General features: G+C 30.8%; 99 protein-coding genes, 1 pseudogene and 1 riboswitch (2 of these 101 only partly in view). Of the genes and pseudogenes, 70 read left to right on the top strand and 30 right to left on the bottom strand.

Annotation, left to right across the window (positions count from 1 at the left end; translation table 11 throughout):
• A protein-coding gene (locus B5S50_RS05115) for a flavodoxin family protein (protein ID WP_065077935.1) crosses the window boundary here: on the top strand, window positions 1-374 show its 3' portion. It extends 259 nt beyond the left edge of the window; only the last 374 of its 633 coding nucleotides appear in the window; its start codon lies beyond the left edge, outside the window; the stop codon is at window positions 372-374.
• Between the two features lie 63 nt (window positions 375-437).
• Here the strand turns inward: B5S50_RS05115 and B5S50_RS05110 are convergent, their stop codons facing one another.
• Window positions 438-2,003, bottom strand: a complete 1,566-nt coding sequence (locus B5S50_RS05110) for a CdaR family transcriptional regulator (RefSeq protein WP_217303275.1) — start codon at window positions 2,001-2,003, stop codon at window positions 438-440.
• Window positions 2,004-2,277: 274 nt separating this feature from the next.
• On the opposite strand from B5S50_RS05110, the gene B5S50_RS05105 reads away from it, so the two are divergent.
• The 3 genes from B5S50_RS05105 to B5S50_RS05095 are packed head-to-tail and all read left to right on the top strand — an operon-like array spanning window position 2,278 to window position 6,651.
• Entirely contained in the window at window positions 2,278-3,447 is a 1,170-nt protein-coding gene (locus tag B5S50_RS05105) for an MFS transporter (RefSeq protein ID WP_242872110.1), read from the top strand.
• Window positions 3,448-3,475: 28 nt separating this feature from the next.
• Window positions 3,476-5,449 carry an FAD-dependent oxidoreductase gene (locus B5S50_RS05100; RefSeq protein WP_065077932.1) on the top strand — a complete coding sequence of 658 codons (1,974 nt, stop codon included), beginning with the start codon at window positions 3,476-3,478 and terminating at the stop codon, window positions 5,447-5,449.
• Window positions 5,450-5,481: 32 nt separating this feature from the next.
• Window positions 5,482-6,651 carry an iron-containing alcohol dehydrogenase gene (locus B5S50_RS05095; RefSeq protein ID WP_065077931.1) on the top strand — a complete coding sequence of 390 codons (1,170 nt, stop codon included), beginning with the start codon at window positions 5,482-5,484 and terminating at the stop codon, window positions 6,649-6,651.
• Between the two features lie 133 nt (window positions 6,652-6,784).
• Here B5S50_RS05095 and B5S50_RS05090 read toward each other — a convergent pair whose 3' ends face one another.
• Entirely contained in the window at window positions 6,785-7,372 is a 588-nt protein-coding gene (locus tag B5S50_RS05090) for a hypothetical protein (RefSeq protein ID WP_217303274.1), read from the bottom strand.
• A 209-nt stretch (window positions 7,373-7,581) separates the two neighbouring features.
• Between B5S50_RS05090 and B5S50_RS05085 the strand changes: the two genes are divergently transcribed.
• The gene (locus tag B5S50_RS05085) at window positions 7,582-8,151 is read left to right on the top strand and encodes a hypothetical protein (protein WP_242872109.1); all 570 of its coding nucleotides are present in this window, start codon (window positions 7,582-7,584) and stop codon (window positions 8,149-8,151) included.
• Window positions 8,152-8,230: 79 nt separating this feature from the next.
• Here B5S50_RS05085 and B5S50_RS05080 read toward each other — a convergent pair whose 3' ends face one another.
• Window positions 8,231-8,419, bottom strand: coding sequence for a hypothetical protein (locus tag B5S50_RS05080; RefSeq protein ID WP_065077929.1), 189 nt, complete (start codon window positions 8,417-8,419; stop codon window positions 8,231-8,233).
• A gap of 310 nt (window positions 8,420-8,729) precedes the next feature.
• Here B5S50_RS05080 and B5S50_RS05075 point away from each other — a divergent pair, with 310 nt between their 5' ends.
• Window positions 8,730-8,948, top strand: a complete 219-nt coding sequence (locus B5S50_RS05075; RefSeq protein WP_065077928.1) for a hypothetical protein — start codon at window positions 8,730-8,732, stop codon at window positions 8,946-8,948.
• A 179-nt stretch (window positions 8,949-9,127) separates the two neighbouring features.
• On the opposite strand, the gene B5S50_RS05070 is transcribed toward B5S50_RS05075, so the two are convergent.
• On the bottom strand, window positions 9,128-9,790 hold the full coding sequence (locus B5S50_RS05070) for a Type 1 glutamine amidotransferase-like domain-containing protein (RefSeq protein WP_217303273.1): 663 nt from the start codon (window positions 9,788-9,790) through the stop codon (window positions 9,128-9,130).
• Between the two features lie 300 nt (window positions 9,791-10,090).
• Here B5S50_RS05070 and polC point away from each other — a divergent pair, with 300 nt between their 5' ends.
• Entirely contained in the window at window positions 10,091-14,440 is a 4,350-nt protein-coding gene (gene polC, locus B5S50_RS05065; protein ID WP_217303272.1) for a DNA polymerase III subunit alpha, read from the top strand.
• Between the two features lie 228 nt (window positions 14,441-14,668).
• Here polC and B5S50_RS05060 read toward each other — a convergent pair whose 3' ends face one another.
• From B5S50_RS05060 to B5S50_RS05030, 7 genes are all read right to left on the bottom strand, one after another.
• Window positions 14,669-14,893: an AbrB/MazE/SpoVT family DNA-binding domain-containing protein gene (locus B5S50_RS05060; RefSeq protein WP_217303770.1), complete on the bottom strand. Its 225-nt coding sequence runs from the start codon at window positions 14,891-14,893 to the stop codon at window positions 14,669-14,671.
• Between the two features lie 137 nt (window positions 14,894-15,030).
• Window positions 15,031-15,939, bottom strand: coding sequence for a GGDEF domain-containing protein (locus tag B5S50_RS05055; RefSeq protein WP_217303271.1), 909 nt, complete (start codon window positions 15,937-15,939; stop codon window positions 15,031-15,033).
• Window positions 15,940-16,095: 156 nt separating this feature from the next.
• The gene (locus tag B5S50_RS05050) at window positions 16,096-17,142 is read right to left on the bottom strand and encodes a heme-binding protein (protein WP_065077924.1); all 1,047 of its coding nucleotides are present in this window, start codon (window positions 17,140-17,142) and stop codon (window positions 16,096-16,098) included.
• A gap of 93 nt (window positions 17,143-17,235) precedes the next feature.
• The gene (locus B5S50_RS05045; RefSeq protein WP_254306752.1) at window positions 17,236-19,947 is read right to left on the bottom strand and encodes an EAL domain-containing protein; all 2,712 of its coding nucleotides are present in this window, start codon (window positions 19,945-19,947) and stop codon (window positions 17,236-17,238) included.
• Between the two features lie 181 nt (window positions 19,948-20,128).
• Complete coding sequence (locus tag B5S50_RS05040; RefSeq protein ID WP_217303269.1) at window positions 20,129-21,358, bottom strand: cell wall metabolism sensor histidine kinase WalK; 1,230 nt, start codon at window positions 21,356-21,358, stop codon at window positions 20,129-20,131.
• Complete coding sequence (locus tag B5S50_RS05035; protein ID WP_065077922.1) at window positions 21,355-22,029, bottom strand: response regulator transcription factor; 675 nt, start codon at window positions 22,027-22,029, stop codon at window positions 21,355-21,357. The genes B5S50_RS05040 and B5S50_RS05035 overlap by 4 nt, the downstream gene beginning before the upstream one ends.
• A 16-nt stretch (window positions 22,030-22,045) precedes the next feature.
• A complete protein-coding gene (locus B5S50_RS05030; protein ID WP_065077921.1) occupies window positions 22,046-22,696 on the bottom strand; it encodes a GTP pyrophosphokinase family protein in 651 nt (216 codons plus the stop codon).
• 479 nt (window positions 22,697-23,175) lie between these two features.
• Here B5S50_RS05030 and B5S50_RS05025 point away from each other — a divergent pair, with 479 nt between their 5' ends.
• The 3 genes from B5S50_RS05025 to B5S50_RS05015 all read left to right on the top strand — a co-directional run bounded on the left by B5S50_RS05025 (window position 23,176) and on the right by B5S50_RS05015 (window position 26,909).
• Entirely contained in the window at window positions 23,176-24,543 is a 1,368-nt protein-coding gene (locus B5S50_RS05025; protein WP_065077920.1) for an APC family permease, read from the top strand.
• A gap of 73 nt (window positions 24,544-24,616) precedes the next feature.
• Entirely contained in the window at window positions 24,617-25,423 is an 807-nt protein-coding gene (locus B5S50_RS05020) for an alpha/beta fold hydrolase (RefSeq protein ID WP_065077919.1), read from the top strand.
• A gap of 319 nt (window positions 25,424-25,742) precedes the next feature.
• The gene (locus B5S50_RS05015; protein ID WP_065077918.1) at window positions 25,743-26,909 is read left to right on the top strand and encodes a phosphoglycerate dehydrogenase; all 1,167 of its coding nucleotides are present in this window, start codon (window positions 25,743-25,745) and stop codon (window positions 26,907-26,909) included.
• Window positions 26,910-27,047: 138 nt separating this feature from the next.
• On the opposite strand, the gene B5S50_RS05010 is transcribed toward B5S50_RS05015, so the two are convergent.
• Window positions 27,048-27,881, bottom strand: coding sequence for a methyl-accepting chemotaxis protein (locus tag B5S50_RS05010; protein ID WP_065077917.1), 834 nt, complete (start codon window positions 27,879-27,881; stop codon window positions 27,048-27,050).
• Window positions 27,882-28,119: 238 nt separating this feature from the next.
• Between B5S50_RS05010 and B5S50_RS05005 the strand changes: the two genes are divergently transcribed.
• Window positions 28,120-28,875, top strand: a complete 756-nt coding sequence (locus B5S50_RS05005; protein ID WP_217303268.1) for a YoaP domain-containing protein — start codon at window positions 28,120-28,122, stop codon at window positions 28,873-28,875.
• A 160-nt stretch (window positions 28,876-29,035) separates the two neighbouring features.
• Here B5S50_RS05005 and B5S50_RS05000 read toward each other — a convergent pair whose 3' ends face one another.
• A complete protein-coding gene (locus tag B5S50_RS05000) occupies window positions 29,036-29,818 on the bottom strand; it encodes a sulfide-dependent adenosine diphosphate thiazole synthase (protein ID WP_217303267.1) in 783 nt (260 codons plus the stop codon).
• A 64-nt stretch (window positions 29,819-29,882) separates the two neighbouring features.
• Window positions 29,883-29,992: riboswitch (TPP riboswitch) on the bottom strand.
• A 214-nt stretch (window positions 29,993-30,206) separates the two neighbouring features.
• Between B5S50_RS05000 and B5S50_RS04995 the strand changes: the two genes are divergently transcribed.
• Both B5S50_RS04995 and B5S50_RS04990 read left to right on the top strand, forming a co-directional pair.
• Complete coding sequence (locus B5S50_RS04995; protein WP_217303266.1) at window positions 30,207-31,922, top strand: methyl-accepting chemotaxis protein; 1,716 nt, start codon at window positions 30,207-30,209, stop codon at window positions 31,920-31,922.
• A gap of 60 nt (window positions 31,923-31,982) precedes the next feature.
• Entirely contained in the window at window positions 31,983-32,906 is a 924-nt protein-coding gene (locus B5S50_RS04990; RefSeq protein WP_254306712.1) for an aldo/keto reductase, read from the top strand.
• Window positions 32,907-32,952: 46 nt separating this feature from the next.
• Here the strand turns inward: B5S50_RS04990 and B5S50_RS04985 are convergent, their stop codons facing one another.
• Together B5S50_RS04985 and istA are read right to left on the bottom strand one after the other, a co-directional pair.
• Entirely contained in the window at window positions 32,953-33,696 is a 744-nt protein-coding gene (locus B5S50_RS04985) for an ATP-binding protein (protein WP_217301826.1), read from the bottom strand.
• Window positions 33,689-35,254: an IS21 family transposase gene (gene istA, locus B5S50_RS04980; protein WP_217302289.1), complete on the bottom strand. Its 1,566-nt coding sequence runs from the start codon at window positions 35,252-35,254 to the stop codon at window positions 33,689-33,691. Before istA ends, B5S50_RS04985 begins: the two co-directional genes overlap by 8 nt.
• A 183-nt stretch (window positions 35,255-35,437) precedes the next feature.
• On the opposite strand from istA, the gene B5S50_RS04975 reads away from it, so the two are divergent.
• The 6 genes from B5S50_RS04975 to B5S50_RS04950 all read left to right on the top strand — a co-directional run bounded on the left by B5S50_RS04975 (window position 35,438) and on the right by B5S50_RS04950 (window position 44,620).
• Window positions 35,438-36,811, top strand: coding sequence for a DUF3732 domain-containing protein (locus B5S50_RS04975; protein ID WP_217303265.1), 1,374 nt, complete (start codon window positions 35,438-35,440; stop codon window positions 36,809-36,811).
• A 1,011-nt stretch (window positions 36,812-37,822) separates the two neighbouring features.
• On the top strand, window positions 37,823-39,094 hold the full coding sequence (locus B5S50_RS04970; RefSeq protein ID WP_217303264.1) for a hypothetical protein: 1,272 nt from the start codon (window positions 37,823-37,825) through the stop codon (window positions 39,092-39,094).
• Window positions 39,095-39,108: 14 nt separating this feature from the next.
• Window positions 39,109-40,143, top strand: coding sequence for a hypothetical protein (locus B5S50_RS04965; protein WP_217303263.1), 1,035 nt, complete (start codon window positions 39,109-39,111; stop codon window positions 40,141-40,143).
• Window positions 40,144-40,213: 70 nt separating this feature from the next.
• Window positions 40,214-41,602, top strand: coding sequence for a transposase (locus tag B5S50_RS04960; protein ID WP_217302540.1), 1,389 nt, complete (start codon window positions 40,214-40,216; stop codon window positions 41,600-41,602).
• A 1-nt stretch (window position 41,603) separates the two neighbouring features.
• Entirely contained in the window at window positions 41,604-42,044 is a 441-nt protein-coding gene (locus tag B5S50_RS04955) for a hypothetical protein (RefSeq protein WP_217303262.1), read from the top strand.
• Entirely contained in the window at window positions 42,023-44,620 is a 2,598-nt protein-coding gene (locus B5S50_RS04950) for an AAA family ATPase (RefSeq protein ID WP_217303261.1), read from the top strand. The genes B5S50_RS04955 and B5S50_RS04950 overlap by 22 nt, the downstream gene beginning before the upstream one ends.
• Here the strand turns inward: B5S50_RS04950 and B5S50_RS04945 are convergent.
• A complete protein-coding gene (locus B5S50_RS04945) occupies window positions 44,594-45,982 on the bottom strand; it encodes a transposase (protein WP_217303260.1) in 1,389 nt (462 codons plus the stop codon). The two genes, B5S50_RS04950 and B5S50_RS04945, sit on opposite strands and share 27 nt — an antisense overlap.
• A gap of 164 nt (window positions 45,983-46,146) precedes the next feature.
• On the opposite strand from B5S50_RS04945, the gene B5S50_RS04940 reads away from it, so the two are divergent.
• Window positions 46,147-46,989, top strand: coding sequence for a sensor histidine kinase KdpD (locus tag B5S50_RS04940; protein ID WP_254306711.1), 843 nt, complete (start codon window positions 46,147-46,149; stop codon window positions 46,987-46,989).
• A 66-nt stretch (window positions 46,990-47,055) separates the two neighbouring features.
• On the opposite strand, the gene B5S50_RS04935 is transcribed toward B5S50_RS04940, so the two are convergent.
• On the bottom strand, window positions 47,056-47,700 hold the full coding sequence (locus B5S50_RS04935; protein ID WP_083985602.1) for a diphthine--ammonia ligase: 645 nt from the start codon (window positions 47,698-47,700) through the stop codon (window positions 47,056-47,058).
• A gap of 676 nt (window positions 47,701-48,376) precedes the next feature.
• On the opposite strand from B5S50_RS04935, the gene B5S50_RS04930 reads away from it, so the two are divergent.
• From B5S50_RS04930 to B5S50_RS04915, 4 genes are all read left to right on the top strand, one after another.
• On the top strand, window positions 48,377-49,447 hold the full coding sequence (locus B5S50_RS04930) for an HD-GYP domain-containing protein (protein WP_065077888.1): 1,071 nt from the start codon (window positions 48,377-48,379) through the stop codon (window positions 49,445-49,447).
• Window positions 49,448-49,463: 16 nt separating this feature from the next.
• Window positions 49,464-52,313: a response regulator gene (locus B5S50_RS04925; protein WP_065077887.1), complete on the top strand. Its 2,850-nt coding sequence runs from the start codon at window positions 49,464-49,466 to the stop codon at window positions 52,311-52,313.
• 41 nt (window positions 52,314-52,354) lie between these two features.
• A complete protein-coding gene (locus B5S50_RS04920) occupies window positions 52,355-52,717 on the top strand; it encodes a response regulator (RefSeq protein WP_065077886.1) in 363 nt (120 codons plus the stop codon).
• 178 nt (window positions 52,718-52,895) lie between these two features.
• Window positions 52,896-53,816 carry a GH25 family lysozyme gene (locus B5S50_RS04915; protein ID WP_065077885.1) on the top strand — a complete coding sequence of 307 codons (921 nt, stop codon included), beginning with the start codon at window positions 52,896-52,898 and terminating at the stop codon, window positions 53,814-53,816.
• 70 nt (window positions 53,817-53,886) lie between these two features.
• Here B5S50_RS04915 and B5S50_RS04910 read toward each other — a convergent pair whose 3' ends face one another.
• On the bottom strand, window positions 53,887-54,546 hold the full coding sequence (locus B5S50_RS04910) for a transcriptional regulator (RefSeq protein ID WP_242872108.1): 660 nt from the start codon (window positions 54,544-54,546) through the stop codon (window positions 53,887-53,889).
• 595 nt (window positions 54,547-55,141) lie between these two features.
• Between B5S50_RS04910 and B5S50_RS04905 the strand changes: the two genes are divergently transcribed.
• The 14 genes from B5S50_RS04905 to B5S50_RS04840 all read left to right on the top strand — a co-directional run bounded on the left by B5S50_RS04905 (window position 55,142) and on the right by B5S50_RS04840 (window position 71,361).
• A complete protein-coding gene (locus B5S50_RS04905) occupies window positions 55,142-56,269 on the top strand; it encodes a BMP family ABC transporter substrate-binding protein (RefSeq protein WP_065079648.1) in 1,128 nt (375 codons plus the stop codon).
• Window positions 56,270-56,286: 17 nt separating this feature from the next.
• Window positions 56,287-57,825 (top strand): ABC transporter ATP-binding protein, encoded by a 1,539-nt coding sequence (locus tag B5S50_RS04900; RefSeq protein ID WP_207644836.1) that lies wholly within the window; start codon window positions 56,287-56,289, stop codon window positions 57,823-57,825.
• Window positions 57,806-58,900 carry an ABC transporter permease gene (locus tag B5S50_RS04895; RefSeq protein ID WP_065079647.1) on the top strand — a complete coding sequence of 365 codons (1,095 nt, stop codon included), beginning with the start codon at window positions 57,806-57,808 and terminating at the stop codon, window positions 58,898-58,900. The genes B5S50_RS04900 and B5S50_RS04895 overlap by 20 nt, the downstream gene beginning before the upstream one ends.
• Before the next feature lie 3 nt (window positions 58,901-58,903).
• Window positions 58,904-59,833, top strand: a complete 930-nt coding sequence (locus tag B5S50_RS04890; protein ID WP_065079661.1) for an ABC transporter permease — start codon at window positions 58,904-58,906, stop codon at window positions 59,831-59,833.
• A 42-nt stretch (window positions 59,834-59,875) separates the two neighbouring features.
• A complete protein-coding gene (locus B5S50_RS04885) occupies window positions 59,876-61,465 on the top strand; it encodes an amidohydrolase family protein (RefSeq protein ID WP_217303259.1) in 1,590 nt (529 codons plus the stop codon).
• Between the two features lie 18 nt (window positions 61,466-61,483).
• On the top strand, window positions 61,484-62,668 hold the full coding sequence (locus tag B5S50_RS04880; protein ID WP_065079646.1) for a YgeY family selenium metabolism-linked hydrolase: 1,185 nt from the start codon (window positions 61,484-61,486) through the stop codon (window positions 62,666-62,668).
• Between the two features lie 75 nt (window positions 62,669-62,743).
• Window positions 62,744-64,846 carry a xanthine dehydrogenase family protein molybdopterin-binding subunit gene (locus tag B5S50_RS04875; RefSeq protein WP_217303258.1) on the top strand — a complete coding sequence of 701 codons (2,103 nt, stop codon included), beginning with the start codon at window positions 62,744-62,746 and terminating at the stop codon, window positions 64,844-64,846.
• Window positions 64,830-65,315 (top strand): (2Fe-2S)-binding protein, encoded by a 486-nt coding sequence (locus B5S50_RS04870; RefSeq protein ID WP_065079644.1) that lies wholly within the window; start codon window positions 64,830-64,832, stop codon window positions 65,313-65,315. The genes B5S50_RS04875 and B5S50_RS04870 overlap by 17 nt, the downstream gene beginning before the upstream one ends.
• Window positions 65,294-66,127 carry a xanthine dehydrogenase family protein subunit M gene (locus B5S50_RS04865; RefSeq protein WP_065079643.1) on the top strand — a complete coding sequence of 278 codons (834 nt, stop codon included), beginning with the start codon at window positions 65,294-65,296 and terminating at the stop codon, window positions 66,125-66,127. Before B5S50_RS04870 ends, B5S50_RS04865 begins: the two co-directional genes overlap by 22 nt.
• A complete protein-coding gene (locus B5S50_RS04860) occupies window positions 66,120-66,611 on the top strand; it encodes a nucleoside deaminase (RefSeq protein WP_065079642.1) in 492 nt (163 codons plus the stop codon). Before B5S50_RS04865 ends, B5S50_RS04860 begins: the two co-directional genes overlap by 8 nt.
• Window positions 66,608-68,380, top strand: a complete 1,773-nt coding sequence (gene ade / locus B5S50_RS04855; protein ID WP_217303257.1) for an adenine deaminase — start codon at window positions 66,608-66,610, stop codon at window positions 68,378-68,380. Before B5S50_RS04860 ends, ade begins: the two co-directional genes overlap by 4 nt.
• Window positions 68,381-68,786: 406 nt before the next feature.
• Window positions 68,787-69,302 (top strand): sigma-70 family RNA polymerase sigma factor, encoded by a 516-nt coding sequence (locus B5S50_RS04850; protein ID WP_217303256.1) that lies wholly within the window; start codon window positions 68,787-68,789, stop codon window positions 69,300-69,302.
• Window positions 69,292-70,188 (top strand): DUF4367 domain-containing protein, encoded by an 897-nt coding sequence (locus B5S50_RS04845; RefSeq protein WP_217303255.1) that lies wholly within the window; start codon window positions 69,292-69,294, stop codon window positions 70,186-70,188. Before B5S50_RS04850 ends, B5S50_RS04845 begins: the two co-directional genes overlap by 11 nt.
• A gap of 72 nt (window positions 70,189-70,260) precedes the next feature.
• Complete coding sequence (locus tag B5S50_RS04840) at window positions 70,261-71,361, top strand: protease complex subunit PrcB family protein (protein WP_065079639.1); 1,101 nt, start codon at window positions 70,261-70,263, stop codon at window positions 71,359-71,361.
• Window positions 71,362-71,693: 332 nt separating this feature from the next.
• Here the strand turns inward: B5S50_RS04840 and B5S50_RS04835 are convergent, their stop codons facing one another.
• A complete protein-coding gene (locus B5S50_RS04835) occupies window positions 71,694-72,245 on the bottom strand; it encodes a PadR family transcriptional regulator (RefSeq protein WP_065079638.1) in 552 nt (183 codons plus the stop codon).
• Between the two features lie 213 nt (window positions 72,246-72,458).
• Here B5S50_RS04835 and B5S50_RS04830 point away from each other — a divergent pair, with 213 nt between their 5' ends.
• From B5S50_RS04830 to B5S50_RS04815, 4 genes are all read left to right on the top strand, one after another.
• Window positions 72,459-74,453, top strand: coding sequence for an FAD-dependent oxidoreductase (locus tag B5S50_RS04830; protein ID WP_065079637.1), 1,995 nt, complete (start codon window positions 72,459-72,461; stop codon window positions 74,451-74,453).
• Between the two features lie 135 nt (window positions 74,454-74,588).
• Entirely contained in the window at window positions 74,589-75,458 is an 870-nt protein-coding gene (locus B5S50_RS04825; protein WP_065079636.1) for an alpha/beta hydrolase, read from the top strand.
• A 91-nt stretch (window positions 75,459-75,549) separates the two neighbouring features.
• Window positions 75,550-75,777: a PF20097 family protein gene (locus B5S50_RS04820; RefSeq protein WP_217303254.1), complete on the top strand. Its 228-nt coding sequence runs from the start codon at window positions 75,550-75,552 to the stop codon at window positions 75,775-75,777.
• A 342-nt stretch (window positions 75,778-76,119) separates the two neighbouring features.
• The gene (locus B5S50_RS04815) at window positions 76,120-76,296 is read left to right on the top strand and encodes an H-type small acid-soluble spore protein (protein ID WP_065079634.1); all 177 of its coding nucleotides are present in this window, start codon (window positions 76,120-76,122) and stop codon (window positions 76,294-76,296) included.
• A 75-nt stretch (window positions 76,297-76,371) separates the two neighbouring features.
• Here the strand turns inward: B5S50_RS04815 and B5S50_RS04810 are convergent, their stop codons facing one another.
• Together B5S50_RS04810 and B5S50_RS04805 are read right to left on the bottom strand one after the other, a co-directional pair.
• Window positions 76,372-76,614, bottom strand: coding sequence for a hypothetical protein (locus tag B5S50_RS04810; protein WP_065079633.1), 243 nt, complete (start codon window positions 76,612-76,614; stop codon window positions 76,372-76,374).
• A 223-nt stretch (window positions 76,615-76,837) separates the two neighbouring features.
• Window positions 76,838-77,428 (bottom strand): hypothetical protein, encoded by a 591-nt coding sequence (locus tag B5S50_RS04805; RefSeq protein WP_065079632.1) that lies wholly within the window; start codon window positions 77,426-77,428, stop codon window positions 76,838-76,840.
• Window positions 77,429-77,630: 202 nt separating this feature from the next.
• On the opposite strand from B5S50_RS04805, the gene B5S50_RS04800 reads away from it, so the two are divergent.
• Window positions 77,631-78,194: a spore coat protein gene (locus tag B5S50_RS04800; RefSeq protein WP_065079631.1), complete on the top strand. Its 564-nt coding sequence runs from the start codon at window positions 77,631-77,633 to the stop codon at window positions 78,192-78,194.
• 99 nt (window positions 78,195-78,293) lie between these two features.
• Window positions 78,294-78,833, top strand: coding sequence for a superoxide dismutase family protein (locus B5S50_RS04795; RefSeq protein ID WP_065079630.1), 540 nt, complete (start codon window positions 78,294-78,296; stop codon window positions 78,831-78,833).
• Window positions 78,834-78,915: 82 nt separating this feature from the next.
• On the opposite strand, the gene B5S50_RS04790 is transcribed toward B5S50_RS04795, so the two are convergent.
• A complete protein-coding gene (locus B5S50_RS04790) occupies window positions 78,916-79,377 on the bottom strand; it encodes a DUF3189 family protein (RefSeq protein WP_065079629.1) in 462 nt (153 codons plus the stop codon).
• Window positions 79,378-79,526: 149 nt separating this feature from the next.
• On the opposite strand from B5S50_RS04790, the gene B5S50_RS04785 reads away from it, so the two are divergent.
• Window positions 79,527-80,750, top strand: a complete 1,224-nt coding sequence (locus tag B5S50_RS04785; protein ID WP_065079628.1) for an SGNH/GDSL hydrolase family protein — start codon at window positions 79,527-79,529, stop codon at window positions 80,748-80,750.
• Between the two features lie 91 nt (window positions 80,751-80,841).
• Entirely contained in the window at window positions 80,842-81,405 is a 564-nt protein-coding gene (locus B5S50_RS04780; RefSeq protein ID WP_217303253.1) for a flavodoxin family protein, read from the top strand.
• 303 nt (window positions 81,406-81,708) lie between these two features.
• Here B5S50_RS04780 and B5S50_RS04775 read toward each other — a convergent pair whose 3' ends face one another.
• Together B5S50_RS04775 and B5S50_RS04770 are read right to left on the bottom strand one after the other, a co-directional pair.
• Window positions 81,709-82,011: a hypothetical protein gene (locus B5S50_RS04775; RefSeq protein ID WP_065079626.1), complete on the bottom strand. Its 303-nt coding sequence runs from the start codon at window positions 82,009-82,011 to the stop codon at window positions 81,709-81,711.
• A gap of 74 nt (window positions 82,012-82,085) precedes the next feature.
• Complete coding sequence (locus tag B5S50_RS04770) at window positions 82,086-85,385, bottom strand: cell wall-binding repeat-containing protein (protein ID WP_217303252.1); 3,300 nt, start codon at window positions 85,383-85,385, stop codon at window positions 82,086-82,088.
• A 512-nt stretch (window positions 85,386-85,897) separates the two neighbouring features.
• Here B5S50_RS04770 and B5S50_RS04765 point away from each other — a divergent pair.
• From B5S50_RS04765 to B5S50_RS04745, 5 genes and pseudogenes are all read left to right on the top strand, one after another.
• Window positions 85,898-86,092 (top strand): alpha/beta-type small acid-soluble spore protein, encoded by a 195-nt coding sequence (locus B5S50_RS04765; protein WP_065079624.1) that lies wholly within the window; start codon window positions 85,898-85,900, stop codon window positions 86,090-86,092.
• A gap of 601 nt (window positions 86,093-86,693) precedes the next feature.
• On the top strand, window positions 86,694-88,070 hold the full coding sequence (locus B5S50_RS04760) for a PhoH family protein (protein WP_065079623.1): 1,377 nt from the start codon (window positions 86,694-86,696) through the stop codon (window positions 88,068-88,070).
• Window positions 88,071-88,446: 376 nt separating this feature from the next.
• Window positions 88,447-89,460, top strand: a pseudogene (locus B5S50_RS04755) (phosphodiester glycosidase family protein).
• Window positions 89,461-89,494: 34 nt separating this feature from the next.
• Window positions 89,495-90,520 (top strand): hypothetical protein, encoded by a 1,026-nt coding sequence (locus tag B5S50_RS04750; protein ID WP_065079621.1) that lies wholly within the window; start codon window positions 89,495-89,497, stop codon window positions 90,518-90,520.
• 31 nt (window positions 90,521-90,551) lie between these two features.
• Complete coding sequence (locus B5S50_RS04745) at window positions 90,552-91,187, top strand: site-2 protease family protein (protein WP_207644838.1); 636 nt, start codon at window positions 90,552-90,554, stop codon at window positions 91,185-91,187.
• A gap of 222 nt (window positions 91,188-91,409) precedes the next feature.
• Here the strand turns inward: B5S50_RS04745 and B5S50_RS04740 are convergent, their stop codons facing one another.
• Window positions 91,410-92,558 (bottom strand): glucosaminidase domain-containing protein, encoded by a 1,149-nt coding sequence (locus tag B5S50_RS04740; protein ID WP_065079619.1) that lies wholly within the window; start codon window positions 92,556-92,558, stop codon window positions 91,410-91,412.
• 167 nt (window positions 92,559-92,725) lie between these two features.
• On the opposite strand from B5S50_RS04740, the gene trmB reads away from it, so the two are divergent.
• The 6 genes from trmB (at window position 92,726) to B5S50_RS04710 (ending at window position 100,731) form a co-directional block, all read left to right on the top strand.
• Window positions 92,726-93,361 (top strand): tRNA (guanosine(46)-N7)-methyltransferase TrmB, encoded by a 636-nt coding sequence (trmB, locus tag B5S50_RS04735; RefSeq protein WP_065079618.1) that lies wholly within the window; start codon window positions 92,726-92,728, stop codon window positions 93,359-93,361.
• Window positions 93,362-93,531: 170 nt separating this feature from the next.
• Complete coding sequence (gene pglX, locus B5S50_RS04730; protein ID WP_217303251.1) at window positions 93,532-97,050, top strand: BREX-1 system adenine-specific DNA-methyltransferase PglX; 3,519 nt, start codon at window positions 93,532-93,534, stop codon at window positions 97,048-97,050.
• A gap of 64 nt (window positions 97,051-97,114) precedes the next feature.
• Window positions 97,115-97,693 (top strand): GDSL-type esterase/lipase family protein, encoded by a 579-nt coding sequence (locus B5S50_RS04725; protein ID WP_217303250.1) that lies wholly within the window; start codon window positions 97,115-97,117, stop codon window positions 97,691-97,693.
• Window positions 97,694-97,785: 92 nt separating this feature from the next.
• Window positions 97,786-98,862: a Xaa-Pro peptidase family protein gene (locus B5S50_RS04720; protein ID WP_217303249.1), complete on the top strand. Its 1,077-nt coding sequence runs from the start codon at window positions 97,786-97,788 to the stop codon at window positions 98,860-98,862.
• Window positions 98,863-99,071: 209 nt separating this feature from the next.
• The gene (locus B5S50_RS04715) at window positions 99,072-100,277 is read left to right on the top strand and encodes a cytochrome c biogenesis protein/redoxin (protein WP_217303248.1); all 1,206 of its coding nucleotides are present in this window, start codon (window positions 99,072-99,074) and stop codon (window positions 100,275-100,277) included.
• Between the two features lie 16 nt (window positions 100,278-100,293).
• Window positions 100,294-100,731: a helix-turn-helix domain-containing protein gene (locus B5S50_RS04710; RefSeq protein WP_217303247.1), complete on the top strand. Its 438-nt coding sequence runs from the start codon at window positions 100,294-100,296 to the stop codon at window positions 100,729-100,731.
• Window positions 100,732-100,778: 47 nt separating this feature from the next.
• On the opposite strand, the gene B5S50_RS21495 is transcribed toward B5S50_RS04710, so the two are convergent.
• The 5 genes from B5S50_RS21495 to B5S50_RS04690 all read right to left on the bottom strand — a co-directional run bounded on the left by B5S50_RS21495 (window position 100,779) and on the right by B5S50_RS04690 (window position 104,374).
• Window positions 100,779-101,081, bottom strand: a complete 303-nt coding sequence (locus B5S50_RS21495; RefSeq protein ID WP_254306710.1) for a hypothetical protein — start codon at window positions 101,079-101,081, stop codon at window positions 100,779-100,781.
• A 5-nt stretch (window positions 101,082-101,086) separates the two neighbouring features.
• The gene (locus B5S50_RS21490) at window positions 101,087-101,242 is read right to left on the bottom strand and encodes a 4Fe-4S binding protein (RefSeq protein ID WP_254306708.1); all 156 of its coding nucleotides are present in this window, start codon (window positions 101,240-101,242) and stop codon (window positions 101,087-101,089) included.
• Between the two features lie 228 nt (window positions 101,243-101,470).
• The gene (locus tag B5S50_RS04700; RefSeq protein WP_217303246.1) at window positions 101,471-101,890 is read right to left on the bottom strand and encodes an SHOCT domain-containing protein; all 420 of its coding nucleotides are present in this window, start codon (window positions 101,888-101,890) and stop codon (window positions 101,471-101,473) included.
• Window positions 101,887-103,689, bottom strand: a complete 1,803-nt coding sequence (locus B5S50_RS04695) for an ATP-binding protein (protein ID WP_217303245.1) — start codon at window positions 103,687-103,689, stop codon at window positions 101,887-101,889. The genes B5S50_RS04700 and B5S50_RS04695 overlap by 4 nt, the downstream gene beginning before the upstream one ends.
• A complete protein-coding gene (locus tag B5S50_RS04690; protein WP_217303244.1) occupies window positions 103,682-104,374 on the bottom strand; it encodes a response regulator transcription factor in 693 nt (230 codons plus the stop codon). The genes B5S50_RS04695 and B5S50_RS04690 overlap by 8 nt, the downstream gene beginning before the upstream one ends.
• Before the next feature lie 220 nt (window positions 104,375-104,594).
• On the opposite strand from B5S50_RS04690, the gene B5S50_RS04685 reads away from it, so the two are divergent.
• The 13 genes from B5S50_RS04685 to B5S50_RS04630 all read left to right on the top strand — a co-directional run.
• On the top strand, window positions 104,595-105,035 hold the full coding sequence (locus B5S50_RS04685; protein ID WP_217303243.1) for a hypothetical protein: 441 nt from the start codon (window positions 104,595-104,597) through the stop codon (window positions 105,033-105,035).
• Window positions 105,036-105,191: 156 nt separating this feature from the next.
• Complete coding sequence (locus B5S50_RS04680) at window positions 105,192-105,848, top strand: 4Fe-4S binding protein (RefSeq protein ID WP_254306707.1); 657 nt, start codon at window positions 105,192-105,194, stop codon at window positions 105,846-105,848.
• A 127-nt stretch (window positions 105,849-105,975) separates the two neighbouring features.
• Window positions 105,976-106,662 (top strand): Crp/Fnr family transcriptional regulator, encoded by a 687-nt coding sequence (locus B5S50_RS04675; RefSeq protein WP_217303241.1) that lies wholly within the window; start codon window positions 105,976-105,978, stop codon window positions 106,660-106,662.
• A 197-nt stretch (window positions 106,663-106,859) separates the two neighbouring features.
• On the top strand, window positions 106,860-107,153 hold the full coding sequence (locus tag B5S50_RS04670) for a helix-turn-helix transcriptional regulator (RefSeq protein ID WP_217303240.1): 294 nt from the start codon (window positions 106,860-106,862) through the stop codon (window positions 107,151-107,153).
• Window positions 107,154-107,181: 28 nt separating this feature from the next.
• Window positions 107,182-107,421 (top strand): thioredoxin family protein, encoded by a 240-nt coding sequence (locus tag B5S50_RS04665; RefSeq protein WP_217303239.1) that lies wholly within the window; start codon window positions 107,182-107,184, stop codon window positions 107,419-107,421.
• A 115-nt stretch (window positions 107,422-107,536) separates the two neighbouring features.
• Window positions 107,537-108,505: a permease gene (locus tag B5S50_RS04660; RefSeq protein WP_217303238.1), complete on the top strand. Its 969-nt coding sequence runs from the start codon at window positions 107,537-107,539 to the stop codon at window positions 108,503-108,505.
• A 438-nt stretch (window positions 108,506-108,943) separates the two neighbouring features.
• Window positions 108,944-109,231, top strand: coding sequence for a helix-turn-helix transcriptional regulator (locus B5S50_RS04655; protein WP_065079605.1), 288 nt, complete (start codon window positions 108,944-108,946; stop codon window positions 109,229-109,231).
• Window positions 109,232-109,330: 99 nt separating this feature from the next.
• Window positions 109,331-109,693, top strand: a complete 363-nt coding sequence (locus tag B5S50_RS04650; protein WP_065079604.1) for a C-GCAxxG-C-C family (seleno)protein — start codon at window positions 109,331-109,333, stop codon at window positions 109,691-109,693.
• Window positions 109,694-109,820: 127 nt separating this feature from the next.
• Complete coding sequence (locus B5S50_RS21925) at window positions 109,821-110,120, top strand: iron-sulfur cluster biosynthesis family protein (RefSeq protein ID WP_338030893.1); 300 nt, start codon at window positions 109,821-109,823, stop codon at window positions 110,118-110,120.
• A gap of 36 nt (window positions 110,121-110,156) precedes the next feature.
• Window positions 110,157-110,717 (top strand): class I SAM-dependent methyltransferase, encoded by a 561-nt coding sequence (locus tag B5S50_RS04645; protein ID WP_065079603.1) that lies wholly within the window; start codon window positions 110,157-110,159, stop codon window positions 110,715-110,717.
• 222 nt (window positions 110,718-110,939) lie between these two features.
• Window positions 110,940-113,459 carry a CoA-disulfide reductase gene (locus B5S50_RS04640; RefSeq protein ID WP_217303237.1) on the top strand — a complete coding sequence of 840 codons (2,520 nt, stop codon included), beginning with the start codon at window positions 110,940-110,942 and terminating at the stop codon, window positions 113,457-113,459.
• A gap of 277 nt (window positions 113,460-113,736) precedes the next feature.
• A complete protein-coding gene (locus B5S50_RS04635) occupies window positions 113,737-114,099 on the top strand; it encodes a sulfite exporter TauE/SafE family protein (RefSeq protein ID WP_065079601.1) in 363 nt (120 codons plus the stop codon).
• A gap of 144 nt (window positions 114,100-114,243) precedes the next feature.
• A protein-coding gene (locus B5S50_RS04630; protein ID WP_217303236.1) for an SEC-C metal-binding domain-containing protein crosses the window boundary here: on the top strand, window positions 114,244-115,343 show its 5' portion. 112 nt of this gene lie beyond the right edge of the window; the window shows 1,100 of its 1,212 coding nt (coding positions 1-1,100); it begins with the start codon at window positions 114,244-114,246; the stop codon falls past the right edge of the window.

The raw sequence follows: 115,343 nt of genomic DNA, 5'->3' as shown, positions 1-115,343 counted from the left end.
CTCTTGGTCATGCATGCTTGGAAAGAACTTTTTGCTTTCGACACAGAGCAGCTTTTAGTTTATCCGGCAAGCTTGGTGTAGCAGTTAGTGCTAGCTATAGTGAGCAAGGAGCCAGTTTAGTCAATATGATTATAAAAAAATCTATGATGGTTAATAAGATGTCAGTAGTTGGTGCTGTATCCGCTCATGGATATTCCCAATGTTACACATGTGGATTTGGTCACAAATGTAATGCAGGGAATGTGGTTAAGAAATATGGTATTTTGGATAAAATCGAAAAGAAACATCTTCCACCTAGTTTTGAAGAGCAGGAAGATACAATCCTTAAAGCTAATAGTATGGGGAAATTATTAGAGTCTTTAGTGTCTAAATAAAGAATAATGCAAAATAAGCACTGGTTAAAACAGGTGCTTATTTTGCATTAGAAGATTCTAAATTTATTCATCAGTTTTTTTTAGCTGTTCAAGCATGTCCATAATAAGAAATGATAATTGTAATTGAAATATAGTCTGATAGTCTGTAAAGTTTAGTCCTGTTAGTTCTACAATTCGATTAAGCCTGTATTTTATTGTATTATAGTGAGTAAATAATGATTTAGCAGTTGGTACAATTTCTAACCTATTGGTAATGTATGCTTTTATGGTTTCTAGTAACATGTGGTATTTATCTGATTCTAGTTCTTGCAAAGTTTTTATAGCTGGATGAATCAAAGGTGACAAATCCTTTTGATTGGCGTAAGTTAGGAAAACATGCTGAAGAATAATATCTGAATATTTAATAATGGGTTTAGAAAAATGTAATTTCCAACCGGTATGCAGTGCTTCACAAGCAGAACGGTAACATTCAGGCAGTGAATAAAGATTGTTAAATAGTAAGCTAATACCAGCATGACAATTAAAAGAATTTAATAAATTTTCAAAATTAGCCCATTCAAATTCTGTAAATGGTTCTTTTGATTTATAATCATAAAGAGCTACAAGATGATTATCGTAATATACAATGTTATCTCGTCCCAGGAAGTTTTGAAGCTTTCGTTTAAATAGAAAAGCTTTATCTTTGTCTTGTAAAAGGTCATTTTTTAGTTCAATAACTATCAATATCAAATTATCATATAATTTCAAATTAAATTGGTGTATGCGCTCATTAATTGCATTATGATCATATAATTTTTCATTTAATAGAGATACTAAAAATGATTCTATTAGGGGAGAACAAGAAGCCTGCTCTGCATGATTATTAGTTAAAAACTGGCAGAGACAATTTCCTATGAGTGTGATAATCTGTTGATCAGTTTCAGATATTGGTTTATTATATGCCAATGTTTTGAGATATCCTACAGGAGTATTGTTATATAAAATACGAAAAACTAATTGGTCATGATTTAACATACCCTTTTCCCATATTAAAAGCGGCTTTTGTGGATACGTTCTTTCATCAGCTAATCCATCCATCATTACAGAGTTAACATATTCTTCGGTTACATATCCCTTAGATAATGTCCATTCCCATAAAGGTTCATTAATAACGGTATTACCGCCAGCATGAGCGATGAAACAAAGTGAAACATCTACTAGCAAGAGAGGATTCCCTAATAACTCCAAGCCTAAATCAAGTACTTCCTGCAAAGTAGAAGTATTCTTATTTAATTGCATAATCTTGAGAGCACATTCAGATACATACATAGCATTATCAAAGTAATCCTGTACTGAGTTAAATAGTATATTAAGGTCTGTACTAGGTTCAACGTAGATATAGTCACATTTAGGGACTAAAGAATCGTATGCAAAAGTGTCACTATCCTTTATCAGCAAAAATGTTGTTGGTGCAGTTGTTTGAATAGATGGTAGTTGAGAAGCTTTACCTATGTAGATACAGTCTGAATGTAAGTCACTTAAATTGTTATTTAACAAACGAAAAGTACGCACTTCATGATAACATTTACATGTAGAAGTTGGTTTAAAGTCTGAAAGAAATTCTAATAAGCTGCTAATTTTTACTGCCATAATAATTCCTCCGTAATATAGTCTTTATTAAATTATATAGTAAGTAGTGTAAACAAGCAAGATGATAGGTGTCTAAACATGCGATATTATGAAGTATGTTGCAATTTATTGCAAAATAGAGTTAATAAATTATCAATAAATTATAAAAGTAAAATGCAATATATTTAATGATAATAATTTAACAATTTCACTTTTAGACGATGCATTGAAAGGTAGATACATGATAAAATTAGTTTAAGAAATAACCCTACTGTATGAAAGGAGAGAAATGTTTATGGAAAATGCAAAAAGTAAAATTAAGTTAGGAATTTACGGCATTGGATTATTAATGATGGGTGTTATCGGTATTTCCAGTTCTTTATCCACAATAGGAGCTAAATTTCCTGAAGCATCACAAACGATGATTCAGAATCTAATTTCAATACCATGCATTGTAATTATACCTACAACTATTGTAGTCGGCAAGCTTATGCAAACGATTTCCAAGAAAAATATTGCATTGGCAGGCATTATAATTTTTCTTATAGGAGGATCAGCACCTGCATTTATGACATCTTTCACAACTATTCTGGTTATGAGAGGGATACTTGGTGTTGGCATAGGCATATGTCAAGTTGTTAGTACTGCAATTGTTGCTGATAATTTTAGTGGAGTTGAACAACAAAAAGTACAGGGTACATTACAAGCAAGCCAAATGGCAGGAGCGGCTATTATGGTTTTTGCAGGTGGGTGGCTAACAGAAGTGAGATGGAATTATGTATTTTTCGTTCATCTACTTGCAATCATATCACTTATTTTAGTAGCAGTTATGGTACCAAATACAAAACCGGAAAAAATGACAACAACAGGTGATGTGCAAAAAACAAAGCTTACAAGTGCTACATGGGGATGGGTTATATTCATGTTTATCCTATTTATCAGTGTACAAGTATATTCCATTTCATTGTCATTTCTTGTAACAGAAAAAAATCTTGGAACTGCTGCAGATTCAGGACTAGGTTTAGCATTCTTTGCAATTGGCGGTATTATTATGGGATTGTTGTATGGCAGCCTGGCAAAGAGGACTAAAAACTGTGCAATTGCAGTTGGGTGTTTGATGCTGGCAGTAGCTTATGTAGTCATAGCATTTGCTGGAAGTATGATTGTATGCCATATTGGCAGCATACTTGTTGGTATGGCCGTCTCTGCTGCTTTACCTGGTATTTTTATCAATACAGGGATGTCTGTAGACGGATTTTCAGCAGGTATGGCAATTTCAGTTGTAACATGTGCACAAAATTTTGGCCAATTTTGTTGCCCATATATTATTAATCCAATTTCCGCATCAATTAGCGGCGGCCGCAGTGTAAACTTTATGTGTTTCATCATAGGAGCAGTTGTGGCAGCTGCCTTAACTATACTGATGTTGGTTTGGGGTGTTAAAAAAAATAGGCAAGTAATTTAAAAATATACAGCTTGGAGGGAGAAAAAATATGTATCAAAAATTATTTTCATCAAAAAATATTGGATCAATGACTGTGAGAAATAGAATAGTTATGACTGCAATGGGTAACCATTTGGCAGAAGCAGATGGAAGTGTTTCAGAATCAGATATAGCATTTTATGGAGAACGAGCAAAAGGCGGAGTAGGTCTTATAATCACAGAGTGTGCTTGCATTAATTTAGAAATTGGGAAAGGAAATTGCCACCAGATAGCAGTAGATGATGATAAGTACATTGAGGGATTGAAAAGAATGGCAGATGAAATTCATAAATATGGTTCAGTGGTAGCTGTTCAAATCTATCATCCAGGTCGCCAGGGTATAGCAGTAATTAATGGAAATACAACAATGCAGGCACCTAGTGTTACAGAATGTCAGGTGGTTCATCAACCAACTCATGAGATGACAAAAGAAGAAATTAAAGATACAATCGATAGATTTATTCAGGGAGCTAAAAGGCTGCAGAAAGCCGGAATTGACGCAGTTGAACTTCATGGAGCACATGGTTATATGATTGGTCAATTTTTAAGCCCGTATACGAATAAAAGAACAGACGAATATGGTGGAAGTTTTGAAAAACGCATGAGATTTTTAGATGAGATTATTGCAGGAGTTCGTAAGGAATGTGGATCAAATTATCCTATTATTGTAAGATACTCTGCAGATGAATGTATGGGTTATGCTGGACATCCAGAATTAGGAATACATTTAGATGAAGGAGTAAAGATTGCAAAGCATTTAGAGGCACAAGGAGTTGATGCACTTGATGTAAGCTGTGGTATTTATGAAACAATGAATACATCCTGGGAGCCAGTTGGTTTTGATCAAGGATGGAAAATTAATATTCCAGCTAAGATTAAAGAGTCAGTTTCCATCCCGGTAATTGGTGTATCTGTCATTCGTGAGCCAGAATTTGCAGAGAAAGTTCTTGAAGAAGAAAAAGTAGATTTTATAGGATCAGCCAGACAATTCTTTGCTGACCCAGAATGGGGAAATAAAGCACAAGAGGGAAAAGAAAAAAGTATTAGAAAATGTATCTCTTGTTTGTATTGCATGGAAACATTAATGTCTGCAGATATGGGATCAGCACCTATGGCATGTGCAATTAATTATCAGGGAGGTAGAGAGAATCAATATGGAGACGATTGCTTAAAGAAAGATGGTAAGGGACGTGTAGTTGTAGTTATTGGTGCCGGACCATCAGGAATGGAAGCAGCTCGTATATTAGCAAAACGTGAATTCAAGCCAATTGTTTTTGAAAAGAATTCTAAGGTTGGTGGACAAATTGTATATGCTTCTAAGCCTCCTAAAAAGGAAAAAACAGCATGGTTAATTGATTACCAAAAAGGACAATTGGATGAACTTGGTGTTGAGGTAAAAACAGATCATGCACCAACAATAGATGAGATAAAAGCATTAAACCCCTATGCAGTATTTGTTGCACAAGGATCTAATCCTATAATGCCAAAATCTATTCCAGGACTTGATGGAGAAAAAGTTTATACACCAATGGACATTTTAAGTGGGAAAGTAACACTTAAGAGTAAAAAGGTTGGTGTTATTGGTTCAGGCATGACAGGAATTGAGACTGCAGAATTATTGGGATCACAAGGCAATAAGGTAACAGTATTTGAAATGGCAGATGAAATAGGACCAGGAATATTTTTTCAAAACCTGATTGATGTTATGGGAAGAATAGCAGAACATGAAATTAAACTATATCCAAAGCATAAGTTGGTAAAAATTGATGGAACTACTGTGACAGTAGAAACGACAGATACCCAAGAAAGCAAAAATTTTGATTTTGACGCAGTAGTGGTTTCTTTGGGAACAGCATCTAATAAAGAATTGGTAGAAGAAATAAAGACAGTATTTGACAAGGTTGTATTGCTTGGCGATGCGGCAAAAGCAGGGCGTATTGAAGCAGCTGTTGGCAGCGGATATAAAGCAGCATTTGAATTATAAAAATAATAGGTTAAAAAAGGGGGAAATGACAAATGTTAAAATCAGGAACTTATACACAACTATCACCAGTACTTTTTGGAAATGGAACTTTACAGCAAGTAGGTAAAAAAGCAAAAGAATTAGGTATGACAAAAATATTATTAGTAACAGATAAGAAAATTTCAGAAATTGGTTATGCAGAAAAAGTAGCTAATATTATAAGAGAGGAGGATGTGCAAGTTGTTATATGGGATGATGTAGAAACAGATTGCCCTGATTATACAGTAACAGCGGCAGCAGCTATAGGTAGGGAAAGAGCAGTTGATGGTATTGTAGGACTTGGGGGCGGTAGTACGCTTGATAGTGCAAAAGCTATTGCAGCAGTAATTCCAAATGGTGATGAAGTATTACAGGAAATTGTACTTTATTTAACCGGTCAAAAGAATTATGCTGTAAAGCCGCTTACAATGATATTAATTCCTACAACTTCAGGAACAGGTTCAGAGAGTACCTTTGTATCAGTTATTTCCTCGGAAACAATGCAGTGCAAAATCGGACTTCCATGTCCCCCTGATTATGCAATTGTAGATCCTGAACTTACAGTTGGATGTCCGGCATTTATTACAGCATTTACAGGAATGGACGCATTTTCACATGCTAACGAAGCATTAACGGAAGGAAAAAATACACCACATTCTGATTTGTTAGCTTACGAAGCTATTAGATTAATAACAAAATGGCTGCCAATTGCAGTAAAAGATATAAACAATGTAGAAGCAAGAGAAAACCTAGCTTTGGCAAGTAATTTTGCAGGTATTGCATTTAATGAGTCAGGAGTGCATATGGGACATTCAACAGCACATGCCTTGGGGCATATGTACCATATTTCTCATGGTATATGCTGTGCGTTAGTAACTCCAGCCATTATAGAGTTTGCTGCTAAAACATATCCTGAGAAAATGAAAAAAATTGGAGAAATCATGGGAGTTACTTTTTCATCAGAAGAACCAGAAGCAATTGGAAAAGCAGTAGGTAATGCAGTTAGAAAATTGTGCAAAGAAATACAAATTCCTTCTTTTAAAGAGCAAGGGTTTACGAAGGAACAGATATTAGCTGCAAAACCTATGATTTATAAAGAGCCACTATGTATGTCATTTGGAGGAACAATTACGGAACAAGATGTAGTTACAACATTAGAAACATTATATGATGGTTATCAATAAAGTTTATAGTTTCCTTTAGATTTTGCAAGTATAGTAAAAAAATATATACTAAAACCTATTGGTTAAAGTAATATTATGTTGAAAAACGACAAAAATAGAGTGGATATATTCATCCACTCTATTTTTTGCTATATTATAATTTATTTAAATATGAAGTATCTGGAATATAGCTATAATCATTATTGCTGCTTTTTTTATATAAATCTGAATTTAGAAGTAATTCAGGATTCTTTGCTAGTATAGGATTTTGTAATATTGATTGGGCTTGCTTTTGTAACTTTTTAGTATAAGAAGATTTTTTTGCGGATATAAAAGCTTCTTTTATGGAATTTTCTTGATCTTTAGTGATAGTGCCCTTTGATACTAGAGCATCTAAAGGAAATAAGGAATTATTTTTTGAAGTACCTGAGTATGATAAAGAAGAATTTTTTGCGGATATAAAAGCACTTTTAATAGAATTTTCCTGTGATGATGTAATGGTACCATTTGATACTAGGGTATCTAATGCAGAACTAAATGTATTGGTGTTAGAATTTTGTAAAGAGCTTAAAACACTTAGTGCTTTAGGACTAAGCTTAATTGAGTCCGAACCTAAGCTGGAAATTAAGCTATCTGAATTATCAGAGGAATTATTTGAGTCTAAAATTGGATTTTGTGAAACTTGGTTACTTGTATTTATACTATTCAAGTAAGAAAGTAAAGAACTAATAGTATTAGACATAGTTAGTACACTCCTTTATAAAGTATTTCATTAATTTATCGAATCAATTTTATAAAATATAATATATTTTACAACATATTTTTTATTTGTTAATATTTTGGTAGGTAGGTATAATCTATAAATATAGAATTATCATTTTTGAAAAAAGTTACTGGTTAGTTCTAATAAAAGATGATAAACTTAGTATAGAATATATGAGTTAAGGAAGGATGAAAGGTAAAATAATGAAAATAGAAAATTTAAAAGTATATGATCTAGAAGAAAGTATAAAAGCAAGTAAATATCCTATGGCAGTAGATACCGATAAATGTAATTTTGATATTACAGATAGGGTTAAAAGTCTAGCTAAATCACCTAAAGGGGAAGCTCATGATCAATTTTTGTCAGGAATACGTGTTGCCTTTGATTTAACATTTACTAATAAGGCATGGGTTGAATTAGAAAGATATAGATTTATCACTTTTGTAAGCAGTCAGAGTACAATGCATAGAATATCCAAATTTGATTTATCCAAGCAGTATAATGAATATGTGGATAAAAGAATTATTGATATAATAGAAGAATTAAAGGATACATACAATAAAACTCAGGACAAAGAAGATTATTTAAAACTTTTATACTCTAATCCTGCAGGATTTGAACTTACTGCAAGGTTAACTACTAATTATAGATGCTTAAAGGGTGTATATAGCCAGAGAAAGAATCATAGATTACCAGAATGGCGAGAATTTTGTAAATGGATTGAAACTCTACCATATGCTAAAGAATTGATAATTTAAATTATATAAAAAGTGAGCACTGGCTGAAACCAGTGCTCACTTTTTATAATTCACATATTTAAATTGTAAATATTGAATGCTAATTAAAAAACGTAAATAATATAAGCAATATAGCCATAGGAATAACTGCAAACACAACTAATACTGCAGGTGGTATGTCATCTTCTTGTACAGGCCTATCATTAAGTTTATCTAAGTCTTCAATTGGCGGCTGCACAGTACGATCTTTTTCTATTGATTTTTGTCCTAGAGAACCTAAGTTTGCCATCAATATACACCTCCTTATATTAATTTTATACTTAAACAAAAATCTTCTTTTCATTAATTTTTATTTAAGTATACGTTTACAGAACATCCACATTTTAACTGAATTTGAAATAGTTTAATATATCTCTTACTTATATTATATACAATTGTTTCCGATTTGTGAACATTATTTTAATTATTTATAAAATTTAATTTCACTAAACTTAGATTGATTTTTTAAGGAAATTTTAATAATGTAGATATAATATAATAAGTGTCCTAAGGAAATAACCTTAGCGAAAAAGAAAATAATTTTTGAAAGGGTGAGTATCATGCATAATTTTCCTGATGCTACTATAGCTTATAGTACAAATAAATTAGAAGATATAGAGAATAAAATAGAAGAAATGAAACTGGAACATAAAAAATTAAATAGAAATTGTGTAATTGAAGTGATACCCAAACCTAATCCTCAGATGATTACTTTTGATGGTTATACAAATATACAATTTCAACTTTCTATATATATTAGACATTTAAGTGTTAATTAAAAAATCATTTAAGTAATTATAATTACAACATGTGTCTGTGGTTGCAGGGCACACTAATCTTAAATGTAACTGCCACCAGATAGTATATTAAATTGTACCCCTTAAAATTTAGCGTGAAATAGGCATCCGTCATTTAGGATGCTTATTTTGCTTATATCGTTTTTTGAATATTCTATAAATTATCTACTAAATGTCTGGGTGTCTCCCAATAATTTAATAGAATTATTATCAACAATTATTCCGCCGGTATTTTTAATAGTATATACTGTATCTGTTTTTTCATTTAGTACTTTCTTTATATAGTTTTTTTGTATTTCTGTTTCTTTATAATGAACTTCAATGTCAAAATTTTTAATAAAATTTAATCCTTCATTATATGAGAATGTGTCGTAATCTTCATCGGGAGTTATATGATACTCTTTTATCTGAATCATTGCTCCAGCACTACTGCCAATAATTGTTCCGGTAAAGTTTTCAATTTCATTTATTAAATCAAATTCTTTTAAACGGCACATCATTTTATCAGGCAGACCTCCAGTGAAAAATAGTATATCACTGTTTTTTATTTTGTTTTTTGCATTTTCCTTTGTATCTTCAAAATAATTTACACAGTTTATATTTTTTCCTTTGATTCCGTAGCTTAAAAAAGGTCTTATGATGGCTTTATAATGATCGCCATTATCTTTAGCAAATTCATTTTGCCAATCTACATTGTTCTTTATGTTTTCACCAAAAGAAAATGGAATTATTAGAACCTTATTACTACACTTTATATATTTTGATACTGCATTCTTTGCCCAAGTATCATTAAAATTATATAAGCTAAATAACATATTTACCATTAGTATTTCTCCTCACTAATTTTTCATAAATTTTTCATATAAACATAATTCTATTGTAGATATTATATCATATTGAAGATATTTTAAGCTTATCACAATTTTGAGATAAGTTTATTTTGACGAAAAGAACAATAAAGTTATGATAACTTCCTATTTAGATAGGATATAATATAATTGCAAGAAAGTAGTGAAAATGGATAAACGGTGTTATATACACTTTTTCCCTACATGACAATGCATAAGATTATCCTATATAATAGTAGCATACTAAAAATTTTTGGGAGAAGGTTAAAAAGTAGTATGAAAAGAATAAATGAAATTTTTAGTGATTATGAAACAGAAGGTAACATAAGTGCTGCCATTGTAGAATCTGTAGCCTTAAGTAAAAAAACTAAAACTTTAGAAATGAAAATTAACTCAGATAAGTATATTGAAATAAGAGAAATCCAGCGCCTTAATAAATTTATAAGAGAAAGATTTTCACTAAAGAATTCTAAAATTGCTGTAAAGTATGCTGAAGATACGGATAAAAAACCCATAGAAGATGAATTGAAAAATATTATATTTTTGGTAGCAGATAACCATCCTGCTTTAAGAGCAGTACTTTTAAATAATAGTGAATATGAAGTGAATGAAAATATCATAAACTTCAATTTAAAAATTTCAGTATCAGAATTTTTAAAATCTATGGATTATGATAAAAAGATCTCTAAGGCTATAAAAAGCATGTACGGTACAGAATATAAAATAAACTTTGTTGATAAATTAGGAAGTGAAGAATTAATAAAGTTTGAAAAGGATAAACGTGAAAGTGAAATGCTGTTTATTAAGAAGGAAATTAATAGTACACAAAGCAATAATGTTTCTAAATTGCCCAATAAGCCTGCAGAAAAAAATCAGGAAATGAAAACAGAAACCCATAGAAAAAAAGCTAATAATCCATTTTTGATATTAGGCAGAAGTAATAATATTAGGGAACCTGTAGTAAAAATTACTGACATTACACCAGATGAAGGCAGGATAGCTATACAGGGTGAAATATCCAACATGGAATCAAAGGAACTCCGAAGCGGAAAGATATTAATTTCCTTTGATTTATATGATGGTTCAAGTTCCATGACCTGTAAGGTATTTTGCAAACCTGGTGAAGACAGTGAGGTATTATCAAGACTTAAAAAGGCTAAGGGGATTAGGCTTTCTGGAAATTCAGGTTATAGCAAGTTTTCTCAGGAAATTGAGATTATTGCCAATACTATAATTGAAACAGAAGGCATGAAGAAAGTTCAGAGACAAGACAAATCTGAGGTGAAGAGGGTAGAACTTCACATGCATACGCAAATGAGTCAGATGGATGCTATGACTAGTGCTACTGATTTAATTAAAAGAGCTATGAGCTGGGGCATGAAATCAATTGCTATAACAGATCATGGAGTAGTGCAGGCTTTTCCTGAGGCACATAAACTTTTAGGAAGAGATAATCCAGATATGAAGATTATATATGGAGTTGAGGCCTATTTGGCACCGGATAAAAAGCCATCTGTAACAAACCCTAAAGGACAGAGTATTGATACTACCTATTGCGTATTGGATTTGGAAACCACAGGATTTTCTCCAGTAACAGAAAAAATTACTGAAATAGGAATTATGAAAATCAAGGATGGAAAGGTAATAGACACATTCAGCACTTTTGTAAACCCTGAAAAGCCAATTCCATTAAGAGTTGTAGAGGTTACAAATATAACTGATGATATGGTAAGAAATGCAGAAACCATAGAGCAGGTATTTCCTAAAATGTTGGATTTTATTAAGGATAGTGTTTTGGTTGCACATAATGCTGAATTTGATGTGGGATTCTTAAAGCATAATGCCAAAATTTTAGGTTGTGACTTTGATTTTACATATGTAGATACCTTGTCCTTAGCACAGGAGGTTTTCCCTGATTTTAAAACCTATAAATTAGGAAGAATTGCTAAAAACCTTGGTATAAAGGTGGAAGTTGCTCATAGAGCTTTAGATGACGTGGCAACTACTGTTAAGGTGTTTAATGTAATGATTGAAAAGCTAAAAGAAAGGGGAGCAGAAGACCTTAAAGATATAGATATATACGGGCGTGATGAGGCAGCTAAAAAGGAAGAATATAAAAAGCTTAAAACTTACCATGCAATAATACTCGCAAAGGATTATGTGGGATTAAAAAATTTATATAAGCTGGTATCTTATTCTCATTTGGATTATTTTTATAAAAAACCTCGTATATTAAAGAGCATGTATAAAAAATATTCTGAGGGCTTAATCCTTGGTAGTGCCTGCAGTGAAGGAGAGTTGTATCAAGCAATACTACTTGGAAAATCCGATGAAGAAATTGAAGAATTAGCAAAAGGATACGATTATTTGGAGATTCAGCCTCTAGGAAATAATGATTATTTAGTAAGGACAGAGCAGGTACCTGGTAAAGAATATCTAGAGGAAATTAATAAAAAAATTGTAGCCCTAGGAGAAAAATTAAATAAACTTGTAGTTGCTACAGGAGATGTTCACTTCATGGATCCGGAAGATGAGATATACAGACGTATACTAGAAGCAGGACAGGGATTTAAGGATGCAGATAATCAGGCTCCATTGTATTTAAAAACTACAGAGGAGATGCTTGAGGAATTTTCATATTTGGGAAAAGAAAAGGCCTATGAGGTGGTAGTTACAAATACCAATAAGATATCAGATATGTGTGATCCAATTAGCCCTATTTCGCCGGAGAAATGTCCACCTCATATAGATGGCTGTGAACAGACTATTAAGGACATTGCGTATAAAAAGGCTCATGAGCTGTATGGAGATCCACTTCCAGAAATTGTTCAGTCCAGGCTGGATAGGGAGCTGGAATCTATTATAAAAAATGGATTTTCTGTAATGTATATTATTGCTCAAAAGCTAGTATGGAAATCAAATGAAGATGGCTACCTAGTAGGTTCTAGGGGATCTGTTGGTTCCTCTTTTGTAGCAAATATGACTGGTATAACGGAAGTAAATTCCCTGCCACCCCATTATAGGTGTCCTAAATGCAAGTATTCGGACTTTTCAGATTACGGTGTTAAAAATGGGTTTGATTTACCGGATAAAGTATGTCCTGTTTGTGGAGAAAAGTTAGCTAAGGACGGTATAGATATACCTTTTGAAACCTTTTTAGGCTTTAATGGAGATAAAGAGCCAGATATAGATTTAAATTTTTCAGGAGAATATCAGGCAAAGGCTCATAAATATACAGAGGTTATCTTTGGAAAGGGCACAACCTTTAAAGCTGGAACTATAGGTACCATAGCAGAAAAGACAGCTTTCGGATACGTAAAAAAGTACTTTGATGAAAAGAATATTCCAGTAAACAAGGCAGAAATAACCAGAATCTCAGCAGGTTGTACAGGTATAAAAAGGACCACTGGACAGCATCCTGGAGGAATTATAGTTGTGCCAAAGGGACGCGAAATTTTTGAATTTTGTCCTGTACAGCATCCTGCAGACGATCCTAATTCAGATATTATAACCACACATTTTGATTATCACTCTATTGACCAGAACTTATTGAAACTTGATATACTTGGACACGATGATCCGACAGTTATAAGAATGCTGCAGGATATAACTGGAATAAATCCTCATGAGATACCTATGGATGATAAGGAAACTATGTCTATATTTTCATCTACAGAAGCTCTTGGGGTAACACCGGAACAAATAAATTCTAAGGTAGGAACCTTTGGTATTCCTGAATTTGGTACTAAGTTCGTAAGGGGAATGCTTGTAGATACAATGCCAAAAGCATTTTCAGATTTAATATGTATATCAGGACTTTCCCATGGTACCGATGTGTGGCTTGGAAATGCAAAGGACTTAATTGATGGGGGAATAGTTACATTAAGTGAGGCAATATGTACCAGGGATGATATTATGATTTATCTTATCAAAAAAGGTCTGCCGCCAAATAGTGCCTTTAAGATAATGGAGCTGGTACGTAAAGGAAAAGTATCGAAACAGCCTGAAAAATGGGCAGAGTATGAAGCTTTAATGAGAGAACATAAAGTACCAGAATGGTACATAGATTCCTGTAAAAAGATAAAATATATGTTCCCTAAAGCTCATGCTGCAGCTTATGTAATGATGGCATTTAGAATAGCTTGGTTTAAGGTTCACATCCCAAAGGCTTATTATGCAGCATATTTTACTATTAGAGCAAAGGCCTTTGACAGTGAATTTATGATATTTGGAAAAGAAAAGGTTATAGAAAAGATGAAAGAAATTCAAATCATGGGTAATCAAGCTACTCCTAAGGATAAGGATATGTATGATGACTTAGAGATAGTTTTGGAAATGTATGAGAGGGGATTTAAATTCTTACCAATTGATTTATATAAATCTCATGCTACCAAGTTCCTAGTAGAGGAAGATGGCTTAAGGCCGCCTATAAATAGTATATCTGGCATGGGAAATATCGCAGCAGAAAGTATATTTAGTGCAGCACGAGAAGAGACATTTAGCTCTATAGAGGATGTAAAGAAACGTGCTAAAATCGGGAATTCTGCTGTAGATTTACTTAAAAAATTTGGCTGTTTAAAAGGTCTTCCAGAAAGTGATCAAATAAGCTTTTTTGATGTAATTTAAATTATCAGCCTGCAGTTTATATGAGCTTTATGTGAAAAGCAAAAAAGAAATTGTATATTTTATTTGAAAGTTTTTTAAAGGATAATTAAAAAAACCAGGGATTTAAAATATCCCTGGTAAAAAAAAAATTAATCGAAGAAGGCTAATGTTGAATTCATACAATATTATGTGCAGAATAAAATTATTTATACATGACACATAAATTGTCATATTATTGAGGTTCAATTATTAATCACTTTCCTCTGTTTTTTTTTGTGCTTCAAAAATAGCATTGGCAAAATCTAAAAAGCCATCATTTTGTACAATTGCAATTCCTTGTTCTTTATCTGCAAGTAAGAGTAACGTGTCACCAGGATTTATATCAAATAAATCTCTTGCTCCTTTAGGAATTACAATTTGACCTTTTTCACCAACTTTTACAGTACTAATAAATTTCCCTTCTGGAACCTTCATACTCATAGATCATACCTCTTTTTCAGGATTTATAATACTTTTACAAGTTATACAATTAGTATTACTTGTTATACCATGTAGGTAGGTATTTGTCAATAAAGAAGCTAAAAAAGGAACTTCTCACCAGTCCCTTTTTGCTATGCTATTACCTTATTTCTTCCAGAATTTTTAGCTTCGTATAATTTTTTATCTACTTCTTTTATTAGATCTTCTTCATTAAGGTTCTCTTGAAATAATGTTTTAACACCAAAGCTTGCAGTGACTTTTATAGAGGAATCTTCATAATTTATTATAGTATTTTCTATTGCTTTTCTCATTTTTTCAGCAATTTTTACTGCTGTATCTTCACTGGCATTTTTTAAGCAGATTATAAATTCTTCTCCACCATAGCGAGCTGTCCAATCCACATCTTTTCTCACAGAACCACTAAGTATAGAAGCAACCACTTTAAGGACTTCATCTCCAGCTACATGTCCATAAATGTCATTTACTTTCTTGAAAAAATCTATGTCTGCCATTATTAATGACAATGGCTTATTGTTTAATAAGCTATTTATTATGTCAGCTGGAAGTCTTTCATATATAAATCGTTTATTAAAGATTTGTGTAAGAGGATCTAGTACTATTAGTTCATTTATATGATTTACTGCATGACGTATAGTGTCGATATCTTTATTTTCTATATTTTCTATAACTCCACTTTTAGTTGTATCCTTGAGAAGTTCAAGAACTACTGGTAAACCATCAATTTCAACTGGTATAGCAGTGATCATATAGACTTTTTTGCCAGTGTACTCTATTTTTACAAAAGTTTCTTTTTCATTATAAGCTCTAGCAGAAACACAATTACTACATACTTTTCCCATCCTCCAAAGATTATAACAAGAAGATTCCAGTTCATTAATCTTGTTTAACTTTAAATCTAGTAATTGTTTTTTTACTGGGTTTACTACCCTAATTACGTCATACAATGTCTCAAATATTGACATGGTGTTAATTAATGTATTCATACTAATACTTTTATTACTTGTATTAACTTTTTCCATATTTTTTCCCCCTAAAATAGAGTCCATTATTTTTAATGATATCATATTTGTTCTTACAATTACATACTTGTTAAACAAGATGTTAATTGACAATGAAAAAGAAGATAGCTGATTGCTACCTTCTTTCCTTGTATTTTAAAATTTTATTTTCTTCAACTATTTTTTCAATTCTGCATTGTATACATCCATAGCGGCTTGAGCTACTTGCATGTCTTGCTCAACAGATCCGCCGCTTACACCAACACCACCTATAACTTTTCCGTTATATGAAAGTGGATATCCGCCTCCAAACGTGATCATTCTAGAAACAGACTGGACACCAAATAGAGGAGCTCCAGGTTGGGAAAGTTTTGAAACTTCATCTGTTGGAAGCTTAAGAGTAGCTGCTGTATATGCTTTGTTTAATGAAATTTCTCTACTTGCCAGCAAAGCTTCTTCCATTCTTTGCTCTAAAATTAGATTACCACCTTTGTCTACTGCAGAGAACCACATTGGTACGCCGATTTCAGCAGATTTTTTCTCAACTGCAATAGCCATTTTTCTTGCTAGTTCAACATTAATTCCATAATCAGTTATTTTAGTGCCAGTTATATTTTTAGATGCCTCTGATTGTGTTATTACAGAGTTGCTCTTCAAGCCTTCAGCAATTTCTTTATATTTTTTCAAACCAGCTTGAGCTACTTGCATGTCTTGCTCAACAGAACCACCGCTTACACCAATAGAACCAATAATTTCACCATTCAGTAGTAGAGGGAAACCTCCACCAAAAATAATTATATTGCTATTATTTTGTATACCATATAAAGATGATCCTGGTTGAGCTAGAGATGTAAGTTTACTAGTTGGCATTTTTAGTGCAACGGCAGTATATGCTTTACCCTGTGATATTTTTTCACTAGCCAAAATTGTGCCAGCCATTCTATTAATAGAAATTAAATTTGCATCAGCATCATCAATAGTAATATACATGGGAACCTTTATTTCTTTTGCCTTTGCCTCAGCTGCAGTAGTAATTTGTTTTGCAAGGGCTAAATTTACAATAGATCGGCCTACTTTGATATTAGTATTTTTTGCTTCAATTGTTGCAGGTTCGGTAGTAGTTTTTGATTCATTGTTTCCAGTAGTATTTTGACAGCCAGAAAAAGGTACTACCGACATAAGTGATAAAATTAATGCAAGAAATGACTTTTTATTTATCTTCATTAATAAGACTCCTTTCTTGGAATATATAATTTACTTAAAACTTCAAATGTACTTTTTATATTTTTTCCTTAAAAGGAGTGGAATATGTACTTGTTAATTTTTATTAATGTTATATTGCTTTACATATTTGATAAAATCGTTGATAGCAAGGGGTTTACTAAAATAATATCCTTGAAGTTCGTCACATCCTTCACCTATTAATCTGTTAATTTGTTCTTGAGTTTCTACACCCTCTGCAACTGTTTTTAGATTAAGTGTTTTTGCCATAGAAATAATACTTGGGGTAATATTCTTGTAATTTATATTTGCAATATCGTCTATGAAGGACTTATCAATTTTCAAATAATCTACAGGTAAACGAGTTAAATAACTCAGAGAAGAAAAACCTGTACCGAAGTCATCTATTGAAATGCCAATTCCTAATTTCTTTATTTCCAGCAGGCTTTGTATTGCTTCTTCAATATTCTGCAGCAAAAAACTCTCTGTTATTTCAATTGTTAAATCAATATTTTGAGAACTATTTTCTTTGAAAATCTCCTTAATTTTTGAAACCAAATTGTTATTTTCAAATTGTTTTGATGAAATGTTAATTGATAATTTAATATTAATACCATTGCTTTTTAATACTTTATCAATTCTAAAAATTTCTTCTAATATCCAGTTACCAATAGGTATTATCATTCTATTGCTTTCAGATATAGGTATGAACTTATCTGGTGTAAATATTTTACCATCTGCTGTTTCCCACCTGATAAGGGCTTCAGCACCAACTATTTTAAATTCATTTCCATCAAAGGCAGTTTGAGGCTGAAGATATAATCTAAATTCATTGTTATGAAGTGCTGTATTGAGCCTTATTTGCATTTCAAGAATTTCCTGGTTTCTCTTCTCAATTTCCTTTGAAGAAAAGGAGTATTTTCCTTTCCCAGATTCCTTCGCATCGTACATTGCAGCATCTGATTTTCTCACTAAACCTTCAACAGTAGATTCATCATAGGGTGCTAAAGCTATTCCTATACTTACCCCTAAAGTTATTTCCCGATCAAGTATATTATAAGGAAGCAGTATTTTATCAATGATAGCTTGTGATACAGCTTTTACATATTCATGACTGTCTACATTTTCAAGTATTACAGTAAACTCATCTCCCCCTAGCCTTGATACAGTGTCAGATTTACGTATACTAGATTTAATTCGAGCTGCAACTTCTTTAAGAAGTAAATCTCCCGCTGCATGACCTAGGGAGTCATTTATAACTTTAAAACCATCTAAATCCATAAATAGCAAAGCTACTGCCTTTTTATTATCATTAGCTCTTATAAGTGATCTCTCAAGTCTTTCATAAAAGAGAGTTCTATTTGGTATTCCTGTTAATAAATCATAATAGGCAAGGCTGTGAAGTTTATCTTCTGTCTTTTTTATTTTACTGATGTCTGTAGAAATAGCAATGTAATTTTCTACTGTTCCATCCGATCCTTTTAAAGATGTTATTGACATCCATTTAGGATATAGTTCACCATTTTTATTTTTATTCCAAATTTCACCTTCCCAATAACCGTTAGCAATTAAATTTTGCCACATATTTAAATAGAAAGCTTTATTATGACGGCCTGATTTAAGTATTCTTGGATTTTTTCCTATTAAATCTTCTTTTTTATATCCTGATATTCTCTGAAAAGAATCATTCACTTTAATAATGTTTCCAGAAGCGTCTGTTATCAATACACCTTCCATTGAAGTGTCGATTATTCTATATGAAATTAATAATTCATCATTTAGTTGTTTAAGATTATTAGTGTATTCCTGCATTTTAGTTACATTGTGAAAGGTAAATAATCTGCCAATTTCAGATTTATCTGTATCAAAAATAGAAGATTTATATACTATATAGTAAAAAGTTTTATCATTAAAATTAAAGGTAATTATATATTCATTGCTTGTATTATTTATTGTATCAACATATTTTATGTCCGGTACGAATTCTAATATGTCACTAATTTTTATCCCTATAAAATTCATCTCTCGTTTAATATTAAATTTCTTATTTTTAAAAGACATTATAAGTTTAATGCCTGCTGGATTAATATCTATTATTTTATCAGAAGAATCTACTATAATAACAATGTCCTTAATATTTTCTATTAAAAGACCTCTTGCAATTGGTACCATTACTAGCTTAGGCATATGAAATATGCCCCAGTATAATATAATCAAAGTTAATAGTACGCAAATAGGAGTAGCATCTATGAAGAGTAATTTAAAATTAGGACTAATAAACAAAAAGTTGAGTCCGATTGATATAATTGTACCTATAAAAATAAATGTACTTTGTATGCGATATAATTTTGGAGAATTTATTGCTCTTATCATAAGAATATAACATCCAACCAAAATACTGCTGTAAGTATAAATGATATTAATGTAGAATCCGATACTTGGTACGTACAACAATATGGGAATACCCTTAATATATGATATACTAACATGTGACATAAATTTGTATGGTATACTGTTAGAAATTAAAGACAATAATGATAATATCGGTATAATAAAAATCAATAAAATAAAATAAAGATCTTTTTTATTTTTATTAGCATATTCATTTATTGTTAACAAGTAAAGTGGTGAAATAAACACTATACTGATAAATTCTGCCTTCTGAAATAAAAATCCAATTTCACCTACTTTTATATAATAGCTAAGTATTTCCATTAAGATCCAGAAAGAAACAAGTAAAGTACTTATGATCAATAACTTTGCAATGGCAGCGTTTTTTACTCTATACAGAAAAACTAATAAAATCATAGAAACTATAAAACTTATACTGAATAAAATTCCATACATCGGCGTACTCCTCTAAACTGATCTATATACTGCTTATAATTTATTTTAAGTCATAACATGTACAATTACAAAATTTTTTGTAGAAATTTTATCTTTCGTAGGCATTGACTTAAAGTTAAGGAAGCAGTAATAGATACTTTAATTAGATTAGAACAGTAAAACAAATGGATTTTCCATCCTCACTTCTAACTGAAATCTTTCTATGATGAGCCTGTACAATGGATTTGGCAATGGAAAGTCCAATTCCATAACCTCCAGTTTCTCTGGATCTTGAGGAGTCCGCCCGATAGAATCTGTCAAATAACTTGTCTAAATTTTCTTTATCAATCTCATCTGTTGTATTATATATTTCTAGCTTTGATCCTTTCTTTGCAGCAGACAAAGAAATTTTGATAGTTCCTTTTTCGTTAGAATACTTTACAGCATTATCCACAAGAGTAGAAACAAGTTGGTGAATACTATCTTCATCTCCATGTAATTTTATTCCTGGCTTAATATCCATTAGAAACTTTTTATGCTGTGTCTCTGCAATGGTACCAAATGGAGCTGTTGTTTCAAAAACTGCATCACTTAAATCAAAATCAGTAAATACCAATTTAATATTACCTTCATCCATCTTTGAAAGTGTTAGTAAATTTTTTACAAGCTTATCAAGACGGGTAATTTGATTTCGAGTGCTTGTAATCCATTCATTTTTACCGTGAGTTAGTTCCAGCACATCTGCATTAGCTGAAATAATAGCAAGCGGCGTCTTGATCTCATGTCCTGCATCCGTAATAAACTGCTTTTGTTTCTCCATATTTTCAATAATGGGATTAATCGCTTTTTTAGAAAAAATAGATACAAGAATAAATACAAGCAAAAGAGTTATTAGTGCAACTCCACAAGAGGTTAGTAAAAATAAAGTAGCTATCTGGATCTGACTTCTACAATCCATGAATACAAGCATTAGACCAACCGAATCATTTACTACTACATATTTATAGATGTCATTATATCCACTAGTTTTACCCTCACCCAGTACTTTATTGGCATATCCTGCTGCATCGGTTGAAGAAACAGCAGCAATATGGCTTGTATCAATTTCTCGGATACTACCGTCTTTATTGACCTTTACTACAAAATACCGTGTTTCAAACTGGGTTTCTGCATTCATTTGAAAACCAAATCTTTGCTCATTAGGTGGCAGCTTTCCTTTTTTATATATTGGAAACTTTCCCTGATTTTCTGAAAGAATTTTAAGGGCACCATTCACTTTACGGTCTATCTGATAAAGATTAACTACGTTAATGGAGCCAAGGAGAATAAACACAACTAAAGCCAATGAACCCATTGTAATCATAATGAATTTTCTCTGCAATTTTTTAATCATTTAATCTCCTCCAATTTATAGCAGGCATCTCTCCCTGAATTAATTTTTATATTAGCACCTAAAGATGCCAGCTTTTTACGCAGATAAGAAATGTATACCCACACCACATTGATCTCAGTTTCCTCATCATATCCCCAAATTCGTTCCATAAACTGTTCTGTGGAAATCAAACATTTTGGATTATTCATTAGCATCTCAAGCATAAGAAATTCCTTGTTGCCAAGTCTTAGAGAGGATTTTTTACTTGATAATTCATAGTTTTCTTTGTTGAGGCTAATATTTCCTACTTTAATTAAGCTTGGTGTAAACTCGGTCTTTCGTCTGGTCATAGCATGAACTCTGGCCAGCAATTCTCCCATAGCAAAAGGTTTGTTCAAATAATCATCTGCTCCTGTATTTAGTCCAAGAATTCTGTCTTCAATCTCAGTCTTTGCAGTAAGCATCAAAATCGGTGTATGTATTCCTTCTTTCCTTAAATTTTCCAATGCCTCAAGTCCGTTCATCTTTGGCATCATAATATCTAAAATAATCACATCATAACTTTTGGATAATCCACATTTTAACGCGTTTGCTCCATCATACACAGCATCCACTGAATAATTATTATGTTTTAAAATGGCAGCCAGTGCATTTGACAATTCTTTTTCATCTTCCGCAAGTAAAACTTTCATATCTATCTTCTCCATCTTAATATTGTATTTCATTTAACATATCTGAAATAGTCTGCAAATTTAAATCTGTTGAAGCAATTTCATCTGCACAACGTTTTAATTCATTAATAATCATCTTTTCATTAGGAATGTTTTTCTTGTATTTTAACTGGTGCTCTAAACTTGCCCAACAATCCATTGCAATAGTACGTATTTGAATCTCACAGTACACCATTTCAATCCGGTTTTCTAGATGCAATGGTACTTGTAAAATCATATGATAACTACGATAGCCATTGGGTTTCGGATTGTGAATATAATCTTTTTCCTTAATAATCTTAATATCATGCTGGTTCTTTAGCATGTTTACAATCCAATAAATATCATCTAAGAATGGACAGATAACACGGATTCCAGCTGCATCATGGATTTCCTTTAAAGCGCTTTCTACCGTAACAGGTAAATTTTTTCGCATCAATTTTTTTTTCATACTTTTAGCCGACTTAATTCTCGCCTTACAGTGTTCAATAGGATCTTTACATTGCTTTGCTACTTTGTATTTTCGAATAATATCCAATCTTGAGATAACTTCAATAATTGTTCCTTCTAATAGTATATAAGATTCTTTATAGAATTCATGTTCAGGTGACAGTGTTTCACATTTAATGTCATATTTAGACTGCTGCATCAGGTATTCCTCCTTATCGAAATAATTATTTTCAATTTTTAATATCAATGAATCTTACCTATTGGAAGTGTTACATTAGGTAGCCATCAGATAAAATATAACATTGTAACCTTAAATATAGGTTAAATTATATGGTGTTAATAAGTTATTTTATAGGTAATTTTAACATGCTAAATATAGGATAGTGGTTATAAATTTCAGAAATTTGATCATTTTATACATAATTATATATGTATATTCTTATTTACTAAAAAATACTCGCATTTTTGACATATTTTTTAATATAACAAAAAAACTATTGAAATTTTGATTTATTTATCCTACAATATTATTAATTTGTTAAAAAAACTATATAAAAATTATATTATTGCCATTAAACTATTGTAAAAATTATTAAACTGCAGCATATAGCAATGCTTATAATTTATTAAATACTATTACAAAAAATTAGAAACATATTAAAAGGGAGTGTACCAATTATGGAAAAACTACGACAAAATGAGTTATCTTATCTTGAAGTTGTTGCCTTGCCAGTAGCTATGATAGCACCTTCATCTGCAATGGCTCTTAATGTACCACTAATGGCAAGTATTTGCTCATATTCTGTGAGCCTAGTATTCTTAATTTCTATAGTGCTTTTAGGATGTATTGCTGTATCCTTTGTGAAATTTAATCAATACTTTTCAACTGCAGGTTCTGTATATACTTTTACAACAGAGTCCCTTGGTAAAAAGGTAGGATGTTTATCAGGTTGGGCTATTTATTTGACTTATTCAGTATTTACAGCTGGTTGCCTTTCAGCATTTGGTTCAATGTTTAATGACCTTATTGCAACTTCAACAGGCATAAATATAGGTTGGATTCCATATACCATAGTAGCTTTATTTTTAAGTTGGTATTTATGTTTTTCAGATGTAAAGCTAAGTTCAAAAATAATGCTAATACTAGAATTTGTATCAATATTTTTAATTATAATCCTAGCCATAGTTGTTATAAGTAAAACAGGATTCAGCACAATTCCATTTAAAATAAATAAGAATAGTCCTTCAAACATTGGAGAAGCAATAGTATTTGCAATATTATGCTTTGCTGGATTTGAAGGTGCCTCAAGCTATGGTGAAGAAAGTAAAAATCCTAAAAAGACAATTCCACTAGCAATAGCAAGTACAGTAATTATGTCAGGTTTATTCTTTGTACTTACGAGTTACGCCCTTGTATTAGGATTCAGCCATTCAAAAGATGGTATTGCAGCATTAGCAAAATCACCCTCAAGTGTTGCAGACCTATCAAAAATGTACATGCCAACATTTTATACATATTTAACATCATTTGTAGTATCTTTATCTGCTTTTTCTGCTGGACTTGGTGCTATGGCTGCTGCAAGTAGATTATTTTATTCAATGAGTCAAGATGGAAATGTTCCTAAAATAATTTCAAAAGTGCATCCAAAACACAAAACTCCTTATGTATCATTAAATGTTTTACTTATTTTTTCATTACTTTTAGTGTTTCTTTTATCCAAAAATGATGGTACAATAATCTTTGGATATTGTGGTACTCTTGGTGCAATGTCATTATTAATTGCATATTTTATAACCTGCCTTGGTTCAATAGTTTATTTCAAGCACAATAAAATTTGGACAAACAAAGATCTTATATTTCCGATAATAGCCTTGGTAGTTTTAGCGTACACATTTTATGCTAATATATATCCTGTACCAGCCTTCCCTAATAATATATTTCCATATATAATTTTGATCTGGTATGTTTTGGGGTATAGCTTTACACTTATATATAAAAGTAAGACAAAAAATCAAGAATTTGACAAAGATAAAATAGCATTATAATTATATACTGTTTTTGATATCATTCAATAATAAATTATAAAAATCTATTAAAATATTTAAGGAGTGATTTAAAATGAGTAGTTTTTATACAAAATCAGGTGTAAGACTTGATTACGTCGAATCTGGAGATAAGAATGGCAAACCAATTGTTTTAGTACATGGAATGCTGTGCTCAAAGGATTTTTTTCAAAAACAAATATCTTTCTTTAAAAATACAGGGTATCATGCTATAGCCGTCGATCTTAGAGGACACGGAGATTCAGATAAGCCTTTAGAAGGATATACAGTAAAAACATATGCTTCCGATCTTCATGAATTAATTATGGAATTGAATTTGCAAAAGCCTACACTACTTGGTTGGTCAATGGGTTCTATGGTAATTTGGGATTACTTCGATATGTTTCCAAATGAAGTTGGTGCCTTAATATGTGTAGACCAATCAGCATCCGATTTTGCATGGCCAGATTGGAAATTAGGCGTAATGACTACAAATGATTTAAGAGATATATCTGAAATAACTCAAACAGATAGAGAACCTTTCTATAAAGAATTAATAGATTTAATGATTCATGAACCTAACGAGAAGGATTCTGAATTCTTTTTAAGTCAAATGATGAAAATACCCCCTGTAATAGCTGAAGCAATTGTTTTAAACCAAACTTATCAAGATTACAGAGAGACTGTTAAAAAGATAAATGTACCAACTATTATTTTATTTGGAGGTGATCCAAAACTTAATCCTCCAGCAGCTGGTTTTTGGCTTCACGAACAAATTAAAGACTCTGAAATAAAAATTTTTGATAAATCAAGTCACTGCCCATTTTGGGAGGAAACAGATGACTTCAATAATACAATTAAATCATTTATGGATTCACTATAATATTGGAAGCATAAAAAAAGAGCTGAACACTAAAAAATTAGTGTACAGCTCTTTTTAGTGCGCCTAGCATTGGCAGTAACTTGGTGGTGATCAACACACTGACAAACTCTTATCTTGAAAAGATAGGATATACAAGTATTTTTAAAAGCTATAAGCAAATACATTAATTTCTATAGAGGAGTTGCCCAAATGCTTGAATTTTGATAATATAATAATAAATCTGACAAATGGTCAAGCTATTTTCTATCAAGGAATGTTACTTAGTGGGAGGAGTATTACAGTAGGCAGCCATCAGATAAACGATATAGGGGGCAATTAAATGTTTAAAATTCAAAAGTACAATAACATTTCACAAGAAAAACTTAATACAATGCCAAATGATTTATATGAGATTGGGGAAAATTTCGATAATCCAGACGGAATTCTTCTTAGAAGTTTCAATTTACTTAATGCCGAACTTCCTCAAAATCTTAAAGCAATTGCAAGGGCAGGAGCTGGAGTTAACAATATACCAATAGACAAATGTTCTGAAAATGGAATTGTTGTATTTAATACACCAGGAGCTAATGCAAATGGTGTTAAAGAGTTAGTTTTAGCATCTCTCTTTCTTTCTTCAAGAAAGATATATAGGGGAATAAATTGGGCTAAGTCTCTTAAAGGAAAAGGTGAAGATGTTGTAAAGTTAGTGGAGAAATCCAAAAGCCAGTTTCAAGGCCCAGAAATTAAAGGAAAAAAGCTTGGAATTATAGGACTTGGTGCTATAGGTGCAGCAGTTGCCAATGATGCACTTGCACTTGGTATGGAGGTAATAGGGTATGACCCATACATATCTGTAGATTCAGCATGGAACCTTTCTCGAAAGGTAGAAAAAGAGACGAATTTTGATAACTTACTTGCTGAAGCAGATTATATTACTATTCATGTTCCATTAAATAATAATACAAAAGGTATGATTAATAAAGAAAAGTTTGCAATTATGAAAAAAGGTATGAAAATAATAAACATAGCAAGAGGTGGACTAGTTGTAAATAAAGATTTACTTGAAGCAATAGAAGATGGCACTGTAAGCTGCTATATTACAGATTTCCCAGAGGATGAATTAATAGGAAATGACAATATTATTACAATTCCTCATTTAGGAGCTTCAACGCCTGAATCGGAGGAAAATTGTGCAGCTATGGCAGTAGAGGAACTTAGAAATTTTCTTGAAAGAGGTACTATTAAAAATTCAGTAAATTTCCCAAATTGTGATTTAGAGTATAAAGGTCACATAAGACTTTTAGTGGGAAATATTAATGTTCCTAATATGGTTGGACAGGTAACAACTATATTAGCACAAAATGAAATAAATATTGCCAGTCTGTTAAATAGTCATAAGGGAAAAATTGCATACAATATAATAGATGTTGATGGAAATGTAACTTCCGAAGTATTGGAAAAAATTAAGGCAATCGATGGAGTTGTAATGGTAAGAATTATTAGATAGTTATGCTATAGTCATCGGATAAAAGGACAGCATAGGGTATTTTATATATAATGCATCACCTTATACTATACAAGGGTGATGCATTATTAATTAATCACAAAATTGAGAAAAAGTTAAATGAGGTTTTTCAACCCATAATTAATGTAACTTCATATTATCAACCAATATCTGTGAATTTTCAGTGATTTGTGTTACTGCTGCAGATACTTCTTCTAATGAGCCAGCTTGAGTTGTGGCTATTTCGCCTAATTCATTTATAGTATCTATTATTACTTTCATATTATTGTTCATTTCAACAAGTGCCGAAGAGATCTTTTTGGAAGATTCACTACTATTTGATGCCAATTTTCTCATTTCTCCTGCTACTACGGAGAAACCTTTTCCGTATTCTCCAGCTCTTGAAGACTCTATTGCAGCATTGAGTCCAAGAAGGTTAGATTGTTTTGAGATGCTTTCAATTAAGGTAATAGCCTCATTGCTTTCAGTTATTAGTTTTTTTGTTACTTCAGTATTTTCTATAATATAATTTAATTTTTCAGATAATTTAACAGCATCGCTAGTAATTTCTGATATACTTGAGCTTGTTTCTTGAAGAGAACTCTTTAATTCTGAAGAGGAATTTTTAATTTTTATGAGGTCTTCTATATCTGTTGATAAAATTAATACTCCGACAACTTGGCTATCTTTATTAATTGCAGGAATTATGGTAACTTTAGCATCTATACCATGTTCATTTTTATTAAATACAGCTCTAAATGTTTCTTTTTTATTAAAAATGGTATCACTGGCACCAACATTTTTTATGAGATTCATATTAGTCTTGTCTCCGACTTTTACAGTAGATTTTTTATTTTTACTGTCTAGAGCATATATACATTTTTCTTTATCCCAAATTGTGATAACTGTATTTCCTTCAAGTGCTTCACTTATGACTGGCGCAGTATTAATCAATGATTGAAAAATTTTCTCCATTTACAATTCCTTCTCTCATAATTTTGTGAAATATTTTATTAACAATATATCATAAATTAGGTTCATTTTCTACTTTTAATAAAGAGTATATGTTTCTATTTACTGTGGATTAAGTTATACTCTTGATTATGCAGAAAATATGAATTTATAAGAAATATAACTATCAAATATGACATGCAGTTGTCATGCTATTTTTGATATATTATAAAAGAAAAATGAAATCTAGGAAGGTGCTAAAATGGAATTAATAAGGATTACGGAAGAAAATATAGAGAGAGAACATATTTGCTGTGCAATTTCAGGCAATAAAGATTGCCAGGTTGTTTCAAAAAAAGAATGGCTTAAGAAACGTTTTAAAGAAGGTCTGGTATTTTTAAAAGGAAATGTAAGGGGAAAGTGTTTTATAGAATATGTGCCAGCAGAAAATGCATGGTGTCCTATTGAGGCAAAGGGCTATATGTTTATTGACTGTCTGTGGGTATCAGGGCGATTTAAAGGAAAGGGATATTCAAATGAACTTTTGAATGCCTGTATTTCTGATAGTAGGGAAAAAGGAAAATTAGGGTTAGTCATATTGTCTGCTAAAAAGAAAATTCCCTATATTTCAGATCCTAAGTATTTAAAATATAAGAAATTTCAATTGGCTGATACTTCAGAGCCTTTCTATGAATTATTCTATTTGCCATTTAGTGAAAATGCACCTAAACCATGTTTTATGAAGCATATAAAAATACCTTCAATTAAAGAACAAGGTTTTGTTTTGTACTATTCAAATCAGTGTCCGTTTACTGCAAAGTATGTTCCTATTATTGAAAAGGTTGCTTCCGAGAAAAAAATTGCATTTAAATCAATACGATTTAAATCAACTAAAGAAGCAAGAATGTCCCCAGCGCCATTTACTACGTATAGTTTGTTTTATAATGGCAAGTTTGTTACAAATGAAATCCTATCAGATAAGACATTTGAGAAAATGATACATAAGGTTATAGATTAAATATCAATGAATTTTACTTAGTGGGAGTGTTACGGTAGCCATCAGATAAGAGCACCCTGTAAGATTATACACGATATCATTTCTGTGTATATCCGTGCAGGGTACATTTTTATTTTAAATATTAAATAAATTAATTAATTAACCTATGCATGTCCATATGTTAACAATTTTTTATTTTCTTTATTAACTCTTTGGCAACTTTCTGTCCTGAAATTAACATGCCTCCAAAAATTGGTCCCATTCTTTGACCACCAAAAGTTGCATTGGCAGCCATACCAGATACATAAAGGCCAGGGTAAACTTCACGAGTATTTTCAACCACCTGTTCTTCTCCGCGATTTGCCCACATTGGCTTTTCGCCTTCCAAAGTTCCATTAGGCGTGTTTAAAACATTTCCCATTCTGGTTACTAATTTATTGACAACTGATGCATCATGTCCGGTAGCATCAAGAACATACTTTGATTCTATCATTATAGGATCAATAGGCATTCTTGTTTTTTCAACAGCGGCCCAATTAATAACTAGACCTGAAATACATTTATCCTTAACTATTACATCTTCTACTGTAATCAAATTTAATATTCTGGCTCCGGCTTGTGCTGCATTGAAAGTAAGTCCAGAAACACATTCAATGGAATCAGCTGTATAGTAATTTTCTTCATATTTTTTGTATCCAATGTTAGATTCATCAAGGATGCTTTTAGCACTTTCTTGAATAACGATCTGATTCATCATCATACCGCCGCCCCACATGCCGCCGCCAATACTCAAGCTGCGCTCTAAAAGGGTTGTTTTAATTCCAGCTTTAGCAAGATAGCTTGCAGCTACTAAACCTGAAGGCCCTCCTCCAACAATAATTACATCTGAATGTAAAACATCCTCTAGTTTATTTTTGTAAGTATCAATAATGGCCTTTGAAATTTTTGTGTCTTCTAAGTACATTTTTCTTTACTCCTTTACTATATAAATTTATAAATTAAAAAGCACACCCGTAGAAACAGGTGTGCTAAATATTTTAAACCTTCCCTACGCGGACATTACTCCGATCAAGTTATAAGAGTCAGGTACTTACTAGTCCTTTCTCAGCCCAAAACATGAGCTCCCCATTAAAATATAGTTACTATTTTGTTTTTATTACTTTTAGTATCATTAATAATATTTAAGCATTACTAACAATTCCTATAATACCACTTATATGTAACTTTGTTAATATAAATTTTTACTGTTAAAAATAAATAGTCTATGTTTAAGCTATTACTATTTATTTAAATCTAATTTTTAAAATAACTATACATTATATTTATTTTGTTTAATACGAGGAGGGACTCTAATGAGCTTTTTGAAAAATGCAAGAGTAAAAGTAAGATTACTTATTTCCTATTTAATTGTGGCTGTATTGATTTTAATTGTAGGAATAGTGGGAACAATATCTTTAAAGAAGGTTTCAAGTAATTCCCAGAATATGTACAATCAAAACATGCAGATTGTTTATAAGTTATCCGATATGAATAGGAATTTATCTGATATAAGATCAGATACTTTAAAGATGGTTTATCAAAAGAGTGATATAAAAAGGCAAGATGCTGAAAAAGATATAAATGCCAAAGAGAGCAATAATGCCGAATATGTTAAAACTCTTGATACATTTGAAATGGACGCTTCAGAAAAGAGTACTTGGGAAACATTTAAAAGTCAATTGAAAAGTTATAAGGATGAAGTTGAAAATATCGATAATTTTTCATCAAAAAAAGACTACGAATCCGCGGAAAATGAACTGCTAAGTAAAGCTACGCCTACGAGAGAAAACATGTCTAAAAGTTTAAATGATTTAATAAGCTTAAACCTCAATTATGCAAAAAACAATAATCAAAACAATACAAAATTATATAATATGTCAAGTGTAATAATGGCTATATTGATAATTTTTGGATTTGCTCTTGCAATATTGATAGGGCTACTTACATCAAATGACATAAACAAGGTACTTCATGACTTACTTAATTTTGCACATAAACTAGAGAAATATGATTTATCATATAAATCTTCAATTACTAGAAAAGACGAATTTGGAGAAACTGCAGCTGCGCTTACAAATGCTAGAGACAATATAAAAAAGCTCATTCACAATATAATGGAAAATTCTCAGGATATGAGTGCGGCCAGCGAAGAATTATCTGCTGTTGTTGAGGAGCTTTATTCTAAAACTGAAAACATGCAAAATGCTGTTAACAATATTGCATCTGGAGTACAAGAAACAAGTGCATCTACTGAAGAAATTACAGCATCTATCCAGGAGGTTAATTCTAGTATAAGTGAGCTTTCACAAAAATCTTTAGATGGAAGTAATAGTGCAAACCAGTCAAAAGAACATGCTTTAACTGTACAGGAAAGTGGTAAAAGGGCAATCCAACAAACAACAAAAGTCTATAATGAAAAAAGAGAAAAAACATTGAAGGCAATTGAAGATGGTAAAGTAGTAGAAAACATAAAAATTATGGCTGATACGATATCGAGCATAGCACAGCAGACCAATTTACTTGCATTAAACGCAGCAATAGAAGCAGCAAGAGCTGGAGAAAAAGGAAAGGGATTTGCTGTAGTTGCGGATGAGGTAAGAAATCTTGCGGAGCAGTCTTCAGAAGCAACAACTGGTATTCAGGACACTATTTCAAAGGTCCATGAGGCATTTGAAAACATGTCATTGAACAGCAATGATATATTGGATTTTGTACATATAGATGTGGGTAAAGGATTTGAAGCTTTTGGAAGTATGGGAAATCAATATTATAGTGAGGCTGAATTTGTAAGTAAAACGTCGGAAGAAATTGCGGCTATGTCAGAAGAACTTACTGCAACCATGAATCAGGTGAGTGAAGCAGCACAGAATATGGCAGAAGTAGCTCAGAAATCTTCAGAAGATGCATTTGTGATAAAAGAAAGTATAAATGAAACAACACAGGGAATTGAGCAGGCAGCTAAAACCGCACAAATCCAGTCAGGCAGTGCTCAAAAACTTAATGAACTTGTACAAAAGTTTAAATTATAACCATAAATTTTTTTAGCAATGGTGTATAATAATATCTAAAGTTTTAGGGAGGCTGATAATATGCAAACTGTAACATTAGGAAAAACTGGACTAGTTGTAAGCAAAAATGGATTTGGGTCACTTCCAATACAGCGTATTTCAAAGAAAGATGCCGTATATTTATTGCAGAAGGCATTTTATAATGGTATCAATTATTTTGATACTGCAAGAGCGTATTCGGACAGTGAGGAAAAGCTTGGAGCTGCCTTTTCTTACATAAGAGATAAGATTACTATAAGTACAAAAACAGCAGCACAAAATGCGGATGATTTTTGGAAGGATTTAGAGCAGAGCCTTAAAAATCTTAAGACAAATTATATTGATATCTATCAGTTTCATAATCCTGCATTTTGTCCAAAACCTGGCGATGAATCGGGACTTTATGATGCAATGCTTGAGGCAAAGAAACAGGGAAAAATTCGTTTTATTGGAATTACAAATCACAGATTGGCAGTAGCAAAAGAGGCAATAGAATCAAATTTATATGATACGCTGCAGTTCCCATTTTGTTACCTTGCAAGCGATGCAGATATAGAAATTGTGAAAGCATGCAAGAAAAATAATATGGGTTTTATTGCAATGAAAGCTTTATCAGGAGGACTTATTACAAACTCTGCTATGGCATATGCATATCTTGCACAGTTTGAACATGTTGCTCCAATCTGGGGTATACAGCGTGAGAGTGAACTGGATGAATTCTTGTCCTATAATGATAATCCACCAGTTTTGACAGAAGATATGAAAAAACAGATTGAACATGACAGAAAGGAATTATCCGGTGACTTCTGTCGTGGATGCGGGTATTGTATGCCCTGCTCTGCTGGAATTCAAATTAATGATTGTGCAAGGATGAGTCTTCTTCTCCGCCGTGCACCGCAGAATGTATACTTATCTGATTATTTCGCGGAAAAGAATCCAGTACGGAGCATAGCTCCGTACCAGTAATAATCCGTCTTGAATCCAGCAATTCACGGAATGAATCCACTTGAAATTATAGCTTGTGTTTAGCACAGTACTCACGCATGTTCAGGGATCCTGTTTCAACCCAGATTGCATTATGTACTATTCTGTCCATGATGGCATCAGCATGAACACCACCACCAAGTCTTGAATGCCAGTCTTCCTGACGGTATTGCGTGCAGAAGATAGTAGATGTTGAATCGTGTCTGCGTTCAATCAGTTCGAAGATGAAATGCTGTTCTTCTTCAGAGATATCTTCAAGTAGCCATTCATCCAAAATTAGCAATCCATAACAGCTATACTTCTTAAGTAGTTTTGCTGAGCCCTTAGTGACTAGAGAAGCCTCATCATGCTCTACTAATAAGTCTGGAAGTCTTATATACCTAGTTTTGATCTGATATTTGCAGGCTTGCCTTCCAAGTGCACATGCAAGATATGTTTTGCCAGAACCGGTAAAGCCTTGAAAAATGACATTTGAATTGTTTCCAATGAACTGGCATGTGGACAATTCTTGAATCACCTGCTTTTCAATACCACGTTCTGAATAATAGATATCATTTACTTCGGCTTTGGGAAGCCTGAACTTTGAAAGCTTCATAAGTCGCTGAATCTTACTGTTATATTTCTCCTGGTAAAGATAATCCATCAGCCTTTGTATGCGTTCATCAAATTGCAGAGTGACACAGTTGATGTCTCGCTGCTGTATTTCCAATGCAGTAATGAGTTCACTAAGATTCAGTTCACGCAGTTTTCGTTTTGTTTCATCGTTAATCATTACTGCTACCTCCGTAATACTCTGCACCACGTACATATCCACCTGTATTTTTCTTGGGTTTTACGGATGCATTTTTATTTTCTAGATAAATCTGGTCTTGATTAGTAGCAAGAATAGATTTAACATGATGATAGCGGGGCGTTTTGACTCTAGTTAGTGCCAACTCGCAGGCAGTTTCCAGACGGGCTTCTGAATAGGTTTTGCTCAAGCGTAAAACGGACAGGGATGGGTTGTATCCCTGTTCTTTTATTTTTACTCCAGCAAATATCCTATCAATAACCTCACCGGTACTGCTTCCGATAGAATAAGCCCGTCGTCTGATTCGTGTATTATCCCATTCAGGTTGTTGGAACTGATCAGGCATGTCTTCAGCGTGTGTTGAATAACGATTGATTACATAATCAGGAAACTTTGTATGGGTAGCAACACGTTCCCTTGATATATATATTTCCAAGTTAGAATCGGTAACTTTTAGGTCTGCTGTTTTACCAACATATTGATAAGGGCAGGAATATCGATTCTTGTTATAGACCACGTGACAGTCAAGATTTACTTTTCTGCCATAAATCCATTCAGCGATTTCATATGGGATGATTGGAAGATTATGAAGATAACTCTTTTCTTCTTCAAAAACTGCCTTTCGGCTTCCCTCACGTTTTTGGAACTTTTTGTTATTAAAGTCCGTAAGGGCATTTGAGACACCCATCTTTAATTCATGAAATGAGTAATAGAGCTTATTACGAAGTTTAGCAATGATGGCAGTTGCTACCTTTCCAACAGTACCTTCTACTGATGCTTTCTGTTTAGGTTTTCTGACTCCGGTTGGCATGATTGCTGTCATGTAATGAGAACCAAGTGCCTCATAATTGTCGTTAAGTATGATATCGCCTTCTTTAGGATGGGATATAACACCAGTTTTGAGATTATCGCAAACAGTACGGATGGTGACACCACCAAAGAATTCATACATGTGAATATGACATCTAAGCCATGTGTCCTGCTTCATATCAAGACAGGGCTCTACATATGAATACTGGCTATATGGAAGTGTAGCAACAAACAGATATACGGTAATCACTTCACCTGTTGTAGCATCAACATAAGACATCCCTGGTCCTGACCAGTCTACTTCTGTGATGACACCTGGCTTGTGATCCAGATGATTAGTCAGTTTGTTTGCAATCGTATAATCACTGTATCCCTCGCAGAATTTAGTGTAGCCCATAGAGATTTCGTTGGAGCTATTACATTTATCACAGTATTCCTGCCAAAGCAGTTTTAATGTAACACCAACTTTCTTCAATTCTTTGTGAACATACTCATAATCAGGATTCCTATACATATTTTCGATGACATGCTTATCCGGATAGAAAATCCGATATACGATTTCCTCATCCATGTCTTTGACAGTATCGAAGGTAATGCCGAGAGAATCAGCGATGTGAAACACATCACTAACAGAGTTTTTAGACATATGCCTGGTAGCTGCAATTGTGTTACGTGACATACGTGCTGCTCGAAGCTCTAGGATGAGCTTCACTTTGATTTTATTGGCCATAAAAAGGCCTCCCTTCTGTAAAATTAGGTAGCTTTTAGCTCCATATTTATTGTACAGAAGATTTATGAATAAGTGGAATCATTCCACGAATGACCTTATAAAAAACAGAGTGGAATCATTATGCGAATAGGTGGCTCTCAATTGCGTATTGATGGCTCCGTGAACGCGAAATAATCAGACAAAATGGATATTGCACGGTATAGAGAGGCATTACCACGTATTTTTGATTTAGCTTTGGGCATTACGACTATAGAAAATTTGATGATAAAAGATAAAATTACTACTATAGAGCATGATATTGTAAAACTTGAGAAAGAAAGAAATGTTTTAGAAAAGGAAATTGAAAATCATGATGAAAGCTTACAAATTCTTATTAAAAAGGCGATGGAGGCAAAAATAATTTCTTCAACTTCAATTTATTTGGATAAAGCTGTTAGAGAGTTAGAAGGTATACTTATTACTGGAGAACTACCTATTGTAGAAATTAAAGAAAATAAAGATATTGAGAAGCTAAAACAAAAAAAACAGAAAATAGAGATTCAACTTGTTAAATTACGTCGTTTTAAAAATAGATATGCAACATATAAAAAGCACTTAAGTAAAGAAGAGGATGCGCTAAAACCTATAAGATATATTAATAAGACTTTTTCTGAAAATATTTCAAATGACGAGTATCGTCAATTTCTCAATATATTAGAATATGAGCTTGGAAATATAAAAAAAGCAATAAAGGAAAAGTTACCATTTGAGTATGGTGTTGATGATAAAATAGATGAACTAGAAAAAGAATTAAATGTTATAAAGAAAAAACTAGAAATAGTACCTGATATAGATGATACAATAAAAAGTGATAAAGAGAGGTTAATTTCTATTGGTGAAATAAAAAATGAACTTTTACATTTAATAAACCAAAAAATATCACCAGAAAAAATTGATAAAAAAATTGAAATTAAAGAAAATGAACTTTCAAGCTTGAAAGATATTTACAATTCACCAGAAAAAAGTAAAACAATAATAATTAATGCTTTGAATGATTATGTGCAAACTTATATAGAAGTTGCTCAATCAGCTTTAGATGAATATGGAAAATACCTTGCTACCTTTGATTATAGTAAAAAAGTTTTAAAATTACGTAGAAGTAAAGCAACTACTACGGCAAATATTACAAGTAGCTCTGATCATCTGTTTATGCATTTATGTTTATTTTTAGGCATGCATGAATTGATAATAAATAGAAATGTTCCTTATATATTACCTTTTCTAATTATTGATCAACCAAGTAGACCTTATTTTAATAACAGTACTTTTGATTATAGTAATAGCAAAGAAAATTTATCTAAAAAAGATGATTGGAATAAAGTAAAAGAAATATTTCATTTGATAGATGCTTTTCTTGAAAATATACTAAAGGACAAGCATCACTTTCAAGTTATATTATTAGAACATGTATCGGATGATGCATGGCATGAATGTAAGCATATTCATTTGGTAGAAATATTTGATGGCATAAGCAATGCATTGATTCCACCAATAGGAAAAAGAAAAAATCATAAGTAGTTGCTATATCAGAAAGGTAAATAATATTTATTCGAAAGATTAAACTTAGTATATATCTATGATTAATATTCAGGATTATATTATTCAAATATAGGATTTAACTAAATTTTAGGCAAAATAACAATAAAATGGCTAGATTTATACTATAGTTTTAAACAATCCTTTAGCGTTAGTATCTAAGAATTTTTTTAGAGGTAAAGCTTAAAATTTAGTGGTAATGAATAATTAGAAATCCTGTAATGGAAGAGATTATACAGTGAGACAACATAGGTTTGTTGCAATCAGTATGAGAATTATGAAAGTCAATAGCTTGTATATTCTTAGTATATGAATTTTTTTACTCAAAATATCATCTAGACTAAGAAAGCCTACGGCTTTGTTATCCACTCTTTTGTTAATGGGTTTAAGTAAATGACAAATCCTTTCTTTGGTCATCAACGTATTCATTATTTCATGTATATCTTCCAAGGAATCTGGAACTATTGATTCTATGTTTGTTACAAGTAAGTTTATTATAAATTGTTGAAACATTTTTATGACCTTCGGTCAATATAATTCCAAAAGTCATATTTATACAAAATCAATGAATATTTTGTGTACAAATTGTATATTATGAATTTAGATTATTTATATATTTGATTATATTTTCATCTTGAGTTATCACTATTCCAGGTATAAATTGACATCCTATTGTTTCATTTTTGTTTCATCAACAATAGACTAACATATTAGGTCGATTTATTCTTTTGTTTTACATTTAATTTGGTAATGTAAATACTGGATTATAATATAAGTTAAAAATTTTGAATTTAGTTTATAAATCTAGTTATTTTAATTGATTTATTGTATTTGCTACTTTATAGGTTACCATCATATGTCATAATAATAAATAAATGCTATAATAAAATTAAGTCGAATTTTATTTAATATAAATATAATTTAATGATTAAAATAGAAAAATTCATAATTTTATTTTTTTGTCTTTTAATTTTAATAGGAGAGATTATTTATATGGGAATGGAAATATATTTAACGCAAGCTAGTTTAGGAGATTGTATACTAATCCGATGTGGAGAATCAGAAAAAAAAGTTAATATTTTAATTGATTCAGGATTAGCAAGTAAGAACTTTCAACGTCCAATGGATATAATACATGATCATGGTGAAAAAATAGACATGTGTGTGTTTACCCATGACGATAATGATCATATTCAAGGTGCTAAGAATTTGATTAATCAAATAATTAAATCAAAAAAGGAAAGGAGATTGACAAGTAGCCAGAAAGAAATAGAAAAAAATTTATTTGGAATATCAAGTGAAAGAATGATTTTTAATTTTGGTCAGAATGTACAAAGTGAATTATTAGCGGCTGATGATATGCATGAAATGATTAAAATGCTATTAAATCATGGAATTGATTATACAAATGTTGGATTAGTATTAGCAGATGGAAAAGTAAAAAATGTAAATGAAAGTAGTAAATCTTGGCCAAATATAATTCAACTTACATGGGAATTTGTGAATGATGAACTAAAGAGTGAAATTATAAGAAATCCAACAGATAAAGATCTAAAAACAGAAAAAGAACATTTGGAACTTATTATATTAAGTCCAGATAAGGATGTCTTAAAAAAATATGTAGAAAATGCATGGAGTGATATTCGAGATATTAAGCTATCGGTAGAAGAAAATGATAAATCTGAAAATGAGTGGGAAAGGTCGATTCAGTATTGGATTAAACAGAAGGGTGAAATTAAAGAGGATACAAAGTTTGCTAATGTAGCAAGTATTGCATTTTTAATTAAGTATAATGGCATTTGTGGATTATTAGCTGGAGATGCACATCCAGATGTAATGGTTAAGTATGGAAAAAAATACTTGAAACAGATAGGAAGTAAATTAAAATATATAAACTTAGATTTTATGAAATTACCTCATCATGGTTCATCACATAATATTAATAAAGAATTTTTAGAATTTTTTAGAACGTACACATACTTAGTTAGTACTAAGGGTAGTAAGCAGTATAGGCATCCAGGAAAGATTACGTTTGCGGAAATAGCAAAAAATGGATCATATGACAAAGAAATTAATATATTAACAAATTACTCATGGTGGAAGAATTTTGAAGATTGGCAACATGGAGATATTATTGACATAGACAAGTATACAGGAAAATGTAGTCTTGAGATAGCTAATGGTACAAAGCAAAAAATAAATTTTATAAAGTTGAAAATAGATAAAATGAAAGTAATGGGAGGAAAGCTTACATTTAGTATGTAATGTTAAATATATGTATGGAAAAAAGAGATTTTGATGCTTTTAACAAACGGAACAAATTATTACAATATGCAGTTAAAATTTCAAATGTAAGAAATGGTTCAGGTGTATTATTTATGCCTCAAGAAGGTGAATATGCATATATTTTTACTGTTGCACATGTTGTTAGAGATTTTATTTTAAATAAAAACTTTCCGTTTTTTGAAACCTATTTTGGGAAAGTTGAATATGAAGAGGATAAACTTGATAGTTGCTTATTATATAAAAAGAATGAACAAGGAAAATATGATGAAGATGCATTAGATGATGAGGAAAATTGCGGTAACAGTGAAGACGTAGGAGCTTTTAGAATATTAAAATCAAGCTTTCCAAATAGGGCAATGGAATGCATGGAAATTGAATATATTAATGAAAAAAGTATTTATGAAGAATCTGACTTTGGAGGATTCGGTTTTCCCAACAATAGCGAAAGTAGGATCGAAATATTTGGAAAAGTTATTGAGTGGAGAGAAGAAGAAAAACTATTAACATGTGAAAATGAATATAATACTAATGATTTCATTGGTTCTATGAGAGGATATTCTGGAACAGGTATATTTATTGAAAAGGACAATCATTTGGCTTTAGCTGGTCTTATTGTTTCATGTAAAAGTAATGAATTGCATAACCGATTTAAAGCAGTTGGGATGACAGAAATTTTAAAAAAAATGTCCGAAGTAAATTGGAGAATGCCTAAAAGTGAACAAGAATTTAGTATTCCTGAAACATTTACTTCTGAAAGATGTAACTGTATAGAAATAATAAAGAAACGGTATGGTGATACTATTCAGAAAGAAATAAGGGATATTTTTTATAAAATAATTACTAAGTTTAATCCAAAAGAATTATCAGAAAACGAAAAATTCTATAATATACCAATATGCAATAAACATAGGGAGGATTGCCCTTATTATTGGGCTGGAAAATTACTGCTATTAGTATATTTTTATTGTTTGAATACTCAACTTTCGCACATAAAAATTAAGGCGAAAGCCTTCAGAATAAACACATAAAGCAAAAAAACATTCCTTTTGGTATAATAGAATTGCTAAAAACACCACACCAAAGAAAGGAATGTTTCTTATGAATACTATTATATCAAATGATACTACTGATAAACAATTTAATTTTACTATAAATAGATTTTTTAAAGACAACAAAATTGGACATATACTTAGGCAATGCAATTTTTCTAAAGAAAAAGGATTTTCATGTATTAAAATATTTCAATATATTTTTATGCTTGTTTTTACTGGAAAAAACTTATTTAGAAACTTGGAGTCTGGAAAAAATAATCAATTTTCAAAGGATACTGTATATAGATTTCTTAATTCACCAAACTTTAATTGGAGAAAGTTTTTGTTTTTACTTTCTTCATCAATCATAAAAAATATTATTGTACCACTTACTTCAAAAGATAGAGTTAATGTACTTGTAGTTGATGACTCTTTATACAGTAGGTGCAGGAGCAAATCTGTTGAACTTCTTGCAAGAGTTCATGACCATGTTGAACATAAATATGTCAAAGGCTTTCGCCTTCTCACCCTTGGTTGGTCAGATGGCAATACTTTTTTACCTCTTGCTTTCACTCTGCTTTCTTCCGAAAAGGAGAAAAACAGACTTTGTCCTGAAAACCACAATATTGATAAAAGAACCAATGGTTCTAAACTTCGTAAGGAGGCTGTTTTAAAGTCACCTGAGGTTATGATTAGTTTACTTAAACAAGTTTCAAAATATGCTATTCCTGCATCATATGTTCTTTTTGACAGTTGGTTTACGTACCCAAAAACTCTTATACAGATTTTAGAACTCAAACTTAATACTATTGCTATGGTCAAAGCAATGCCAAGGGTTTACTACAATTACAACGGTAAGTTATTGAACCTTAAAAATCTCTATGCTAATTTAAGAAAAAAGCGTGGTAAGGCAAAAATTCTTTCTTCTGTTATTGTAGGTATTGGCTCTGACAAAAATAGTAATGAGGTAAAAGCAAAAATTGTATTTGTAAGAGATAGAAACAGAAGTAGAAAATGGCTTGCTTTAATTTCTACAAATATATCCTTAGATGACAATGAGATAATAAGAATTTATGGAAAACGCTGGGATATAGAGGTTTTCTTTAAAATGAACAAGTCTTTTCTAAAACTCGCTAAAGAGTTTCAAGGGCGTTCTTATGATTCCATGGTTTCACATACTTCTATAGTTTTTACCAGATACATTATGCTTACTTTAGAGAGCCGTAAGAATAATGACGTTAGAACTATTGGTGGTTTTTTTTATCAATGCTGTGATGAACTTCAAGATATCCAATTTTGTGAAGTAATGAATATTATTATAGATATTCTAAAAAGTGTATTAACTGAAAAACTTCTTCTTTCAAAGAACGTTATTGACTCAATAATAGATAGTTTTATTGCTGCTTTGCCTTGTTATATCAAGGAGAAATTAGTCTTTTTGTCCTGCGAAAGTTGAGTTGAATATAAATAAAGATGATATTAATAGCTACTCATGGAAAGATAACATAAGAGTGGAATATATATGTTCTGAAGGAAGTGGCATGGCAGATATTGGAACTGTCGTAAGGTCTATTGTTGAGAGTAAAGTATTAAAGAATATATTCCCACCTAAAAGCATTATTATTTGGCAAAGTAGCAAAATACCAGAACGAAGAATTCTTGTAAAAAGAAAAATGAGTCAACGTATAGATACTATAATTGGAGAAAATTTTAGTGAGGCATGTAAAGAAGGATATTATTTAATGGATGGTGAAAATAAAAAGAGAGAATATGGTATTGTACATATAAATGAATTTATTGATGGACTTGCTAATATGAATGATGATGAAATTAATATGTGTCAACTTATAAATGTTTTTGAGGAGGTAATGAAAAGGTGTATGGAAATGGATGGATAGAGGCGGAGATAAGTTCAGGACTGAAAAAAGCATGCAATAATGTTGATATATATTATTACAAATGGAGATTATTCAAAGAAAAATCCCAAGTGGCACATGTTATAGAAGTGAATATGAAAAGTCAGTTTGAATTAGAATTACTTTGGGAAATTATTGTTAATAATGTTGCTGTATACTTACAATGTGAAATAGATGACGTATTTGAAAGAAGCAATTTTTATATTTGCTTTTTTGTGGATGGTAAAGTTCATAGTAAGTTGATAGAGAGAGTGGAAAACGATCAGTATTCTTCTAAAAAATATGTTTTTCCTTATTCAGAAGGAATGAGCCAGGATATAAAACTTGAAAAAATGGCTAATAAAATGTTTGTATTCGCATATGAATCTGAAACATTAACTAAAATAGGAAGAATACAAAAAGTAAAAATTAAAAATTTTAGAAGTTATTATGGGCTTAAAGAATTTGATTTAGCTGATAAAAGTGGAAAAGGGGCTCAATTAGTTGTGATTTTTGCTCCAAATGGCTATGGGAAAACGAGCTTTTTTGATGCTATTGAGTGGAATCTAACTGGGAAAATTGATAGGTTAGAGAAAATGAAAAATAGTAATTCTAAATTTAAGGGTTATATAATTGCTAATACAGAGATGGATAAGAAACAGAATTCATTTGTAGAAATTATAGTTGATAATGGAGATAAGATTAAAAAACAAGTGAAGAAGATTAAAGGTAGGAGAAAGCAAGATTATGATAATAGTGATTTAGATAAGGAAAGTATAAATGGTGAGAAGTATGTTAATTTTCCCAATTGGAATGATTTAATATTACCACATCATAAGATAGATAATTTTGTTGGTTCATTAACACCGGAAAAGAGATATGAGGAGTGGGGAAGTTTTTGGGATACATCAGGGAAAAATATAGAAAAATTTGAGGAAGTTCATAAAGTTTATTCATTAGAGGAAGAGAAGGTAACCAGTTTAGAGAAAGAATTAAAAGAAAAGACAACCAAGTTTAAAAAGTTAGAAGAAGAGAAAACGTATATTAATGATTTCTTAAGAAAATTAAAAAAATATAATAGTATTCCGGGAGTAAAGTATATTGATATTGCAGATGTGTCTAAAATCAATGCTAAAGGATATTGCAAGTTAGTTGATAAAATAGCAAGATATGAGGCTGAATATAAAGAGGAGTATATTAAGAATAAAGAAATTAGTTTTTATATTTATAATAATGTTAAGCAAGATTTAGATGAATTAACATTACAAAAGAATGTTTTAGAGTCTATAGAGAAAAAATATAAACAATTAGAAAGCCTAACAAATAAATATTTAAAGAAGGTGGAATTAGAAAAAAGATTAAAAGAATTAAGAGCTAAGAAAGAACAGGGTAGGAAAAGCTTGGAGTGTCTAAAAAATATTATTGAATTAGGACAAACTTGGTTTTTTAGTGCTAAAAAGTATAATGAATCAAATAAACACTTGCATGATTTGAAAGTTTTACAAGAAGAACAACAAAAGCAGTTAATGGTGTATAAGAAAGATATTCAAATTAGAAGTAATAAAATACAACAACTTCAATTAGAGATTAATGAAAAAAGAGACTATAAAGAACTTAGTAACAATATCAAAAAAATAGCAACTTATAATAACCAAATTAGATCATACAACTTACGATTAGATAAACTAAATTTAAATATAGAGCACCTAACAAACGTTAACTATAATAAAAAAAATTCAATTGAAAAAGTAAAAGAATTTAAGATATTTTCTTTTCAAGTCCTTTTAGAAAATATAGAAAGTTATAAGGGATTAGTGAATAGTAAAAATACTGATTATTTAGGAAATAAACTTCTTAATATATGTAAAAAAATAGATGATTATAATTTAAAAAAGGAAAAGTGGAATGAAATAAATCAAGCAATTACAGTGGAAGAGCAGATGGATAAAGAACTAAAGGATATAATATTAAAATGTAGGAAATTAATATCAAACCAAAAATTAAAATATTGCCCTGTTTGTAAGACACAATTTACTAATCACGAAGAACTATTAAACGCTAGCATGAAAAATAAAAAAGGAAAAATTGAAGAGTTATGTAATCAAGCAAAAAACATTGAAGGAGAACTAGATAAATTAAAGAAAGAAACTAAAAATTATATTACAAATTTTAATGAAGAAATAGAAAAATATATTAATGAAAAAGTAAGCGAATTGATTGAGAATGAGAAGCTGTTAGTTGAAGAAAAGAATAAAGAAAAAGAGATAAGGCAAGAAATAAGTGAACTAAATGAAAAGTCTAAATGGATAACAGAAGAAGATGTTCAAAGAAATAGATTAATTGATTATTCTTATGACAACTTAGAAGAGTGGTATGAATTATGGAAAAAATGTAAAAATATTGAGATAATGAATCAAAAAAATAAAAAATCGAGTACAGAAGAAATTTATGAAAAAATATCAAACTCGTTGTATACTATAGAAAAGATGATAAAAGAATTTGAGATTAGTATAAAAGAGACAGAAAAAAATCAGTCTTTTATTTTAAATTACTCAACTTTCGCAGGACAAAAAGACTAATTTCTCCTTGATATAACAAGGCAAAGCAGCAATAAAACTATCTATTATTGAGTCAATAACGTTCTTTGAAAGAAGAAGTTTTTCAGTTAATACACTTTTTAGAATATCTATAATAATATTCATTACTTCACAAAATTGGATATCTTGAAGTTCATCACAGCATTGATAAAAAAAACCACCAATAGTTCTAACGTCATTATTCTTACGGCTCTCTAAAGTAAGCATAATGTATCTGGTAAAAACTATAGAAGTATGTGAAACCATGGAATCATAAGAACGCCCCTGAAACTCTTTAGCAAGTTTTAGAAAAGACTTGTTCATTTTAAAGAAAACCTCTATATACCAGCGTTTTCCGTAAATTCTTATTATCTCATTGTCATCTAAGGATATATTGGTAGAAATTAAAGCAAGCCATTTTCTACTTCTGTTTCTATCTCTTACAAATACAATTTTTGCTTTTACCTCATTACCATTTTTGTCAGAGCCAATACCTACAATAACAGAAGAAAGAATTTTTGCCTTACCACGCTTTTTTCTTAAATTAGCATAGAGATTTTTAAGGTTCAATAACTTACCGTTATAATTGTAGTAAACCCTTGGCATTGCTTTGACCATGGCAATAGTATTAAGTTTGAGTTCTAGAATCCGTATAAGAGTTTTTGGGTACGTAAACCAACTGTCAAAAAGAACGTACGATGCAGGAATAGCATATTTTGAAACTTGTTGAAGTAAACTAATCATAACCTCAGGTGACTTTAAAACAGCCTCCTTACGGAGCTTAGAACCATTGGTTCTTTTATCAATATTGTGGTTTTCAGGACAAAGTCTGTTTTTCTCCTTTTCGGAAGAAAGCAGAGTGAAAGCAAGAGGTAAAAAAGTATTGCCATCTGACCAACCAAGGGTGAGAAGGCGAAAGCCTTTAACATATTTATGTTCAACATGGTCATGAACTCTTGCAAGAAGTTCAACAGATTTGCTCCTGCACCTACTGTATAAAGAATCATCAATTACAAGTACATTAACTCTATCTTTTGAAGTAAGTGGTACGATAATATTTTTTATGATTAATGAAGAAAGTAAAAACAAAAACTTTCTCCAATTAAAGTTTGGTGAATTAAGAAATCTATATACAGTATCCTTTGAAAATTGATTATTTTTTCCAGACTCCAAGTTCCTAAATAAGTTTTTTCCAGTAAAAACAAGCATAAAAATATATTGAAATATTTTAATACATGGAAATCCTTTTTCTTTAGAAAAATTGCATTGCTTAAGTATATGTCCAATTTTGTTGTCTTTAAAAAATCTATTTATAGTAAAATTAAATTGTTTATCATTAGTATCATTTGATATAATAGTATTCATAAGAAACATTCCTTTCCTTGGTGTGGTGTTTTTTGCAATTCTATTATACCAAAAGGAATGTTTCTTTGCTTTATGTGTTTATTCTCAAGGCTTTCCCCTTAATTTTTATGTGCGAAAGTTGAGTTATATTACTTATACTTATTGCTGCAGTTTACGGCATATGGATGAATCGTACATTATTAAATATAACATCAGGCATAAGAAGACTTGCTTCAAATGATTATATTCCTATGAAGGAAAAAGGAACGTATAAGGATATAAAATACAGCCTTAATCTTTTAGATAGTAAACTTAAAGCCAGCGAAGATGAAAGAAAAAATAATCAAACTTTAAGAGAGGAATGGATAGCTAATATTTCACATGATTTAAAAACTCCACTATCTCCAATAAAAGGTTATGCGGAAATATTGAGTGATCCTAAGTATGATGTTACATCTCAGGATGCAAAAAAGTATGGAAAAATAATACTTAGAAATGCAGAAAATTTAGAGAGCATAGTTGAAAATTTGAATTTTACCTATCAATTGAAAAATGGAATGCTGCCTGTAAATCGTGAAAATCAAAATTTAGTGCGTTTATTAAAGGAAGTAATTATAAGTATATTGAATAATCCTAAATATGAAAAAAGAAGTATTATTTTTAACTGTGTAGAAGATATTGTAGATTTTAATTTTGACAATACACTTTTTAAGAGAGCTTTCACTAATTTGGTTTATAATTCAGTAATTCACAATAGTCCAGATACGGAAATAAGAGTTTCTATAAAAAAGGAAGATAAAATATATATAAATATTGATGATAATGGAAAGGGTATGTCAGAGGAAGAAGTGAAAAAGCTTTTTGAAAGGTATTATAGAGGAACTAGTAGTTCCGTAAGTGTTAAAGGTTCAGGCCTTGGAATGGCAATTGCAAAGCAAATAGTAGAAGCACACGGTGGGAAAATTAATGTAAAAAGTAAGTTGAATGTTGGTACAAGCATAGAGATAGAGTTTCTAAAGGAGAATTAAGTTAAAAAAAACAGCTCTACACCATGAAGTGATGAACTGCTTATGTATTAAAATCTATTTAGTTAATCAAAGAATATCTATTGCTCCATAGCCGTCAATTTGCACGATTTCTCCAAGATGTATAGGCACAGGAGCTTTATAAAACGGTGCATAAGTTACAAGAGTATGATATTCGCCGTTTTCGCCACAAACATCAGCTCCGGTTTGTCTTATTTTATCCACAAGTTCAGTCGTGAGTTCTCTGCCTAAGAATTCATCATCAAGATACTTATGGTCAACAACTTTAATAACAGCAGTAATGCCAGATTCAATTTCTTCTTTAACTAACGTTTCTCTGGAAGTTCCCCAAAGTGGAGTAATGCATTCAAGTTCTGCGGCATTACAAACGTTCTTATTCCATTCCAAATGCTCCGCTATATCTATATCACCAAAGACGCACACCTCAGCACCAAGGGTTTTAGCTTGTAGCAAAGCATTTGTAAAAGCCTCAACATATTTCTGTCTTCCAGTAGAACTGGCTTTTATAATCGGTAAACCGATTGAGTCGGCACTTTTCTCCGCTATATTTTGTGATATGCCGTGGAACCACGATCTACCATCCCTTTCATTTATCGCAGTGATAAGACAGATAGGCTCGTGTCCCGCTTCAATCATTTTATACATGGCAAGAGCAGAATCTTTTCCAAAACTATAAGACATTGCAAATTTCAAATCTTTCACCTTCTCTTCAATTATTAATTATATAGGCTTTTAATGAATTTTTGAATACCTTAAGGTTTTTTCTATTAGATAAAGTTATATTCCAAAGTTCCTTTTGGTCTTAACAAACCTTTCAAATATTTTTTTAGAATTTCAACATAATTATTATAGCACTTTACAACATAACTTTGTACAAGTATTTTTCAAGTATGGAAATGTACATTAAATATTGAAGTTTTAACTAATTATCAATAGTAGCTATATAACTTATTGAATATTTTTCATAATAATTAAATTATACATACTATGAAATGAGCAAAAAGATTTTTGAAAGTACAATGATTATAATAATGTCACTTGCAGAGGTAGCAAGATTTAAAGAAGCAACTTTTTTGACAACTAAAAATATTATACATATTCAATAATATGGTATTATCTTATATAAGACTATTTCTATATTTAAAATAGGTAGTATGAGTTTGTTAAATATTGCAAGTGGAATAATGGATTCTAATATGTAGTAAAAAGCTTAGGAATGTGCTAAGATATTTAAATAATAATCGTTGCAAATAGTGATTCTTTTTTGATTTAATATGTAAAAATATGCTGTATTTTTATTGTAGAAGTATTTAAAAAAAGGACTTTTAATTGCTCAGCAAAAAATTAATTATTTCATTTGGAGGTAGAGATGAGAGTTATTAGTGTCTCCAGCCTGAAGGGGGATGAAATCCTTGGAAGGCAAATTTATGATGAATTTGGTAGAGTTTTGCTTAACGTTGGAGTAAGATTAAAACCTTATTATATTAAAAGAATTAAAGAAATTGGAATTAATTGTGTATATATTGATGATGATATATCGAAAAATGTGATTATTGAGGAAAGCGTTTCTCAAAAGACAAGGCAAATGAGTAAACATGCTGTTAGGGAAATGATTGGAACATATTGTCGAGAAGGAAAAACTGATAATAGTAGTATTATGAATTCAGTAAACTCAGTGATTGAGGATGTAGTATCGAATAAAGAGGTTTTGATAAATGTTGCAGAAATAAGTGCAAGTGATAACAATATATATTCCCATTCGGTAAATGTTTGCGTATTAGCTACAATAATAGGAACTCATATGGGATACAGTGTAATGAAGCTTAAAGACATAGCTACAGGTGCTCTGCTTCATGATATAGGTAAGATAAAAATTATGAATGATAGGAAACTTTTAGATAATTTTAAGACTAAGGAAGAATTAGACAAATACATTACATTAATGCATCCAAAGGTCGGCTATGATTTTTTAGGATCGCAGTATATTTGGAATGCATCAGTGAAGGTAGTTGCATTAATGCATCATGAAAGAAGTGATGGCAGTGGATACCCTTTAAAATTACAAGGCGATGAAATAAACAAAATTGCAAAGATGGTGTCCATATGTGACGTATTTGATAATATGATATCAGGTAGAAATGGTTTGCAAAGTAAAAGTGTCAATGAGGTCATTGAATATCTTGTTGGTATGAGTAATACTTATTTTGATGCAGAAATGGTAAGAAAGTTCACTATGAATATAGCTGCTTTCCCCACAGGAAGTGGAGTTATTTTAAGTTCAAATGAAAAGGGCTTAGTAGTAAAGCAAAACAATTCAATGCCAATGAGACCTGTGGTAAAAGTTATATATGATAAAGCTGGAAATTTACTTTTAGAACCTTATGAAATTGATTTATTAAAAGAATTAACTCTTTTTATTACAAAAACCTGTGAGCTTTAAATTTAGGGGGGATTTTATGAAAGGTGAAGGCAATTACCCAAATGGTAGCCATTCCAATGGTTTTCTGAAATTAATTCATAATACTTTTCAGAAATTTTTAGATGTAAATAGTGATAATTATCAGATTGAGTTAAAAAAGTCATTAGAGGAAATAGGCTTATTTTTTGATTTGGATAGAATTTTTATCTATTACTTTTCTAAAGATCCTACTTTTATGCAAATAGAAAGTCAATGGAATAAGAAAGGTATAAAACCAAAAAGAGAGATTGAGGAGGAAGAGGTAGTTTATGCTTTTCCGTGGCTGATTCGCCAGATTAAGAATAAGGATTTTGTTGTAGTGAATAATGTGGAAGAATTTCCTGATGAAGCAGTATTTGAAAAAGAGGCTTTTTTAGAGGAAGGAATCAAAACTTCTCTTATAGTTTCATTAAAAAACGAAAATAAGTTAATTGGATTTATAGGTTATGAAAGTTTGTCAAAGCCTATGACGTGGAAAGAGGATCAAATTGAAATATTAATAGACATTTCAAAGGCTTTTTCACATACGAGAGCAAGAATTGTAAAGGAAAAAACATATAAAAAAACTCTTAGAGGGCAGGCAATTTTACTTAATAATTCTGAATCACAAATATGGGCATTAAGTAATGTTACTTTTTACGCAGCTGTTAATGAAGCCCATGCAAGGTTTTTTGGAAAGAAGAAAAGTGATTTAGAATATCAGGATTTATACGATATATTTGATATAGATACTGCAAATAAACTTTCTGCAAGTAATTGGGAGTTATTTCAAAAAAGTGAGCCGGCACAAAAAGAGATTGAGATTAAAAACTTCAAAGGTGAAAATAGACTGCTTCAAATTAAAAGTAAGCCCCAGAAGGATAAGACAGGTAATATCAAGTATCTTATTTGTACTGCTGAGGATATCACAGAGCAGAGATTAGCAGAAAGAGAGTTATACAAGGCAAAAGAACAAGCCGAAGCAGCAAATATTGCAAAGAGTCAATTTCTTGCAAATATGTCTCATGAAATAAGAACTCCAATGAATGGAATATTTGGATTCCTCGATTTGCTTCAATCAACTAATTTGTCTTTAGAACAAAAAGACTTTATACGTGAAGCAAAATCTGCTTCAAAGGTATTATTGTATATTATTAATGATATATTGGATCTTTCAAAGATTGAAGCTAAAAAACTAACCATGGAAAAGATTAGATTTAATTTAAGGAATACTATTGAAGATGCGGTTTCATTACTTGTCCCTAAGGCAATAGAAAAAGGACTTGAACTTTATACCATGATTAGAGCAGGTGTTCCTGAAGAGGTTGTTGGTGATCCATCAAGGCTTAGACAGATATTAAATAATCTTATAAGTAATGCAGTAAAATTTACTGATAAGGGTGAAATTTCTGTTACAGTTGATTGTTTAAAGGAAGAAAATGAAACAGCTGTACTTAACTTTGAAGTAAAAGATACTGGAATCGGAATTCGTAAGGATCATATTGATAAGATATTTAAATCTTTTAGTCAAGCAGATACTTCTACAACTAGAAAGTATGGAGGAACAGGGCTGGGGCTTGCCATATCTAGTGAACTGGTAAAAATGATGGGCGGTGAAATTCACGTTGAAAGTATACTTGGAGAAGGGTCTATATTTAAGTTTGATGTGAGATTGAAGATTGTAAAAAGGGCCTCAGAGCAGAAATTTGCGTTTGAAAAGCTTGATGGTATGAATATTTTAATTGTTAATGATGATGTGAATAACAGGAAAATTATTAATTCATATCTTCAAGAAACTGGTCTTAAAGTGTTTGAAGTTGAAGACGGAAGTAGTGCCATTACCACAATTCTTTCAAATGCAAATACAAAAAACAAAATAAATATTGCTATCATAGATTGTCAAATGAATGATATGAGTGGTTATGAACTTGCTAATACGTTAAAAACAATACCTTTTTCAAAGGATATTAAATTAATACTTCTAACTAATATAACTCAAAAGGGAGATGCTGAGGCTGCGAAAGAATATGGTTTTTCATCATATTTGAGTAAACCTGTCAGAAGAGATGACTTACTTGCTTGTATTGCTATAGCACTGGGCCTTAAAAAAGAAGATGGAGAAGGACATCAGGTTATAACGAAACATGTAGTTAAAGAAGTTCAAAATGCATTAGAACCAAGAATTTTATTGGTTGAAGATAATAAAATGAATCGTAAAATTGTTATAACTATGCTTAAATCACATGATATGACTTGTGATGTGGCGGTGAATGGTAGTGAAGCATTAAAAGCAATGTTACAAAAAGATTATGATGTTGTTTTTATGGACTGTCAGATGCCGGTAATGGATGGGTATGAGTGTACATCTAAGATAAGGATGTTAGAAGGAGACAAAAAGCATACTACAATTATAGCAATGACTGCTAATGCCATGGATGGTGACTCAGAAAAGTGTATTAAAGCTGGAATGGACGATTATATTAGTAAGCCTATTAATTTTGATAAGATGTTTGAGATGATAGAAGCTAATACTAAAAAGAGGGAGAGTGTAGATAATTATAATAAAATAATAGACGATAATATTGACTGCTTTGTAAAAACTACAGGACTTGGAAAAGATGATGCAAAAGAAATACTTGAAGAATATATAAGATGTTTACCTGATTTATTGTCAGGTATCAGCAAGGCTATTGATGGTAATGATTTTGATAAATTGGCTTGGACAACTCACGAGTTAAAGGGTTCTTCTGGAACCCTAGGAATACTTTCTATTCATGAATTAGCAATAAAATTAGAGCAGGCAGCTTTAAAACATGAAATAGATGAATGTGCTAGATTTTTTGCTAAAATAAAAGATTTGCTTCATTAAAGAGGGTCTTTAAAAATTAGGAATATAAAGGAGTTTTTAATATGAAAAAGGTATTAATAGTTGATAATTCATCGTATATGAGGATGTTCGTAAAAAAGATTATTGAAAAGGGAGGTTTCCAAAGTATATTTGGCGCATCAAATAAACAGGAAGCAGTAGAGCTGTTCAAGCTTGAAAAACCAGATATTGTGCTTTTAGATTTGAATATGTCTGAGGTTAGGATGGATGGTGTTGAAGTCCTAACTGATATAATGAAAATTGACCCTAATGCAGTTGTACTTATTATGTCAGCAGTAGGTCATGAAGAAGTGAAAGATGAATGTATAAAACTAGGAGCTAGTGGCTATATTAGGAAGCCTTTTCATACTGAAACTTTATTGAAGACATTAGAAGAATATAAATAAATTTAATGAATACATAGTGACCGTATTGGATAAATGATATGCGCCAAGGGGATAGAACTCTTTTTATTTTTAACAAATTAAAAGCTTCATGAATACACTAAAATGGGGGCATTGGCATAACAAGTTACTAGACTCCTTTTGTCCTAAGTATTTAAAAATACAATAGGAGGAATGATTTATGAAGGTAATGAATGGGATAGACGTATATGAAGGAGATAATATTTCAGACTGGAATGTTATTAAAAATACAGATGGTATTTCTGTAGTAATTCAAAAAGCAACACAAGGTCTATCGCATGTAGATAGTCTATTAAATTATAGATATCCAAGAATTAAACAGGCAGGACTTAAACTGGGATTTTATCATTACGCAAATGGCAATGATCCGACAGCGGAAGCAAAGCATTTTCTAAAAACTATCTCAGGATTAGAAAGTGATACTGTTCTGTGGCTGGATATAGAGGGAGAGGAAAATTGGAGCAGGAGCAATGCTATTAATTTTGCAAATGCGTTTATTAAATATGTACAGTCACAAGGCCGCAAGATAGGAGTATATTCCGGATACGCATTTTATAAAGATTATCTGCAGGGTAATATTCCAGATGTTCCACTTTGGATTGCAAGTTATGGTAGGCAGCCTTCCCTATATCCAGATAATGCTTCATGGCAGTATTCAGAAACTGGGAAATTAAATGGAGCTGTGGGATATGTGGATTTAGACTATTTTATAGAGGATATATTTACTGGAAATGTATCGCCTGCTAAGCCTAATACTCTTGTGCAGCAGATAAAAGCTCTTCAGTATAACCTGAATTTAGATTATAGTGCAAAATTAGCTGTAGATGGGATTGCAGGACCTGCCACTACTGCGGCACTAAAGGGAATACAAAATATCATTGTTAAAGGTCATAAATCTCATGTAGTGCTGTGGATACAGCAGAAACTTGAACAATATGGCTATTTAAAGAAAAATTCCTATACTCCTATGGTTTATGATGAAGCTACTTTTCAAGCTATAACTAATCTCCAGAATAATTGGAGAAAAGCTACAGATGGTATTTTAGGTCCAGACACATGGAGTATATTTTTGAATAACTAGGCTAAGTAAGCTGTAAAATGAGGTGCACCCCAAATGTTTTATACGTATATAACATTTGGAGTGCACTTTATTACATGTATTTGTTTAAATACCTGTATATAGTAGGCTCGGAAACAAGGAGAGCCTTGGCTACTTTAACTACAGCACCTTTCAAATTGAAAGCTCCTTTATCGTATAAATGTTTTACTACACAAATTTTTTCATTAGCAGACATGCGTTCTGGAAGAATATTTATTTCAGATATAGCTTCATTAATCATGGTACATAAGAGATCATCCACATTATCATAAAATTGTTCTTGTGTTTTTATGTTTTTACTTTCACTCACGTCTGCATTTGATACAAAACTTAATTTGTCCATTAAATCCTTAACTTTATTATAAGGTTCAATATCTATATTTACACAAAGTAATCCTATTATCTTGTTATCATCATTTTTAATAAAATAACTTGAAGATTTGAAAGTTTTAAAATTACCAGCTGCCTTGTAGTTAGCTACGTAATTTTTATTTGTATAAGTTTTATTCTGAAGTATATTGAGAACTAAGTTAGTAAGGGGACTACCTATATTTCTTCCTGTCAAATGACCATTTTTTATAAAAATTATAGAATTGTTAGGAGTAGTTATATCTTGGATTACTACCTCGCAGTTATCTCCTAGAATTTCAGAAATAAATTTAGCTACAGGTATGTATTCTTTTAATAATTGTCTGTTATTCAAATTTCTCACCCCAATTATTATTTAACTTATAACAATAAAGATAATAAATAAAAATAACAATATACCACTTAATGATAAAATTATTAAAATAAATAAAAATACTTATTTAGATTATAACATTAAATTCACGTGTTGAAATACATATTTATAAAATTTTTTATAAATATAGTGCCCATAATGAAATATATAAGCATATATAAATGCTTTTTTCAGAAAACAATGAATTATATTTAATTAGGATGATACAAAAACCGTAAGAAAATTACCAAAATAATAAATATATATATGATATAGCATTACTTTTAGTACAAAAACGAAAAAATATTAATAAATTTATAATTTTACTATTGTATTATTTAAAATATGCAACTATAATACTTAATATAATAATATATTATTACTATTATAAAATATTATCACGATAAAAATGATAAATAAGCAAAAACACTTTGTATAAAATAACAAAATTATAAAAATACTTTCTTGACTACTAACTGCTACATTTTATTTCTAGATATGTTTAAAAAGTAAATGAATGATAAATTATAAAATTATTCACTTATCTTTTAACAATATTATTCTAAATAATAAGGGGGAACTAATAATGAAGAAGAAAAAAATACTTATCTTTTTACTTGCACTTGTTGTTATTACAGGATTATTTGCAGGATGTTCATCATCTGACACAAGCTCTACTGGAGTAAGTACTACTTCTGAAGGAAAGAAAATAGATAAAGACAAGATAAAAGTTGGTTTTATTTATGATGGCAGTTTAGGTGATGGTGGTTGGGTTGATGCCCACAACGATGGAAGATTAGCACTTAATAAGATGGGAATTAAGACTATATATAAAGAAAATGTTCCAGAATCTCAGAAAGTTGAACCTGTTATAGAAGATATGATTAGCCAGGGATGTAATGTAATTGTAGCAGCTAGCTTCGGATACATGGATTATGTTTATAAGGAAGCACAAAAACATAAAGATGTTATATTCCTACATAATGCAGGATATAAAACAGCAGACAATATGGGTGCATATTTTGCTAAATACTATCAATCAACATATTTAACTGGTATATTGGCTGGTATGAAAACTAAGACAAACAAAATAGGTGTAGTAGCATCTATGCCAATACCAGAATTATATAGGCAAATTGATGCTTTTGCATTAGGAGTACAGTCTGTTAACAAAAATGCTGTAGTAAATGTAAAGTGGACTCATACTTGGTATGATCCTGCAAAAGAAAAAGAAGCAGGTAAGGCACTTGTTGATCAGGGAAATGATGTTATAAGTGAAGAACAAAATACTACATCTGCGTTAGATCCTGCTGAAGAAAAGGGACTTGCAGGTATAGGATTTGATAGAGACAAGAAGAATGAAGATCCTAAAATGTACATGACAGCACCTGTTTATCATTGGGATGTATATTATAAACAGCAAATTAATGATTTAATAGCTGGAAAGTGGAAATCTGAGAAATGGTTAAAAGGTCTTGAGTCAGGAGTTAATGATCTTGCACCAATTAGAGAAGAAAGTGCACCAGCAGGTGGAAAAGAAGCTGTAGCAAAGGCTAAAGCTGATATAATTTCAGGTAAATTGAAGATATTTGCTGGACCAATTAAAGATCAAAAAGGTGAATTAAAAGTTAAAGAAGGTCAGGTTTTAGATGACAATTATCTTGAAAAAATAGATTGGTTTGTACAAGGTATAAATGGTGCAAATGAAAAATAGGAAGGAAGTGTATCCTTTTGAATGAAGAATATTATTTAACTATGAAAAATATAACTAAAAAATTTGGTGACGTAGTTGCTAATAACAATGTTAATTTTAATGTTAAAGGCGGAGAAATTCATGCACTGTTAGGTGAAAATGGTGCAGGCAAAAGTACACTTATGAACATGCTGTCAGGAATATATATTCCTGATGGCGGTTCAATTTTTATACATGGTAAGGAAATTAGATTTAAATCACCTACGGATGCTATAAAATCTGGTATAGGTATGATATATCAACATTTCAAACTTATAGAATCCATGACTGCAATACAAAATATTATTTTGGGAAAGAAAAAAAAGTTATTTCTAAATTATGATAAAGAGGTAAAAAAAGTTCAACAAATAAAAGACAAATATGGCTTTGATGTAGATTTAAACAAATACGTTTATGATATGTCTGTAGGAGAAAGAGAAAATCTTGAAATATTGAAAGTACTGTATAGAGGAGCTGATATTCTTATTTTAGATGAACCCACAGCAGTATTTACCCCTCAAGAAACCAAGAAATTATTTAACTTAATGAAAAGGATGAAAAAAGAAGGATGTTCTATTATATTTATAACTCATAAATTAGATGAGGTTATGGAAGTAGCAGACACAATTACTATACTTAGAAAAGGTGAATCTGTAGAAACTGTTACAAAAGATAGTACTACACCTAAGGAATTAGTAGATAAGATGATAGGTTATCATGTAGATTTAGCTATAGAAAGATCAAATACGACTATTGGCAAATCCATATTAAAAGTTTCAGATTTAAACTTAATAAATGATTTGAACATTCCTATACTTAAAAATATAAATTTTGAGATACATGAAGGAGAAGTAGTTGGAGTCGCAGGAATTTCAGGATGTGGTCAGAAGGAACTTTGTGAAGCCATATCTGGAATTACTAAAATATCTAGTGGAAAAATAGAATTTCAGGGAAAAGATATAACTGATAAAGATGCTTCAAAACTTTCAAAAGAAAATTTAGGAATAAGTTTTATACCAGAGGACAGGCTTGGTATGGGACTTGTAGGATCTATGGATATGGTCGATAATGTGTTTTTAAAATATTATAAAAAACAAAAAGGATTGTTACTCAAAAAAGATGATGTTGAAAAGAAAGCTGAAAAAATTAAAGAGGATTTAGAAGTAAAGACCCCAAGTATACATTATCCAATCAAAAATCTTTCTGGGGGAAATATACAAAAAATACTTTTGGGAAGAGAATTAGGATTAAATCCTAAGTTGATTTTAATGGGTTATCCAGTAAGGGGACTTGATATAAATACTTGTTATACCATTTATAATTTAGTAAATGAAGAAAAGAAAAAAGGTACGGGTATATTATTTGTTGGAGAAGATCTGGATATACTCTTAAGCATTTGTGACAGAATTATAGTTATGTATTCAGGGGAGATAACGGGAAACTTTGAAAGCAAAAATGTTACAAAGGAAACAATAGGATATAAAATGCTTGGCAATAAGCGTAAGGGTGATGAGATTTATGAAAATGAAGTTTGTTAAAAGAGAGAATATAAGTAAAAATAAAGAAGTGTCTATTAGAATAATTGCCATATTATTAGCTTTTGTTGTAATGGGAATTCTTTTTGCAGCACTTAAGTGCAATCCTATATCAGTTTATATTTCAATGTTTAAAGGTGCCTTTGGAGGTTCCAATCCAATTAAACAGACTATAAATTCAGCTATACCACTTGCAATCACTGCCCTTGGAATTGCAATAGGTCTTAAATTAAAATATTATAACATAGGCGGTGAAGGTCAGATAATAATGGGAGCTTTTGGAGCTGCACTTGTTGCATTTCATTTTCCTAATATGCCAGCTACTATCCTCATCATTTTAATGTTTGCAAGTGGGGTACTATTTAGTGGAATATGGGGATTTATACCTGGTTTTTTTAAAGTGAAATGGAGGGCCAATGAAACTATAACTACCCTTATGATGAATTATATTGCATTAAAATTTGTAACTTATCTTCAATATGGTCCATGGAAAGATCCTAGTTCTTTGGGATTCCCTAAAATGCCCAATTTCTCTTCTAACGCAATACTTCCAAGTGTCTTTGGAGTTCATATTGGATGGATAATAGCTATATTACTTGCTATTTTTGTATATATATTCTTAAATCACACTAAAACTGGTTATGAAATTTCTGTAATTGGTGAAAGCGAAAATACCGCTAAATATGCAGGAATAGGTATAAAGAAAACTACTTTAATTGCTATAGTACTAAGTGCTGTATTTTGTGGAATAACAGGAGTAATACAGTCTTCTGCCATAGAACAAACACTTTCTACTGAAATAACAGGTGGAGTTGGATATACTGGAATAATAATAGCTTGGATATCAAATTTAAACCCTGTTGTAAGTATTTTGGTATCAATTTTATTTGCAGGCCTTTTGCAAGGAGGATCATTTATCCAGACAGCATTTGGTATACCAAATTCAGTAGCATCAATACTTCAGTCAGTAATTTTATTTTTTGTACTTGGAAGCGAATTTTTTATTAGGTTTAGACTGTCAAAGGGCGATGTAAATGAAAATAATGACGAAAATAAAAAAGTTGTAAATGAGGTGTAAATGATGAATGGAGTAATTAGCTTTTTAGCAGCAGCAGTAGTTGCAGGAACTCCCCTTCTTTTTGCAACACTAGGAGAAATTTTAACTGAAAAAGCTGGAAATTTAAATCTTGGCGTTGAAGGATTAATGCTTATGGGTGCGGTTATGGGATTTAGTATAGGATATAATACTGGAAATCCAATTATGGCTATTTTGGCAGCTATGGCAGCAGGAGCCTTTGGTGTTCTCATATATACAATTTTAACGGTTAATTTAAAAGCTAATCAAACAGTTTCAGGACTAGCTATATCTATATTTGGAACTGGATTTTCTAATTTTGTAGGTAAAAGTATAGTTGGAAAGAATATACCAGGAGGTGTTAAAAGCTTTTTTGAACCTATAAGTATACCAATACTTTCCCACATACCTTTTGTTGGACCAATTTTTTTCCATCAGGATATTTTAGTTTATCTTGGATATGCAGCTGCAATTATTATGGGAATTTATTTTTACAGGACTTATAAGGGATTAAATCTTAAAGCAGTAGGAGAAAATCCGGCAGCAGCAGATGCCGCTAGTATAAATGTAAATCTCTATAAATATATTCATATACTTATTGGTGGTGCACTTTGTGGACTTGGTGGTGCTTATTTATCACTAGCATATGTTCCCAGTTGGCAGGATAATGTTACAGCCGGTAGAGGTTGGATTGCAGTAGCACTGGTTGTATTTGCATCATGGAATCCTTACAAAGCTATTTTTGCATCTTATCTTTTTGGTGGACTTGATATCATTAGTTTTAGAATGAAAAATATGTTTATTTCTCAATATTTTATTGATATGCTCCCATATTTAGTAACTATTATAATACTGGTACTTGTATATATGAGAAAATCAAATAAAAATGCTCCGCCTAAAGCATTAGGCAATGCTTATTTTAGAGAGGAACGTTAGAAAAACATAAGAAGACAATTTAGGATGGGAGATGTCCAAGCTATGAATAATATACTTATAAAAAATGGAACCATCGTAGATGGAACAGGTTCTACACCTTACAATGCAGATATGGCAATTGAAAATGATAGTATAAGCTGCATAGGAACTAGTTTAAAAGAAAGTAAATTTGATACTGTCATAAATGCAGAAGGCAAGGTTGTATGCCCTGGTTTTATAGATACCCACAGCCATTCAGATGTAGAAATACTTCTAGATCCATATGTGGAGCCAAAAGTTAGACAGGGAATAACTACTGAGGTTTTAGGGCAGGATGGGGTGTCTACTGCTCCAGTACCTAAAAATTATATAAGTTCCTGGAGAAAAAATATAGCTGGACTTGACGGTGACAGTAAGAGGCTTAAATGGGATTGGAAAAATACAAAAGGGTATTTAGGACTTCTTGAAAAGAATAAAACAGCTACTAATGTATCCTATCTTGTACCTCACGGAAATATAAGAATGGAAGCTGTAGGACTTGAAAATAAAGTTTTGGATAAGAGAGACATAGAAAAGATGAAAGAGATAACAGAGAGGGAATTAAATGCAGGAGCTTTAGGACTTTCGTCAGGGCTTATATATATGCCTTGTGCCTATAGCGATGCAAATGAGTTAATAGAACTCTGCAAAGTAGTGGCAAAAAATGACAAGATATTTGTAGTTCACCAAAGAAGTGAGGCTGGGGATATAGTAAATTCAATGAAAGAAATAATAAAGATTGGAAGAGAAAGTGGAGTTAAGATACATTTTTCTCATTTTAAAGTATGCGGCAGGAAAGACTGGAATAAAATTGATAAAATGGGAGAGCTTTTAGACGAAGCTGAAAAAGAAGGATTAGAGATATCCTATGATCAGTATCCCTATTCTGCAGGAAGTACAATGCTTGGAGTTATACTTCCTCCCTGGGCTCATGATGGTGGAACTGACAAATTGCTTAAACGACTGGAGAATAATGAACTTAGAAAAAAGATGATTGAAGATATAGAAAATGGAATTCCGGGATGGGATAATTTTATAGATTTTGCTGGATTTGAAAATATATATGTTACCAGTGTAAATACTGACAAAAACAAAGATTGTATAGGAAAAAATCTTATGGAGATTGCAGACATGAGACATAAAGATCCATATAATGCAGCTTTTGATCTTTTATATGAAGAAGAAAATTCAGTAGGTATGTACGATTATTATGGAAAAGAAGAACAAGTAATAAAATTTTTAAAGAGAAGAGAGCAAAATGTGTGTACAGATGGACTTTTAGCAGGAAAGCCACATCCTAGAGTGTATGGTACATTTCCAAGAATACTTGGGAGATATGTGAGGGAACAAAAAGTTCTTACACTGGAGGATGCTGTATATAAGATGACCTATAAAGCTGCAAAAGCCTTTAATATAAAGGATAGAGGAGTATTACAGGTAGGTAAGAAGGCAGATGCTGTCATATTTTCACAAGATAAAATAATTGATAAAAGTACATTTATAGAACCGGAGCAGTATCCTGATGGAATAGATGCAGTAATTATAAATGGAAGTGTTGTGCTTAAAGGTGGAAATAGAAGCAAGAATTTAACTGGAAGAGTAATAAGAATTTAATATTTAGGGGGCATAAAGATGTTATCTGAGGAAAGAAAAAGTGAAGTAATTGAATTGTGTAAAAAGCTTATAAGAACTAGAAGTTATTCTGGAGAAGAAGAAAATGTGGCAAATGTTATAAAAGTTGCATTTAATAATATGGGTTTTGACGACTTTTTTATAGATGATTACGGCAATATAATAGGCAATATAAAAGGTAAAGAAAAGGGAAAGTCCATATTGTTTGATGGACATATGGATACTGTACCTGTAGTGGATGAGAGTGAGTGGACATACCCCCCTTTTGCTGCCCAAATTCATGATGGCAAAATGTACGGGAGGGGAACATCAGATATGAAAGGCGCCCTGTGTGCCATGATATGTGGAGTTTCTTATTTTGCTAAGGATGTTAAGAAGAAGTTTAAAGGTGACATATATGTAGCAGGAGTTGTACATGAAGAGTGTTTTGAAGGAGTTGCCTCTAGAAAAATAAGCGCTAAAGTAAATCCTGATTATGTGGTAATTGGAGAAGCATCAAACTGCAATTTAAAGATAGGACAGAGGGGAAGAGCTGAAATTTTAGTTGAAACCTTTGGAAAGTCTGCCCACTCAGCTAATCCTGAAAAGGGAATAAATGCAGTATATAAGATGAACAAGCTTATAGAGGCTATAAGAAAGTTAAAACTCAGCAGCCATGATTTTCTCGGCGATGGAATACTTGAACTTACAGATATAAAATCTTCACCATATCCAGGAGCATCTGTAGTTCCTGATTACTGCAGAGCAACATTTGATAGAAGGCTTCTTGTAGGAGAAACTAGGAAAAGTGTACTTAAGCCTATACAGGATATTATTACAGAACTTGAAAAACAAGATGAAAATTTTAAAGCTAAAGTAAGTTTTTCAAGGGGTAAAGAGATGTGTTATACAGGGGTGGAAATAGAAGGGGAAAGATTTTTTCCTGCATGGCTTTATGATAGAAAAGATGAATTTGTTAAAAAGTCTTATGATGGTCTAGTAAAAGCTGGAATTAATCCTGAAATAACTCACTATTCTTTTTGTACAAATGGAAGCCATTATGCAGGGGAAGCAGGGATAAAGGCTATAGGTTTTGGACCTTCAAAGGAAAATTTAGCTCATACAGTAAATGAATATATTGAAATATCACAATTTGAAAAAGCCGTAGAAGGGTATTATTCAATTCTTAAAGCAGTGCTTTCCTAAGTTGTAGATTTTGGATATGGTCTTTGTGCTACAAAGTGTAAATTAGGGCAGATTTCTAGAAAGGGGATATTTATTATGGAAAACAATATAAGTGATTCTATAATTAGATTTGATGCAGAAGAAAAGATATTGGGGAAAGCTAAATATATCTCTGATATAGTATATAAAGACGTTTTATATGCAAAAACGCTTCGATCTACTAGAGCAAGAGCTAAAATATTATCTATAAAGTTCCCAGAGATTCCTGAAGGATATTTTATTGTGGACAAAAATGATGTACCAGGTAAAATTGGAGATTGGCCAATTTTTGTTGAAGACGAGGTAAAATATATTGGAGAGGGAATACTCCTTGTTGTAGGGCCTGAAAAGAAAAAAGTAGTAGATATTATTTTAAGAATAGAAGTAGAGTATGAGGATTTACCTTCAACTTTAACTATGGATGATGCTGAAGAAAAAAATGATACATTTGTAGAGTACAAGTATTCAAAGGGAGACATAGAAACTGCAGTTAGAGATGCTAAATATGTTTTTGAAAATGAATATAGTACGGGATACCAGGAACATGCATATATGGAGCCACAGGGAATTGTAGGAACTTATCATGATGGAAAGATTACAGTAGAGGGTTCTATGCAGTGTCCTTATTATATAAAAGATGCAATTGTACAGGCACTTGATTTTGACTACGACAGGGTTCAGGTAAAACAGGCAACTACAGGGGGAGGATTTGGAGGAAAAGAAGAGTTTCCATCTCTTTTAGGATGTCAAGTTGCAGTTGCAGCCTATAAAACTAAAAAAACAGTGAAGCTTGTCTTTGAGAGGAGTGAAGATATAAAATCAAGTACTAAAAGACACCCATCAAAAATTAAGCTAAAAAGTTATATAGATAAAAATTATAGAATAATAGGAATGGATGCAGATGTTAGATTAGACGGTGGTGCCTACTTTGGACTCTCAAATGTAGTGCTTCAAAGGGCAATTTTTGGAATATGTGGAGTATATGATGTGGCAAATGTAAAAACGAAGGGATCTGTACTTAAGACAAATAAATTAGTTAGTGGAGCATTTAGAGGATTTGGAGCACCTCAATCTACTTTTGCAGTGGAAATGTTTATAGAGTATATGGCAAATAAGCTTAAAATAAATCCAGTTGAGTTTAGAAAAATTAATTACGTAAAAAAGGGAAGTAAGACTTCTACAGGAGGAACTTATAGGGAAGATGTAGTAGTTGATAAGCTTACGGATAAAGTAGAAGAAATGTCTGATTACAATAGAAAATATAAAGAATACATATCAGAAAATAAATTGAAAGGAATCGGTATGTCTGTATTTTTCCACGGCGGTGGCTTTACTGGAAAAGGAGAAAGAGACATTATAAAGACAAAGCTGAAAGTGAGAAAAAACAAGAATGACACTGTGGAAATATTAGTATCTAATGTAGAAATGGGACAGGGCTTAGGTACTACTTTAAGAAAAATAGCAGCAGAGACAATAGGAATACCCATAGATAGAATTATATACAATAAACCAGATACGGATAGGGTACCTAATTCTGGGCCTACTGTAGCTTCAAGAAGTATATTGATAGTTGGAAGACTCATTGAAGAAGCATGTCAGAAAATTAAAGATAAATGGAATGAGAAGGATGAATTTGAAATTGAAGCTAATTACAAACATCCTGAAGAAATTTTGTGGGATGAAAATAAATTTGAAGGAGACGCATACAATACCAGTGCTTGGGGTGCAAATGTAGTAGAAGTGGAAATAGATCCACTAACTTATGAAGTTTCAGTTAAAGGTATATGGACTGCTTATGATGTAGGAAATGCCATTGATGATAATATTGTTAAAGGTCAAATAGATGGAGGTGTAACTCAGGGTTTGGGATATGCTTCCATGGAGGTTTTAAACCCTAAACAGGGAAAACTGGAACAGTCAACTTTTACAGATTATATTATACCAACAGCTGTAGATTTCCCAAGGATACATAGAGAACTTGTAAATAGCCCCTATTATAACGGACCTTTTGGTGGAAAAAGTGTGGGAGAACTGACTATTGATGGAGCAGCTCCTGCTTATGCCATTGCAGTAGAGAATGCACTTAAAAGGCATCTAAATCAAATTCCTGTAACACCGGAATCGATAATGGAGGTAATGGACAATGAAGGTAAACTTTAACTTGAATAATAAAGATGTAGAAATTGAAGCTTCAGGTGTTAAGAGACTTTTAGATGTTTTAAGAGAAGACTTTAAATTAACTGGAGTAAAGGAAGGCTGTGGACAGGGAGAATGTGGGGCCTGTGCTGTTATAATAGATGGAAAATTGGTTAATTCCTGCTGCTTTCCACTGGCAAATGTAATGGGAAGCAAGGTCTTAACTATTGAAGGGTTGAGAAATACAAAAGAATTTGAAGTACTTGATCAGTGTTTTAAGGAAGCAGGTGCAGTTCAATGTGGTTTTTGTATACCTGCTATGATAATGGCATCTTATGTTCTTCTTATTGAAAATCCAAAACCAAAAGAAGAGGATATAAGACGTGGAATTTCAGGAAATATATGCAGATGTACAGGATATAATATGATAATTGATGCCATAAAATTAGCTAGTGAAAGAGGTGAGAAGTTGTGGAAAGCTTTAAGCCAGTAAATATTAAGGACACGTTAGATATACTAAATAAAGTAGATGCAATTGTAGTGGCTGGTGGTACTGATGCTATGATAAAGAAGAGAATGGAACCGGGCTTGCTGCCTGATTTTAAAAGTAATGTAGTTTTTATAAATGAAGTAAAAGAACTGAAGAATATTGAAAGAGATGAGGACTACATATATATTGGAGCAGCATGTACCTATAGTGAAGTTTGTGAAAGTGAACTGATACCAGATAGCTTTAGAACTGTAATAGATGGCATAGCCACACCTGCTATCAGAAATGTTGGAACACTTGGGGGAAACATATGTAATGCATCTCCTGCAGCGGATATGCTTCCACTACTTTATGCTATGGAGGCACAACTTATAATAGAAAGTAAAACTCAAAAGATAACTGTCCCTATAGATGAGTTTATAGTTGGACCTGGGAAAACTTCTTTAAAAAAGGATGAAATTCTTACCTGTATTAAAATCCCAGCAAATGATCATAAATTATTTTACTATAAAAAGGTAGGAACACGTAAAGCAGCAGCTATTTCTAAGCTCTCCTTTGCTGCATTTGTCAGCATCTCCGCGGGGAAAGTTGATGATGTGTGCATTGCATTTGGATCTGTAGGATCTACAGTTGTTAGAGTAAAAAAGGGTGAAGAGGAAATTAAAAAATTGAATTTAGATAAGGCATTAGAAATTTATGGAAGTTCAATAACTCCAATAGATGATCAAAGGTCCACAGCTGTTTATAGAAAAAAAGTTTCAATAAATTTGCTTAAAGATTTTATGAAGAAAGTAGAGGAAAAGTGTAATGAGTAAAAAGGATCACTTATATTATTTAAGAAGGGCAAATGAAATTGCTAAAAATTCAAGAGAACATGGAAATACTCCATTTGGAGCACTGCTTGTAGATAAAGATGGTAATATACTTTTAGAACAGGAAAATATAGAGATAAGCACAGGAGACTGTACGGGACATGCTGAGGCTTCCCTTATGAGAAGGGCATCTCAAAAATATTCTAAAGAATTTTTAGCAGAGTGTACACTATATACTACTTTTGAACCATGTGTCATGTGTTCTGGTGCTATGTATTGGGGTAATGTAAGGACAGTTGTATATGGACTTACTGAAAAAGAACTTCTAAATCAAACGGGAAATGACAAGCAAAATCCAACTTTTGACCTCTCTTGTAGGGAAGTGTTTAAGAAAGGACAGAAAGATATTACTGTAATAGGGCCTTTTAATGAATTAAAGGATGAAATATTAAAAACTCATGAGGGGTACTGGGGGAAAAGTGATTGAAAAGCTATTTGGAAATAAAAAAGCTTATAGAATGTGGACTAGGTGAAGTATCCTGTGATTTAAAGCTTTCAAATGTTAATCTCGTAAATGTATATTCTGAAGAAATATATGGTACAAACATCTATATAAAAGATGGCAGGGTTGTGTGCATTGATCCTGATGTTGAACTGGAAACTAAAAAATCTATAGATTGCGGTGGAAAATATGCTGTTCCAGGATTCATTGATTCCCATTTGCATATTGAAACTACATTGCTTTCTCCTGAAGCACTTTCAGATGTAATAGTACCTAAAGGCACTACAACTCTCTGTGCAGATCTTATGGAAATTGCAAATGTATGTGGAATAGATGGAATAAAAGCTCTGCTTAATTCCATAGAAAAACTACATTATAGAACTTATATTGAAATTCCATCAAGAGTACCTACGGCTCCCGGACTTGAAACTACAGGAGGGGTAGTGGAATTACAAGAAGTCATAGAGGCACTTAGTTGGGACGAGACGTTGAGCTTAGGGGAACTTGACCCTTCAAAAATACTGTTTAAAAAAGAAGAATATTTAAAGAAAATTGAGGCTTCACTTGGTAGAAGAAAAATAATTAATGGGCATGCTATTGGAATAACAGGAAGAGATCTTAATGTTTATGCTGCTTCTGGTATGAGTGATGATCATGAATGTGTATCTTTTGAAGAGCTTCTTGAGAGAATAAGACTTGGTATGGATGTATTTATAAGAGAAGGAAGTTCTGAGAGAAATGTAGAAAAGCTCATAAAGGGAGTTGTAGATAAGAAACTTTCTTTTGAACATCTTATGTTTTGTACAGATGATAAACATGCCAGTGATATAAAAAATGAAGGACACATAAATTATAATGTGAACAAGGCCATTTCTCTTGGGGTTTCTCCTATAAATGCAATTCAGATGGCAACTATAAATGCAGCAAAGCATTTTAGAGTAGAAGATGAAATAGGAAGCATTACTCCAGGAAGAAAAGCGGACATTCTTATAGTAAAAAGTTTAGAAAATATACAGCCATCTATGGTGTTTTTTGAAGGCAAGCTTGTAGCTGAGCAGGAAAATTTAATTTCAAATAAAGTAAGTTCAGAATATCCCAGCTGGATAAAAAATACTGTAAAATTTAAAACTCCAATAACACCAGAATCTTTTAAGATAAACTCCAAATGTAATGATACAACCTTTGTAAATGTCATAGAACTTATTAAAGATCAGATAATAAACAAGTGGATAAAAGTAAAACTTCCGGTAAAGGGAGGACTAATTCAAAATGATGTAGAAGAGGACATTTTAAAACTTGCAGTAGTTGAAAGATACGGAAAAACAGGCGGAGTTGGAATTGGATTTGTAAAGGGATTTAATATTAAAGATGGCGCACTGGCTTCTTCTGTATCCCATGATCACCACAATATAGTTTGTGTTGGAACTGATGATTATAATATGTCTATAGCAGTTAATGAAATCAAGGATATACAGGGAGGCTTTGTATTAGTAAAGCAGGGCAAAGTTATTGGAAAGATGCTTTTACCTATTGGTGGGCTTATGAGTGACCATGATGCAGATTCTGTTATAGAGGAAATTACTAGTTTAAATAATGTTACACATGAGATAGGCTGCACTCTAGCTGCACCTTTTATGACATTGTCATTTATTTCCCTGCCTACTGTGCCAGAACTTGGGCTTACGGACATTGGACTCATTGACGTACTTAAGCATGAAATAATTTCTACCGAAAGTAAAAACAACGACAATTAATCAAGTGGTTCTTAGATTTAGATATTTGTCATCTTGTGGTAAAAAATATATAATAACATATTATAAGGGTTGAAACAATAAAAATGACCATTAATGCAGTAGAATATTACTGATATATGGTCATTTTTTAATTTTCAAATTTATCCGATGGCTACCAGCCGTAATACCCCCATCTTCTTATAAAGTGGGGGATAACGGCTGCTACGCCCCTGGATAACGATTTCTAAGTTTCAGATGGAGAAAAAACTCCACCTGAAACCAAGAACTCTGTTTATGGAGCCAAATTAGAACTTTATACGTCATATAATGTGAAAGGGATTTTGATGGTATCATTAAGTATACTTAATTTTCATTTTTAAAAATTGTATAGCAGGAGGAAATGTCTTGGAAGAGATGTTATTGATATATGGATGAAAAAATAGAAGAGTTAATGAACAGCTATGGAAATGACGTACTTAGAATGGCCTATCTGTATTTAAAGGACAAGTATTTGGCTGAAGATGTTTTTCAAGAGGTTTTTATAAAAGTGTATAAAAATTTTAGCAAGCTCAAAAAAAGCAGCAGCGAAAAAAACTGGATTATGACTATTACAATAAATACTTGTAGGGATGTATTAAGAATTTCCTGGTTCAAGAAAGTTATTCTGTCAAAGGATGTGTATGATAATTCTCTTGTAGATATTTGTGAAAATGTAGATGACAAAGTTATAAATAAAATTCAACATGAAGAATTATTAAAACAGGTCATGGATATGCCGCGCAAATATAAGGAAATCATAATTCTTTATTATTATGAAGAGCTATCTACAAGGGATATAAGTAAGGTACTGAAAATACCAGAAGGTACTGTGCGCAGCCGACTTTTTAGAGCAAGGACAGTATTGAAATCCAATATAGATGGGAAGATTGAATATGAGAGATAATATGAAAAATTTTAGGAATAAATCAAATGAAATTTTAAAAAATATTTATGTTACAGATGAATTAAAAAGAAAGACCCTAGAAAGATGCAGTAACAGAAGGTCATTAAAATTAAAACCGGTTTTAATTGCATCAGCTGTTTTTGCCATTTTAGTTTTTACATTTAGGTTGTACAATTTTTCTCATAAAACTGATATTGCACGCAGTTATGTAAAACCAGCTCAAAAATATGTAGACAAATCAATAAATAACGATCATAAAGGGACTAAAGATAATGAAACGTCAAAGGAAATATCAAAGGCTAATAAAACAGGGAATTCAATAGTACAGGATAAATCAAATACAAAAAATTCAACCAAGAATGTAAGCTCAAATAAGGATACAACAATTCAAAATAAAAATATTTTGCCGCAAAATATAGATGATCACAAGGTTGAATCTCCTGGTACTAACCAGGAAAATGAAAAAGAAGATGATAAAAATCATGGGGGAGATTTAAGTGCAGTAAGACCTAGTGGAGTAGCTTCTCCAGGAGGATCCTTAAGTATAGAAGATGCTGAAAAATATTTTGAAAGTAAGGTGCTGCTTCCATCATATGTTCCAGAAGGATTTGAACTTTCAAATATATCTATTCCATGTGAAGGAGTTAAAAGCATAAGCATAAAGTATAGTTTAAATTCTAAATATTTTATAGTACAGGAAAGCAAGAACTTATCAGGATTAAAAGGTGACAAAACCTTATATATTGGTGCTGGTAAGGCTTATGTAAATTACTTTAAAGATGAACAAGCAACAAGTGTATCATGGATAATGAATAATGTGGAATACTCTTTATATGGAAATATACAAGAAAATTCCCTAATTGAAATAGCAAATTCAATTAAATGAATTATGGAGCGAAGTTTAGAATCTATGCGTCTAATAATTGAAAAAGATATTTAAAAGAGGAGGAAATTATATATGTTTAAAAAGTTATTTATACCTATGTGTTTTGCATTAACTGTGGGAGCTGTATATATGCCGGCTTCAGTAAAAGCTCAAGGGGTAGGTCAGGTTCAAGTTGCAGCAGCTAATATCAATAAACCTGAGCCTATAATTTGCAATAAGATTGATTTTGAGACTATAACCTATGATAATGCACCAAAATCTTTAACTAATGGCATAGATTCCTGTAAATCCAGTGAAGGATTTTTGTACTATTTGGATAGCAGTACAAATTACCTATATGTAGCTGTAATGAGAGGACAAAAGCCTACAGGAGGTTACGATATTAAAGTAGATTCTGTAGAAGATGTAGAAGGAAGAGGAAATATAATTGTAAAGGAAACAGATCCAGACAAAGGTGCCATATTACCTCAAGTTGTAACTTATCCCTATACTATAATAAAGGTCAAATTACCTGATTTTAGTATAAGCGTAAAAAATTCTTCAGGTAAGGTATATGATTATTTAGGTGCAGGAGAAAGCAATATAATAGGTGCTTCCTGGGCAATTGGTAATTTAGAAAATAAATATACTGATAAAGACTATATATTTATAAAGGTTAAATATGAAAGTGGAGATACTGAGCTTTTCTATGTAAAAAATAATGATGAAGGAAAAAATCAAATAAAAAGTTTAAAAGTAAATAGTACCGTAAGTATAAGATATGCACTTGGAACCCCAGAAAAGTACAATGGGGAAGCTGCATTTCCTCTAATAGATGTAAAAATGCCTGTAGATAAGAGCGTGTTTACAGATAAGGGATGGGAAGATTTAAATTCAAAAGACTATTTGAATATTCTGCGAGATAAACAATGGACGATAAAGTTTAAAAATCAGCTTAATGAACAGAACGTAAATAGTTCAAATATATATGTAGTAGATAATTTTGGAAATGTAATTCCAACAGCATTGTCTCTACAAGATGATAAGAAATCTGTAAAAGTTATTCCCTATAAAACTTATAAACTGGGACAAAAATATTACCTATTTATATCAAGCAAATTAAATAATAATACATCTTCTTTAAAAGGATATAGGATGGGTTTTCAAATATCAGATAGTATACGCATGAAGTAAAATTAATTTGAACCTCATTATTTTAAACTATAAGAGTTAAGTTATTTAACATTGATAGATTTTCTAACTTAAAAATCAACTTATACACAGGCATATTTTTGAGTTAAGAATTAATAATAAAAAATTAATAGTGAAGGATGATTTTTAGCTGTCGCAAAAAATCTTTTAATTTATACGAACCAGCAATGTCTCGCTTTAGCGAAACGAACAATCAAAAATTTAATCAAAGATTTTTTGTAGTGTAACGAAAAAAATCCACATAAACTATTAATTCTTCATTCTTAACTATTAATTAAAAATGAAGAATTAAGGTTGATTTTTGTTTAAAAACTCTATAATCCTTCTGTAATTTTTTTTATACAGTCACAAAGCCAATCTACGTAAGCATTTTCTCTCATGATGGCTCCTCGTAAAACAATATAGTCACCAAAACCAGAAGAAGGCACTTTAGATATATCCTTTCCCTTTAAAAGCTCTTCCATAGAATTTTTAAGATAATTTAATCTTTTAGTATGTTTATCTAATTGACTTTTAAATTGTTTTAATAAAGTGTCAGTGTCCATTTCATCACAAAAATAAGCTTTAAGTCTAAAGACATCTTTGGGAGTTGGCTCCAAAGGTTCATCTTTTGCAAGCCATTTTTGTAAAGATTCTTTTCCTTTTTCAGTTATAGAATATAATTTTTTTTCTAATTTTTCTCCTTGTATTACCGTTTCATATGAAATAAGACCTTCATCTGTTAATTTCTTTAATTCAGGGTATATTTGACTATGCTTAGCATACCAGAATTCTACTAATGCATCATTAAATTCTTTAGTTATATCGTATCCAGTTGATGGTTTTCTATTAATAAGCCCTAAGATTGCGTATTTTAAAGTCCTCATATATGTTAGCACCTCGTTCTTTCCATATAATCATTTTATCATGCATGAATATAAAGTAAAGTAAAACATGAAAAATCAAACATGTAAACATTGACATGATTTGTAGTAATATATATAATATAGGTAATGATAAATATGTAATCGTATTTATTAATAATTACAACAGGAGCCAACATTTTAATACTTATATTATTTAAATTTAGGAGTGGTTTTATGAATAAGTATAAAAAATTATTTGAACCAGTTAAAATTGGAAAGTGCGAAATAAAAAATCGTTTTGCACTAGCACCTATGGGGCCACTAGGACTAGCTGACAGTGAAGGAGGATTCAACCAAAGGGGAATTGATTACTACACTGAAAGAGCAAAAGGTGGTACGGGCTTAATTATTACAGGAGTTACTTTTGTAGATAATGAAGTTGAAGAACATGGTATGCCAAATTGTCCTTGCCCTACACATAATCCTGTTCAATTTGTCAGAACTGCAAGGGAAATGACGGAGAGAATACATGCATACAATGCAAAAGTATTTTTACAAATGTCAGCTGGATTTGGTAGAGTAACTATACCTACTAATCTTGGTGAATTTCCACCTGTTGCACCATCACCAATTCAACATAGATGGCTTGATAAAATTTGTCGTGAGCTTACAATAGATGAAATTAAATCCATAGTGAAGAAATTTGGAGACGGAGCTTACAATGCAAAGAGAGCTGGTTTTGATGGAATTGAAATTCACGCTGTTCATGAAGGATATCTTATAGATCAATTTGCTATTTCATTATTCAATCACAGAACAGATGAATATGGGGGAAGTTTGGAAAACAGACTTCGTTTTGCACGTGAAATAGTTGAGGAAATTAAAAATAGATGTGGAGAAGATTTTCCAGTAGTTCTCAGGTATTCACCAAAGAGCTTTATCAAAGATTTAAGAGATGGAGCACTTCCAGGAGAAGAATTTGTTGAAAAGGGAAGAGACTTAGACGAAGGAATTGAAGCCGCTAAATTACTTGTATCTTATGGATATGATTCATTGGATACTGATGTTGGATCATATGATTCATGGTGGTGGAGTCATCCGCCAATGTACCAAAAGAAGGGACTCTATAGACCATATGCTAAATTAATGAAAGAAACTGTAGATGTTTCTATTATATGTGCAGGAAGAATGGATGATCCAGATATGGCACTTGAAGCCATTGAAAATGGCACTTGTGATATGATAAGTCTTGGAAGACCATTACTTGCAGACCCTGATTATGTAAATAAGTTGAGGGCAAATAGATGTCAATCAATTAGGCCTTGTATATCCTGTCAAGAAGGTTGTATGGGACGAATTCAACATTATTCAATGATAAATTGTGCAGTAAATCCACAAGCATGTAAAGAAAAGGACAATGCACTTCTTCCTATATTAAAGAAGAAAAAAGTTTTAATAGTTGGTGGTGGAGTAGCAGGATGCGAAGCTGCAAGAGTTTTAGCACTTAGAGGCCATGAACCAGTAGTTTATGAAAAGAATTCTAGACTAGGTGGTAACCTTATTCCAGGTGGAGCACCAGATTTTAAGGAAGATGATATTGCTTTAGCTGATTGGTATGCACATACATTAAACGAATTAAATGTAGAAGTAAATTTAAATAGTGAAATTACTAAAGAACAAGTTTTAGAAGCCAATTTTGATAGTGTAATAATTGCTACAGGATCTACACCAAAAGTATTCTCGCTTGGAGACGATGCTAAAGTATTTACAGCAGCAGATGTACTTACAGAAAAGAAAGATTGTGGAGACGCTACAGTTGTAGTTGGTGGTGGACTAGTTGGATGTGAAACTGCACTTCATCTTGCTAAAAAAGGCAAAAAAGTAACTATAGTAGAAGCATTAAATAAAATACTTGCATTAAATGGACCGTTGTGTTCTGCAAACAGTGAAATGCTTGAAAGACTTATTCCATTTAATGGAATTGATGTGAAAACAAGTTCTAAAGTTAAAGCATATAAGGATGGAAATCTTGAAGTAGAGACGGAAAAGGGAACAGAAAAAATAAAATGCGATTCAGTAATACTTTCTGTTGGATATAAAGAAGAGAATTCATTATATAATGAATTAGAATTTGAAATTCCAGAAATTTATCTTTTAGGAGACGCACGAAAGGTTTCTAATATTATGTATGCTATTTGGGATGCATATGAAGTTGCCAATCACATCTAGGGTTTGTAAATGAAAAATCAACTTATATTCTGGACATTATTGTAAAAATATGCCTGTATATAAGTTGATTTTTAAGTTAGAACCACCCGTAGGTGTAAAGTTAAAATAATATATAGTTGTAGGGAAGTGATAATTATGAGTGATGATGAAAGAGTTCTTGAAATTGTAAAAAGTATGAGGCTTCAAAAAGAAGCAAAAATAGAAAAATCCAGTATTGTAGGTAAAGAGGTTTTTATTCCAACTAGAGAGGGGAAAACTCGCTGCTTAATTTATAGAGCTAAAAATAAGAGAGCAATGGCTCCAGTATTTTTTGATGTCCATGGTGGTGGTTTTGTAATGGGATCGCCTGAAAATGACGATAAATTTTCTAACTTAGTTAGAAATGAATTAGATATAACTGTTATTTCAATTGATTACAGATTAGCTCCTGAGTATAAGTGCCCAACAGACAAAAATGATGTTTATGATGTTGTAAAGTACGTAAGCTTCCATAATGATGAGTTTGGAATTGATCCTAATAATATGGCAATTGGTGGACATAGTGCTGGTGGTAATATATCAACAGTAGTATGTATGATGGCAAGGAAAAAGAACGAATTTTCTTTTAAATGTCAGATTCTTGATTATCCACCGCTTGATTTAGCCACACCAGCCAGAAAAAAGTTCTATGTAGAAGGTGCAATACCACCTGAAAGAGCTGAAATATTTGATAAATGTTATAGAAGAGAAGAATACGCTAAAAATTCATATTGTTCACCAGTATTTGCAGCTGTTGACGAGCTTAAAGATCTACCACCAGCAATAGTTTTAACTTGTGAAATAGATTCTCTTAGGGATGAAGCAGAAGAATATGCTAAAAAACTTATAAAAGCAGGGGTCGAAACAACTGCAAAGAGATTTTATGGGGTATCCCATGGTTTTGCAATTTCTAAATTTGAATTGCCTCAAAGCAGTGAAGCACATAAAATGATGATTGATGGATTAAGAAAATATTTACTAAAATAAAAGTTTGAAATCTAGATTTAAGCAGCAATGTACATCTTTTGACTTATGTTATATAATAAATTAAAAATTTGAATTGAAAATAGGAGGATGTATGATGGAGTGTCCTTATTGTAACGGAAAAATGGTTAAAGGTCATATATATGGGGATAACTATAGAATGAAATGGCTGCCTGAAGAGAAGGAATTGTTTTTAGGAATATGGGCAAAAGGTGGAATTGGATTAGGCGAAACCGGTTGGATAGGAAGACCGAAAATTAAGGCATATATGTGTAAGACATGCAATAAAATTATCATTGATGTAGAACAAAATAAGGGATAATGAAAACCAGGGATTTCATTATCCCTGGCATCAAGATGTTTAGGAAATTCGAGTTATACAAAGTAAGCTGTATTGTGTAGTATAGGGGTTAAAAATAAAAAATTAAATGCTGGAGATTCATCATCTCCAGCATAAAGTAATACCAATATGTTAGAGAAAGAATATTATAGTTTGCATGAAACTTAGATATTTAATAACTTTAACATATTAATATCCTTATACTAATAGAATGTGCAGAACCTAAAATATTATGCTGGTAATTTGAGGAGAAACATCTTTTTGTTGTTAGAAGGTATAAAAAGTTTACTATATAAGAACCTATGTATATAGGAGGTGGTAAACTTGGATAAGAAAAGAGTAAAAGAAATAATTGAATCTAAAGGAGTTATAGAGGTAAAATATAAAGATAGTCCCGTATGGCTTGAAAGTATAAATACAGACGAAGATGGTAAAATACAAGTAAAAAATTTAAATACAAATAAACATTTTAATGTAGATATTGCAGATTTGAATGAATGAGTTTATTCTAGAATGTGCTAGGTAAAGCATAAAAAAATGAAGGAGAAATCCTAAGATTTCTCCTTCATTTTTTAGTTACTTACTCTTTTTCTGTCTAGATTGTTGATTTAATTTCTTAGTTTCATCTAAATTGTTGCTATTTAAAACATTTGAAAAAGAAGATGAACTTTTGCCTGAAACTTGGGAGTTTAATTGTCTAGCTTCTTGAACATCTGGACTATTATAACCGGTAGTGCTAGCAGCACTTGACATATTGCCATGTTTGGATTGTTTATTCAATTTTTTTGCTTCTTGAAGATTTTTATCATTTTTATTCATAATAATATCCTCCTTTAGTCTAATGGACTTATATAAACATTTTAGGTTTAATTCATATTGAATTATGCTACTCTAATATTTTGTCCTTGTAGCATTAATATATACTATAGAATATTACTGACTATTTTCCAGAAGAGGAAAATACATATATTCCAAATGTATTATGGTATATATATTATTACGGAAAATTATCACAGATTCACTTAATATATTAATAAGATTTTTATTTTTTTAAATTACGAAAATAATATATTATTGAAGTAATAAGGGCTGCTAGTACTTTTACAATAAGATCTGTTGCAGTGTCTTCGAGTCCACCTTTAACCATACTAGTTTCGAATAAATAATCTCCTATAAATTCAAACATTTCCCATAGGGTGCCTAAAGTGATTGAAAAGCTAAACGCAAATATTACAGTAAAAAGGGTAAATCGTTGTTTTGTAATTTTTTCATCTTTTCTAATAATTCCTTGTGTATAATACAATCCAATTATAACTGTATAGCTGCCAAATATAATATGAAGAAATAAGTCCCACCACCAAAATCTAAAATACAATTTCTTTATTTGTCCTAGATACTGTGCAAGAAATATAAATATTAATGTTACTAATTGAAAATTAGAAGGTAATACTATTTCCTTTTTATTAGCAATGTATGTAATTATAAAAGGAAGTGTAAGACATATAATAGTTAGTAGACACAAAAGAAAGTTTTTCCATTGACCTGATACAACGCTAATAATAGATGTAACCACTAGTAGTATTTCCAAAAAAACAACTAGTATAGTTGACAGCTTATTATTTTTCATATTCATTTGAATATTACTCCCCCTAGTATTTGTAATTATAAAAAAATTATAATTATTATTTTACGTATATAAGAAATTTATATACGTAAAATAAAAGCTTAGTATAGAAAACTAAAAATGATATAGTATAAAATAGATGTCCTAGTGGAAAATTATTTACTGCAGTAATGATTTTAAAATAACCAAAATTTGAATAGAAGGTAATATTATGCAATTAGCTGCTCATGAAGTACATGATCTACACGAATTAACTATAAGTTGTGTAAATTCTATAACAAATATGGCTATGTTTATAAATACAGTTCAGGACCAGGAATTAAAATCTATGATTCAAGCACACTTTCCGGCACATATCCAGGATTATAATATAAAGGTTGAATATTTAAGTAAAACTACAGGTCCTACACAAAAATTAAATGTACCATCTTTGGTTAAAACTTTACAGGATTATACTAAGTCACCAACTAATAATTTCCCATCAATTACACCGAGAACAGATATTCAACAGATGAACGATAGAGAAATAGCAACTGCATATCTGTTAACTCTAAAAAGGGCAGGAAGGGAATATGCGTGGTCTGCTATGGAAGCTAGCAATCCTGGTCTAAGAGAATTTTTAAAGGATGCGTTTACTATGAGCTGCAATCATGCTTATGAAGTTTGGCAGTACATGGTTAAAAAAGGGTATTATCCATTAGAGCCGGCACCTGAAAGTACAATAAATACAATGTCATCTATATATAAGGAAGTTCGTCAGCCTTCATTAGTTTAGTTTTAAAAGATCAGCGTGTTATTTAATGCGCTGATCTTTTTGTAACTATTTTTAAAGTTTTACATAACATAAATTGAAGTATTTAATTTGGAGGATATTATGCATTTTGACGAATATGAATGTCCCTTTATAAATCACAATTATTGTGGATATAGGGGTGATATGAATATGCATGCCACAAAAGCTATAGCTCATATAACTGGAGGACCTTTAGCTCCTAATATAAGAGGTACTGTAACTTTTACTCAGGTACGTGGAGGAACTGAGGTTTCTGTAGAAGTAAATGGATTACCTCCTTATAGACCTGCTATGAATGGAAATCCACCGATTGGACCTCATGGATTTCATATCCACCAAAACGGTACATGTGCTGTTGGTAATCCTGAAGAACCATTTAAAGCTGCAGGAGGACATTGGAATCCAACCAATCAGCCTCATGGCAATCATGCAGGAGATTTTCCAGTTCTTTTTTCAAATAATGGTTATTGTAGAATGACCTTCTTTACAAATAAGTTTAATGTTGCTCAGATTATTGGAAAATCGGTAATCATACATGAAAGTCCAGATGATTATAGAACTCAGCCTGCTGGAGCATCTGGTAAAATGCTAGCCTGTGGTGTTATTAAGGCAATGATGTAATTAAAAGAATGCTGCTAGAAGGGTAGAGGGATCTTTTATTTGTGTGAAAAGTTTACATATGAAATATCCCTCTTTTGACATATTACCTATTTTTCAAATTATTTTTAACACCTGTAACCATGTTGACTATATTCATATAAGCTTGTTGTGTACCTTTTGTTACTATTGGTCTTCCAAAACTTACCCAATGAAGCTTTCTTGAAGTATATCCTCCTATATTCATAAGTAAATTGACAGTTGGTTTGGTGTCTACAATAATAAGTTCATTAGTATTTTTGTTAAAAATAGAGTACATATCCATAATAGCAGGTATTACTATGTCTGGAGCATATTTTCTAGCTAAAGTGTATACGTCTGCGTTAAATTCATCTTTTCCAATATAAATTAGTCGTCCAAGATCCTTTTTTTCCATTTTATCAAAGGTCGGTAAATCAAGTAATTCTTTTTTACTTGGTATTCTATCCATTGGCAGGTTCCCAATATGTATATTGGCTGCTACGGCAGTAGAGTGGGCACCTCCCACGTCATGATATATGACTATCATAATTATTTCACCTACTTTTGTGATATCATAGATTTATTATTTTACAAAAGTATAAATATATTCACAATTACGTATTTTACAATGTATTTGGTGTATGATTTCTACATATATTAAAGAGAAACATTAAAAATAGGTAAAGGAGTATTAATATGCGTCAAAAGATATTAATCATTGTTTCTGCTGTATTTGCATATTTTGCCATGCTTTTTGTAAGTTCGGCAAAAATTAATGTAATAAAGAAAATTAAACCAACCCCTAAAAAAGTAATTCATAAAGAATCACCTTATGAAAAGTATGGATATAATATAAATGCAGGTTTGTTAAAATATAAAAATAAATTGAAAAATACAAGTACCCAAAAGGTAAGAATATATTGTATAGGTGAGTCCAATACAAGAGGAGAATATTCCAGCGATGAGATAAATAAATCTTGGGTTGGTGTAATGAAATCATCACTGCAAAATCAATTTGGAAATGCAGGAGAAGGCTTTATTAGTATTTATGAAGGTGCCCTTCCTTCTGGTACTAAACCTAGATGGAAACTAGGAACAGGTTGGAGTGTTTTTGGGGCCTCTAAAGAATTTACTTCTAATGTTGGTGGTTTTGGTGGATGCTTTGGAATTTCTAATAAAAGTATTTCACCGGCAACTTTAGTTTTTACTGGAACAAGTTTGGATTTGCTGTATTCTAAAGCAAAGGATGGAGGCACAGCTGTTGCAGCCATAGATGGGAAAAAAGTAGGCTCTATAGATTGTTTAGGAGAAACAGAAAGCTTTTCACACAAAGTTTCTTATTCAGGCTTAACTAATACAAGACATACATTAGTAATAACTCCAAATAAAACATCCAATATTTTTATAGAAGGTGCAATTGCCTCATCAAGCACTACAGGAATTGAGGTAGACAAGATAGCAATTTCTAGTAAAACGGCAAGTTATTTTACTACAGATACCACAAAGAAAATTTGGAATGTATTACCAAAGCCGGATTTAGTATTACTGTCTTTTGGAATTAATGAAGCAGGACGAGGTATTTCTGTTCAAGCTTACAAGGAAAGCATGATAAACTTAGTAAGCTATTGGAACGAAAGAGGTAGTGATGTATGCTTGGTGTCAAATCAAATGCCTGCTGAGACATGGACAACAAATTGGTCTGCTTATGTTATGTCTTTATACGAAATAGCAGATGCTTATAATACAGGTGTTATAGACATTTATAAAGCTTATTATAAGGATTATATTACTGCACAAAAGGAAGGTTTGTTTGGAATGGCTAAAAACGATTATTCAGGCGGAAGTGGAACAAATACAGCACATCCTAGTGACAAGGGTTATAAATATATTGGAGACATTATATATGGTAACCTGCAGTAATTTTAATGCTTTACAACCATTTAATCTGACTATATAATTGGATAAAGAAGAAGATAAAACCAGTTGTTAATGTTTACAAGGAGTGATAAAAATGGTTAAAAATATTTTAGTACTTACAGGAAGCCCAAGAAAAAATGGTAACAGTGAAATGATGGCAGATGCATTTATTAAAGGTGCTAGGGCCAAAGGGCATATTGTAACAAAATTTGAAACAGCAATGAAAAATATTAATGGTTGTAAGGCTTGTAATACCTGCTGGAGTAAGGGCAGCGCCTGTTCATTTCAGGATGACTTTAGTGAATTAGAACCACTACTTGAAAGTGCAGATGTGATTGTATTTGTAACACCTTTATATTGGTCTGGTATGTCATCACAAATAAAAGCACCAATAGATATACTATATGCTTATGTATCACCTAATTGCAAACGTCCACTTAAAATAAAGGAAAGTGTACTTATGATTTGTGGAGAAGGTAACGAAGATGGTATGTTTAATGGAGCAATTGAAACTTACAAAGGTATTATTGATTATCTGAAGTGGAACAATCTAGGAATAATTACTGTTCCGGGAGTCGCAGATAAGGGTGATATTGCTAATACTAATGCTTTAGAAAAAGCCGAAAATCTTGGCATGGGTGTTTCTTTTACTTATTAGAGACAAGCCTTATTTATATAAAAATGGTATTAATTATTAACTCAACTTTCACAGTTTGAAAATATTGGAAAGCAATATTTTTGAGAGGACAGAGGACAGTGAAGGAGGATTTTTCTCCGCTGCACTACGAAAAATCTTTAATTAAATTTTTAATGACTCATTTCGCTAAAGCGAAATATTGCTGACTTATATAAATTTGCAGCTGTTTTGCATTAGCAAAACAAGCCTAAAAAATGCATTATAAAATGCATTATAATAGGTACTGGCAATTTGCTAGTACCTATCTAAGCTTACCTTTTAATATTAATACCAATCGTCATAATCACCATACATGATTACAGGGAATACGAATGGCATGAAAGGTCTATGCATCATTCTACGTCTTCTTCTACGTCTGCGCCTTCTACGTCTTCTTTTAGGTCTCCCGTGTCTGTATCCGTCGTCGTCAGGATCGAAGTCGTATTCATCAGGATCTTCGTCCTCGTATTCATCATCTATTGGTTCATCATAATAAGACATTGAGTAATATGGACATATATTTTGGGAAATATCGAAGTCTTCAGGATTTTCTTTACTACTGCTGTCGCTAGTAGAATTGATATTCATGTAATGCCTCCGTGAAAATATTTATATTATATACTATGTGTAAAATTGAAATTTGTTAATAAAATATAATTATTTTATTTAGAAATTATTGTCCTTATTCGCAAATCATATTTTGACGGAATGTAAACGGAATTTTCTCCACTGACATCTTTTTTACTTCTTATGTTAATATCTGTAGGGGACAATGCAGCATGAATGTCAATTTTATCTCCAGACTTTATAGAGCCGTCTTCAAATTTATAAGTTACATTTTTACTATTAACTGATACAGAGATAGGATTCAGTTTTCCACCAGTGCGTTCATTTGTAAATATAAAATCATCACAGTACAATCCATAAATACTATCGTCTATATCTTCATCAAATGCTATTGTTACAGAGTTATTTCCCGTGGTGCTGCTTGCAAACCACAAACTGAAATTAGTTCTTGGAGGAAGCAGCATACTGTATACCTTATCCAATCCTTCTTTTAGTGTACGTCCTGCTATATCTTTAGAAATCGGATTTTCAATTGTAAGTAGTGCATTAGCTCCAGCTGACTTCACCGTGTTTATTTTTACATTATCTTGAATTCCACTAGAAAAAGTAAGAATTACTTTACTTCCGTATACAGTACCACCATCAGGAGTCATCCCTGCAACTTTAAAGTCATTTAAGTTTAAATTGTCCAGATTAGAAGTTAGAATAAACTGTACTTTCAGGTCATCACCATTGTAAAAAAATTTTACAGTATTTGAAACAAGAGATGGCCCTGTACTATAATCTCTACTTATGTTATCAACATAGGCTATTCCTGATAAAGTATTTAGAGATTTATCCTTAACATATTCTACACCTACTTTGAGTACATTATTTTCTGAAGTCCCATAGCTTAATATATAATTAGATGGAAATTTAATTAGAACATAAGTATTATCTTCACCAGGAGTAATCACTGCATTATAAGGCAATGTTTCAGTATCACCTGTACCATCTAAAAAATAATAATTTGAAGAATTTTTTAGTGAATCTATATCCATGGGTTCATTGAAAAAAATAACTATTTCTTGAGGATTATCTGATTTTTCAACTATAGCTGTAACTTTGGGATCTATGTTATCTATTCCATTGAAAGTTATAGTATAATCATCCATCACATTAGGCTTTAAGTTAGTATCAATGATATTTTTAATAACTAAAGTGTATGTTACATATGTTAAGGCATTATCTCTTATAAATTTTATATTATAGGTATTTGTATTGTCATTATTAACTCTGGTAGCAGGTATTATTTCATCAATTTTATAGCTTATGTCTCTTCCATCAGAATCAAGCAATTTATAATTTGATTTATTGGTTGCATATATATTCATTACATATTGGTTGAATTTTATATTTATTGTTTGACTGTCGAGTATTTCAAATTGTGCAATTTGTGGTTTTACAGCATTATCTTCAACTTCAAAACTTGTACTGGAATTGTCATATATGTTATTGCCATAGGCGTCTTTAATATTGTTTGAGACACTTATAATATTACTTCCAATATTAAGTAAAGAATTTATAATTTTTATTTTAACAACTTTATCATTTGATCCCTGACAAAAATCTATGGAAGAGGAAGTTAAGGCATTTCCATTTATTTTATAATTATTTATATTAAGTGCGCTTTTAGTATCCATGGATCTATTGTAAGTTATATAAATAATTCCATCTGTAGTATAATTAGCTTCTGCAATTTGAGGATTGTCCTTTAATGAATTAACATTAAAATTTATAGAAGTTTCTTCTATAGGAAATCCTGCAGCGTCATCGAACTGTTCACCTGAGATCCCCCGGGGAATTTTAAAAGTATTGACACCTTTTTTAAGGGGTGTATCAAAATAAAGTACTACTTTCATTGACCATATGCCTGATTTTTCATAAAAAGTACTTAAGGATGTATTTAATCCAAGGCCTACTATACTTTGACCATTGATTTTCATAGAAGATAGATTATCTGTCTTTATTCTTATTGGTTCTGAAAATTCGAGTATTAGTTTATTACTGCCGTACAACGTTAGTGCTTGTATTTTAGGTGCAGTTATGTCTAGAAAGATAATTTCCTTTTCAATTTTAGGTGTTATGACATTTAAATCCTTATCTAGCACAGTGCTTTTTACAGTAAAAATTATGTTTTTATATTGTGAATACGGGTTTGCAAGGGTAACTAGTACAGTTCTATTGTCATCTTGCAGCGAAGCTGAAGATATATTGGTGGTAAGGTCAATTCCGTCAATTTGATAATTCCCAACAAATTCAGCTGTTTCTTTATTGATTTCAGTATTGAATGTAATTTTAATTTGATTTAGTCCATTTGTAGTTATTGAAACAATGTCATTGGAAATTGCATTATTTATCTTTGAGATAATATTATCAGAAATAACGTTTTTGCCACCTATGGCATTTAAGTCTGTTAAATTAGTTGCTTTATTTTTTATGTAGTTTAATGCTTCCTCTGTAGATGGGGAATTATCACCATCTACAAGCACTAATGGTGATGACCATTTACCAGCTAAAGAAGAGGCTATAAGAGGATCTGGAAAATCTTCTCCACCTGCATTTGCTATAAACAGCTTATCATTTTTTAATATATCCTGGTATTCATTTAACATATTTAAATTGGTTCCAAATCTGTTAGCTCCACCATTTACTCTTTTCACAGCACCTATTTTATTATACATATTGTCATTTAATACATTTTGTGTACCAATAACTGTAACATTTGAATTGTTATTTTTAATAAAGGTTAAAACTGGTTGCATTGAGTCGTCATCATTGTTTCCAAGTAAAAGAATTTGTCCTTTGGCTGCTGCTATAGGTGCAGCTGATAGGGCATCTGAAAATCCTTTCCCTGAAACAAGCATTACATTTAGAGGATTCACACCTAATTTGACTAATTCATTAGCAACAGATACATTGGTTTCGTATCTATTTTTTCCACTTAATTCTATTAAATTGTAACCATAATTTTTAAGTTCATCTCTTATATTTTGTGATACACAGGAGACTCCTCCTATAATATATATGTTTTGGGGTTTTAAGATGTCTAATGCAGATTTAGTATATGAATTAAGTAAGTTAGAAGTAGTTAAAAGTATAGGAGCATCTAACTTTTTTGAAAGGGTTACCCCACTTACTGCATCTGCATATATTTCACCACACACCAATACTACATTTTTGCTGCTAGTCCAATTTGTAGTTGCACTTTTAGCAGCAGTTGCATATCTATTAAATTCTCCTATCCTAGAAACCTGCCCAGAAGCAGCGTGAACTGATTTTGGTATTAAGTTTAAGAAACAAATTAGAAATAAAAATACGATATTTATTATAAATCTTCCATAACTTTTCCACATTTTACAATGCTCCTTATAAGGCATTTTCAAAGAAATAACTAGTCAGTATGCTAGCCTATTTTCTTTCAAATGCCTAATTGATTCTAAATAGTGTAACTAATTTAATTGTAATTGTAATCTAGTATCTTCACAACTTATAAAATCTAGTATAAAATCTACTATTATGAAAATGATTATTTTTTATCCAGATTATTTTTTATGAATATTTACATAATGTATATGGTGTCATATTGTTAGAAATATTGGGTAATATAATAGTGTCCTAGGGAAATGACCTTAGCGAAAATGGGGATAGTATAATTATATGTATCTATTGAAAGAGGTAAGTGCTGGTAGCTAACGGTGCTTACTTTCTTATTACAAAGCAGTAAAAAATTTAAAAACATTTATGTTTATTAGCTTATATTGCAACAAGTACTAAATATTCATTCAATTACCTGGAGTAATTTTTTTAAAAATGTAGAAACTTTAAATGTAAGCAGTAAAGTTTACTATAAAAAGGAGTGAGTACTATGACAAATAGTAATAATCCAGTAGTTCCACAAGCTAAAGCAGCATTAGATCAATTTAAAATGGAGTCAGCTAAAGAAGTTGGAGTAAATTTAAAGAATGGTTATAATGGAGATTTAACTTCAAGAGAAGCAGGCTCTGTAGGTGGAAATATGGTTAAAAAAATGATTCAGGCTTATGAACAGAATTTAAAGTAAATATATGATAAAAAATCTGTACTCTAAATTAGGGTACAGATTTTTTATTAGAATTAAGACATATTGAAAAAATAACTAGACAGTATGCTAGCCTATTTTGTATCTTTGACTTGTTATTTTGCTTCATATACCTAAGTTAATAACATTTTAATTCATAAAGTATTAAAAAAGTAAATAAATATTTAATATATTTGACACCATATTGTCACATATAATAGTTAATATTAACAATATACCGATGAAACAAAGATAGCATAATATTTTGATCCCCAATTATTATATTATGAAAGATAGGCACTGGTTATTACTAGTGCTTATTTTTTGTCCGATGACTACCTGCTCTAATACTCCCACTTCTCCAAGTTGGAGTAAAGAGCAGTTACGTCCCTGGATAACGATTTCTCCTAAAGGATAACGCATTCTAAGTACTGAAGCACTAAGAATCCTGTTAATAAGCATCAGGTGGAGTCAAAACTCCATCTGATGCCAAGAACTCTGTTTATGTAGATAATTCAAAATATATTTTGAAAGTTTATGAAATTTAATTCATTTATATATTTAAATGAATATATTATAATAATGGTAGAGGGGAGGAATGGCTTTGAAAAAAACTTATGTTTTAGACACCAATGTTATTTTGTATTCACCAGGGGCTATATTGACTTTTGATGATGGAGATGTGGTTATACCTGAAGTAGTACTGGAAGAGTTAGATGGATTTAAAAAGAATAAAAATGATCTTGGTGCCAATGCTAGGTATGCAGCTAGGCTTATAGATGACTTTAGAAAAAGCGGTAAACTTAACCAAGGAGTGGACTTGCCAGGTGGTGGAAAACTAAGGGTTGAAATGAACCACTATGATGTACAGTTGCCCCCAGCTTGGGACAAAAGCAAACCGGATAACAGAATAATACAGGTGTGTAAAGGCCTTAAAGAAAGTGGTGAAAATGTATGTCTGATAACAAAGGACATATTTGAAAGAATTAAGGCTGATATAATAAATATAGAGGTAGAAGATTTCTATGAAAAAGTTGTTCCCGAAGATGAAAGTCAGTATACAGGAAGGATAGATGTATATGCTTCAGAAAAGGATATAACAGAATTTTATAGTAACAAATATATGAAAGTTGATAAAATAACTTGTTATAATGAGGATAATGCAGAATACTTTGATCCACCTCTTTATGTAAACGAGTTTATTATAATACATTGTTTAAGTAATCCTAAACAGACTGCCCTTGGAAGATTTGACGGTAAAGAAATAGTTTCACTTTGCTTTAAGGATAGTACACCTCTTGGAATAGTTCCAAGAAATGTGGGACAGAAATTTATGTTGGAGGCACTTTTAACAAATGCAGAAAAGGCTCCACTTGTCATAATAAAAGGTCCTGCAGGAACTGCAAAAACTTTATTTTCACTGGCAGTAGGTCTCCATAGTATAATGGAAGAAGACAAAGGAAAGTATAGAAAGATGCTGGTATGCAGACCTAATGTTACTATGGATGAAGATATAGGATTTCTTCCAGGTACAGAACAGGAAAAAATATCGCCTTTTATGAGACCGATATTAGACAATCTAGAAATATTAGTGGATTCTGATGAAAAAGAAAGATATAAAAATGAAAAGGAATTAGCTGATAAAATAAGAGAATTATTTGACAGGGGAATTATAACTACAGAGGCAGTAGGTTATTTAAGAGGAAGATCTATTGTGAAAAATTGGCTTGTAATTGACGAAGCCCAGAATCTAACTCCAAAACAGGTAAAAGCAATTATAACGAGAGTTGGATCGGGTACAAAATTGCTTTTAGTAGGGGATCCAGAGCAAATAGATCAAGCTTTTTTAGATTCAAGATCAAATGGGTTGTGTTATGCTTCAGAAAAAATGAAAGGAAGCAAGTTATGTTATCAAATAACTTTGAAACATGATGAATGTGAGAGGTCTCCTCTTGCATATGAAGCGTCAAAGAGATTGTAAATAGGAAATATAATTTTTGAAATAGATCGAAAATTAAAAAAACATATTTATAATTTAAAATTCTATTCAAGAGCACTTTGGTGTTAGAAAATGGTTATATACTGAACACCAAAGTGACTTTTTTATTTAGTCCTTTATCCGATGACTACCCGCTCTAATACTCCCACTTCTCCAAGTGTGGGTAAAGAGCGGCTATGTCCCTGGATAACGAGTTCTAAGCATCAGATGGAGTTTAAAACTCCATCTGATGCTTAGAACTCTGTTTATATTATATAAAGTTTTTAGTATGTTCATAATTATTTCTATTTAAAAATTTTATCATTTATTGTACAATATTGAAGGATGTATTTTTTTTAGAAAGGAAAGGTTTTAACATATGAAGAAGGGGAAAATTGAAGGCAAAAAGAAACGGCCAGTTTGGAAACTCATACTGTATTTCATATTATTTGAGTTTATATTTACCGGGATGACTGCTCCATTTTTAGTATTTTACGGTCCTTTTGAAAATGTAAAGAAAACAGTAGTAGGCGCAGCCATGACTACTTTGAGCCATCAGTACATAGCAAAGATGTTTTTATCGGATAGTGAAATACAAAAAATACTAAGTGAAAACAAACCTAAAAATATAGAAAAAGATGATTCACCTTTAAAATTTGAAAATAAGCATGATAGTAGTATATAAAGGGAAGAAATAAGTGATGGAAGAAAGTTTAAAGGTTATATGCTTATAATACACGATCCGACTAGAGTTAAGGTAGGATACAGTAAAAAATTAGGTGTAGCTGGAGAACTTACAAGTCAAATAGCAAAAGATCATAATGCTGTAGCTGCTATAAATGGGGGGGGTTTTACAGATAGTTCTTCTAGTGATAGTGACAGTAAGTGGACGGGTACAGGAGGAAAACCTACAGGTGTACTTATGAGCGATGGCCAGATTGTTGCCAATGATATAACTGATCCTGATGATAAATCAAGAGGTGTAATGGCACTTACAAATAAAGGAGAACTTATAGTAGGACATCACAGTTTAAACGAACTGAAAGAGAGGAATGTTACAGAAGCTATATCTTTTGAACCTGCCTTAGTAGTGGGTGGAGAAGGTACCATAAAATCTGGTGACGGTGGTTGGGGAATAGCCCCTAGAACTGCAATAGGACAAAGGTCAGATGGTGCTATTTTATTTCTTGTTATAGATGGACGACAAACTAAAAGTATTGGTGCTTCCCTGAAGGATGTTCAAAATATAATGCTTCAATATGGTGCAGTAAATGCTACGAATTTAGATGGAGGTTCTTCTTCAACTATGTATTATGAAGGAGATGTAATAAACAACACTTGTGATCCTCTAGGTGAGAGATCAGTGCCATCAGCTATTTATGTAAAACCATAGAAGATTATTAGACAATATTAAAGGGGAGTAAAGGATGAAAATTTTCAAGAAAATTACTGTTTGGATAATTATATCTCTTGTAGTACAGTTTGCAGGATTGTTTTATATAAATAATTATTTTTTATCCTCTCAAACAGAGATAAAAACCAAAAAAATTGTAAAGAGTGAGCCCAAAAAAGCAGATGTTGTTATAAAGGTACCAGAAGATGCTAATAATATTAGTGTTTCCTTTGATGGTAGGTATCTGGCATATTGTGAATCAAGTGTTTTGAAAGTAGTGGATACAAAGGACGGAAATGAAAAAAATATAGAATTTAAAGATGGAGTCAAGGTATCTTTTTATAAATGGCAAAAAGATAGGGATAGAATACTTATAGCAGAAAAAGAAAGTTCTGATGACGGTTCAAAATTTGAATTATCATATTATGAAGCTGGTAAGGATATAAAAGAAAATATAAAAGCACTGGATTGGACAGATGAAAAAGCTAAAATTGATGATATAGAAGAATCTCCTTTTACCAATGTTATATATGTTAAGATGGAAAGCAGCGGGGAAAGGACAAATATATATAGAATTGACATAATGAATGAAATGCAAAAAGTAACTACAAGATCTTATATGGTAGGTAATATGGGAATATTATCTTTAGATGATAAACTTATATATGAAGATAAAGTATACAGTAAGATATATGTTACAGGCGATGATAGGTCACTTACGATAAATGGGGTAGAAAATCCTGTTTGGGTAGGAGTAGATGAAAATGACAAAATATACATAGCTGATGAAAAGGATAATAAAATATCAAATATCTACTGTGGAACTATAAATGACAGTGGAAGTAATTATCAAAACATAAATTTGGGCCAATCTGTAAATAAGAATGACGTGTTTGTTATGCCTTCAGGCAAAATATACATAAATGACAATTTAAAAGGTATTGTTACAGAAGTTACAAGTGGAAAGCAATATGTATATAAAGGAAATTTTGTGCAAATATATGAAGGCGGAATTGCATCAGTAAATGGTGGAAAGTTGCAAAAAGTAACGTTAAATTAGTAAAAAGAGGGGATGAAATTATTTGAATGAAATGATATTGGATAAGATACTTATTATACCAGGAATACTTATAGGGCTTACATTCCATGAATTTGCTCACGCCTTTGTGGCAGATAGATTAGGAGATAAAACAGCTAAATTTCAAGGAAGGCTTACTTTAAATCCATTTGCACATATAGATATTATAGGCTTTATAATGATATTACTTGTAGGGTTTGGATGGGCAAAGCCTGTTGAGATCAATCCAAATGCCTTTAAAAATAGAAATAAAGATGATTTAAAAGTTTCTGCGGCAGGTCCTTTGGCTAATTTAATAACAGCATTTTTAGCTGCACTTTTGACAGTGTTTTTATATAAATTTATCTTTTCATCTAGTAATTATAATTTAGTTTCAAATATAGTAGTTAAAATTGTATTGTATGTAGTAAATATAAATTGTATGTTGTTTGTGTTCAATTTAATACCTATACCTGGATTAGATGGATTTCATATACTAAGGGATTTGTTTCCTTCGTTTTACTATAATATATCAGATACTTTATATAGGTATCAGCTTATTATACTTCTTGTATTTGTAGCTACACCAATTGCAAATTATGTGGTAGGTATTCCATCAATGGCTATATACTCTAAACTTATGACCATTGCAAATAGTATCATCAGATAAACAGAGTTCTTGGCATCAGATGGAGTTTTAACTCCACCTGATGCTTATTAACAGGATTCTTAGTGCTTCAGTACTTAGAATGCGTTATCCTTTAGGAGAAATCGTTATCCAGGGACATAGTCGCTCTCAACGTAAACTTGAAGAAGTGGGAGTATTAGAGCGAGTAGTCATCGGATAAACAGAGGAAGATTGTAAATTTGTTTTTTATTTACAATCTTCCTATTATTTTTTGCTGTAAAGTGCAAAGTAATTGTTTATTTCTTCAAATATGGCTTGGACTCCATTACCCCAATTTGAATCTTCTGCATATTTTTTGCCTATCCACATAAAGGGGTTGTTTTCCTTTGGCCTGTCTTCCGATAGATTTATGATAGTTCTGGCAGCTATTCTTGATGAATCTTTTATATCAGTATTATATTCCTGCCAACTGTGATATACGTTAAAAGGGTTATTAGCTATTTTAGAGGCACTTGGAGTATTTACAGGTACGAAGTTCTGTTCCTGTCCTGTTATAGCAAATAATAAAACTGGATTTAAATTGAACTCTCTTGCAGTACTCATTATAGTAGAGAAATATGGATCTTTGCCTAGAAGTGAATTGCGGCTGCTTAAGTAGGATTTCAATTTATCTTCATCTATTGTTTGATATTTTAAATATTCAGGAAGATATACATTTGGGAAATTTTTTTTAGCATTTTTTAAAGTTATTTGATTAGCTAAATCTTTTAAATAGCTATTCCCACTTTCAGAAGTACTGGCTATATAAAAAGGAGTTTTAAATAGGCTTTTTTGAAAAAAAACTTGTCCTAATACCTGAGAAATTAAAATAAAAAATATAATTGAGGAAAATATTAAAAGTTTTTTATTAAATTTTAACTTGAAAGGTATAGCTGGAGCAGCTGTAGTTTCAATAGTTCTATTGGGACTAACAGGCTCAGTTATTTTGTTGTTTAGGTTTTCATCTGTAACAGGATTCATTTTTGGACTTGTTATCCCTAAATAGTTGTTTAAATCTTTTTCTTCAACTGAATTTTCTATATTTGCATTTATCCAGCGGGTAATTTCTTTTGTAAAATTTTTCTTTAAAGGTTCGATTTTAATACAGCAGAGAAATATATCATACATGAAAATTGAGGCTTTATTTTTAGAGAAGGTATTTTTTAAAGTGTTTATTTTTACAGTTTGTCTATAACTTTCTGGTAGTTCCTTTAGATTTGTATCTAAAATATGGTGTATGGTGTTGGAAAGCATTTTTGCCTTTTCGCTGGACGGAATCTTAAAATATTTTTTATTAATGTATTCTTGCATTGTTTTTATATCATCAGTGTTAATTATCTTTTTGTTTTTTAGTTCTTCTATAAAGTAATCCATAATTTTCACAACCTGAATAGTATAATATTTTACTTATTATTATCGTATATTGTAGAAAAAACTTTAATAATGTATAGAAAACAATATTTATATAATAGCATTGACAGTTTTGTAATTTAAATAGATAATTTATTTTGTGATTAAAAATTTGGAAAGGAATTTAGGATATGAGACTTAGAAAAAAATGGTGGGCTAGACCTGAAATGGAGGCTAGTTCTTTAACTATAACAGAAGTACAAAAGTATAAGGGAAAATGGAAAGAAGAGTTTAAAAATCAGAATGATATATATTTGGAATTAGGTTGTGGAAGGGGAAAATTCTTGTATACTCAGGCGTTAAACAATACTAATATAAATTATATAGGCATTGATTTAAAAGATGAAGTTTTAATATATGCACTTAAAAAGCTTCAAGAAGATGAAGTTACAAATGCAAGGATAATGCCTATGAACATAGCTCAAATTGAGGAAGTTTTCGATAAAGATGAGATAAGCAGGATATATATAAATTTCTGTAATCCCTGGCCTAAAAGAAGACAAAAGAAAAGAAGACTTACCCATACTGTATTTTTGAATAGGTATAGAAAGTTTTTAAAATTAGGTAGTGAAATATGGTTTAAAACAGATGACAGGGAACTTTTTGAAGAATCTCAGGAATATTTTAAGGAAAATAATTTTGAAATAAGGTATCTTACTTATGATCTTCACAGCAGTGATTTTACTGAAAATGTAGTTACAGAATATGAGGAAAAGTTTACTTCCCTTGGAATGAAAACTATGTTTTTAATAGCAAAGATGTTGTAACAAAATAGATTTTAATACAAATATTAAAGTCTTTTAGTGATAAAGAAATGGTGATTAAACTTGCAGATGAGAATGAATTTATAGATTAACTAAGAGAAACTTTAAAAATGGAATCATATGCTTACAATTCTGTTTATCTCCTATTTCTTTGATATATGGAGGATTAAGATATGGATAAAAATACACTGAAAAGTTTTGCCATAGAAGCAAGAAATGAACTAATAGATAAAATAAAAGTGAAGGCTCGTCAATATGGTATAGAAAAAGATAGTGTAAAAAATTCAAAAATAGTTAGCAGTGATTCTATAGTTATTAATGGAAGGACTCTTAGCAAAGATGAAAAATTACAAAGAGAAAAGCTTATAAAAGAAATAGAAATTATAAATGAAAAAGGTGAGGATGGATATAGTAGTGTAATTGAGGAAGTTGCATATACTTGGTTCAATAGATTTACAGCATTAAGATTTATGGAAGTAAATAATTATATGCCTACAAGGGTTAGACCTTTATCATCTACAACTCCAGGAAGTGTTGAGCCTGACTTAATAAAAGAAGCAAGTAATGTGAACCTTCCAGTAGATAAACAAAAAATATATGAATTGAGATTAAATAATGATATGGAAGCACTATTTAAGTATATGATAATAGTTCAATGTAATTCTTTAAACACAATTCTTCCATTTATGTTTGAAAAGATAGGACATTATACGGAATTATTGCTTCCAGATGGTCTTTTAAATGAAGGAGCTTTTATTAGAAGACTTACAGATACTAATTTTATACCAGAAAGTTATTGGGAAAATGTAGAGATTATAGGATGGCTTTATCAATATTATAATTCAGAAGAAAAAGATAGAGTTATAAAAGCTAAAAAGAAATATAAAAAAGAAGAAATTCCATTTGCTACTCAGCTATTTACACCTGATTGGATAGTTAGATATATGGTTCAAAACTCATTGGGAAGGTATTGGGTGGAATCTCATCCGGAACATAATGAATTAAAGAAAGAGTGGAAATTTTATATTGAGAACCCTAATCCAGAATCAGATTTTGAAGAAAAATTAGCTCCATATATAAATAAAGAATTAAAGGTAGAAGATATTAAATGTTTTGACCCTGCTTGTGGTTCAGGGCATATATTAGTTTATATGTTTGATGTATTATATCAAATATATGAGAAATGTGGATATATGAATAGAGAAATACCAAGGCTTATTATAGAAAATAACCTTTATGGACTTGATATAGATGATAAGGCTTATCAGCTTGCTTGTTTTGCCGTTGTTATGAAAGGAATGAAGTATAATAATAGACTTCTTAGAAGTATAGAAAGAGAAGGAATGAGTATAAATATAGCGTCTATACAAGAAACTAATGACTTAAATGAAGGAGATATAGAGTATATAGCAGGAGAGTCTTCAGGAGAAAATTATGATAAGACAAAAGCTTTTATAGAGCAGTTCAAAAATGCAAAGATATGTGGTTCACTTATAAAGATAGAAGAGTTTGATAAAGAATTTTTAGAAAAAAGATATGAGCATATATTAAATGACCCTGTAGAGGATTTAATGCAAGAGGAAAGTAGAAAAAAGGTTGTTAATATATTACCTAAATTAATGAAACAGACAAGTATAATGGTGAAAACATATGATGTTTTATCAACTAATCCTCCATATATAGGGAATAAGTACTTAAATCCTATTTTAGGAGAATTTATTAGTAAAAATTATTCAGATGTAAAGTCAGATATTTTTTCAGCATTTATTGTATATAGTTTTTCTAAAGTTAAATATAATGGTCAATTGGCATTTATGACTCCATTTGTATGGATGTTCATTAAATCATATGAAAAATTAAGAAATATAATTATTGAAACAAAAAATATAAGCACTTTAATTCAGTTGGAATATTCAGGGCTTGAAGAAGCTACTGTTCCAGTTTGTACATTCACATTAAGGAATTATGAAAGCAACATATTAGGTAATTACATTAAGTTATCAGAATTTAAAGGTGTTAAAAATCAGTCAATAAAAACAAGAGAAGCAATAGTTAATCCTGAGGTAACATATAGATTCATAATTAATCAGACCAAAATGAACAGTATACCAGGAAAGAGATTTGGGTATTGGTTAACGGATAAGGAAATAGGTATATTAAATAAAGCAAAAATAATAGATGATATTTCATTCCCTTGTACTGGAATGCAGACAGGAAGTAATAGTAAATATACAAGAGAGTGGTTTGAAGTAAAAAATGAGTCTATAAATTTTATGAATGAAAAAAATAGTAATAAATATTGGATACCTTATCAAATGGGAGGAGATGCTCGTAAGTGGTATGGCAATATTTCGAAAGTTATATATTGGAAAAATAATGGAGAAAAAGTTAGAAGTGAAAAAAGTTCAGTTATAAGAAATGAAAGATTTTTTTTAAGTTACAATGGAATAAGCTGGAAAAGAATAACATCTGGTATAAATACTATAAGAGTATTAAACAAAGGATTTATTTTTGACCAATCTGCAGATTCTATATTTGTAAAAGATGAATCAGACTTTAATTATATATTAAGTTTTTTTAACACTAAAATAATTGCTAATATTTTTGAATTCATATCTCCAACATTGAATTTGACAGCAGGAACTGTTAAAGAAATACCAATATATATGGAGAAGAATAATAACATAAGAGATAAAATAAATTTAATTTGTCAAGAATGTATAGATATATCAAGAGAAGATTGGAATTCCTTTGAAACTTCATGGAATTTTAAAAATCACCCTATATTAATGTACAAAAATAATAATAAGATAGAGCAAGCTTTTAATAACTGGGATAGTATCACGAAAAATCAATTTTATAAGTTAAAAGAAAATGAAGAAGAAATAAATAAAATTTTTATAGATATTTATGAACTTCAAGATGAAATAACTCCAGAAGTTGAAGAAAAATATATTACTATAAGAAAAGCAGATAAAGAAAGAGAAATTAAATCATTTATATCTTATGCAGTTGGTTGTGTATTTGGTAGATATTCTTTAGACCAGGAAGGACTAGTTTATGCTGGAGGCAAGTTTGATCTTTCAAAATATAAAACATTTAAAGCTGATGAAGATAATATAATACCAATCCTATCAGATAGCTATTTTGAAGATGATATAGTGGCTAAGTTTGTGGAATTTGTTAAAGTTACTTTTGGAGAAGAAAGTTTGTCAGAAAATCTTAATTTTATAGCTGAAACGCTTGGTAAGAAGAATAATGAAACAGTAAAAGATACTATAAGAAGATATTTCTTTAATGATTTCTTTAAAGACCATGTTCAAACATATAAAAAGAGACCTATATATTGGTTGTTTACATCAGGAAAACAAAAAGCCTTCAACTGTTTAATTTATATGCATAGATATGATAAAACAACTTTATCAAGAATGAGAACGGATTATTTACATGAGCTTCAGGATAAACTTGATACAAAGAGAAAATCTTTATTAGATGTAATAGATGGAGCTTATGATACTAAAGAAAAGAATGATGCTAAAAAAAAGCTTATAGTCATTGATAAGCAAATAGATGAGTTAAAGAAATATGATGAAGTTTTACATCATATGGCAGATATGCAAATAGAAATGGATTTAGATGATGGGGTAAAAGTAAACTATCAAAAGTTTAAAGGATTGCTAAGTAAAATATAATATAATAACGTAGTAAATGATTATATATCATTTGAAATATATGACAGAAAAAGGTGAAAATAAAATGAGTATTGTATGTATTGGAGACAGCATAACTTTTGGTTTTAGAGTACGCAAAACGGAAAGTTGGGTTAGTGTGTTATCTAAAAAAATAAAGGAAAACATTATTAATAAAGGTATACCAGGTAATACAACAGGCGAAATGAAGGAAAGATTTGAAAAAGATGTTGTTGAGTTTAAACCATCGAAAGTTTTAATTATGGGGGGAACTAATGATGTATTTTTAAAGACAAGTATTAATGATATTTTAAAAAACATAGATATGATGGTTGAGATATGTGAAAAAAATAAATTTATCCCTATAGTTTTAACACCACTGCCGGTTAAAGATGATATTGTAAAAAAGACATGGTTTAAAGATAGGGATTATAAAGAGGTTAATAACCATTTAGGCAAATTGCGGGAACTGTTAGTTGAATATGGCAAAAAGAAAAATATTGGAGTTATAGATGTAGGAACTATTTTAGCTGAAAGTGGGAAAATTAAAGAATATTTCTTAGATGATGGAATACATGTGTCAAAAGAGATTCATAATGAAATAGCTAAAATAATAGTTAATTCAAATATAGTACAGTATAGTTAAATAGATGCATTTTTGTTGTTTTTAGAATAAAAGAAATCTATAATTATATAGGATATATAATTTTAATTAAAAATATAGGGGATGAAATTGACATGAAAGTAAATAGACTAAACAAAGTATTGAAAAAGATGAAATCTCAAAATGTACCGCAGCTTATTGTATCAGATCCAGCATCTATATTTTATTTAACTGGAAAGTGGATACATCCAGGGGAAAGATTACTTGTACTTTATTTAAATATAAATGGGGATAAGAAACTATTTATAAATGAGTTATTTACTTTAGAAGAAGACATAGGGGCAGAGAAAGTTTGGTATAAAGATACAGATGATGCTGTGGATATAATCTCAAAATATACGGATAAAAATTTACCTATAGGTATAGACAAGAATTGGCCGGCCAGATTTCTTTTGAGATTAATGGAATTAAAAGCTGGCAGCAATTTTGTAAATGGTTCTGAGATAATTGATAGAATAAGAATGTGTAAAGACGATAATGAAAGAAATTTAATGAGAGAAGCATCCAAGCTTAATGATAAGGCTATGGACAAGTTAATAAAACTGATTCCTGAAGGTTATACAGAAAAGAAGATGGGAAAAGCTTTGGAAAATATATATGAAAGTTTAGGAGCGGAAGGTTTTTCTTTTGATCCTATTGTGGCTTATGGAATAAATGCAGCTGATCCTCATCATGAGACAGATAATTCTATATTTAAAGAAGGAGAAGCTGTAACTATAGATATTGGATGCATTAAAGATTCCTATTGTTCTGACATGACGAGAACTGTATTTTATAAATATGTTCCTGAAAATAGTAAGAAGGTATATAATACAGTTTTAGAAGCTAATAAAAGGGGAATTGAAGCAGTTAAACCTGGGGCAAGATTTTGTGACATAGATAAAGCAGCAAGAGATTATATAGATGGAAAAGGTTATGGTAAGTACTTTACACATAGAACGGGGCACTCTATAGGAATAGAATGTCACGATTTAGGTGATGTTTCTTCTGCAAATAGTGATAAGGTACAACCTGGTATGATATTTTCAATTGAACCTGGTATCTACATACCAGGTGAAATAGGAGTTAGAATAGAGGATTTGGTACTTGTTACGGAAGATGGTTGTGAAGTTTTAAATAAGTACAGCAAAGATATTATAGTAGTTGAGTAATAGAAAAAAGATGTAGATTTCTAAATTTACATCTTTTTTTATTATCAATGAATATTATTTAGCGGGAGTGTTACAGTAGGCAGCCATCAGATAAATTTTGATAAGATTGTTGGCATAATTGACTAACTTAAATAGTAAATTTATAATATAAAGTAGCTTTAAAAAATAAAGTTACTTTATATTATAAATGAAAACGGGGGTTATAAAATATGGAACATATAAATTTGTTTTTAGTGTTTGCTGAAGGTGTGATGTCATTATTATCACCATGTATACTTCCTCTACTTCCAGTTTATCTAATTATATTATCAAATAGTGATGCAGAAACATTGAGAACGAAAGATGTTAAATTTATAAATATTTCATTATTAATAAATACAATTTTATTTTTATTGGGAATATCTACTACATTTTTTATATTAGGTTCTTCAGTAAGTGTACTTAATTATTTTTTTGCATCTAATAAGAATTTAATACTTATGATAGGTGGAGCTTTAATTGTTATTATGGGAATCTTTTATATGGGATATATAAATATACCCTTCCTGCAAAAAGAGAAGAAATTTCATATTCAGATAAAGAAAATAAAACCTTTAACAGCATATATACTTGGATTTACCTTTAGTTTTGGATGGACTCCATGTGTTGGGCCTATGCTTTCTTCTGTACTAATTATGGCTTCAACTTCAAGAAATATTTTAGCTGGAAACATTCTTATCTTTATATATACTATTGGATTTATGCTACCATTCGTAATAATTGCTATTTTTTATAATAAATTGTTAGGATTATTTAATAAGATAAAGCTTCATATGAACGTAGTACAAAAAATTGGGGGAGGTATTCTTATAGCATCAGGTTTAATAATGATTCTTGGAGGAACAGGAAAGACATTTGATTATAAGAATAAATCAGCAGTATATTCAAAACAACAAGTTCAAAATGAAGAAGATAAAAGTAAGAAAAATGAGTCTGCTGAAGTAAATAATACTAAAGCTCCAGATTTTAGTCTAGTTGATCAATATGGAAATACGCATAAGTTAAGTGATTATAAGGGTAAAGTAGTATTTTTAAATTTTTGGGCTACCTGGTGTCCACCATGTAAAAGTGAATTACCTCATATAGAAGAAATTTATAAAGAATATGAAAATAACAGCAAAGATGTTATAATTTTAGGGGTAACCGCACCTAATTTGGGACAAGAGGGGTCTAAAGAAAATATAAGAAGTTTTATTAATAAACAGGGATATACATTTCCAGTAGTGTTTGATAGCGATGGAGATGTTATGGGTAGGTATGATATAGATGCTTTTCCAACCACATTTATAATTGATAAAAAGGGAAATATAAATAAATATGTTCCAGGGTCTATGGATAGGGCTTCAATGGAATCATTAATAAATAATGTTAAATAATTTGGGAGATGATATTTTGAAGGTCACTTATGATTTTAATTGCAATTTAGCTCAAACTTTAAATATTTTAGGTGATAAGTGGACTTTACTAGTTCTTCATAGAATTTTAAATAGTAAAAATACTTTTAAGGAATTACAAGAGGCGTTAAATCCAATTCCCACTAATATTTTATCAGATAGAATAAAGCTACTTGAAAAGAATGGTCTTATATATGCTCAAATATACAATGAGCATCCACCAAGATATCAATATTTAGTGACAGAAAAGGGAAGAGACTTTAAGCATGTGTTTAATTCGATTATTATATGGGCAAATAAATATTTGAAAAGTTGTAAAAGAACAGTATGTCATGAGAAGTGTGGAAAAGAAATAGAGATAAGATATTATTGTAAAAATTGTGATGAATATGTTGATGACTTGATAATTAAAGAATTAGAAACTAAAAATCAATAAACCGGGAGTTTCGACTCTCGGTTTATCTTTTTTTAGTGTATGATAGCTTACTTAAGTGCTTCTCTAGCTTTTTCCACCTCAGAATCGGCAATAAAATTTTTTATGTCTTTTAATTTGGTATCCTTTGGAATGAAATTAGGTATATCAAGTTTTTTATACAGTTTGTTTAAATCAATTTTAAATGCTTCAGATATTTCTTGCAAAGTCATGTAACCTTTTATTTCTTCAGGATTTATTTTAATTTCAGAAGTTTTAGTGCCAGAAGCAGTTTTAGTTTCAAGGGATATTTTAGGAGGTGTATCCTGGTATATTCCTGTAAGTTTAGTAATGCCTATTCCTCCAAAGAACAATAAAATTACAAAGGATAAAACAAATAATAGCTTAATGGCTTGTCTATATTTTCTGGAACAATAAGTTTTCGTTTAAATATTTTTTTGCCCATAATCCCAAAGAACTCTTGAAGAGCACCAAAAGGACATATAAGACCACAAAAGCTTCTTCTGAAAATCAATGCTATTAATAATGTTATAATAAGGAGAATAAGGGTTCCTGAAAATATTTTTTGTATAAATGTTCTACCAAAAATCAGGCTGTAGAGTGATTCTAAGGCTCCATAGGGACACAGTGCATATATAGATGGTGATTTGTGCTGTCTCCAAGCAGTTGATGGAGGTAAGCTTCAATTGTAATAAGTATCAAGAACACTGAAAGTAAAATGTAGCGTAAATTTTTTAATAATTTATTGTTTTTCATTCATTTGCTCTCCAGATATTTTTAATTTATTATAGGAAAGTTTCCCCTTTGCAAGTTCTTCACATATAGAAGCATTATAATTATTACTTTCAATTTCATTTTTGATATTCAAAAATTCTTTTGTAGTTATTTCACATTTCGCATATCTCTCAATAAGTATAGGAATATAAGAATTTGAATATTTAATATCTTCAATAATAGATTTCCTCTCTATAAATTCATCGGCAGTAATTGCACTAGAAGCATATTTTTCTTTGAGTATATCTAGAAGTTTTATTATAAAGGGATTTAAAGGAGGCTTATTTTTTAATACTAAAAATATTAAAATTGAAATAACTAACAGAAGAAATATTAAAATATAAGAACCATAAAATCCTAATCCCATATGATATCCATGTCTCATCATAATCTCACCTCATTTTTAGACTTTGTTGGAAAAGAAATAGTTATTCTTGTTCCTTTTGTAAGTTCACTTTCTATAGAAAAATGTCCATTTAAAACTTTTACTAATCTTTTTGCAATTGAAAGTCCAAGTCCAGTTCCACCAGTATTTGAAGATCTTGATCTATCAGCTTTGAAAAATTTTTCACCTAAATACTGAATTTCATTTTTAGGTATACCAATTCCATTGTCTTCAATAGTTATATAAATATTTTCCCTATCGGAATATGAGGATATCTTTAACTTACCTTTATTTTGTGAAAACTTAATTCCATTATCTAAAAATATTATGAGTAATTGCTTCAACTTGTTGTAATCACTAAATAGAGGAGGTAAGTTATTTTTAAGGGATAGCTGTAAATCTAAGCTTTTATTGTCTATTAAAGGTTTAAGATTTCTCAAAGTATCGCTAATAAGCATATTGATGTCAAGTTCATTAAAATCAATCTCTAATTTACCAGAGTCTAGTTTGCTTAAATTAAGCAAATCTTTAACCATTCGTTCAAGGCGATTAGTTTCTTTTAAAAGTATAATGCAGGTATCTTTTATACATTCTGGTTGAGTCATTCCATCTACAATAGATTCTAAGTTACCCCTTATAACTGTTAAAGGGGTTCTAAATTCGTGGGAGACATTAGAAATAAAGTCTTTTCGCATTTGTTCAAGTTTTTCCTTTTCACTTACGTCTTGAATAAGAATTACACCACCTATAACTTGATTTAAATTGTTTTTTATAGGAGATATAGAAAAATTTAATACTTTATTTAGATATTCTTTTACTATAGATTTTTTAGTATTACTAGATATAGCAGAATTAAACTCTTCAATTATATTTAAATTTAGTAATATTTCATTAATTTTTGTGTCTGATTCAATGCTTTTTAAAGACAGCAGGTCTAAGGTAGATTGATTCATATTTACAATATGAAAATTTGTATCTAGAGATAAAATGCCCTCGTTCATACTTGTTAGTACATTACTTAACTTAGTTTTTTCTTCAAAAAGTTTATCTATGGTGTACTGAAGTTTTAGAGATAATAAATCAAATGAATTTGATAATTCTCCAATTTCATCTTTCCGATATATATTTGTCTTTATCCCATAGTGACCTCTTGCCAGTTCAAGTGCGGAAAAATTTATTCTCTTTATTGGTTTAGATATATTTTTAGAAAAATAATATCCCATAAATCCAGCAAGGCATATTTCGCCTATAAGAGTTAAAACTATATATATAAAAAATTTGTTCATAGAATTTGATAAATCATATAAAGAAGAATTGAGGATTACTGCACCTATTACAGTGCTGCTGCTATTTTTTATTGGAACTGCTGTAGTCATCATGTATTCTTTATAGTAAGGGTTGTATGTCTCATTGTATGTTTCTGTGCCAGTAGATACTTTTTCAATAATAGAATTGTATGCTTTTTTCACATCTGCATCGTTAATGCTAGTGAGAACATTATCTTTATTATTTGATGCACTTATGATATTTTTATTGGAATCTAGTATCCAAAGTTTTGCGTTATCTATGGAATCTATTAAATTTATAACACTTACAAAATCTTTTCCTTTAGTGCTTTGAAACATATAAGGCCTAATAGTATTTGAGATTTCTAAAGCATGTTTTTTCATGTTATTCCTTTTGATTTCATAGATGTTGTTTTTAAATACATTTAATGCAATAATTCCAATTAAAAGAGTTGAAACGATAACGATTGTTAAAAAGCCAAGGGTAAGTTTAAAAGTAATATTTTTTTTAAACATCTTTCACCTCAAATTTATATCCTATACCCCAAATAGTTTTAATGTCCCAGTTATATTGCCCATTAAGGTGAAGTTTTGCCCTTATCCTTTTTATATGGGTATCCACTGTCCTTGGGTCTCCAAAGTAATCTACACCCCATATGCTGTCCAGTAAATCATCCCTTGAAACTATTTTGTTAGGTGAACTTGAGAGCATCCATAAAACCTCGATTTCTTTTTTTGTAAGATTAATATTTTTACCTTCTATTTTAATCGAGTAATTGTCAATGTCTAATTCAAGAGATTCATATTTAATTAGTGATATTTTGTTATTTTCAGGAAGAGTAATCCTTCTTAAGACAGCCTTTATTCTTGCTACTACTTCTCCAGGGCTAAATGGCTTTACAATATAATCGTCAGCACCAGAATTTAACCCTAAAATTTTGTCGGCATCTTCACTTTTTGCTGTTATCATTATTATTGGAGTATTTGATTTTTCTCTTATTTTATTACAAACTTTAATTCCATCCATTAAGGGCATCATAATGTCAAGTAATATTAACTGTGGATTATAATGGTTAAATTTTAATAATGCCTCTTCTCCATCAAGGGCAAAAATTACGGTAAAACCCTCTTTTTCTATATAAGGCTTTAGGATTTTAATGATTTCTATATTATCATCAGCAATTAAAATATTTTTATCCATCTTGTATCACCTCGTTATCTTGTTTAGATTATATCACCCGTAATAATTAGAAGTGTGAAATAATTGTGGACTGTATTTGTTATGATTGTGATTTCATTGTAAACACATTCAAATAAATTTTAATAAATATAACACAATTAGGACACTTTTTTATATTGGAATTTGTTTATTATCATAGTATACCCAACAAATTGAAAGTAAAATTAAGGAGGAATGAAAAGTGAAAGGAAAGAATCTTTTAGCAGCATTGGCGGTGGTGTTGGTAGTAGGAGCAAGTGCCACCGTTTATGCAGAAACAACAACTAATTATACAAATCATGGATTAGGATTTGGAAGAATAACTTCCATGAGAGGCTATGATTATGTATCTTCTGTGTTAAAGGATAAAGTTGGAATGACTGACAAGGAAATAACTGATGGCTTAAATTCAGGAAAGACCATGTATGATTTGGCAAAAGACAAGGGTATGACTATTGACGAATTCAGAACAGCACTAATTGAAGAAAAGTCAAAATCTATTGATGAAGCAGTATCAAAGAAAACAATTACAAAAGAGCAGGGGGATTCTTTAAAAGAAAATATAAAGAATAATATAAACAGCTGTAATGGTAATACTGGTCATATGCAGGGAAATGGGATGAGAGGAAAAGGGCATAAGTAAATGAGAAATAGTATAATACATTGATTTTGGGTTCCAAATCTAATGTATTATACTTTTTTTTATTTTCAGGAAATGCTAATGTGACTAAGTCACTTATATATTTAAATAATTAATTTATAATAAATTCATAAGAACTAAGCAATGGAGGGGTTTAACTTGAAAGAAATTTTTAAATTGTGGAAAAAATATTCATTTACATTATTAATTGTATTTGTATTATTAGGATTAATTGACTTCAGATTTTCAGTAGCAGCGGTCATTTGTATGGCAGGTCCTATAATCGTGTCTATATTTAAGGGAAGATTTTGGTGCGGTAATTTATGTCCAAGAGGAAACTTTTATGATAATATAGTTTCTAAATTTAGTAATAAAAGAAAAGTGCCTAAGCTTTTAAAATCTTATTATTTTAGAATTTTAGTTGTAGTATTTATGATGACTATGTTTACATTAGGAATTAAACGAAATTGGGGAAATCTTTATGGTATAGGAATGGTATTTTATAGGATTATTGTTGTAACGACAATAATTGGTATAATATTATCTTTGTTCTATAATCATAGAACCTGGTGTAATTTTTGTCCCATGGGAACTATAGCATCAATTATATCAAAATTTAGAACTAATAAAAAAGTACTACAAGTATCATCGAATTGTGTTTCTTGTAAAATATGCGAAAAAAAGTGTTCATTAGGAATAGTTCCTTATGAATACAAAGGTGATCTTCTGAGTCATCCTGATTGTATACAATGTGGAAAATGTGTAAGTGCATGTCCTAAAAAGGCAATAGGACATAATAAGATTGACTTAAAATAATTGTAATTGTATTAAAGAGGGGATGCTATATAGCAATTCATCCTCTTTTTTTGATACATTATATGTGTGACTAAATAAAATATACTTGTCAAAGATTTATATATGACAAAATTGTGGAGGAAAATAAATGGTTAATCATGATGAAAACTTAAGCAATAGGTTAAAAAATATAAAATCTTTATATAAAGCATATCCAGTATTAGAGAAAATCGATATAAATAATAATGGAATATTAAAAAGGAAAGCAATTTTTAAAATTATGCATTTTAATGAGTATGCGAAATTAATAGAGGAAACATGTCAAGGAGTTCCATTTGTAATAAAAGGGACAATAAAAATACAAAAAATTAATGAAGATGGAGATGAAACTAATCTTTATAATATAGAACAAGGAGAATTTTGCCATGAAGCTTTGAGTTGTTTGTCAAACTTGAAATCTCTAAAAATAGTAGGTAAGGCGATTCAAGATTCTGAACTATGTATAATTCCATTTAACATAGTCCAAAAGTACCTTATGGAGAATAATGAATTTTTATCATATATATATAAGGATTTATATAATAAATTTAATATTGTTATAGAGAACAAAGAAAGAATAATTCATGAATCCTTAGAATCAAGGCTTATCAGGTTACTTATTAATAAAGATAGTAAGATAATTTATGCAACGCACAGTCAATTAGCCTTTGAGATTGATTCGGTTAGAGAAGTTGTTAGCAGGAAACTAAAAGGTCTTGAAAAAAGAGAATATATAAAATTAGAAAGAGGAAAAATAGTAATACTTAAGGATTTGAACGAAATATTAAAAGGCTAGACGTATTTTATGATTGGTTAAATGCTTCAGAAATTTTATATGTTTCAGTAAAAACAAAGAAATGAAAGAAAAATGGTGGGTCAGTAATAATATACTGCTTTTAAAGTACTTAATTGATATTGACATGATATATATTAATATATATCATAAGTATATAAGTATTTAATTATAAAATTATTAGCTTGCGGAGGAAAATCATGAATCAACAAGAAGTAAGTGTTAGAATTTTTAAAGCATTAGGGCATCCTATAAGATATAAAATAGTTAAGTTTTTATATGATGATCCTAAATGTGTATGTAAATTAAATGAACATATAGAATTTAGTCAAGCTAATTTATCCCAGCATTTAAAAATACTTAAGGAAGCAGGTATATTGTCGTCTGAAAAAGTTGGCATGAATATTCATTATAAGATAAGTAGTGAAGAAATAAAAAGTATTATTGATAGTGTTGATAAATTTGCTGTGAGTTATTTGCATAATTCAAAATAAAATATAAATAAATTCAGGAGGTTCAATTATGGAAATAAAAATTTTAGGAACAGGATGCTCAAATTGTAAGAAACTTGAAGCAAATGCCAGGAAGGCTGCTAAAGAGTTCAACGGAGATGTTAAAATTACAAAGGTAGAGGATATTAAGGATATTATGAAATATGGAGTTATGAGAACACCTGCCATAGTTATCAATGAAAAGGTTAGAATGGTTGGAAGGGTTTCAAGTGTTGATGAAATTAAAAAATATATTAACGATGAAAAATAAAAATAAACTATGTTAAAACTGGACTTGACCCTATTTTAATAGGATTAAAGTCCAATATTTTAAAACAGTATATAAGCATTTAATTATAAAGTTATAATGTGAAAGGAGAGATACCATGTTTACACCAGTACAAATTTTTGCTGATTGGCTTATTTATAATGTATTTAAAATTGCTAAAGAAAGTAGAATTGGCAGTGCTTTAAATTTCTTTGTATTTGATACAATAAAGATATTTATTTTACTATTAATTATAATTTATGTAATAACTTTTATAAGAAGTTTCTTTCCACCGGAAAAAACGAAAAAGATACTTGCAAAGAGTAAAGGAAGTACATTTATTGGGCATGTTCTTGCAGCATTGCTTGGAATTGTCACACCATTTTGTTCATGTTCTGCAGTACCGCTTTTTATTGGTTTTGTTGAAGCGGGAGTACCTCTTGGAGTTACATTTTCTTTTTTGATAGCTGCACCAATGGTAAATGAAGTTGCATTAGGACTTCTTTATGGTCTGTTTGGGATAAAAATAGCTGTGATTTATGTAGTTTCTGGTGAAATAATTGCAATAGTAAGTGGTATTATAATTGGAAAATTAAAAATGGAAAAGTATGTGGAAGGATATGTTTATGAAATGCAGATGAATTCTGATTTGGAATTGCCGGATCCAACTACAAAGGAAAGATTAATTGATTCCTGGAATTTCACAAAGGATTTGATAAAGAAAATATGGCTGTATGTTATAATTGGTATTGCTATAGGTGGTTTTATACATGGATGGATTCCAGCAGGAGCACTGGCAAAGTATGCAGGAAAGAGTAATCCATTTGCAGTATTTGCAGCAGTTGTAATTGGAGTTCCATTGTATTCTAATGCTGCTGGAGTAATTCCATTAGTTAGTGAACTTACAAGGGCTGGAGTTGCAATGGGAACATCTCTAGCATTTATGATGGCTGTAACAGCACTTAGTTTACCAGAGGCAATTCTTTTAAGAAGGGTTTTAAAGCCTAAATTATTAGCAGTATTCTTTGGGGTAGCAGCACTCGGAATAGTGTTTACTGGGTATTTGTTTAATTTTGTAATAAGATAAGTTTTATAAAACAAAGAAATAGATCTGTACTATGCACATATTGACAAAATTTAAGTAAAACAATAATATAAGTATTATAATTATATAGTAATGTTCTTATATAGTTATAATACTTTCACAGTTTATAAACTGTGCGAAGCAAAGCTTCGCAAGTTAAGAATTAAGAATGAAAAATTAATAGTGAAGGATGATTTTTAGCTGTCGCAAAAAATCTTTAAATTTATATAAAGCAGCAATGTTTTGCTTTAGTAAAACGAGTGATGAAAAGCTTAATCAAAGATTTTTTGTAGTGTAACGGAAAAAAATCCACATTAACTATTAATTCTTCATTCTTAACTATTAATTAAAAATATTGCTTCACAAAGTTTTTATATTAAGTCAAAGTTTTATATGTGCGAAAGTCGAGATAGTTATACACAAAAATATGGGAGGGTATAAATGAGAGAAATAGAAAAAGCTAAAATAATATCAAAACTACTAAGAGTATTATCTAATGAAAATAGATTGGTGATAGTGTGCTATTTAATAGAAAAACCTATGACAGTAAGTGAACTTCATGAAAGAATGAGTTATTTGACTCAACCAGCTTTGTCACAACATTTATCAATACTTAAAGCTAACAGAATATTGGATTCAAATAAAAGTGGATTGACAATAACCTATTTTATTAAAGACGAAAGGATAGTTAATATAATTCAAGTATTGAAGGAAAACTATTGTAAATAAAATTTATGCTAAATGTAATTTGCATATTGACAAAAATAAAATAGCATCTTAATATAAGTATATAAGAAAGTTATTATATATTTATTAGGAGGTAACATTATGACAAAGGCATCAGAATATCATAAGAAAGGATATACCTGTGGAGAAGCTATAATCAAGGCGTATAATGAAAAGAATGGTACTAGCATTCCAATAAGCCTTGGCAGTGGTATGGGTGCAGGGTTTACTGTTGGAAGTACATGTGGAGCTGTTGGAGCTGCAGCTGTAATCATAGGTTTTATAAAGGGAAGAGAGAACGGTACAGAGAAAAATGAAGCGAGAGGGCTTACAAACGAATTAATACAAGATGTAAAACAAAAATATGGCACAGAAACATGTAAAGATTTAAAGAGGAATGGTATAGGGTGTGCAGAAATTATAGAACATACTTTTGAAGGCTTAAATCATATTTTAAATAAGTAATAGGAAAAATTTTTTTAACTATTATATTGCTATATTTAAATATAGCAATATAAATTTAACTTAAAAAATAATTTGTTATATGTAAATACAAGTTAAGATAAAAATATTAAAGGAAGGTGAATTTACTATGGTTAAGGTTACTAAGCGGGCAGTTGAAAAGTTTAATAAAATTAAGCAAAAAGATGAGAGTATAGTAAATGCAATGTTAAGGATTAGCTTTGGAGGTTATGGCTGAGGTGGCCCAAAATTACAATTAGCTCTGGATGAGTTAAAAAATAATGACGATATACTTGTTAAAGTAGAAGGCATGAGTATTGTTTATAATTTGGATCTTGAAACATATGTAAATGGATCAGTTATTGATTATTCAAATAATTGGTTTAGCCCAGGATTCACTATAAGTAGTCCAAATTCTTCTTCATGTTAAAAATATAAACAACTGTGGAATGAAGGAAGTGGTTAAATGCATAAATTTGATATTAAAAAGTTAGAGAAATTGGATAATCCAAAAAGAAGAGAGAGTATGCCTCCTGAAGAAACTTTAAAAAAGTTTAAAATAGGGGATAAAGGTACATTGATTGATATAGGTTGCGGTATAGGTTATTTTACTATACCAGCATCAAAAATTATTACTAATGGAAATGTAATTGGTGTAGATATAATGACAGAAATTATTGATATTGCAAGAGAAAAAGCAGGAGATATATCAAATATAGAATTTAAAAAGAGTGAAGAATATTCTTTTCCAGTAGAAGATAGTTCTATTGATTATGTTTTTGTATGTAATGTTGTTCATGAAATAGAAGATAAGGTAAGATTTTTCACTGAAGCAAAAAGAGTACTAAAAAATAAAGGATATGTTTATATAATTGATTGGGATAAAAGAGATATGAAAGATGGACCGCCTGCAAATGAAAGAATATCAAAAGAAGAATTAAGGAATATAGTTGAAAATTTAGATTTTACATTTTTAGCAGAAGTAAATATTAATACTGAACATTATGGATTAAAATTTAAAGTATAATGAAAAAGATCTGTTTTAGTAAAAATTATGATAGTTATATCGCTATATCTCAATATATAAATACAATATCATACATGATATTTGAATAGAAGGGAAAAATTATAGATAAGAATTTTAATAGATATAATGCAACTGCTAAGATACTTAAATTATTAGCACATTTGATTGTATATAAAAAGGTCTTTTAGATAACGGAGAATGTAATGATTGGAGGAAATATATATGAAAAAAATAGTGATAGTTGGAGGAGTAGCTGGAGGAGCATCAGCTGCTGCTAGACTCAGAAGACTTGATGAAAGTGCAGAAATAATATTGTTTGAAAAAGGTGAATATATATCTTTTGCAAATTGTGGATTACCTTACTATATTGGAGAAACTATAAAAGAGAGAGAAAAGCTGTTAGTACAAACTCCTGAGGCCATGAAGGCAAGTCTTAATATTGATGTTAGGGTAAATAGTGAAGTAATAACAGTAGATAGTAAAAGTAAAAAAGTAAAGGTTAGTAGTAAAGACAAGGGAGAGTATGAAGAAAACTATGATTATTTAATTTTATCACCTGGGGCAACTCCTATTAAACCCCCTATTCCTGGAATACAAAGTGACAAGATATTTACACTAAGAAACCTCCCTGATACAGACAAAATAAAAGAGTATGTTGATAAAGAAAATATAAAGAATGCAATTGTTATTGGTGGAGGATATATAGGAGTTGAAATGGCTGAGAATCTTAAAGAAAGAGGCTTAAATACAGCTTTAGTTGAAGCGGCACCACACATATTAGCACCTTTTGATTCAGAAATGGTAACTTTTGCAGAGAAAGAATTAGAGGATAACGGCGTAGGAATTGTATTAAATGACGGGGTTAAGGAATTTAAAGAAGATGGAACAGGAGTAAATGTAATTCTAAACAGTGGGGAAATTTTGTATGCAGATATGATTATACTTGCTATAGGAGTAAAACCGGATACTGCCTTTTTAAAGGATTCAGGAATAGAGTTTGGACCTAAAGGTCATATAATAGTAAATAATAAAATGGAAACTAAAGTGGAAGGGGTGTATGCAGTAGGAGATGCTATTGAAGTAGTTGATTTTATAAATAGAAGTAAAACTGCTATTGCACTTGCTGGACCAGCAAATAAGCAGGGAAGGATTGCAGCAGATAATATATGTGGTTTAAATTCAATTTATAAAGGAACAATGGGAACAGCAATTATTAAAGTATTTGGATTGACAGGTTCAAGCACAGGGAACAACGAGAGAACATTAAAATCAAAGAACATACCATATAAGGCTATATACCTTCATCCTAATTCAAGTGCTGGCTACTACCCAGGTGCAGCACCAATGACAATGAAGCTTATTTTCAACGATGAAGGAAAGATACTAGGAGCTCAAGCCTTTGGATATGCTGGGGTAGATAAAAGAATTGATGATATAGCTGTTACTATGAGGCTTGGTGGAACGGTTTATGATTTAACAGAATTGGAACTTGCATATGCGCCGCCTTATTCTTCAGCTAAAGATCCTGTAAATATGGCTGGATTTATTGCAGAAAACGTTTTAAGCGGCAAAGATGAAGTAATACTTTCAGAGGATATAGATAATAGAGATAAGGATAAAACACAGCTTGTTGATGTGAGGACTGAATTAGAATACAGCGGTGGCAGCATAGAAGGGTCTATAAATATATCTTCAGAAGATATAAGGGCTAGAATGAATGAACTGGATAAAAGTAAAGAAATATTAGTTTATTGTCAGGTAGGACTTAGAGGGTATATAGCTGCAAGAATTTTAAGAGCAAATGGATTTAAAGTGAAAAATCTAACAGGTGGATATAAAACCTATACTATGAGTAAGTTTAAACCAAGAGATGTTGTAATGAATAATAGTGGTGAAGGCGGTTCTATGGATTTAAGAGGGAGAAAATCTAATGTAAGTTTAGAGAGCAATTTAAATGAATATAAAGAAGCTGATGAAGCATATAAAAAAGGAGAATTTGACAAAAACCTTGATGCTTGTGGAATATGCTGCCCAGGACCTTTAATGCGTGTTAATAGTAATATACAGGATATGAAAGAAGGAGAAGTATTAAAGGTAATGGCATCAGATCAGGGATTTTATGAGGATATAAAATCTTGGTGTGAAAGAACTAATAATGACCTCCTTAGCAGAGAAAAAGATAAAGGTAATATAATAGCTTTTATAAGAAAAGGTAATAAAAAACAAGCAGTTTCAAATAATAATTCAGTTAATAATGCTACCATTGCACAGAAAGACAATAAAACATTAGTTGTGTTTAGTGGAGATTTGGATAAAGCTTTAGCGTCCTTTATAATAGCTAACGGAGCAGCGGCTATGGGTAAAAAGGTTACAATGTTTTTTACCTTCTGGGGACTTAATATTTTAAGAAAGCATGAAAAAGTTAGTGTTTCAAAGGGATTCATGGATAAGATGTTTGGCTTTATGATGCCGAGAGGAGCTAAAAGGTTAAAACTTTCCAAAATGAATATGCTTGGTATGGGTACAAAAATGATGAAAATGGTAATGAGAAATAAAAATGTTTCTTCATTGGATGAGCTAATTAAAGCAGCTATTGACAGTGGAATAGAAATAGTTGCATGTCAGATGAGTATGGATGTAATGGGACTTAAACAAGAAGAGCTAATAGATGGAGTTAAAGTAGGTGGTGTAGGATACTATCTAGGAGAAGCAGAAGACTCTAACGTTAACCTATTTATATAAACAGATTTTTAAGCATCAGATGGAGTTAAAAACTCCATCTGATGCTTATTAACAAACCTTTTAGTGTTTCAGCATATAAGAAGATTTTATTCTTCATGAAAAATTGTTATCCAGTGATGTAACTGCTCAGAGATATACTTGAAAAAGTTGGAATATTAAAATGGTTAGTTATCGGATAAAATATGAAAGTAGAATTGAAAATTAATTATGGATTGAAATAAGTGTGGGACGTAATTGTATTGCAATAGTATATAACAAAATATGGAGGTTAAAAGTAATGAATAATATTATTTTATTTATTGTTATAGGTTGTATTGCAGGTATTTTAAGTGGGTTATTTGGTATAGGTGGCGGAATTATAATAGTACCTGCATTAATTTATCTATGTGGATTCACCCAGTTAAAAGCCCAGGGCACATCTCTTGCAATTTTATTACCTCCAGTAGGCATACTTGCATTTATAGACTATTACAAAGAAGGTCATGTTGATGTTCAAGCAGGAATATTAATATGTATATTTTTAGTTATAGGGTCAGTTTTAGGTGCTAAAATGTCTCATGTCATACCAGTAGATACTATGAGAAAATTATTTGGAATTTTAATGATGTTAATAGCTGTTAAATTAATTTTTAGTAAATAAAAATTAATTCAATAAATATTTTGTGAATGAGAGGAATAAAGGAGAATGTTGCATTATTTCTATAAATGATATAAAATTTTCAGGTAAAGACATATGATGGTGTAGTAAATTTAATTTATAAATTTTTAAGAGGTGTTGTATATATTGAAAGAAACTAAAGATAATACATATTTAAAAACAAATGAGGCAAGTAAAATTGCAGGTGTAGGAAAGGAAGATGAACTTGAGAATTTTTCTTATGAAGATGAAGACGAGATAATAAAATCTGAATTAAAAAAAGAACTTAAAAGTTGGAAGCCTATTGAAGAAGATTTTTCACTGGAATATCATTTAAATAGACTAACAAAAGCTGAATTGCTGAATATAGCAAGAAATCTCTATATAAATAAAATTTCAAGTCTAAAGAAAGAGGAACTAAAAAATAGAATATTAGAATTATACGAGGAAAAGGTACATTTCCTTATAGAAAATATAGATGTTGAAAGATTTGAATTCTTAATTGATCTTGCAAGAAAAAAATTTTGTAAAGTTCGATATACAAATATACAAATAAATGATATTGGTTATTTTAGGGATATGGCATTTCTTTTTACGGGAATACTAAATGGAGAATATGTCATTATTATGCCAGAAGAATTGCAAAAAATAGTTTTAAATAAAGATAACAAAAGTTTGAGAGATAGAATGGAAAATAACGGACAAGTTATAAAACTATTTTGGGGAATGTGCAATTATTATGGTGTTATTCATATTGATGATTTTAAGCAATTGATAAAAAAATATATTGATTTTGATTTATCAAGCATGGATCTTAAAGTTGTACTAGAAAATGGAGCAGCTTATTATAATGAATTTGAGTATAATGGAAATATAGGTAATGATGCTTTAGTTGATAATGTGGATGCTATATTTTTAAAGCAGCATAAAAGAATTGATCTGGATTTTTATCCTTTCAAAAAAGAAGAATTGTTGGCAGCAGCAAGAGCAGATTTTCAGGATAAAACAAAAGCATATAAGAGATTTTTTAGTTTTTTAATAAATAATTTTGATATAGATGTTGATGTAGCAGAAGATTTAATATTTTCCTTAGAGGCAGATATTAAAAATAATGAAAAAATTTCTGAGGCTATTTCAGATTTCTTAAGTAACTTTCAGCTTTCAAATGTTAATGAATCAAGTTTTATTGGAAGTGAAGTTATTAAATTTGCTAATAATATAAGGCAGTGGATTATAAAAGGATATAC

This window comes from Clostridium sp. 001 (genome assembly GCF_019056555.1).
Lineage (GTDB): Bacteria > Bacillota > Clostridia > Clostridiales > Clostridiaceae > Clostridium_B > Clostridium_B ragsdalei.
This window is presented reverse-complemented; position numbering and strand designations above follow the sequence as displayed.

What these genes read in the sequence shown, in the direction of transcription:
- B5S50_RS04770 (WP_217303252.1), bottom strand. Translation starts at nt 85,385, where the DNA reads ATGTGGAAAAGTTATGGAAGATTTATAATAAATATCGTATTTTTATTT.
- B5S50_RS04720 (WP_217303249.1), top strand. Translation starts at nt 97,786, where the DNA reads ATGAAAGTAAATAGACTAAACAAAGTATTGAAAAAGATGAAATCTCAA.
- B5S50_RS04780 (WP_217303253.1), top strand. Translation starts at nt 80,842, where the DNA reads ATGGTTAAAAATATTTTAGTACTTACAGGAAGCCCAAGAAAAAATGGT.
- B5S50_RS04985 (WP_217301826.1), bottom strand. Translation starts at nt 33,696, where the DNA reads ATGATTAACGATGAAACAAAACGAAAACTGCGTGAACTGAATCTTAGT.
- B5S50_RS05050 (WP_065077924.1), bottom strand. Translation starts at nt 17,142, where the DNA reads ATGAAGATAAATAAAAAGTCATTTCTTGCATTAATTTTATCACTTATG.
- B5S50_RS04880 (WP_065079646.1), top strand. Translation starts at nt 61,484, where the DNA reads ATGTTATCTGAGGAAAGAAAAAGTGAAGTAATTGAATTGTGTAAAAAG.
- B5S50_RS05000 (WP_217303267.1), bottom strand. Translation starts at nt 29,818, where the DNA reads ATGTACTTAGAAGACACAAAAATTTCAAAGGCCATTATTGATACTTAC.
- polC (WP_217303272.1), top strand. Translation starts at nt 10,091, where the DNA reads ATGAAAAGAATAAATGAAATTTTTAGTGATTATGAAACAGAAGGTAAC.
- B5S50_RS04805 (WP_065079632.1), bottom strand. Translation starts at nt 77,428, where the DNA reads ATGAATATGAAAAATAATAAGCTGTCAACTATACTAGTTGTTTTTTTG.
- B5S50_RS04750 (WP_065079621.1), top strand. Translation starts at nt 89,495, where the DNA reads ATGAAAATTTTCAAGAAAATTACTGTTTGGATAATTATATCTCTTGTA.
- B5S50_RS05075 (WP_065077928.1), top strand. Translation starts at nt 8,730, where the DNA reads ATGCATAATTTTCCTGATGCTACTATAGCTTATAGTACAAATAAATTA.
- B5S50_RS04715 (WP_217303248.1), top strand. Translation starts at nt 99,072, where the DNA reads ATGGAACATATAAATTTGTTTTTAGTGTTTGCTGAAGGTGTGATGTCA.
- B5S50_RS04975 (WP_217303265.1), top strand. Translation starts at nt 35,438, where the DNA reads ATGGATATTGCACGGTATAGAGAGGCATTACCACGTATTTTTGATTTA.
- B5S50_RS04840 (WP_065079639.1), top strand. Translation starts at nt 70,261, where the DNA reads ATGTTTAAAAAGTTATTTATACCTATGTGTTTTGCATTAACTGTGGGA.
- B5S50_RS04800 (WP_065079631.1), top strand. Translation starts at nt 77,631, where the DNA reads ATGCAATTAGCTGCTCATGAAGTACATGATCTACACGAATTAACTATA.
- B5S50_RS04785 (WP_065079628.1), top strand. Translation starts at nt 79,527, where the DNA reads ATGCGTCAAAAGATATTAATCATTGTTTCTGCTGTATTTGCATATTTT.
- B5S50_RS04820 (WP_217303254.1), top strand. Translation starts at nt 75,550, where the DNA reads ATGATGGAGTGTCCTTATTGTAACGGAAAAATGGTTAAAGGTCATATA.
- B5S50_RS04960 (WP_217302540.1), top strand. Translation starts at nt 40,214, where the DNA reads ATGAATACTATTATATCAAATGATACTACTGATAAACAATTTAATTTT.
- B5S50_RS04885 (WP_217303259.1), top strand. Translation starts at nt 59,876, where the DNA reads ATGAATAATATACTTATAAAAAATGGAACCATCGTAGATGGAACAGGT.
- B5S50_RS04940 (WP_254306711.1), top strand. Translation starts at nt 46,147, where the DNA reads ATGAATCGTACATTATTAAATATAACATCAGGCATAAGAAGACTTGCT.
- B5S50_RS05005 (WP_217303268.1), top strand. Translation starts at nt 28,120, where the DNA reads ATGGAATTAATAAGGATTACGGAAGAAAATATAGAGAGAGAACATATT.
- B5S50_RS05045 (WP_254306752.1), bottom strand. Translation starts at nt 19,947, where the DNA reads ATGATTTTATTAGTTTTTCTGTATAGAGTAAAAAACGCTGCCATTGCA.
- B5S50_RS05080 (WP_065077929.1), bottom strand. Translation starts at nt 8,419, where the DNA reads ATGGCAAACTTAGGTTCTCTAGGACAAAAATCAATAGAAAAAGATCGT.
- B5S50_RS05020 (WP_065077919.1), top strand. Translation starts at nt 24,617, where the DNA reads ATGAGTAGTTTTTATACAAAATCAGGTGTAAGACTTGATTACGTCGAA.
- B5S50_RS04795 (WP_065079630.1), top strand. Translation starts at nt 78,294, where the DNA reads ATGCATTTTGACGAATATGAATGTCCCTTTATAAATCACAATTATTGT.
- B5S50_RS05040 (WP_217303269.1), bottom strand. Translation starts at nt 21,358, where the DNA reads ATGATTAAAAAATTGCAGAGAAAATTCATTATGATTACAATGGGTTCA.
- B5S50_RS04930 (WP_065077888.1), top strand. Translation starts at nt 48,377, where the DNA reads ATGAGAGTTATTAGTGTCTCCAGCCTGAAGGGGGATGAAATCCTTGGA.
- B5S50_RS04645 (WP_065079603.1), top strand. Translation starts at nt 110,157, where the DNA reads ATGCATAAATTTGATATTAAAAAGTTAGAGAAATTGGATAATCCAAAA.
- B5S50_RS05035 (WP_065077922.1), bottom strand. Translation starts at nt 22,029, where the DNA reads ATGAAAGTTTTACTTGCGGAAGATGAAAAAGAATTGTCAAATGCACTG.
- B5S50_RS05055 (WP_217303271.1), bottom strand. Translation starts at nt 15,939, where the DNA reads ATGGAAAAAGTTAATACAAGTAATAAAAGTATTAGTATGAATACATTA.
- B5S50_RS05015 (WP_065077918.1), top strand. Translation starts at nt 25,743, where the DNA reads ATGTTTAAAATTCAAAAGTACAATAACATTTCACAAGAAAAACTTAAT.
- B5S50_RS05025 (WP_065077920.1), top strand. Translation starts at nt 23,176, where the DNA reads ATGGAAAAACTACGACAAAATGAGTTATCTTATCTTGAAGTTGTTGCC.
- B5S50_RS04745 (WP_207644838.1), top strand. Translation starts at nt 90,552, where the DNA reads ATGATATTGGATAAGATACTTATTATACCAGGAATACTTATAGGGCTT.
- B5S50_RS05070 (WP_217303273.1), bottom strand. Translation starts at nt 9,790, where the DNA reads ATGGTAAATATGTTATTTAGCTTATATAATTTTAATGATACTTGGGCA.
- B5S50_RS04845 (WP_217303255.1), top strand. Translation starts at nt 69,292, where the DNA reads ATGAGAGATAATATGAAAAATTTTAGGAATAAATCAAATGAAATTTTA.
- B5S50_RS04675 (WP_217303241.1), top strand. Translation starts at nt 105,976, where the DNA reads ATGGTTAATCATGATGAAAACTTAAGCAATAGGTTAAAAAATATAAAA.
- B5S50_RS04875 (WP_217303258.1), top strand. Translation starts at nt 62,744, where the DNA reads ATGGAAAACAATATAAGTGATTCTATAATTAGATTTGATGCAGAAGAA.
- B5S50_RS05110 (WP_217303275.1), bottom strand. Translation starts at nt 2,003, where the DNA reads ATGGCAGTAAAAATTAGCAGCTTATTAGAATTTCTTTCAGACTTTAAA.
- B5S50_RS04695 (WP_217303245.1), bottom strand. Translation starts at nt 103,689, where the DNA reads ATGTTTAAAAAAAATATTACTTTTAAACTTACCCTTGGCTTTTTAACA.
- B5S50_RS04905 (WP_065079648.1), top strand. Translation starts at nt 55,142, where the DNA reads ATGAAGAAGAAAAAAATACTTATCTTTTTACTTGCACTTGTTGTTATT.
- B5S50_RS04725 (WP_217303250.1), top strand. Translation starts at nt 97,115, where the DNA reads ATGAGTATTGTATGTATTGGAGACAGCATAACTTTTGGTTTTAGAGTA.
- B5S50_RS04915 (WP_065077885.1), top strand. Translation starts at nt 52,896, where the DNA reads ATGAAGGTAATGAATGGGATAGACGTATATGAAGGAGATAATATTTCA.
- B5S50_RS04700 (WP_217303246.1), bottom strand. Translation starts at nt 101,890, where the DNA reads ATGATGAGACATGGATATCATATGGGATTAGGATTTTATGGTTCTTAT.
- istA (WP_217302289.1), bottom strand. Translation starts at nt 35,254, where the DNA reads ATGGCCAATAAAATCAAAGTGAAGCTCATCCTAGAGCTTCGAGCAGCA.
- B5S50_RS05030 (WP_065077921.1), bottom strand. Translation starts at nt 22,696, where the DNA reads ATGCAGCAGTCTAAATATGACATTAAATGTGAAACACTGTCACCTGAA.
- B5S50_RS05095 (WP_065077931.1), top strand. Translation starts at nt 5,482, where the DNA reads ATGTTAAAATCAGGAACTTATACACAACTATCACCAGTACTTTTTGGA.
- B5S50_RS05085 (WP_242872109.1), top strand. Translation starts at nt 7,582, where the DNA reads ATGAAAGGTAAAATAATGAAAATAGAAAATTTAAAAGTATATGATCTA.
- B5S50_RS05090 (WP_217303274.1), bottom strand. Translation starts at nt 7,372, where the DNA reads ATGTCTAATACTATTAGTTCTTTACTTTCTTACTTGAATAGTATAAAT.
- B5S50_RS04775 (WP_065079626.1), bottom strand. Translation starts at nt 82,011, where the DNA reads ATGAATATCAATTCTACTAGCGACAGCAGTAGTAAAGAAAATCCTGAA.
- B5S50_RS04810 (WP_065079633.1), bottom strand. Translation starts at nt 76,614, where the DNA reads ATGAATAAAAATGATAAAAATCTTCAAGAAGCAAAAAAATTGAATAAA.
- B5S50_RS04825 (WP_065079636.1), top strand. Translation starts at nt 74,589, where the DNA reads ATGAGTGATGATGAAAGAGTTCTTGAAATTGTAAAAAGTATGAGGCTT.
- B5S50_RS04650 (WP_065079604.1), top strand. Translation starts at nt 109,331, where the DNA reads ATGACAAAGGCATCAGAATATCATAAGAAAGGATATACCTGTGGAGAA.
- B5S50_RS04920 (WP_065077886.1), top strand. Translation starts at nt 52,355, where the DNA reads ATGAAAAAGGTATTAATAGTTGATAATTCATCGTATATGAGGATGTTC.
- pglX (WP_217303251.1), top strand. Translation starts at nt 93,532, where the DNA reads ATGGATAAAAATACACTGAAAAGTTTTGCCATAGAAGCAAGAAATGAA.
- B5S50_RS04925 (WP_065077887.1), top strand. Translation starts at nt 49,464, where the DNA reads ATGAAAGGTGAAGGCAATTACCCAAATGGTAGCCATTCCAATGGTTTT.
- B5S50_RS04895 (WP_065079647.1), top strand. Translation starts at nt 57,806, where the DNA reads ATGAAAATGAAGTTTGTTAAAAGAGAGAATATAAGTAAAAATAAAGAA.
- B5S50_RS04670 (WP_217303240.1), top strand. Translation starts at nt 106,860, where the DNA reads ATGAATCAACAAGAAGTAAGTGTTAGAATTTTTAAAGCATTAGGGCAT.
- B5S50_RS04660 (WP_217303238.1), top strand. Translation starts at nt 107,537, where the DNA reads ATGTTTACACCAGTACAAATTTTTGCTGATTGGCTTATTTATAATGTA.
- B5S50_RS04890 (WP_065079661.1), top strand. Translation starts at nt 58,904, where the DNA reads ATGAATGGAGTAATTAGCTTTTTAGCAGCAGCAGTAGTTGCAGGAACT.
- B5S50_RS04970 (WP_217303264.1), top strand. Translation starts at nt 37,823, where the DNA reads ATGGGAATGGAAATATATTTAACGCAAGCTAGTTTAGGAGATTGTATA.
- B5S50_RS05100 (WP_065077932.1), top strand. Translation starts at nt 3,476, where the DNA reads ATGTATCAAAAATTATTTTCATCAAAAAATATTGGATCAATGACTGTG.
- B5S50_RS04790 (WP_065079629.1), bottom strand. Translation starts at nt 79,377, where the DNA reads ATGATAGTCATATATCATGACGTGGGAGGTGCCCACTCTACTGCCGTA.
- B5S50_RS04850 (WP_217303256.1), top strand. Translation starts at nt 68,787, where the DNA reads ATGGATGAAAAAATAGAAGAGTTAATGAACAGCTATGGAAATGACGTA.
- B5S50_RS04835 (WP_065079638.1), bottom strand. Translation starts at nt 72,245, where the DNA reads ATGAGGACTTTAAAATACGCAATCTTAGGGCTTATTAATAGAAAACCA.
- B5S50_RS04830 (WP_065079637.1), top strand. Translation starts at nt 72,459, where the DNA reads ATGAATAAGTATAAAAAATTATTTGAACCAGTTAAAATTGGAAAGTGC.
- B5S50_RS04990 (WP_254306712.1), top strand. Translation starts at nt 31,983, where the DNA reads ATGCAAACTGTAACATTAGGAAAAACTGGACTAGTTGTAAGCAAAAAT.
- B5S50_RS04945 (WP_217303260.1), bottom strand. Translation starts at nt 45,982, where the DNA reads ATGAATACTATTATATCAAATGATACTAATGATAAACAATTTAATTTT.
- B5S50_RS05010 (WP_065077917.1), bottom strand. Translation starts at nt 27,881, where the DNA reads ATGGAGAAAATTTTTCAATCATTGATTAATACTGCGCCAGTCATAAGT.
- B5S50_RS04870 (WP_065079644.1), top strand. Translation starts at nt 64,830, where the DNA reads ATGAAGGTAAACTTTAACTTGAATAATAAAGATGTAGAAATTGAAGCT.
- B5S50_RS04690 (WP_217303244.1), bottom strand. Translation starts at nt 104,374, where the DNA reads ATGGATAAAAATATTTTAATTGCTGATGATAATATAGAAATCATTAAA.
- B5S50_RS04655 (WP_065079605.1), top strand. Translation starts at nt 108,944, where the DNA reads ATGAGAGAAATAGAAAAAGCTAAAATAATATCAAAACTACTAAGAGTA.
- B5S50_RS04740 (WP_065079619.1), bottom strand. Translation starts at nt 92,558, where the DNA reads ATGGATTACTTTATAGAAGAACTAAAAAACAAAAAGATAATTAACACT.
- B5S50_RS04995 (WP_217303266.1), top strand. Translation starts at nt 30,207, where the DNA reads ATGAGCTTTTTGAAAAATGCAAGAGTAAAAGTAAGATTACTTATTTCC.
- B5S50_RS04765 (WP_065079624.1), top strand. Translation starts at nt 85,898, where the DNA reads ATGACAAATAGTAATAATCCAGTAGTTCCACAAGCTAAAGCAGCATTA.
- B5S50_RS05060 (WP_217303770.1), bottom strand. Translation starts at nt 14,893, where the DNA reads ATGAAGGTTCCAGAAGGGAAATTTATTAGTACTGTAAAAGTTGGTGAA.
- trmB (WP_065079618.1), top strand. Translation starts at nt 92,726, where the DNA reads ATGAGACTTAGAAAAAAATGGTGGGCTAGACCTGAAATGGAGGCTAGT.
- B5S50_RS05105 (WP_242872110.1), top strand. Translation starts at nt 2,278, where the DNA reads ATGGAAAATGCAAAAAGTAAAATTAAGTTAGGAATTTACGGCATTGGA.
- B5S50_RS04665 (WP_217303239.1), top strand. Translation starts at nt 107,182, where the DNA reads ATGGAAATAAAAATTTTAGGAACAGGATGCTCAAATTGTAAGAAACTT.
- B5S50_RS04635 (WP_065079601.1), top strand. Translation starts at nt 113,737, where the DNA reads ATGAATAATATTATTTTATTTATTGTTATAGGTTGTATTGCAGGTATT.
- B5S50_RS04965 (WP_217303263.1), top strand. Translation starts at nt 39,109, where the DNA reads ATGGAAAAAAGAGATTTTGATGCTTTTAACAAACGGAACAAATTATTA.
- B5S50_RS04860 (WP_065079642.1), top strand. Translation starts at nt 66,120, where the DNA reads ATGAGTAAAAAGGATCACTTATATTATTTAAGAAGGGCAAATGAAATT.
- B5S50_RS04640 (WP_217303237.1), top strand. Translation starts at nt 110,940, where the DNA reads ATGAAAAAAATAGTGATAGTTGGAGGAGTAGCTGGAGGAGCATCAGCT.